The sequence below is a fragment of the Rossellomorea orangium genome, from assembly GCF_019334305.1.
GTDB lineage: Bacteria > Bacillota > Bacilli > Bacillales > Bacillaceae_B > Rossellomorea.
In genome coordinates this window covers 1-107680 of sequence record NZ_JAHWGH010000032.1, presented here as the reverse complement: position 1 = coordinate 107680, position 107680 = coordinate 1, and the positions used below count along the sequence as shown (strand labels likewise).

Annotated in this window: 102 protein-coding genes, 12 tRNA genes, 4 riboswitches and 1 other annotated feature; of the genes, 83 read left to right on the top strand and 31 right to left on the bottom strand. The window is 44.6% G+C overall.

Translation table 11 applies throughout. The features are described 5' to 3' along the window. The first annotated feature begins 177 nt into the window (after positions 1 to 177). The 17 genes from KYJ26_RS23795 to KYJ26_RS23715 all read left to right on the top strand — a co-directional run bounded on the left by KYJ26_RS23795 (position 178) and on the right by KYJ26_RS23715 (position 9925). Positions 178 to 254, top strand: a tRNA-Asp gene (locus KYJ26_RS23795). A 46-nt stretch (positions 255 to 300) separates the two neighbouring features. Beyond that, positions 301 to 376, top strand: a tRNA-Phe gene (locus tag KYJ26_RS23790). Positions 377 to 412: 36 nt separating this feature from the next. Continuing rightward, positions 413 to 496 (top strand) — tRNA-Tyr (locus tag KYJ26_RS23785). Between the two features lie 121 nt (positions 497 to 617). Continuing rightward, positions 618 to 691, top strand: a tRNA-Trp gene (locus KYJ26_RS23780). Between the two features lie 17 nt (positions 692 to 708). Beyond that, a tRNA-His gene (locus KYJ26_RS23775) sits at positions 709 to 781 on the top strand. 8 nt (positions 782 to 789) lie between these two features. Then, positions 790 to 864: transfer RNA gene (locus KYJ26_RS23770), tRNA-Gln, on the top strand. Positions 865 to 866: 2 nt separating this feature from the next. Next, positions 867 to 940, top strand: a tRNA-Cys gene (locus tag KYJ26_RS23765). A 10-nt stretch (positions 941 to 950) separates the two neighbouring features. Next, positions 951 to 1024, top strand: a tRNA-Gly gene (locus tag KYJ26_RS23760). Positions 1025 to 1038: 14 nt separating this feature from the next. After that, a tRNA-Ile gene (locus KYJ26_RS23755) sits at positions 1039 to 1115 on the top strand. A 9-nt stretch (positions 1116 to 1124) separates the two neighbouring features. Continuing rightward, positions 1125 to 1199, top strand: a tRNA-Asn gene (locus tag KYJ26_RS23750). Between the two features lie 8 nt (positions 1200 to 1207). Then, a tRNA-Ser gene (locus KYJ26_RS23745) sits at positions 1208 to 1298 on the top strand. A gap of 4 nt (positions 1299 to 1302) precedes the next feature. Further along, positions 1303 to 1374 (top strand) — tRNA-Glu (locus KYJ26_RS23740). Positions 1375 to 1992: 618 nt separating this feature from the next. Next, on the top strand, positions 1993 to 3843 hold the full coding sequence (glgB, locus tag KYJ26_RS23735; RefSeq protein ID WP_257475219.1) for a 1,4-alpha-glucan branching enzyme: 1851 nt from the start codon (positions 1993 to 1995) through the stop codon (positions 3841 to 3843). 16 nt (positions 3844 to 3859) lie between these two features. Next, positions 3860 to 5017: a glucose-1-phosphate adenylyltransferase gene (locus KYJ26_RS23730; protein WP_257475218.1), complete on the top strand. Its 1158-nt coding sequence runs from the start codon at positions 3860 to 3862 to the stop codon at positions 5015 to 5017. A 42-nt stretch (positions 5018 to 5059) separates the two neighbouring features. Next, positions 5060 to 6088, top strand: coding sequence for a GlgC family sugar phosphate nucleotidyltransferase (locus tag KYJ26_RS23725; protein ID WP_219170585.1), 1029 nt, complete (start codon positions 5060 to 5062; stop codon positions 6086 to 6088). Continuing rightward, on the top strand, positions 6085 to 7530 hold the full coding sequence (gene glgA / locus KYJ26_RS23720; RefSeq protein WP_219170583.1) for a glycogen synthase GlgA: 1446 nt from the start codon (positions 6085 to 6087) through the stop codon (positions 7528 to 7530). The genes KYJ26_RS23725 and glgA overlap by 4 nt, the downstream gene beginning before the upstream one ends. Further along, positions 7520 to 9925 carry a glycogen/starch/alpha-glucan phosphorylase gene (locus KYJ26_RS23715; protein WP_219170581.1) on the top strand — a complete coding sequence of 802 codons (2406 nt, stop codon included), beginning with the start codon at positions 7520 to 7522 and terminating at the stop codon, positions 9923 to 9925. Before glgA ends, KYJ26_RS23715 begins: the two co-directional genes overlap by 11 nt. 37 nt (positions 9926 to 9962) lie before the next feature. Here the strand turns inward: KYJ26_RS23715 and KYJ26_RS23710 are convergent, their stop codons facing one another. Further along, on the bottom strand, positions 9963 to 10724 hold the full coding sequence (locus tag KYJ26_RS23710) for a TraR/DksA C4-type zinc finger protein (protein WP_308807589.1): 762 nt from the start codon (positions 10722 to 10724) through the stop codon (positions 9963 to 9965). Positions 10725 to 11012: 288 nt separating this feature from the next. Next, complete coding sequence (locus KYJ26_RS23705; RefSeq protein WP_219170577.1) at positions 11013 to 11936, bottom strand: 1,4-dihydroxy-2-naphthoate polyprenyltransferase; 924 nt, start codon at positions 11934 to 11936, stop codon at positions 11013 to 11015. Between the two features lie 302 nt (positions 11937 to 12238). On the opposite strand from KYJ26_RS23705, the gene KYJ26_RS23700 reads away from it, so the two are divergent. The 7 genes from KYJ26_RS23700 to KYJ26_RS23670 all read left to right on the top strand — a co-directional run bounded on the left by KYJ26_RS23700 (position 12239) and on the right by KYJ26_RS23670 (position 20206). Then, positions 12239 to 13645: an isochorismate synthase gene (locus KYJ26_RS23700; protein WP_257475217.1), complete on the top strand. Its 1407-nt coding sequence runs from the start codon at positions 12239 to 12241 to the stop codon at positions 13643 to 13645. Then, positions 13638 to 15392 carry a 2-succinyl-5-enolpyruvyl-6-hydroxy-3-cyclohexene-1-carboxylic-acid synthase gene (gene menD / locus KYJ26_RS23695; RefSeq protein ID WP_219170575.1) on the top strand — a complete coding sequence of 585 codons (1755 nt, stop codon included), beginning with the start codon at positions 13638 to 13640 and terminating at the stop codon, positions 15390 to 15392. Before KYJ26_RS23700 ends, menD begins: the two co-directional genes overlap by 8 nt. Then, positions 15373 to 16182 (top strand): 2-succinyl-6-hydroxy-2,4-cyclohexadiene-1-carboxylate synthase, encoded by an 810-nt coding sequence (gene menH, locus KYJ26_RS23690; protein ID WP_219170573.1) that lies wholly within the window; start codon positions 15373 to 15375, stop codon positions 16180 to 16182. The genes menD and menH overlap by 20 nt, the downstream gene beginning before the upstream one ends. A 15-nt stretch (positions 16183 to 16197) precedes the next feature. After that, positions 16198 to 17016 carry a 1,4-dihydroxy-2-naphthoyl-CoA synthase gene (gene menB / locus KYJ26_RS23685; protein ID WP_044340358.1) on the top strand — a complete coding sequence of 273 codons (819 nt, stop codon included), beginning with the start codon at positions 16198 to 16200 and terminating at the stop codon, positions 17014 to 17016. Positions 17017 to 17188: 172 nt separating this feature from the next. After that, positions 17189 to 18679, top strand: coding sequence for an o-succinylbenzoate--CoA ligase (locus tag KYJ26_RS23680; RefSeq protein ID WP_219170571.1), 1491 nt, complete (start codon positions 17189 to 17191; stop codon positions 18677 to 18679). Continuing rightward, positions 18669 to 19778, top strand: a complete 1110-nt coding sequence (menC, locus tag KYJ26_RS23675) for an o-succinylbenzoate synthase (RefSeq protein WP_219170569.1) — start codon at positions 18669 to 18671, stop codon at positions 19776 to 19778. Before KYJ26_RS23680 ends, menC begins: the two co-directional genes overlap by 11 nt. Positions 19779 to 19834: 56 nt before the next feature. Beyond that, on the top strand, positions 19835 to 20206 hold the full coding sequence (locus KYJ26_RS23670) for a VOC family protein (protein WP_219170567.1): 372 nt from the start codon (positions 19835 to 19837) through the stop codon (positions 20204 to 20206). A gap of 466 nt (positions 20207 to 20672) precedes the next feature. Here KYJ26_RS23670 and KYJ26_RS23665 read toward each other — a convergent pair whose 3' ends face one another. The 5 genes from KYJ26_RS23665 to yidD all read right to left on the bottom strand — a co-directional run bounded on the left by KYJ26_RS23665 (position 20673) and on the right by yidD (position 25447). Then, on the bottom strand, positions 20673 to 21392 hold the full coding sequence (locus KYJ26_RS23665; protein ID WP_219170565.1) for a 3-ketoacyl-ACP reductase: 720 nt from the start codon (positions 21390 to 21392) through the stop codon (positions 20673 to 20675). 116 nt (positions 21393 to 21508) lie between these two features. Next, complete coding sequence (locus tag KYJ26_RS23660) at positions 21509 to 22540, bottom strand: cytochrome d ubiquinol oxidase subunit II (protein ID WP_219170563.1); 1032 nt, start codon at positions 22538 to 22540, stop codon at positions 21509 to 21511. Between the two features lie 24 nt (positions 22541 to 22564). After that, a complete protein-coding gene (locus KYJ26_RS23655) occupies positions 22565 to 23923 on the bottom strand; it encodes a cytochrome ubiquinol oxidase subunit I (RefSeq protein WP_219170561.1) in 1359 nt (452 codons plus the stop codon). A 198-nt stretch (positions 23924 to 24121) separates the two neighbouring features. Continuing rightward, a complete protein-coding gene (locus tag KYJ26_RS23650; protein WP_257475216.1) occupies positions 24122 to 25057 on the bottom strand; it encodes a metal ABC transporter substrate-binding protein in 936 nt (311 codons plus the stop codon). Between the two features lie 150 nt (positions 25058 to 25207). Then, complete coding sequence (yidD, locus tag KYJ26_RS23645; protein WP_219170559.1) at positions 25208 to 25447, bottom strand: membrane protein insertion efficiency factor YidD; 240 nt, start codon at positions 25445 to 25447, stop codon at positions 25208 to 25210. A gap of 190 nt (positions 25448 to 25637) precedes the next feature. Here yidD and KYJ26_RS23640 point away from each other — a divergent pair, with 190 nt between their 5' ends. Beyond that, the gene (locus tag KYJ26_RS23640; protein ID WP_219170557.1) at positions 25638 to 26111 is read left to right on the top strand and encodes an S-ribosylhomocysteine lyase; all 474 of its coding nucleotides are present in this window, start codon (positions 25638 to 25640) and stop codon (positions 26109 to 26111) included. 41 nt (positions 26112 to 26152) lie between these two features. On the opposite strand, the gene ytzI is transcribed toward KYJ26_RS23640, so the two are convergent. Then, positions 26153 to 26329, bottom strand: coding sequence for a YtzI protein (gene ytzI, locus KYJ26_RS23635; RefSeq protein WP_226673643.1), 177 nt, complete (start codon positions 26327 to 26329; stop codon positions 26153 to 26155). Positions 26330 to 26506: 177 nt separating this feature from the next. Here ytzI and KYJ26_RS23630 point away from each other — a divergent pair, with 177 nt between their 5' ends. Continuing rightward, positions 26507 to 26680, top strand: coding sequence for a hypothetical protein (locus tag KYJ26_RS23630; RefSeq protein ID WP_219170555.1), 174 nt, complete (start codon positions 26507 to 26509; stop codon positions 26678 to 26680). A 67-nt stretch (positions 26681 to 26747) separates the two neighbouring features. Here KYJ26_RS23630 and KYJ26_RS23625 read toward each other — a convergent pair whose 3' ends face one another. Next, the gene (locus KYJ26_RS23625) at positions 26748 to 26993 is read right to left on the bottom strand and encodes a DUF6154 family protein (RefSeq protein ID WP_044340349.1); all 246 of its coding nucleotides are present in this window, start codon (positions 26991 to 26993) and stop codon (positions 26748 to 26750) included. A 217-nt stretch (positions 26994 to 27210) separates the two neighbouring features. Between KYJ26_RS23625 and KYJ26_RS23620 the strand changes: the two genes are divergently transcribed. The 3 genes from KYJ26_RS23620 (at position 27211) to ytkD (ending at position 28565) form a co-directional block, all read left to right on the top strand. Next, on the top strand, positions 27211 to 27600 hold the full coding sequence (locus KYJ26_RS23620) for a phage holin family protein (RefSeq protein ID WP_257475215.1): 390 nt from the start codon (positions 27211 to 27213) through the stop codon (positions 27598 to 27600). Between the two features lie 56 nt (positions 27601 to 27656). Beyond that, positions 27657 to 27995 carry a hydrolase gene (locus tag KYJ26_RS23615; RefSeq protein WP_206851787.1) on the top strand — a complete coding sequence of 113 codons (339 nt, stop codon included), beginning with the start codon at positions 27657 to 27659 and terminating at the stop codon, positions 27993 to 27995. A gap of 96 nt (positions 27996 to 28091) precedes the next feature. After that, complete coding sequence (gene ytkD / locus KYJ26_RS23610) at positions 28092 to 28565, top strand: RNA deprotection pyrophosphohydrolase (protein ID WP_308807588.1); 474 nt, start codon at positions 28092 to 28094, stop codon at positions 28563 to 28565. On the opposite strand, the gene KYJ26_RS23605 is transcribed toward ytkD, so the two are convergent. The 3 genes from KYJ26_RS23605 to KYJ26_RS23595 form a co-directional block, all read right to left on the bottom strand. After that, on the bottom strand, positions 28555 to 29355 hold the full coding sequence (locus KYJ26_RS23605; RefSeq protein WP_257475214.1) for an ABC transporter permease: 801 nt from the start codon (positions 29353 to 29355) through the stop codon (positions 28555 to 28557). The two genes, ytkD and KYJ26_RS23605, sit on opposite strands and share 11 nt — an antisense overlap. After that, positions 29336 to 30112, bottom strand: coding sequence for an ABC transporter ATP-binding protein (locus tag KYJ26_RS23600; protein ID WP_219170548.1), 777 nt, complete (start codon positions 30110 to 30112; stop codon positions 29336 to 29338). The genes KYJ26_RS23605 and KYJ26_RS23600 overlap by 20 nt, the downstream gene beginning before the upstream one ends. Positions 30113 to 30181: 69 nt before the next feature. Beyond that, the gene (locus KYJ26_RS23595) at positions 30182 to 31153 is read right to left on the bottom strand and encodes an ABC transporter substrate-binding protein (RefSeq protein WP_374939793.1); all 972 of its coding nucleotides are present in this window, start codon (positions 31151 to 31153) and stop codon (positions 30182 to 30184) included. Between the two features lie 230 nt (positions 31154 to 31383). On the opposite strand from KYJ26_RS23595, the gene KYJ26_RS23590 reads away from it, so the two are divergent. Together KYJ26_RS23590 and KYJ26_RS23585 are read left to right on the top strand one after the other, a co-directional pair. Beyond that, the gene (locus tag KYJ26_RS23590; protein ID WP_219170545.1) at positions 31384 to 32166 is read left to right on the top strand and encodes an alpha/beta hydrolase family protein; all 783 of its coding nucleotides are present in this window, start codon (positions 31384 to 31386) and stop codon (positions 32164 to 32166) included. 44 nt (positions 32167 to 32210) lie between these two features. Further along, positions 32211 to 32453 carry a DUF2584 domain-containing protein gene (locus KYJ26_RS23585; protein WP_219170544.1) on the top strand — a complete coding sequence of 81 codons (243 nt, stop codon included), beginning with the start codon at positions 32211 to 32213 and terminating at the stop codon, positions 32451 to 32453. 32 nt (positions 32454 to 32485) lie between these two features. On the opposite strand, the gene KYJ26_RS23580 is transcribed toward KYJ26_RS23585, so the two are convergent. After that, entirely contained in the window at positions 32486 to 32818 is a 333-nt protein-coding gene (locus KYJ26_RS23580) for a putative periplasmic lipoprotein (protein WP_219170542.1), read from the bottom strand. Between the two features lie 139 nt (positions 32819 to 32957). Between KYJ26_RS23580 and KYJ26_RS23575 the strand changes: the two genes are divergently transcribed. The 5 genes from KYJ26_RS23575 to KYJ26_RS23555 all read left to right on the top strand — a co-directional run bounded on the left by KYJ26_RS23575 (position 32958) and on the right by KYJ26_RS23555 (position 39706). Beyond that, positions 32958 to 33650 (top strand): copper homeostasis protein CutC, encoded by a 693-nt coding sequence (locus tag KYJ26_RS23575; RefSeq protein ID WP_219170541.1) that lies wholly within the window; start codon positions 32958 to 32960, stop codon positions 33648 to 33650. A 71-nt stretch (positions 33651 to 33721) separates the two neighbouring features. Further along, positions 33722 to 33837, top strand: a riboswitch (TPP riboswitch). A 150-nt stretch (positions 33838 to 33987) separates the two neighbouring features. Continuing rightward, positions 33988 to 35742 carry a phosphomethylpyrimidine synthase ThiC gene (gene thiC, locus KYJ26_RS23570; protein ID WP_219170540.1) on the top strand — a complete coding sequence of 585 codons (1755 nt, stop codon included), beginning with the start codon at positions 33988 to 33990 and terminating at the stop codon, positions 35740 to 35742. Beyond that, the gene (locus tag KYJ26_RS23565; protein ID WP_219170538.1) at positions 35720 to 35917 is read left to right on the top strand and encodes a hypothetical protein; all 198 of its coding nucleotides are present in this window, start codon (positions 35720 to 35722) and stop codon (positions 35915 to 35917) included. Before thiC ends, KYJ26_RS23565 begins: the two co-directional genes overlap by 23 nt. A 96-nt stretch (positions 35918 to 36013) precedes the next feature. Further along, a riboswitch (SAM riboswitch) is annotated at positions 36014 to 36121 on the top strand. A gap of 74 nt (positions 36122 to 36195) precedes the next feature. Continuing rightward, positions 36196 to 36380: riboswitch (cobalamin riboswitch) on the top strand. A gap of 159 nt (positions 36381 to 36539) precedes the next feature. Further along, positions 36540 to 38813 (top strand): 5-methyltetrahydropteroyltriglutamate--homocysteine S-methyltransferase, encoded by a 2274-nt coding sequence (gene metE, locus KYJ26_RS23560; RefSeq protein WP_307514256.1) that lies wholly within the window; start codon positions 36540 to 36542, stop codon positions 38811 to 38813. A 332-nt stretch (positions 38814 to 39145) separates the two neighbouring features. Next, complete coding sequence (locus KYJ26_RS23555; RefSeq protein ID WP_219170537.1) at positions 39146 to 39706, top strand: biotin transporter BioY; 561 nt, start codon at positions 39146 to 39148, stop codon at positions 39704 to 39706. Between the two features lie 42 nt (positions 39707 to 39748). On the opposite strand, the gene KYJ26_RS23550 is transcribed toward KYJ26_RS23555, so the two are convergent. Next, positions 39749 to 40537, bottom strand: a complete 789-nt coding sequence (locus tag KYJ26_RS23550; RefSeq protein ID WP_219170535.1) for a GNAT family N-acetyltransferase — start codon at positions 40535 to 40537, stop codon at positions 39749 to 39751. A 167-nt stretch (positions 40538 to 40704) separates the two neighbouring features. On the opposite strand from KYJ26_RS23550, the gene KYJ26_RS23545 reads away from it, so the two are divergent. Then, positions 40705 to 40854, top strand: a complete 150-nt coding sequence (locus KYJ26_RS23545) for a lmo0937 family membrane protein (protein ID WP_106298475.1) — start codon at positions 40705 to 40707, stop codon at positions 40852 to 40854. Positions 40855 to 40912: 58 nt separating this feature from the next. Here KYJ26_RS23545 and pckA read toward each other — a convergent pair whose 3' ends face one another. Further along, a complete protein-coding gene (pckA, locus tag KYJ26_RS23540) occupies positions 40913 to 42502 on the bottom strand; it encodes a phosphoenolpyruvate carboxykinase (ATP) (protein WP_219170533.1) in 1590 nt (529 codons plus the stop codon). Positions 42503 to 42824: 322 nt separating this feature from the next. Beyond that, a riboswitch (SAM riboswitch) is annotated at positions 42825 to 42971 on the top strand. Positions 42972 to 43182: 211 nt separating this feature from the next. Here pckA and metK point away from each other — a divergent pair. Beyond that, positions 43183 to 44385 carry a methionine adenosyltransferase gene (gene metK, locus KYJ26_RS23535; protein ID WP_219170532.1) on the top strand — a complete coding sequence of 401 codons (1203 nt, stop codon included), beginning with the start codon at positions 43183 to 43185 and terminating at the stop codon, positions 44383 to 44385. Positions 44386 to 44695: 310 nt separating this feature from the next. Here the strand turns inward: metK and KYJ26_RS23530 are convergent, their stop codons facing one another. Both KYJ26_RS23530 and KYJ26_RS23525 read right to left on the bottom strand, forming a co-directional pair. Beyond that, a complete protein-coding gene (locus tag KYJ26_RS23530; protein WP_219170530.1) occupies positions 44696 to 45364 on the bottom strand; it encodes a GNAT family N-acetyltransferase in 669 nt (222 codons plus the stop codon). A 138-nt stretch (positions 45365 to 45502) separates the two neighbouring features. Next, positions 45503 to 46018, bottom strand: coding sequence for a gamma carbonic anhydrase (locus KYJ26_RS23525; protein WP_206851767.1), 516 nt, complete (start codon positions 46016 to 46018; stop codon positions 45503 to 45505). 84 nt (positions 46019 to 46102) lie between these two features. On the opposite strand from KYJ26_RS23525, the gene KYJ26_RS23520 reads away from it, so the two are divergent. From KYJ26_RS23520 to KYJ26_RS23505, 4 genes are all read left to right on the top strand, one after another. Continuing rightward, on the top strand, positions 46103 to 46906 hold the full coding sequence (locus KYJ26_RS23520; protein ID WP_219170529.1) for an alpha/beta hydrolase: 804 nt from the start codon (positions 46103 to 46105) through the stop codon (positions 46904 to 46906). 14 nt (positions 46907 to 46920) lie between these two features. Then, positions 46921 to 47994: a tetraprenyl-beta-curcumene synthase family protein gene (locus KYJ26_RS23515; protein WP_219170527.1), complete on the top strand. Its 1074-nt coding sequence runs from the start codon at positions 46921 to 46923 to the stop codon at positions 47992 to 47994. Between the two features lie 326 nt (positions 47995 to 48320). Next, positions 48321 to 50741, top strand: a complete 2421-nt coding sequence (locus KYJ26_RS23510; protein ID WP_374939792.1) for an immune inhibitor A domain-containing protein — start codon at positions 48321 to 48323, stop codon at positions 50739 to 50741. 102 nt (positions 50742 to 50843) lie between these two features. Next, a complete protein-coding gene (locus tag KYJ26_RS23505) occupies positions 50844 to 51848 on the top strand; it encodes an LLM class flavin-dependent oxidoreductase (RefSeq protein WP_219170525.1) in 1005 nt (334 codons plus the stop codon). A 42-nt stretch (positions 51849 to 51890) separates the two neighbouring features. Here the strand turns inward: KYJ26_RS23505 and mnmM are convergent, their stop codons facing one another. Together mnmM and mnmL are read right to left on the bottom strand one after the other, a co-directional pair. Further along, positions 51891 to 52463 carry a tRNA 5-(aminomethyl)-2-thiouridylate-methyltransferase MnmM gene (gene mnmM / locus KYJ26_RS23500; protein ID WP_219170524.1) on the bottom strand — a complete coding sequence of 191 codons (573 nt, stop codon included), beginning with the start codon at positions 52461 to 52463 and terminating at the stop codon, positions 51891 to 51893. Then, on the bottom strand, positions 52460 to 53413 hold the full coding sequence (gene mnmL / locus KYJ26_RS23495; RefSeq protein ID WP_374939791.1) for a tRNA modification radical SAM protein MnmL/YtqA: 954 nt from the start codon (positions 53411 to 53413) through the stop codon (positions 52460 to 52462). Before mnmL ends, mnmM begins: the two co-directional genes overlap by 4 nt. A gap of 217 nt (positions 53414 to 53630) precedes the next feature. On the opposite strand from mnmL, the gene KYJ26_RS23490 reads away from it, so the two are divergent. The 3 genes from KYJ26_RS23490 to KYJ26_RS23480 all read left to right on the top strand — a co-directional run bounded on the left by KYJ26_RS23490 (position 53631) and on the right by KYJ26_RS23480 (position 55408). Further along, the gene (locus KYJ26_RS23490; protein WP_219170521.1) at positions 53631 to 53924 is read left to right on the top strand and encodes a YtzC family protein; all 294 of its coding nucleotides are present in this window, start codon (positions 53631 to 53633) and stop codon (positions 53922 to 53924) included. Further along, positions 53921 to 54085, top strand: coding sequence for a hypothetical protein (locus KYJ26_RS23485; protein WP_060672924.1), 165 nt, complete (start codon positions 53921 to 53923; stop codon positions 54083 to 54085). Before KYJ26_RS23490 ends, KYJ26_RS23485 begins: the two co-directional genes overlap by 4 nt. Before the next feature lie 135 nt (positions 54086 to 54220). Further along, complete coding sequence (locus tag KYJ26_RS23480; protein ID WP_219170519.1) at positions 54221 to 55408, top strand: MDR family MFS transporter; 1188 nt, start codon at positions 54221 to 54223, stop codon at positions 55406 to 55408. A 335-nt stretch (positions 55409 to 55743) separates the two neighbouring features. Here the strand turns inward: KYJ26_RS23480 and KYJ26_RS23475 are convergent, their stop codons facing one another. Beyond that, complete coding sequence (locus tag KYJ26_RS23475) at positions 55744 to 56247, bottom strand: cupin domain-containing protein (RefSeq protein ID WP_219170517.1); 504 nt, start codon at positions 56245 to 56247, stop codon at positions 55744 to 55746. A 174-nt stretch (positions 56248 to 56421) separates the two neighbouring features. Between KYJ26_RS23475 and KYJ26_RS23470 the strand changes: the two genes are divergently transcribed. The 7 genes from KYJ26_RS23470 to KYJ26_RS23440 all read left to right on the top strand — a co-directional run bounded on the left by KYJ26_RS23470 (position 56422) and on the right by KYJ26_RS23440 (position 64121). Beyond that, positions 56422 to 57783 carry a sigma-54 interaction domain-containing protein gene (locus KYJ26_RS23470; RefSeq protein WP_219170516.1) on the top strand — a complete coding sequence of 454 codons (1362 nt, stop codon included), beginning with the start codon at positions 56422 to 56424 and terminating at the stop codon, positions 57781 to 57783. Between the two features lie 264 nt (positions 57784 to 58047). Continuing rightward, complete coding sequence (locus KYJ26_RS23465) at positions 58048 to 59370, top strand: GntP family permease (protein WP_219170514.1); 1323 nt, start codon at positions 58048 to 58050, stop codon at positions 59368 to 59370. 13 nt (positions 59371 to 59383) lie between these two features. Further along, the gene (locus tag KYJ26_RS23460) at positions 59384 to 60160 is read left to right on the top strand and encodes a 3-hydroxybutyrate dehydrogenase (protein ID WP_219170512.1); all 777 of its coding nucleotides are present in this window, start codon (positions 59384 to 59386) and stop codon (positions 60158 to 60160) included. Positions 60161 to 60494: 334 nt separating this feature from the next. After that, positions 60495 to 60719: a binding site (T-box leader), on the top strand. Between the two features lie 58 nt (positions 60720 to 60777). Next, the gene (gene leuS, locus KYJ26_RS23455) at positions 60778 to 63192 is read left to right on the top strand and encodes a leucine--tRNA ligase (RefSeq protein ID WP_219170510.1); all 2415 of its coding nucleotides are present in this window, start codon (positions 60778 to 60780) and stop codon (positions 63190 to 63192) included. 172 nt (positions 63193 to 63364) lie between these two features. Then, positions 63365 to 63679, top strand: coding sequence for a rhodanese-like domain-containing protein (locus KYJ26_RS23450; protein WP_219170508.1), 315 nt, complete (start codon positions 63365 to 63367; stop codon positions 63677 to 63679). A 50-nt stretch (positions 63680 to 63729) separates the two neighbouring features. Beyond that, entirely contained in the window at positions 63730 to 63900 is a 171-nt protein-coding gene (locus KYJ26_RS23445) for a hypothetical protein (protein ID WP_219170506.1), read from the top strand. Between the two features lie 38 nt (positions 63901 to 63938). After that, entirely contained in the window at positions 63939 to 64121 is a 183-nt protein-coding gene (locus KYJ26_RS23440; RefSeq protein WP_034765594.1) for a sporulation protein Cse60, read from the top strand. A gap of 47 nt (positions 64122 to 64168) precedes the next feature. Here KYJ26_RS23440 and KYJ26_RS23435 read toward each other — a convergent pair whose 3' ends face one another. After that, positions 64169 to 65431 (bottom strand): BaiN/RdsA family NAD(P)/FAD-dependent oxidoreductase, encoded by a 1263-nt coding sequence (locus KYJ26_RS23435; RefSeq protein ID WP_219170505.1) that lies wholly within the window; start codon positions 65429 to 65431, stop codon positions 64169 to 64171. A gap of 196 nt (positions 65432 to 65627) precedes the next feature. Between KYJ26_RS23435 and KYJ26_RS23430 the strand changes: the two genes are divergently transcribed. Continuing rightward, a complete protein-coding gene (locus tag KYJ26_RS23430; protein WP_219170503.1) occupies positions 65628 to 67247 on the top strand; it encodes a putative polysaccharide biosynthesis protein in 1620 nt (539 codons plus the stop codon). A 53-nt stretch (positions 67248 to 67300) separates the two neighbouring features. On the opposite strand, the gene KYJ26_RS23425 is transcribed toward KYJ26_RS23430, so the two are convergent. Beyond that, the gene (locus KYJ26_RS23425) at positions 67301 to 67528 is read right to left on the bottom strand and encodes a hypothetical protein (protein ID WP_257475213.1); all 228 of its coding nucleotides are present in this window, start codon (positions 67526 to 67528) and stop codon (positions 67301 to 67303) included. Positions 67529 to 67672: 144 nt separating this feature from the next. On the opposite strand from KYJ26_RS23425, the gene KYJ26_RS23420 reads away from it, so the two are divergent. Further along, complete coding sequence (locus KYJ26_RS23420; protein ID WP_219170501.1) at positions 67673 to 68392, top strand: pseudouridine synthase; 720 nt, start codon at positions 67673 to 67675, stop codon at positions 68390 to 68392. Positions 68393 to 68503: 111 nt separating this feature from the next. Here KYJ26_RS23420 and KYJ26_RS23415 read toward each other — a convergent pair whose 3' ends face one another. After that, positions 68504 to 68725, bottom strand: a complete 222-nt coding sequence (locus KYJ26_RS23415) for a DeoR family transcriptional regulator (protein WP_044340309.1) — start codon at positions 68723 to 68725, stop codon at positions 68504 to 68506. A 391-nt stretch (positions 68726 to 69116) separates the two neighbouring features. Here KYJ26_RS23415 and pepV point away from each other — a divergent pair, with 391 nt between their 5' ends. Genes pepV through KYJ26_RS23400 form a run of 3 tightly spaced genes read left to right on the top strand, consistent with a single transcriptional unit; the run spans position 69117 to position 71690 of the window. Beyond that, a complete protein-coding gene (gene pepV / locus KYJ26_RS23410; protein ID WP_219170500.1) occupies positions 69117 to 70523 on the top strand; it encodes a dipeptidase PepV in 1407 nt (468 codons plus the stop codon). Between the two features lie 24 nt (positions 70524 to 70547). Beyond that, a complete protein-coding gene (gene dat, locus KYJ26_RS23405) occupies positions 70548 to 71396 on the top strand; it encodes a D-amino-acid transaminase (RefSeq protein ID WP_219170499.1) in 849 nt (282 codons plus the stop codon). Between the two features lie 18 nt (positions 71397 to 71414). Then, complete coding sequence (locus KYJ26_RS23400) at positions 71415 to 71690, top strand: hypothetical protein (RefSeq protein ID WP_219170497.1); 276 nt, start codon at positions 71415 to 71417, stop codon at positions 71688 to 71690. Positions 71691 to 71744: 54 nt separating this feature from the next. Here the strand turns inward: KYJ26_RS23400 and cysK are convergent, their stop codons facing one another. Then, positions 71745 to 72674 (bottom strand): cysteine synthase A, encoded by a 930-nt coding sequence (gene cysK, locus KYJ26_RS23395; protein ID WP_219170496.1) that lies wholly within the window; start codon positions 72672 to 72674, stop codon positions 71745 to 71747. A gap of 164 nt (positions 72675 to 72838) precedes the next feature. On the opposite strand from cysK, the gene thpR reads away from it, so the two are divergent. From thpR to KYJ26_RS23375, 4 genes are all read left to right on the top strand, one after another. Beyond that, on the top strand, positions 72839 to 73390 hold the full coding sequence (thpR, locus tag KYJ26_RS23390; protein ID WP_219170494.1) for an RNA 2',3'-cyclic phosphodiesterase: 552 nt from the start codon (positions 72839 to 72841) through the stop codon (positions 73388 to 73390). A gap of 23 nt (positions 73391 to 73413) precedes the next feature. After that, complete coding sequence (locus KYJ26_RS23385) at positions 73414 to 74367, top strand: nuclease-related domain-containing protein (protein ID WP_219170493.1); 954 nt, start codon at positions 73414 to 73416, stop codon at positions 74365 to 74367. 296 nt (positions 74368 to 74663) lie between these two features. Then, positions 74664 to 76805 carry a type I pullulanase gene (pulA, locus tag KYJ26_RS23380; protein ID WP_219170492.1) on the top strand — a complete coding sequence of 714 codons (2142 nt, stop codon included), beginning with the start codon at positions 74664 to 74666 and terminating at the stop codon, positions 76803 to 76805. A gap of 178 nt (positions 76806 to 76983) precedes the next feature. Next, positions 76984 to 77757 (top strand): phosphotransferase family protein, encoded by a 774-nt coding sequence (locus KYJ26_RS23375; protein WP_219170490.1) that lies wholly within the window; start codon positions 76984 to 76986, stop codon positions 77755 to 77757. Position 77758: 1 nt separating this feature from the next. Here the strand turns inward: KYJ26_RS23375 and KYJ26_RS23370 are convergent, their stop codons facing one another. Continuing rightward, positions 77759 to 78037, bottom strand: a complete 279-nt coding sequence (locus KYJ26_RS23370) for a YtzH-like family protein (RefSeq protein ID WP_219170489.1) — start codon at positions 78035 to 78037, stop codon at positions 77759 to 77761. Between the two features lie 226 nt (positions 78038 to 78263). On the opposite strand from KYJ26_RS23370, the gene trmB reads away from it, so the two are divergent. Together trmB and KYJ26_RS23360 are read left to right on the top strand one after the other, a co-directional pair. Further along, positions 78264 to 78908 carry a tRNA (guanosine(46)-N7)-methyltransferase TrmB gene (gene trmB / locus KYJ26_RS23365; protein ID WP_219170487.1) on the top strand — a complete coding sequence of 215 codons (645 nt, stop codon included), beginning with the start codon at positions 78264 to 78266 and terminating at the stop codon, positions 78906 to 78908. A gap of 119 nt (positions 78909 to 79027) precedes the next feature. Beyond that, positions 79028 to 79870 carry a YtnP family quorum-quenching lactonase gene (locus KYJ26_RS23360; protein WP_219170486.1) on the top strand — a complete coding sequence of 281 codons (843 nt, stop codon included), beginning with the start codon at positions 79028 to 79030 and terminating at the stop codon, positions 79868 to 79870. A gap of 43 nt (positions 79871 to 79913) precedes the next feature. Here the strand turns inward: KYJ26_RS23360 and KYJ26_RS23355 are convergent, their stop codons facing one another. Then, the gene (locus KYJ26_RS23355) at positions 79914 to 80228 is read right to left on the bottom strand and encodes a PepSY domain-containing protein (protein WP_219170484.1); all 315 of its coding nucleotides are present in this window, start codon (positions 80226 to 80228) and stop codon (positions 79914 to 79916) included. A gap of 228 nt (positions 80229 to 80456) precedes the next feature. On the opposite strand from KYJ26_RS23355, the gene KYJ26_RS23350 reads away from it, so the two are divergent. The 3 genes from KYJ26_RS23350 to KYJ26_RS23340 all read left to right on the top strand — a co-directional run bounded on the left by KYJ26_RS23350 (position 80457) and on the right by KYJ26_RS23340 (position 82594). Beyond that, positions 80457 to 81530, top strand: a complete 1074-nt coding sequence (locus tag KYJ26_RS23350) for a M42 family metallopeptidase (RefSeq protein WP_219170483.1) — start codon at positions 80457 to 80459, stop codon at positions 81528 to 81530. A gap of 99 nt (positions 81531 to 81629) precedes the next feature. Then, positions 81630 to 82154, top strand: coding sequence for a DUF84 family protein (locus KYJ26_RS23345; protein WP_307514248.1), 525 nt, complete (start codon positions 81630 to 81632; stop codon positions 82152 to 82154). Positions 82155 to 82318: 164 nt separating this feature from the next. Then, positions 82319 to 82594, top strand: coding sequence for a hypothetical protein (locus tag KYJ26_RS23340; RefSeq protein ID WP_219170481.1), 276 nt, complete (start codon positions 82319 to 82321; stop codon positions 82592 to 82594). 57 nt (positions 82595 to 82651) lie between these two features. On the opposite strand, the gene KYJ26_RS23335 is transcribed toward KYJ26_RS23340, so the two are convergent. After that, on the bottom strand, positions 82652 to 84145 hold the full coding sequence (locus KYJ26_RS23335; RefSeq protein WP_219170480.1) for a peptide MFS transporter: 1494 nt from the start codon (positions 84143 to 84145) through the stop codon (positions 82652 to 82654). A gap of 216 nt (positions 84146 to 84361) precedes the next feature. After that, positions 84362 to 84808, bottom strand: coding sequence for a YtoQ family protein (locus tag KYJ26_RS23330; RefSeq protein ID WP_219170479.1), 447 nt, complete (start codon positions 84806 to 84808; stop codon positions 84362 to 84364). A 170-nt stretch (positions 84809 to 84978) separates the two neighbouring features. On the opposite strand from KYJ26_RS23330, the gene KYJ26_RS23325 reads away from it, so the two are divergent. The 9 genes from KYJ26_RS23325 to murC all read left to right on the top strand — a co-directional run bounded on the left by KYJ26_RS23325 (position 84979) and on the right by murC (position 95911). Continuing rightward, positions 84979 to 85482, top strand: a complete 504-nt coding sequence (locus KYJ26_RS23325; protein WP_219170477.1) for a hypothetical protein — start codon at positions 84979 to 84981, stop codon at positions 85480 to 85482. Positions 85483 to 86318: 836 nt separating this feature from the next. Continuing rightward, entirely contained in the window at positions 86319 to 87350 is a 1032-nt protein-coding gene (locus KYJ26_RS23320) for a PTS sugar transporter subunit IIC (protein WP_219170476.1), read from the top strand. Position 87351: 1 nt separating this feature from the next. After that, entirely contained in the window at positions 87352 to 87669 is a 318-nt protein-coding gene (locus tag KYJ26_RS23315; protein WP_219170474.1) for a thioredoxin family protein, read from the top strand. Positions 87670 to 87839: 170 nt separating this feature from the next. Beyond that, a complete protein-coding gene (locus tag KYJ26_RS23310) occupies positions 87840 to 88649 on the top strand; it encodes a DUF1444 domain-containing protein (protein ID WP_219170472.1) in 810 nt (269 codons plus the stop codon). Beyond that, positions 88649 to 89254 carry a YtpR family tRNA-binding protein gene (gene ytpR / locus KYJ26_RS23305; RefSeq protein ID WP_219170470.1) on the top strand — a complete coding sequence of 202 codons (606 nt, stop codon included), beginning with the start codon at positions 88649 to 88651 and terminating at the stop codon, positions 89252 to 89254. The genes KYJ26_RS23310 and ytpR overlap by 1 nt, the downstream gene beginning before the upstream one ends. Positions 89255 to 89608: 354 nt before the next feature. Next, positions 89609 to 92551 carry a DNA translocase FtsK gene (locus KYJ26_RS23300; RefSeq protein ID WP_472691334.1) on the top strand — a complete coding sequence of 981 codons (2943 nt, stop codon included), beginning with the start codon at positions 89609 to 89611 and terminating at the stop codon, positions 92549 to 92551. A gap of 111 nt (positions 92552 to 92662) precedes the next feature. Further along, complete coding sequence (locus KYJ26_RS23295) at positions 92663 to 93766, top strand: nicotinate phosphoribosyltransferase (RefSeq protein WP_219170466.1); 1104 nt, start codon at positions 92663 to 92665, stop codon at positions 93764 to 93766. Positions 93767 to 93774: 8 nt separating this feature from the next. After that, positions 93775 to 94431 (top strand): hypothetical protein, encoded by a 657-nt coding sequence (locus KYJ26_RS23290; RefSeq protein WP_219170464.1) that lies wholly within the window; start codon positions 93775 to 93777, stop codon positions 94429 to 94431. A gap of 160 nt (positions 94432 to 94591) precedes the next feature. Next, positions 94592 to 95911, top strand: a complete 1320-nt coding sequence (gene murC, locus KYJ26_RS23285) for a UDP-N-acetylmuramate--L-alanine ligase (RefSeq protein ID WP_219170462.1) — start codon at positions 94592 to 94594, stop codon at positions 95909 to 95911. Positions 95912 to 96189: 278 nt separating this feature from the next. Here the strand turns inward: murC and KYJ26_RS23280 are convergent, their stop codons facing one another. After that, positions 96190 to 97305 (bottom strand): aminopeptidase, encoded by a 1116-nt coding sequence (locus KYJ26_RS23280; protein ID WP_219170460.1) that lies wholly within the window; start codon positions 97303 to 97305, stop codon positions 96190 to 96192. Positions 97306 to 97508: 203 nt separating this feature from the next. Between KYJ26_RS23280 and KYJ26_RS23275 the strand changes: the two genes are divergently transcribed. The 4 genes from KYJ26_RS23275 (at position 97509) to KYJ26_RS23260 (ending at position 99692) form a co-directional block, all read left to right on the top strand. Then, the gene (locus KYJ26_RS23275; protein ID WP_219170458.1) at positions 97509 to 98030 is read left to right on the top strand and encodes a DUF948 domain-containing protein; all 522 of its coding nucleotides are present in this window, start codon (positions 97509 to 97511) and stop codon (positions 98028 to 98030) included. A gap of 16 nt (positions 98031 to 98046) precedes the next feature. Beyond that, a complete protein-coding gene (locus tag KYJ26_RS23270; RefSeq protein WP_219170456.1) occupies positions 98047 to 98535 on the top strand; it encodes a YtxH domain-containing protein in 489 nt (162 codons plus the stop codon). 118 nt (positions 98536 to 98653) lie between these two features. Continuing rightward, entirely contained in the window at positions 98654 to 98968 is a 315-nt protein-coding gene (ytxJ, locus tag KYJ26_RS23265) for a bacillithiol system redox-active protein YtxJ (protein WP_219170454.1), read from the top strand. A gap of 169 nt (positions 98969 to 99137) precedes the next feature. Then, complete coding sequence (locus KYJ26_RS23260; RefSeq protein WP_219170452.1) at positions 99138 to 99692, top strand: YtxH domain-containing protein; 555 nt, start codon at positions 99138 to 99140, stop codon at positions 99690 to 99692. Positions 99693 to 99732: 40 nt separating this feature from the next. Here KYJ26_RS23260 and KYJ26_RS23255 read toward each other — a convergent pair whose 3' ends face one another. After that, complete coding sequence (locus tag KYJ26_RS23255; RefSeq protein ID WP_219170450.1) at positions 99733 to 101889, bottom strand: cell division FtsA domain-containing protein; 2157 nt, start codon at positions 101887 to 101889, stop codon at positions 99733 to 99735. Between the two features lie 204 nt (positions 101890 to 102093). On the opposite strand from KYJ26_RS23255, the gene KYJ26_RS23250 reads away from it, so the two are divergent. The 4 genes from KYJ26_RS23250 (at position 102094) to motS (ending at position 106144) form a co-directional block, all read left to right on the top strand. After that, positions 102094 to 103170, top strand: a complete 1077-nt coding sequence (locus tag KYJ26_RS23250) for a bifunctional 3-deoxy-7-phosphoheptulonate synthase/chorismate mutase (protein WP_219170448.1) — start codon at positions 102094 to 102096, stop codon at positions 103168 to 103170. Between the two features lie 375 nt (positions 103171 to 103545). Continuing rightward, a complete protein-coding gene (gene ccpA, locus KYJ26_RS23245; RefSeq protein ID WP_219170446.1) occupies positions 103546 to 104544 on the top strand; it encodes a catabolite control protein A in 999 nt (332 codons plus the stop codon). A gap of 60 nt (positions 104545 to 104604) precedes the next feature. Next, positions 104605 to 105420 (top strand): flagellar motor protein MotP, encoded by an 816-nt coding sequence (motP, locus tag KYJ26_RS23240; RefSeq protein ID WP_219170444.1) that lies wholly within the window; start codon positions 104605 to 104607, stop codon positions 105418 to 105420. Then, the gene (motS, locus tag KYJ26_RS23235; protein WP_219170442.1) at positions 105410 to 106144 is read left to right on the top strand and encodes a flagellar motor protein MotS; all 735 of its coding nucleotides are present in this window, start codon (positions 105410 to 105412) and stop codon (positions 106142 to 106144) included. Before motP ends, motS begins: the two co-directional genes overlap by 11 nt. A 41-nt stretch (positions 106145 to 106185) precedes the next feature. On the opposite strand, the gene KYJ26_RS23230 is transcribed toward motS, so the two are convergent. After that, positions 106186 to 107289, bottom strand: a complete 1104-nt coding sequence (locus tag KYJ26_RS23230; RefSeq protein WP_219170440.1) for a hypothetical protein — start codon at positions 107287 to 107289, stop codon at positions 106186 to 106188. Positions 107290 to 107680: the final 391 nt, after the last annotated feature.

Sequence of the window (107680 nt, the reverse complement as noted above, 5' to 3'; positions counted from 1 at the left end):
GGAGCAGTTCGGTAGCTCGTCGGGCTCATAACCCGAAGGTCGCAGGTTCAAATCCTGTCCCCGCAATACCATTTTTGCTTGTTATCAGTAAGAGATTATCTTTTATGAGTAACGCAAGGATAGTTATTTTTGCCAGAGTAAGGTAAGGAAACCTATTTTGCTAACGCAAAAAGCTTTGGTCCGGTAGTTCAGTTGGTTAGAATGCCTGCCTGTCACGCAGGAGGTCGCGGGTTCGAGTCCCGTCCGGACCGCCATTTATCTTTTGATGGTCATTTGAAAATTTAATCTTCTATATAATATGGCTCAGTAGCTCAGTTGGTAGAGCAATGGACTGAAAATCCATGTGTCGGCGGTTCGATTCCGTCCTGAGCCACCATTTATACTTAAGAACCTTTAAGTATTTATTTTATTTGGAGGGGTAGCGAAGTGGCTAAACGCGGCGGACTGTAAATCCGCTCCTTCGGGTTCGGCAGTTCGAATCTGCCCCCCTCCACCAAGATTTTTTACGCAGCGTGAGCGGAGTAAAATAATCCTCCTTAATTCACGCGTAGCGAAGCGGAGCAATATACTCCAATTTATTAGCATGAGATTCTTGTGGAACTAATATCTTTCATCATAGGGGTATAGTTTAACGGTAGAACGAAGGTCTCCAAAACCTTTGGTGTGGGTTCGATTCCTACTACCCCTGCCAAAGAAATCTCAAGCATGGCGATTGTGGCGAAGTGGTTAACGCACCTGATTGTGGTTCAGGCATTCGTGGGTTCGATTCCCATCAGTCGCCCTTTATATTGGGCTATAGCCAAGCGGTAAGGCATCGCACTTTGACTGCGACATGCGTTGGTTCGAATCCAGCTAGCCCAGCCAACGGCGGCATAGCCAAGTGGTAAGGCAGAGGTCTGCAAAACCTTTATCACCGGTTCAAATCCGGTTGCCGCCTCCAAAGTATTCATGCGGGTGTAGTTTAGTGGTAAAACCTCAGCCTTCCAAGCTGATGATGAGGGTTCGATTCCCTTCACCCGCTCCAATTATTTCTTATATGGGCCTATAGCTCAGCTGGTTAGAGCGCACGCCTGATAAGCGTGAGGTCGGTGGTTCGAGTCCACTTAGGCCCACCATTCTATTATTCCGCAGTAGCTCAGTGGTAGAGCTATCGGCTGTTAACCGATCGGTCGCAAGTTCGAATCTTGCCTGCGGAGCCAATTTATATGGAGAAGTACTCAAGTGGCTGAAGAGGCGCCCCTGCTAAGGGTGTAGGTCGGGCAACTGGCGCGAGGGTTCAAATCCCTCCTTCTCCGCCATTAAGGCCCATTGGTCAAGCGGTTAAGACACCGCCCTTTCACGGCGGTAACACGGGTTCGAATCCCGTATGGGTCATTATGAAAAGACTATCATTGTTGATAGTCTTTTTTTGGTATTAAATTAAGTAGTCTATTTGAAGAGATATCTTTGAATATGGAGCGAGAACGGGATCATCATGGCAGGTTTTATATTGATAAGTCTTTTCCTTACGGGTGACTGTGTTATCGCTTTCTCTACTTTATTATTGACCTTGAGCAGTTTATTATCGACTTACCCCATTTTATTATCAACTTCTGTACTTTTCTCTTCATTTTCATTTTCCATTCATAAGAACAGATTAAAAGAAATCCAAAATCAGATATCCATCTTTAACACCTCCATTCGACATCACCATCCCCTTTCGCAGCCAGCCATGAACCATACAAAATCCCGTAATCCTTCTGTATTTTTTGCAAAATTCATTAACTATTATTAAAAAAAATTCGACAAATTCCGCTATGAATTCTTCATGATTCCCCTATGTTTTTACAATGTAAACCTTATCATTTTGAATAAATTCCCAAATAAGCTATTTATTCATCTATGGATGTAGTAAATTGTCGTAATTGAGCGACGATTATAAGGAGGATTTTAGTGTTCTTGTTAGAAAATAGTTAAGTAGATTGAAAAAATGTAGGTGAGATGATGAACGCAATGACCATAACAGATTATGATGTTTTTTTGTTTCATGAGGGTAATTTACAGCAGGCCTATCAGTTTATGGGTTCCCATGTTAGAAGGGATTCGACAGGGACCTATACAGAATTTTGCGTTTGGGCACCGAAAGCAAGGCATGTTTCATTGGTGGGATCCTTTAATCAGTGGAACGGGAGTGGGTATGACCTGAAAAGAAGAAATAGGGAAGGTTTGTGGACGATTCGTGTGGATAAGGATTTATCGAACGAAACGTATAAGTATGAAATCACCACACCATCAGGTTCAAAGAAACTGAAGGCGGATCCTTATGGATTTGCCTCTGAACAGCGCCCTCATACGGCAAGCATCGTGTATGAGCTGGATGGATTTTCCTGGGAAGATGAGAAGTGGATTGAGGATCGTTCAGCTAACACGATCTACGACAAGCCTATGTCGATTTATGAAGTGCATTTGGGCACATGGAAGAAGAAATCGGGAAAGTTCCTTTCTTACAAGGAATTGGCGGAACAGTTGATCCCTCATGTGAAAGAGCAGGGTTTCACTCATATAGAACTGCTGCCAGTCACGGAGCATCCTTTTGACCGGTCCTGGGGATATCAGGGGACGGGGTATTATTCACCGACCAGCAGGTATGGCTCGCCACATGAGTTGATGGCATTTGTGAATGAATGTCATTTACACAATATCGGCGTCATTTTGGATTGGGTCCCTGGACATTTTTGTAAGGATTCACATGGATTATATGAGTTTGATGGTTCGTTTGCCTATGAATATAGTCAGGAAAGGGATCGCGAGAATTATACGTGGGGAACGGCGAATTTTGATTTAGGGAAAGGTGAAGTGAGAAGCTTCCTTATTTCCAATGCCCGTTTCTGGATGGATAAGTATCATATCGATGGCTTCCGGATCGATGCAGTGGCAAATATCATTTATTGGGCAAATCAGGGACAGATGGCTCCCAATGAAGGTGCCATACAGTTCTTGAGAAACTTGAATAAGGCTGTGTTTGAATACGATTCTTCAATTTTGATGATTGCAGAGGATTCTACGGACTGGCCACAGGTGACATCTCCTGTTCATTATGGGGGTCTTGGATTTAATTATAAGTGGAATATGGGATGGATGAATGACGTCCTTAAATATATGGAAACCGATACGACTGAACGAAGGCATGTACATTCGCTCATAACATTTTCTTTGTTATATGCCTATTCAGAGAACTATGTACTTCCTTTTTCACATGATGAGGTGGTACATGGGAAGAAGTCACTATTGAACAAAATGCCGGGGGATTACTGGCAGAAATTCGCACAATATCGTTTGCTCCTGAGCTATATGATGGCTCATCCGGGGAAAAAGCTTCTGTTCATGGGAAGTGAGCTTGCCCCGTTTTCAGAGTGGAAAGATCTTGAGGAATTAGATTGGCATTTACTGGATTACGAATATCATCACAAATTCAATTCATATTTTAAAGAGCTCATGCATTTATATAAAGGTGCTGAACCATTATTCCAGATGGATCATCGTTCAGAGGGCTTCGAGTGGGTGGATGTGAATAATGCTGAACAGCAGATTTTTTCCTTTATCCGTTATGGGATTGAAAAAGAGGAGCATCTGGTGGTGATCTGCAATTTTAGTCCACATGTGTATCACCGGTATAAGGTGGGAGTAAATAAGGTTTCTTCTTATGAAGAGATTTGGAATAGTGATGATGAGCGATTTGGTGGTTCACACCAGGTCAACCCCGAGCCGCTTACCGTACACAATGAAATGTACCATGGAAGAGAAGGATATGTGGAAATGACGATTCCACCGTATGCAGCCGTTTATTTAAAACCAATCGATTGAAAGGGGAGAGAAAGTGATGGCAAAAGGTAGATGTGTGGCCATGTTATTAGCAGGTGGAAAGGGGAGCAGATTAAGTTCATTGACGAAAAGTCTGGCGAAACCCGCCGTACCATTTGGAGGGAAATACCGTATCATTGATTTTACACTGAGCAACTGTACGAATTCAGGTATCGATACGGTAGGGGTCCTTACCCAATATCAGCCACTTGTATTGAATTCTTATATTGGAATTGGGAGTGCGTGGGATCTTGACCGTAAAAACGGTGGTGTGACCGTGCTGCCACCATATGCTGAATCCTCTGAAATGCGCTGGTATACAGGGACGGCAAGCGCCATCTATCAAAATATGAATTATCTCGAGCAATATGATCCTGAGTACGTTCTGATCCTGTCTGGTGATCATATTTACAAGATGGACTATAGTAAAATGCTTGATTATCATATCGAGAAAAAAGCAGACGTATCGATCTCAGTCATTGAAGTGGGATGGGACGAAGCGAGCCGTTTCGGGCTGATGAATACGAACGAAGAGATGAGAGTCACAGAGTTTGAAGAAAAGCCGCCTTTCCCTAAGAGTAATCTTGCTTCGATGGGTATCTATATTTTCAACTATTCCGTGCTGAAGGATTATCTCGAGATGGATGAACGCAATCCTGATTCCAGCCATGACTTTGGAAAGGATGTCATCCCGCTCCTGCTTGATGAGAAGAAGAAATTGATGGCATACCCATTCGAGGGCTATTGGAAGGATGTCGGTACGGTCAAGAGCTTGTGGGAAGCGAATATGGATCTGATCGACGAGAAAAATGAATTGAACCTGTTTGATCATGATTGGAGGGTGTATTCCGTTAATCCGAACGAGCCGCCTCAATATATTGCAGGTGACGCCCTTGTAGAAGGATCACTTGTGAATGAGGGATGCACGATTGAAGGAACGATTCAGAAGTCAGTACTCTTCCAGGGCACGACAGTGAAAAAAGGGGCGCACGTCAACCGATCAGTCATTATGCCGGATGCAGTCATTGGAGAGAACGCGTATATCGAGCAAGCGATCGTGCCTTCGGATGTGAAAGTACCGAGCGGGCTGTGCATCATGCCGGAAGAGGGATCCGATGAAGTCATCCTCGTGACGGAATCATTCATTGAAACACTGCTGGAACAAGAAAGAGTGTAAGATTCAAGACCAACATTACAACATTAGAGGAGGAGAAGTGTTTTGAAAAATACAATGCTTGGTGTTATTGATGCTACGAGTTACTATGATTCGTTGGAGGATTTATTGTTGCATCGCTCATTAGCCGCACTTCCGATTGCAGGTAGATACCGTCTGATTGATTTTGTCCTTTCCAATATGGTGAATTCCGATATCGGTTCCGTTGCCATTTTTCCGAAGTTTCAATACAGATCCCTGATGGATCATCTGGGATCGGGAAAGAACTGGGATCTGAACCGGAAACGGGACGGCTTGTTTTTCTTTCCTGCACCGGGACTGGAAGCGAATGAGGAAGGGGTGGGTTCCTTTAACCACTTTGCCCATCATATGGACTATTTTAAACGCAGTACACAGGAATATGCACTGATCAGCAATTGCTTTACGTTATGTAATATCGATTATCAACCCGTACTCGAACGTCATATCCGTATAGGTTGTGATATCACGGAAATGAGACACAATGGCAACTCTCTAGACATGTACTTAGTCAAAACGACTATGCTCATAGATTTGATCGCTAAGCGCCGTGAAACGGGCTACACCTGCATGCAGGATGTCGTAGAGGACATGGACAGCGGTTTTAAGATATGCGGTTATGAACATGATGGATTTGTTCAGAAGATTGATTCCATTGAAGAATACTATGATGCCAGCATGAAGCTGATGAATCTATCATACTGGAAAGAGCTGTTCAAGAAGGAAATGCCTATCTATACGAAGGTGAAGGATGAACCGCCGACACGCTACACGTCATTGGCAAGCGTGAAGAATAGTATCATCGCCAATGGATGTTACATTGAAGGCCAAGTAAATAATTCTACGATGTTCAGAGCCGTGAAGGTTGGAAAAAACACGAAGATATCAGGCAGCATCATTATGCAGAAGAGCCAAATTGGAGATAACTGTGTACTAGAGAATGTGATCTTGGATAAAGATGTGCGAGTAGAGGATGGCGTCAAGCTTATCGGAGATCCAAACAATCCAATTGTCATTCGCAAAGGGATGATTCAAGGAGCGCTGATGAATTCGTGAAAGTGTTATTTGTCGTATCGGAGTGTGTCCCATTCATTAAATCCGGAGGCCTGGCTGACGTGGCAGGTGCTCTGCCTAAGGAGTTAAGAAGCTTAGGAACCGATGTCAGGGTGATCCTGCCCAAATACGGCGGGATCCCTCATGAGTTCCATTCTAAAATGAAGCGGAAGAAAGAATTTTTCGTATCAGTCGGGTGGCGCAATCAATATTGTGGCATTGAAGAGTACACAGAAAATGGCGTAACGTATTATTTTGTCGACAATGAATATTATTTTAACAGGGACCGGCTGTATGGATACTTTGATGACGGGGAGCGCTTTGCTTATTTTACCAGGGCTGTACTGGAAAGCATCGCTGTCCTTGATTACTTCCCTGATGTGATTCACTGTCATGATTGGCACACAGGAATGGTTCCGTTCTTACTTCGAAGCGAGTATCAGGAGAGACCGGGTTATGCATTTATCCGCAGTGTGTTCACCATTCACAATCTGCAATTTCAAGGGATTTACCCTAAACAGGTGATGACGGATTTATTAGGTATACCCGATAAGTATTTTCATCATGAATATCTAGAGTTTTATGGAAATATCAATTTCATGAAAGCCGCTCTCATTTCTTCGGATTTTGTCACAACGGTGAGTCCGACATATAAAGAGGAAATCCTTACGCCTTACTATGGGGAAAAGCTACATAATATCCTGGGTCAGCGATACAACCAACTATTGGGCATCGTCAATGGGATCGATGATGAAGTGTACAACCCTGATGAGGGAGAGTTTCCATACTTCAGCGGCAATCTTCATGGGAAGAAGCAGGCGAAGCGTCATCTGCAAAAAAGTCTGGGGCTGGAGGAGAACGAAGGGATTCCTCTTGTGTCCATCATCTCAAGGCTTACAAACCAGAAGGGGCTCGAACTTGTCAGGGGCGTCTTTCATGAAATGATGCAGGAAAATGTTCAATTCGTACTGTTGGGAACGGGTGATTGGGAATTTGAGCAATTCTTCAGGGAGATGGAATGGACGTATCCCGATAAAGTGAGGGTTCAGATCGGCTTTAATGAGGAGCTGGCCAAGGAGATCTATTCCGCCAGTGATTTGTTCCTGATGCCTTCCAAGTTTGAACCTTGTGGCCTCGGGCAACTGATTGCGATGAGATATGGTGCCCTGCCGCTTGTCCGTGAAACCGGTGGATTAAATGATACGGTTCAATCCTACAATGAAGAAACGAAGACTGGCAACGGCTTCTCATTCAGGAACTTTAATGCTCACGACATGCTCTATACCTATAGAAGGGCCCTGACCTATTTCTACGAAGATCCGGAAACATGGAATCATATTGTACGAACCGCAATGAATAAAGATTATAGTTGGGCTCAATCGGCCTTTAAATATAATCAACTATATGCTGACCTGGTATCAAGGAGTGAAAGTCATGTTTTCTGATCCGATAGAATTTAAAGAGATGTTTCTAAAGAAGCTTGAGATGATGTATGGAAAGACATTTCCTGAGTCGACCAGTCAGGATCAGTTCTTCACATTGGGTCACCTGGTCCGGGAATATATCTCGATGAACTGGATCCATACGAACGAGCAGTACCGTTTCAATAAACAAAAGCAGGTATATTATTTATCCATTGAATTCCTTCTCGGGCGCCTGCTTCGTCAGAATCTGATGAATTTAGGGATTTACGATATCGTGGAAAAAGGACTCCAGGATCTTGGTATCGACCTTGCCGATATGGAAGATGTCGAGCACGATGCCGGTCTTGGGAACGGTGGTCTTGGCCGCTTGGCCGCCTGTTTCCTGGATTCACTGGCTTCCCTGAATTTACCCGGGCACGGATATGGAATCCGATACAAGCATGGGTTATTCGAACAAAAGATCGTAAACGGCTTTCAGATGGAGCTTCCTGAACAATGGCTGCGTCACGGTCACGTATGGGAGGTCCGAAAGTCGGACCTGACAGTGGAGGTGCCTTTCTGGGGGAAAGTGGAGTCGTATACGGAAAAGGACGTCTTACGGTTTCGCCATGTCGATGCAGAAGTGGTAGCTGCCGTCCCTTATGATATGCCAGTTGTGGGGTATGAAACGTCCACTGTTAATACACTTCGTCTGTGGAGTGCCGAGCCTGCTGCTTATAAAGCAGGTAAGGATATGATGAAATATAAACGTGATACGGAAGCCATTACTGAATTTCTTTATCCTGACGATACCCATGAAGAAGGTAAGATTCTGCGCCTGAAGCAGCAGTATTTCCTGGTATCCGCAAGCATCCGCTCGATTCTGGACTCCTATTTATATCGGAACGGGGACCTGAAGGAGCTGCATGAACATATATCCATTCATATCAACGATACCCACCCGGTTCTTGCCATACCGGAACTGATGAGAGTGCTTCTGGATGAATATTCATTTGATTGGGAAGAAGCCTGGGAAATCACGACGAACACATTTGCTTACACGAATCACACAACTCTATCAGAAGCTTTGGAAAGATGGCCGATCCGGATATTCCAGCCCCTCCTTCCCCGCATCCATATGATTGTCAATGAAATCAATGAGCGGTTCTGCAGGGAATTATGGAAAGAGTATCCTGGTGAATGGAAAAGAATAGAGGATATGGCGATCATCTCTCATGATGAAGTCAAAATGGCTCATCTGGCGATCGTAGGAAGCTTCAGTGTGAATGGGGTCGCAAAGATCCACACGGAAATTTTGAAGCAAAGGGAAATGAACTTATTCTATCAATATTATCCGGATAAATTTAATAGCAAAACGAATGGAATTACTCATAGAAGGTGGCTCCTGAATAGTAATCCATCCTTGGCGAACCTGATTACATCATCGATCGGGGATGAGTGGATTAAAGATCCTTCGAAGCTTGTGAAGCTGAAGGAGTATCATCACGATACAGCTTTCCTGAAGGACTTGTATGATGTAAAGCAGGAGAATAAATTGAAGCTTGCCGAACGGATCTTTGAAAGCAATGGGATCGTAGTGGATCCTTCTTCTATCTTTGACATCCAGGTGAAGCGGCTTCATGCCTATAAACGTCAACTGATGAATGTGTTGCACATTCTCCATTTGTATAATCGCTGTGTCGAGGACCCGGCGTTTGATTTCCATCCTCGGACGTTCATCTTCGGGGCAAAGGCGTCACCGGGTTACTTTTATGCTAAGAAAATCATAAAATTGATCCACTCTGTTGCTGATCTCGTCAATGATCATCCACTGGTGAAAGGGCGCATCAAAGTTGTATTCCTTGAAAATTACCGCGTGTCCCTGGCGGAAGAAATCATTCCGGCGGCTGACTTGTCCGAGCAGATTTCAACGGCCAGTAAAGAAGCGTCCGGTACAGGGAATATGAAGTTCATGATGAACGGCGCACTGACCCTTGGAACCCTGGATGGAGCCAATATCGAGATCCTGGAACAAGTCGGGAATGATAACATCTTCATATTCGGCTTGACCGCGGAGGAAGTAATGAAATACCAGCATCATGGCGGCTATTATGCCATGGAGTACTTCCACTATGATACAAGGATCAAAAAGGTGTTGAACCAATTGATCGATGATACCCTGCCGGATGCAGGTGATCATTTCGAAACCATTTATGATTCGTTATTGACGGAGAACGATCAATTCTTTGTCCTCCGGGATTTCGATTCCTACGTAAGGGTTCATGAGCAGGCCGGAAAGGCTTACGAAAACAAGGAACATTGGTCCCGGATGTGTCTTCAGAATATTGCCAATTCCGGCTACTTCTCGAGTGACCGTACCATTGAGCAATACGCGAAGGATATTTGGGGCATTGCACAGGGAAGTTTGACCAAATAAAAAAAACGTCTGGGAAAGTGATCCCAGGCGGTTTTTTCTATTTCTTCTTATCGGAGATGTAGCTGTCCCCGTCTTTATAGGGGATGTCCCCTATTGTTGATTCGATATCATTCTCATCTAGCATATCTTCATACTCTTCATGGGTCTTCGATGGATAGGCTTTACGGTTCGATCCTTCCATATCAGTGCCGACGAATGACTCGAAATCCTCGGTGAAGCCTTCTGACGTATCCTCATCCTGATACAGGTCGGAATAATCCTCGTGATCGCCTTCAAAGTCGGATGGTGTTTCGGATGTACCGAACCTGCCGACTTCCTGGAAGCTGTCCTGATCATCACGTACATTTCCGTCTGTTTCATGTCTGAATTCATTATCTACAGGAGGCTGCAGTACTTCTTCCTCCACAGGTCGATCCTGAGGGGTCGACTGCTCCGGTGTATGGTCCCGGCAATAAAGGGTCGTCGGGATGACTTCCAAACGCTCATATGGGATCTCCTTCCCGCATTCCTTACACTGACCATACGTACCGTTTTCCATTGCGTGAAGAGCCTGTTGAATCTTATCAAGCTCTAGCTTTGAATGGTCATCAATGGCGAAGTCCTTTTCCCGCTCGTATAATTCGGTTCCCATATCGGCCGGGTGATTATCGTAAAGGGAAAGTTCTCCTGAGTTATCACGTTCGTTTGTATGGTGAAGATTATCTAAATCCTGATGTAAATGTTCTTTTAACTGCTTTTCCTGTTGAACCAATTCTTGTTTGAGTGTCTGTTTTTGGCTGTCTGTTAGCAATTTCTTCACATCCTTTGTTATGTTCGCAAAAAATTTATCCTAACCATACTTTATCCGAAAGTGGGGATGTTAAAACATAAAAGGTTTATTTCGTAAATATGGCGCTGACCAACTAGTGAGTGCTGGTTGATTTCCGCTTCAATCAACAGTAGCTTTTAATTTTTAAATAATACCTAAAGTTTTAACTACCTTTTTTATGTATGTAATTTTAAAGATCATCCGATTTATTGTGAGTTATATCATCTCAAAACAAAAAAAGAGTCGACCCGTAAATGAAAGGGTCGACTCTTTGTCTTTCTATAGTATATAAGCAAGTAATAATCCAATGGATATGAGGAATCCAAAGATGGTATTGGTCTGGGCAGTGGCTTTCATGGCAGGCATCATTTCGATCGGTTGTGATTTGCCGATGAATCCTGTTGTGGCCTTGACCGCTTTCGGGATACTCAGAAAGGCTACGAACAGCCAAGGTGAAGAGATACCCGTGACGACCAACCCGATGATCCAGGCGTAGGATACGACAAACATTCCGCCTAAAAGGATGATGGCACCCTTCTTACCCAATAGGATGGCTATGGTTTTGCGGCCGTTTTCTTTATCGCCGTCCAGATCCCGGATGTTGTTGGCCAGTAGGATTGAGCCTACTAAAATGGAAACCGGAATGGAAATGAGGATGCTGTCATCGTTGATGTAGCCGGTCTGAATGTAAAAGGAAATCAGGATGATCACAAATCCCATGAAAAATCCTGCTACGATTTCACCGAACGGAGTGTATGCAATTGGCATTGGTCCGCCAGTATAAAAGTACCCGGCTGCCATGCAAACTAAGCCTATCAGTGCCAGCCACCATGTACTGCTGAGGCAAATATAAATCCCTAATAGCAGGGAGATGCCGTACAGTGAAAAGGCAAGGTTGATGACCGTTGATGGTTTGACGCCGTTACGGACGATCGCTCCGCCGATTCCGATAGAGTGTTCTGTATCAAGACCTCTTTTAAAATCATAATATTCGTTGAACATATTTGTAGCAGCCTGGATGAGCAGGCAGGCAACCAGCATTGCCAAAAATAGCATAATGTTAACGTCTGTAAATTGCAGCGCAAGTACCGTACCAAGCAATACAGGCACAAATGCAGCTGTAAGAGTGTGTGGCCTTGTGAGCTGCCACCAGATTCTCCACCCTTTATCTGATTCCAACACGTTGGATGCTTGTTGTTCCATCAATCTCTCTCCCTTACACAATAAGGAATTTTCAGATAACATTACAATTCCTTTACAGATTAAAGTGTAGGTAAAGGGAGGGGGACTGTCAATCATTTTTTACAAATCAGTGAAGGTGCTATTTTCCAGTAAATGAGGACTTTTACAACGCTTTTGGTTTCTCAAAAGGCGAAAAAGGGTTTATTATATATAATAAGGATAAATATTGAAACATGGCTCGAACTTCGTTGACACACCATAAAGACAGGTGTATCTTATAGTAAGTTTGACTATTGTACGTGATTTTGTTTGGGGGAATTCAATTGGTTACCATCCATAAAACCAATATTGAAAAAGCATATGATTCAGCCAAAATGAAGGCTAAACAAATAGATCGTCCCGTTCTTCTGAGCATAGTGGAGGAAGTCGATGCAGTAGATCCTCTTTCCTTTTACTATGGAGGCAGTTCTTTTATTGGAGAGCGCTTTTTATGGAAGGACCGTGATCACACCATCACGCTTGTAGGACTCGGAGCGGCCCATATCGTTTCCACGGATGAGATGGAAGAGCGCTTTTTTACAATTGAGAATGAGTGGAAGCGCTTAATTGGAGAGTCCGTAGTCGTGACAGAGGACAAGTGGCCAGGAACAGGGCCATTACTATTCGGTGGTTTTAGCTTCGACCCGTTAAACGCCAGGGGAGACGAGTGGAGTCATTTCTCTGAAGGTTCGTTTCAGCTCCCGATGTTCATGTTGACCAAGCCGGGGAAAACGAATTATTTGACGATGAACGTCATCTGTCATCCGGAAGAAGATGAAAGTATATTCCATGAACGCATCCGCATAAAGGAAAGCCTTCTTGCTAACGCCCGGAAGACCATTATTCCTGAGATTGCCCATTGGCTCCGTAACCGTGATGTGAAGCCTGAAGAATGGAAGGACTCTGTTCAGAGTGTCGTGAATCGGTTACAGCAGGGGGAAATGGATAAGGTCGTTCTTGCAAGAAAATGTGAAATTTCCTTTGAAAAGCACGTGTCATCTGATTTTGTATTGGATAATCTTTGGAAGCAGCAGCCCGATAGCTTTGTGTTCAGCTTTGAAAGGGAAGAAAGCTGCTTCATCGGAGCAACTCCAGAACGACTTGTAAAAAAAACGGGAGAAGAAATCCTGTCTACCTGTTTAGCGGGATCGATTGCCCGTGGGGATACCCTTGAAAGGGATGAAAAACTGGGGGAAGAGCTCCTGGGGGATGAAAAGAACCGTTATGAGCATCAGCTTGTCGTGGACAGCATCCAGGATGCCTTGAACCCTTTTTGTAACGAGCTGTCGATCCCGACTTCCCCGCAGCTTATGAAGTTGAAGGACATCCAGCACTTATACACTCCCGTTATTGGACAGGCATCTGAGAATACATCGATTCTAAATCTTGTGGAAAAATTACACCCGACTCCTGCACTCGGCGGGGTACCAAGAGATAAGGCATTGCACGTGATCAGGCAGGAAGAACAAATGGATCGTGGACTATACGCAGGTCCTATCGGCTGGATGGATGCCTACGGGAATGGGGAGTACGCCGTCGCCCTCCGTTCCGGCCTCCTGCAAAGGGATAAAGCATACTTATATGCAGGCTGCGGAATCGTAGCCGATTCACAGCCTGAAAGTGAGTTTAAAGAAACACAAATGAAATTTCGACCAATGCTCCGTGCATTAGGGGGAACCGTACATGATTGATGAACATCAGGAGAAATTAACTCATTATTTAGCGGCCTTCATTGAAGAATTGGTTGGAAATGGAGTAGACGAAGTCGTCATCAGTCCCGGCTCTCGTTCTACTCCTTTGGCATTGTTATTTGCCCATCATCCAGGAGTCAAAACGTATACAAACGTGGATGAACGTTCAGCAGCATTCTTTGGATTGGGTATTTCCAAGGCAAAAAAGAAACCCGTAGCCATCTTGTGCAGTTCAGGGACTGCAGGAGCAAATTACTACCCTGCTGTCATTGAGGCACGCTACGGAAAGGTGCCGCTCATTGTCTTGACGGCCGATCGTCCTCATGAGCTGAGAGAAGTGGGTGCGCCTCAAGCGATCAATCAAATTGATTTATATGGAAAGCACGTGAAATGGTCCGTTGATATGGCATTGCCGGAAAGCATCCCTTCCATGGTGCAATATGCACGATCATCTGCCGCCAGGGGCGTGTCCATCTCTACGGGGTATCCACAAGGGCCGGTTCATTACAATTTTCCATTCAGGGAACCCCTTATCCCAAATCTACAGCAGGTGGAATTCACACCGTACCAATCGGGAAAGACCGTCATTCAGGGGGATCGTCAATTGCCTTCAGGATATCAGCATGACCTTCTGGACCAATTAAAGAAATCAAATCGGGGCATCGTTGTGTGTGGACCCGGAATAGGTGAAGAGGCGGTGCAGTCCATTATCGCATTTTCCGAGGGATATGGCCTGCCGATTCTGGCAGACCCGTTATCCTTTGTGAGGAATGGTAGCCACTCCAAGGAAAATATCATGGATTGCTACGACACATTCATCAGGATCGATGAGCTTAAAGAATCTTTACAGCCTGACCTTGTCATCCGGTTCGGTGCTATGCCGGTATCGAAAGCACTGATGTTGTTCCTGAAAAGCATGCCGGATATTCCGACATGGGTTGTGAGTAATGGAGAAGAATGGCAGGACCCGACTGCACGGGGAACCCACTACATCCAATGTGAGGAGAACCTTTTCTGTCAGGCCTTCATTGGGAAAAACGATAAGCCTGATAGGGAATGGCTCGAGTATTGGGTGGGTGTCAATGACAAGACAAAAGACTTGCTCGACGATGGTCATGAATCCTGGGATGAAGGAAAGGCTGTCCATCATCTGATCAGGCATCTGCCTGACGGGGCAACCCTGTTTTCAAGTAATAGCATGCCCATCAGGGATTTGGATACCTTTTTATTTACCGATGACCGTTCGATTCGGATTTTTGCCAATCGAGGAGCGAATGGAATAGACGGAGTGGTATCCACGGCCCTTGGCATGAGTACAGGGTCACAGTCCATGTATCTCCTGATTGGGGATCTTGCCTTTTTCCATGATTTAAACGGACTATTGACCGCCAGGAAATATCAATTGGATATGACCATCATCGTCATGAATAATAATGGTGGAGGCATCTTTTCATACCTGCCGCAAGCATCTGATCAGACACACTTTGAAGACCTGTTCGGTACCCCGATGGACCTGGATTTTGCTCATGCAGCAAGGCTGTACGGAGCGGGTTATTCCAAGGTATCGGAGGAGGAGGAATTTATCCCTGCCCTTTTGGAAGCCGATCAATACAAAGGGATAAGCATCATTGAAGTGATGACCAATCGAGAGGAAAATGTAGCAAATCATCGTAAATTGTGGAATTTTGTTTCCCGGGAAATGACGCGGAAAATAAAGGGTGGATATCGTGATTCTTCAAGTGAATGATATTCGGTATTTTGTAGAAGTTAAAGGGGAAGGGCAGCCTCTGGTTTTCCTCCATGGCTTCACGGGTGACACGACAACATGGTCGTCTGTCACTGATTCATTATCCGAATCCTACCAGTGCATCAGCATTGATTTGATTGGCCATGGACGCACGGATTCCCCTGAAGATGACAGCAGGTATACGATGGATCGCGTTTCCGAGGATATTTGCTGTATTCTTGATGAGCTTGACGTTGGGCCTGCCGTACTGATCGGTTATTCCATGGGTGGACGTACTGCTCTGCACTTTAGTCTGAACTATCCTGAAAAGGTGAAGGCGTTGATACTTGAAAGCTCTTCACCTGGTTTGAAGGCGGTTGAAGCAAGAGCGGAGCGAAAGAAGAAGGATGAGGTGCTTGCCGATAGAATTGAAAAAGGTGGAATCGAAGCCTTTGTCGATTTTTGGCAGGAGATCCCCTTATTTGCCTCTCAGAAAAGACTTTCGGATAAAGAGCGCTCGGAAATCCGGAAGCAGCGTCTGAGTCAATCTGTCACAGGCTTGTCCAATAGCTTGAGAGGGATGGGGACAGGCGCACAGGACTCTTTATGGGAAGAGCTTGAAGAGCTCTCTGTACCTGTCCACGTACTTGTCGGTGAGCTCGATCAAAAGTTCGTAGGGATTGCAGAAAACATGAAAAAGATCAATCCAATGTTCAATATTGTGACATTTTCCAACACTGGTCATGCAATTCATGTGGAAGAACCGCGAAAGTTTGGTACAATAATAGAGGATCTACTGTTAACTACATAAAGGAGGAACAACTAAATGGCTTTTGAATGGGTTTCAGAAAGAAACTACGAAGATATTTTGTACGAAACTTACAATGGGATCGCTAAGATTACGATCAATCGACCAGAAGTACGTAACGCATTCCGTCCTAAAACGGTTATGGAATTAATCGATGCATTTGCTTATGCACGCGACGATTCCAAAGTCGGTGTCATCGTTTTAACAGGTGCGGGTGAAAAAGCATTCTGTTCAGGTGGAGACCAACGTGTCCGCGGGCACGGCGGATATGTCGGGGAAGATGAAATTCCTCGCTTGAACGTATTGGACCTTCAGCGTCTGATCCGTGTGATTCCGAAACCTGTCATCGCAATGGTAGCAGGTTACGCGATCGGTGGAGGGCACGTCCTTCATGTCGTTTGTGATATTACGATTGCTGCTGATAATGCGATCTTCGGACAAACAGGTCCTAAAGTAGGAAGCTTTGACGCAGGATACGGTGCAGGATACCTTGCACGCATCGTCGGTCACAAGAAAGCGAAAGAAATCTGGTACCTGTGCCGTCAGTACAACGCACAGGAAGCGCTTGAAATGGGCCTTGTCAATACAGTGGTTCCATACGAGCAGCTTGAAGCAGAAACGGTTCAGTGGGCTTCAGAAATGCTTGAAAAGAGTCCGACTGCCCTTCGTTTCCTTAAAGCTTCATTCAACGCAGATACAGATGGACTGGCAGGACTGCAGCAACTTGCAGGTGACGCTACCCTTCTATATTACACGACGGAAGAAGCGAAAGAAGGCCGTGACGCATTCAAAGAAAAGCGTAAGCCGGACTTCGGACAATTCCCTCGTTTCCCTTGATTTGAGGCGGCCTGATGAATCAGATATGGATTCATCGGGCTTTTTTTTAGATGATGGTTTAGCGGGAAGTGGCACGAGTTTCATAAAAGTGCCGCAACAAACAACCAACCACACATGAAAAAATAACAAATTCATTCAATTGAACCAACAAGAAAGGAATGGACTAGACAGGATGACAACACAGCAATTGCCCAACTGGCTGAAACAAAGAGCATTTTTAACCCCTGACCGGATGGCGTTATGTAATGGTGATGTTGAATACACATTCAAAGAATTATGGATGAAAGCCATTTCCATTGCCGAACAGCTGCAAACGATCGTTCAATCATCATCGCATCCGTTTGTGGGTCTCATGATTAAGAATAAAGTGGAATCTGTGTTGCTTGTTCACGCCATCCAACAGCTTGGTTTCACGACTGTCTTATTGAACAATAAATTAAGTGAAAATGAATTGTCTTTCCAAATCAGAGATATGGCGTTATCAACGGTTCTGTATGATGATGAGTTTGAGGGAAAGCTTTCTTTTTTAGGAGATGACGTTGACGGGATTTCCTTCTCTCGCTTATTCAATACATCACCCACACGTTTTGAGGTGAAGGATCATTTTCATTTAGACCAAGCATGCTCGGTCATGTACACGTCGGGCACGACGGGAGCTCCTAAAGGGGTTTTACAATCGTACGGAAATCACTGGTGGAGTGCCATTGGTTCTTCGTTGAATCTCGGTATAAATGAAAATGATACATGGCTTTGTTCCGTGCCCCTTTTTCATATCAGCGGATATTCAATCCTGATGAGAAGCGTCATATATGGGATGAATGTACGCCTGTTTGAAAGCTTTGATGTGGAAGGAATCAATCGGGAATTGATATCGGGAGATGTTACGATTATGTCTGTTGTCAGTAATATGCTCACGCGTCTGATGAAAGACTTGGACGACAGGACCTATCACCCGAATTTCCGCTGTATGCTGCTCGGCGGTGGACCCGCGCCACTTCCATTACTGAAGGAGTGTAAAGAAAAAGGTGTACCCGTCTTTCAAACGTATGGGATGACGGAAACGGCTTCTCAGATCGTGACGTTATCACCTGAATACAGTTTTTCAAAGCTGGGGTCTGCCGGAAAGCCACTCTTTCCTTCTGAATTAATGATCCTGGGCAAGAATGGGAAAGCCCATGAGAATCAAGAAGGGGAGATCCTTGTGAAAGGACCGAATGTGACCAGCGGTTATTACCGGAGAGAGGAAGCGAACGCTAAAAGCTTTGATTCCGGCTGGTTTCATACGGGGGATATCGGGTACGTGGATGAAGAAGGATTCTTATTTGTATTGGACCGGCGATCAGATTTGATAATTTCAGGTGGGGAAAATGTGTACCCTGCAGAAATAGAAAGTGTACTGTTAGGCTGTAAAGGCGTGGAGGATGCAGGAGTGACAGGAATCACAAGTGACGAATGGGGGCAGATTCCCTGTGCCTTTATTGTGAGAAAGAATCATCTTCCAAAAGAAGAAATCTTAGAGCACTGTAAAAAGAATCTTGCGTCTTATAAATGTCCGAAAAAAATCATCTTTATGGATGAACTGCCACGGAATGCTTCAAATAAACTGCTGAGAAGAGTGCTCAGAGATCAGTGGGAAAAAGGAATGGTTACAGATGAAGATTAGGTCCATCACCCTGAATGTCATTTCAATGCCTTTAAAGAAACCGTTTGTGACCCATCTCCAAACCGTTGATGAACGGGAAGGGATCATTGTCGAAGTCGAGGATGATGAAGGACTGCGGGGACTTGGGGAAGGTGTCGCCTTTTCTACTCCATGGTATACAGAAGAAACAGTGAAAACATCCTACCATATCCTAAAGGATGTGTTGATTCCCCTTGTAAACAGCAAATCGTTCCATCATCCTGAAGAGATCGGGAAGCGGTTCGAAGCCGTTCGAGGAAATGCCATGGCAAAGGCCGCACTTGAAATGGCAATATGGGATCTTTATGCCAGGCGGCAACAAATGCCTCTGTGGAATTTGATAGGCGGTGTACGAGAAGAAATCCTGGCGGGAGCTGTTGTCGGTGCCGACAACGCTCAAATGATGGTCAAGCAGACGGAAGAGCTGGTGGAAGAAGGGTATCAACGAATAAAGCTGAAGATCTCACCATTGGCAGATGTAGAGATTGTCAAAGAATTGCGAAGGCATTTTCCAGCACTTTCCCTCTTAGCCGATGCCAATTCTGCGTATTCTCTCGAAGACAAAGCGCAACTCCAGGCATTGGACGAATATGATTTGGAGATGATTGAGCAGCCTCTGGGAATAGACGATCTGGTCGAACACTCTTTATTGCAAAAGGAGATCACCACCCCCATCTGCCTTGATGAAAGCATCATTACCCCTCACAATATGAAGAGTGCGATTCATTTAGGAAGCTGTGGAGTGGTCAACATCAAGCTTGGCAGAGTAGGTGGATATTCGAGTGCCCTCGAAATTTACCGGCTGTGCCAGGAGCATCATATTAAGGTATGGTGCGGTGGGATGATCGAATTTGGAGTTTCTCGTGCCCATAATCTGGCTCTGGCCACATTGAAAGGCTTCTCCATTCCCGGTGATATTTCATCTTCCTCGAAGTATTGGGAGGAGGATATTATCACTTCCCCGATCGTGGTGGAAAATGGTGTGGTGAAAAGGTTGGATGGTGCGGGAATCGGCGTGGAATTAAATCGAAAGCGTTTGAATTCAGTGACTTTGAGGAAGGAGACATTTTCGTCTGATTGATTGTTTTCCCAATCCTGTCCATATATACTTAAAGAAAAAGTCTTAGAGGAGGAACTATGAAACTAGGTGCATTTTCTGTAAGTTTAAGCGTAAAGGACATTACTGTATCTAAATCCTTTTATGAGAAACTTGGCTTTGAAGTCATGGGTGGAGATCTCAGTCAGAATTGGTTGATAATGAAAAATGAAAGTTGCATCATCGGGTTATTTCAGGGTATGTTCGAAAACAACATCCTGACCTATAATCCGGGCTGGAACCAGAATGCAGAAGAGCTCGATTCCTTTACGGATGTGAGGGAGTTACAGAAGCAGCTGAAAGAAAAAGGGATTGACATGCTGTCTGAAGCGGATGAATCGAGCGAGGGACCAGCCAGCTTTACGATTAAAGACCCAGACGGCAATATGATTCTTGTTGATCAGCACAGGTAAGAAGCTGCTGATCACTGAAGCTGGGTTTAAGAGGGGGTTGCACTTTTGTTTGGGGTGGGAGACCAGGTTAAGCACCAAGGCAGATCAATAGACGGAGAAATTCCGCTTAATGAGTTAATTATTATTAAAAAGACTGAAATAGGGGGAAAGATTCCGCCTATTGACTCGAAAATACAAAAAATGGATGATTTTTCAGTGCCTAAGCGGAAAATCTCCGCTTATTTATCCCCAGAACAAGTTTCGTTCAGACTTAAACAGGAGAATCTCCGCTTATTTTCCGTTTCCTGATTTTTTATATAAACGACAAGACACCTTATTTCCGCATCACTAGTATTCTAATAATGATGAAAAAACTCGCCCACATGACTACGGCGAGTTTTACTTTTTTATATACAAATGTCATGTTTAAAAAAAGCACCTTAAAAGGGAACAGTATCCTTAAGTCCCTCTAAGATGTTTATGCCGTCTAAAAAGGGTTTGTCGCCCATTGAAGAGACTGCTTGATGAAGATTCTCGGGTGGAGCTTCAGTTGTGATACCATATGCTCCGCCAGGTCCTCCGGCTGCATGTATTTCTCCTTGTCAGCTTCATCCACGTGATCAAAAGTCAGATCCGTCGCCACCAGGCTTGGGTTCAAGGTCATGACACGGATATTATGTTTTCGGACTTCCTGCATGAGTGCTTCTGTCATCCCTTGGATGGCAAATTTGGACCCACTATACGCTGTGCTCCCTGCTGTACCTTTCAATCCGCTGCTTGATGAAATATTGATGATATCCCCACGGTCTTTCTCGATCAATTGGGGCAGGACGGCACGGGTGACATAATATGTTCCGAATACATTCACCTCAAAGGTCCGTTTCCAATCCTCGGGATCGATTTCAAGAAATGATCCGTACGTTCCGATACCGGCATTATTGATCAAGATGTCGGCAGGTCCCAATTCTTTACTGAGTTTCGCGACTGCTTGATTGACCTGGTCCATATTGGAAATATCCGCAACAGCCACACTCGCTTTCACGCCAAGCGACCTCGCTTCATCCGCCACTTTTTCAAGAGTGCTTTCTGTACGGGCGATCAACCCGACATGGACGCCTTCCCGGGCAAACTCCAATGCCGTCGCTTTTCCGATTCCCCTCGCTGCACCTGTAATATAAGCCGTTTTGCCATTGATCGGTTGTGCCATTTTAATCATCCTTTCAATTGGTTCTAAGGTAAGTGTAAATTGATGGAGAGTGGTAGGCAACTAATATACCTGATGTGGTGGAATAAAAAAAACGCTCCGGGAGTCCCGGAGCGTTCTCATTCACTTTTTTGCCTCAAGTACCGTTTGTCGTTCATGAATAAGCTCCAGAAGTAGACAAACCCCGGGAACAGGATGATGAACCCGACGATATAGGTGATGAAGACGGCCTTAAATGAATTGGGATCTGTAAATCCCGACTGAATCGTCACTTCTGGATAGATGATATAGGGCAAGTGTGCTTTACCGTATACATAACTTGCCAAAACATATTGAAAGGTTACGGCAATGACCGCGACCCGCGGCATCCCTTTCATTCCCTCTTTATTCGTAGGGAGAAACAAAGCACCTCCCGCAACGAGGAATCCGAGAAGGGAAATCAGTAAGATAGGCAGGTCTTCCATCATCTTGTCATAAATCCATCCTGCCTCATTTTTCATAGTGAACATGATGAGGAAGGCCATGACAACCGAAATGGGACCAATGATCAGAGCGTCACGCCTATACACCTTGAATGCTTCGAATTCTTTTGAAGCTTTCGAGTAATCGGCAAGAAGCAGGGATGACAGAAACAATGTACTTGCGACGGCGAACCCGAAGAAAGCATATTCATGGGGACTACTGAACAGTTTCCCTAGGAGAAGGGTCTGGCCGTCTTCGAAATCGATATAAGGTCCGTGAGAGATAGGCAGAACACTGATAAGGAGGCCCGGGATCAACAAGCCGGTGATCCCCGTTACGTAAGTGAGCGGCTTCCTGTAATCATCCGCCACATGGGAGAATACAAGAAAGGCACTCCGCAGGGCCAGAAGCAATAGAATCAAGCTTCCCGGAACGAGTAATACCGTTCCTAAAGAATAGGCAGCACCAGGGAACATGCTGTATACGGCGACAACTAAGGCGACGATGAATGTGTTCGTAACCTCCCAGGTAGGAGACAGATACCGATTGGCGATATTCGTTGCTTTCGTTTTGTCATGGTTGATATAGATCATTGACCAGAAACCGGCACCGAAGTCCATTGTTGCCATGACGGCATAGATAAAGACGAATCCCCAAAGGATTGTGATGGCAATCAAAGCTTGTGTCATATCTTCACCTCCAATTCCTGCTGTTTAAGTTGACAGGGGAATATCCTTCTGATTTGATTCCGCTTTGTTAATATCCTTTTCAGGAGGATTCCGCTTAAAGTAATACAGGAGTACCAGAACAACGGAAACGGCCAAAATCGCATATACTGAGACGAAGAGAATGAAAAGAGTCCCTAGGTTACCTGAAGTGGTAACCGAATCTTCCGTACTCAGGATGCGGTAAATCGTCCATGGTTGTCGGCCAGTGCAGGCGAAGATCCATCCAAACTCGATGGAAAGGATCGACAAAGGTCCACCAGCCACGAATGCCCACATCAGCCATTTCGGGAAACGGTCCTTTTTCAGTAGCTTGTTCCACACGTAGGCGACGAGGGAAAGAAGAATGAGCAGTGATCCAATCCCAACCATTGCGTTAAATAGAGTATGAACGAATAGGGGTGGCCAGTATTCTTCAGGGAAGTCATTCAACCCGATTACCTCTGTATCAAAGCTGTTCCCGGCCAGGAAACTGAGGGCCCATGGAACTTCAATCCCCCACTTTACTTCTTTTGTAACAGGATCGGTGAATCCACCGATGGAAAGTGGAGCATGAGTCTGGGTTTCAAATAATCCCTCCGCCGCAGCCAATTTCTCAGGCTGATACTCATGGAGCTTTTGTGCGGATTCATGTCCATTGATCGCTGTGAGAAAGGCGAAGACACCACCGACCAATAAGCAAATCATGAGCGACTTTCGATGAAAAGCATAGATTCTCGAACCGAAAGAAGATCGAAGCATTTTAAAGGCCGATACGGTCGCAATCGTAAAGGAGCCCGCTACATAAGCAGATAATGCCACGTGTCCGGCCGTCACGAAGAAGCTTGGATTAAAGAATGCTTTCCAAGGATCCACATTGGTGATTTCCCCATTGATGATTTCAAATCCGGCCGGCGTCCCTTCAAAGGCGTGTACATTGGTAATCAGAACGGCTGAAGCCAGGCCGCCGATTGCAACAAGCACCAGGCTCACAATCCGCATCCAAGGAGCGATCCGATTCGCTGCATACACATAAATGGACATAAATAACGCTTCCACAAAGAAGGCGTAGATTTCAATTTGAAACGGCAGGGCCATGACGCGCCCGATGACCTCCATGAATCCCGGCCAAAGGAGTGACAGCTGCACACCGGCGATTGTCCCAGTCGGGATGCCCACTCCTAACAAGACTGCGAACGCCTTGGTCCAGCGCTTCGCCATCACGGAATAATCAAGGTCATTGGTCCGTTGAAACATGATTTCTGCAACAAGGATCATTAACGGTATACCCACTCCAAGTGTGGCAAAAATGATATGAAACCCCATTGTAACCCCAAACATGGAACGAGCAATTACTAATTCATCCATTCTCAAATCTCCCTTACTAGTCTTTAACATTTCCTTATTGTCCACTTAATGGAAAATAATATTCATGATTTTAGGAGAAATGGATTGTATTTAGGGAGTCAAATGGCGAAGTCGATAATATAACCTGTTTTTTAAATTAGTGGGTCTGCCATGGCACCGCATCTCATCCAGAAAAAAAAAGCAGCCCCGGAGGCTGCTCTACTGTAATGCTTGTTTCAGTGTATCAATATTCCTCTTCATCAAAGAAAAATAATCCTCATCCTTTTTGCGATCTTCTGCTGTGAGGACGGATAAGTTGTGAAGAGTGAGTGATTTTGCTCCCAATTCATTTTGGACGACTTCTGTCAGGCGTGAAGAGACGTTTTGTTCAAAAAGGATGTATTGGACATTGTCGCTTTTCCCTTTTTCTATGATTTTCTTCAACTCCTGCTGGGACGGTTCGTCTGCTGAATTTAACCCGGCGATGGCTTCCTGATGGAGTCCGTAACGTTCTTCCCAATAGCTGTAGGCTGCGTGGGAAACGTAGAAGGTTTTCTTGGGCGCATTGTCCGCCATGCTTTTGAACTCAGTGTTCAGTTCGTCTAAATCACTGTTCAACGTTTCAAGATTCGCTTGGAATTCATCTTTATGCTCGGGCATTTTTTTTGAAAGAGTGTCGGCGATGTTCTTTGCCATTTCTTTCGAATAAACGGGATCTAACCAAATGTGGGGATTCACATCATGGTTATGCCCATCTTCATGATCGTGGCCATCCTCATCATTGTTTTCGTGATGAACTTCGATTCCTTTACTTGCCGCTACTACTTCAACGTCTTCATTTTCCAGTAATGATTTAGACTTTTCAACAAATCCTTCAAGACCCATTCCGACGTAGAAGAAAACATCTCCATCAGCCATCTTCATCATATCTTTCTGGGAAGGTTCAAAGGTATGTTCATCCGCACCGGGAGGATAGATGCTTTCAACCTCCACATACTTCCCGCCGATTTTTTTCGTGAAGTCCTCCAGTGGATAGACCGTCGTGTATACCTCTAGTGTATCTTTCTTTTTGTCCCCATCCTGGGCGGAATCGGTTCCGCAAGCAGACAAGACGAGAATCAATAATAATAGCAAACTCATGCGAATATAGTTCAAGAGGAAGCCTCCTTTTAACGGTTTTGTTTCATAACTGTAATGATTACGATTTAGCACAAAGGTTATTTTACTACCGATATGGGGAATAAGCAAGATAAATGGGACGATTTTATTAAAAAAGACTACCTCCCGAGTTGGAGCTAGTCTGAATCAGTCTTCTTTTTCCTTGCTTGGCCATTGTTCCGGCACGTGATCGATGCCCCCGGGATGGAATGGGTGACATTTGACAATCCTCTTGATCGTCAGCCAGCCGCCTTTGAGTGCACCGAAACGGCTTACTGCCTCGACCCCGTAATGGGAACATGTAGGGTAAAACCGGCATGTAGGAGGCTTAAGGGGAGAGATGACGCGCTGGTAGAACTTGAACAGTAATAATAAAACCCTTTTCATAATCCGTCTCCTAAAAGAGATTTTCTTTTACTATATCAGAACCTGTACGGGTATTGAAAGGGATTGGCATTTAGAAGATGGTGGATAGGAGTGGAAAAACTGGTTTTTTACCTAATTCAGATTAAGTTGATGAAATAACTATGAATTTACGTTATACTATGAAGTAGAAACTAAATGGGAGTGATTTTTAATGCCTTCAGTAGAAAGCTTTGAATTAGATCATAATGCAGTGAAAGCACCATATGTCAGACATTGCGGTGTGCATAAAGTAGGAAGCGACGGACTTGTGAATAAGTTTGATATCCGTTTCTGTCAGCCGAACAAGCAAGCGATGAAGCCTGATTCCATTCATACACTAGAGCATTTATTAGCCTTCACGATCCGTAAATATGCTGAGCCATATGCTCATTTTGATATCATTGATATTTCACCGATGGGCTGCCAAACGGGCTACTATTTAGTCGTAAGCGGGGAGCCGAAAGTAGAAGAAATCATCGACCTGTTGAATGCTACCATGGAAGAAGCGGTAGAAATCGAAGAAATCCCGGCAGCAAATGAAAAACAGTGCGGGCAGGCGAAGCTGCATGATTTAGAAGGTGCCAAGAAACTCATGCGTTTCTGGCTCAGCCAAAGCAAAGAAGAATTGAAACAAGTATTTGCATAAAAACAAGAAAATCCACCGGGAGCCGGTGGATTTCTTTATGTTTATTCTTTCTTTTCCTCTTCTTCTTGTTTCATCTTTTCAAGGTGAGGATTATTTTCAAGTGGATCGACTGTATGCTTAACGGTTGTATAGGCTTTGGAAGTCGTTAGGGCACTTAAGAAAATCACCAGAATACAAATGACAACCGCAATAATCAGAACAAGAGTCACTGACATCATGCAACCCCCTTTTTTTTCACTATTTTACCATAGAACGTTCCAGCGTTCATGGAGTAAAAATAACAATATTATGTCATTTCCTATGATTTCCAATGGATGTTTGTTATTCTGAATATAAGGAATGAATAGATTTTAGTATGCACCATTCTTAACAGTCGAAGCGAGGGGGAAGTTCCCATGGAAATCTCTTCTATGATGGGGAAACAGGTTGCTGAGCTTCAAAGGACGCTCAGTATGAATTTGCTGAAGAGCCAGATGGCCACTCAAGCGGCACAAGTCACGGTGATGATGAAGGATATGCAGCCCGCTCCGCATCCAAGTAAAGGACATGCAGTGGATGTAAAAGGATGAAAAAAAAGGCGTTCCTCCGGGTAATCGGAGCAACGCCTTTTTTTATTGTCCAGCTCCGGAGCATTTCTTAATGAAGACTTTTCTTCTCGAGTCTTACCCTTTCCTCACTATTGGACCATTTTTCTTTCAATGTTTCGAATATGTATAGGCGGAAGAAGTATTGTAATTCTTCTGTTTCCATTTCCTGTATGAGTTCTAATAATTCGTTCCTGGATGTATCTTCTAAGATTGTAAGGGCAATGAGGTCTAAGTCTTCGTCGGTACCTTTGATTCTTCCACGGTACATTTCATAAATCTCTTCGATCAACTTCATGCGCTTCACCTCCCTTTCGTTTCATTTTAACATGAACGTTTATGAATTTCTCTACATATTATGCTAGGACAACTCTTATTTGCCTTTACCCGTTACCGTCCTTTTTAACCATGGGAAGGTGTTCCGGGATGTTTTTGATTTAATCAGCCAGTTGTTCAGATACCGAGGAAAGGATTGTCAAATTCATACCAACCATTAGGAAAAGGAGATGCTTTATTTGGAGAAAAGTACGCTGTTCGTTGGGTCGGGTCTTAGTGCCATTATTCTTAACCTATTCGGTGAGTGGGACATGCTGATCACATTTCTGTTGATTGCCGTGACCCTCGATTATGTAACAGGGTTGATTGCGAGTGGTATAGAAGGGAAGCTGTCCAGTAAATTCGGAGTGAAAGGGATCGGCAGGAAAGTGCTGATTTTTTCCCTCGTCACGGTTGCCCACCTTATTGATACTATACTAACAAATCAACACTTTATTCGTAATGCCACGATTATTTTTTATTTATGTAATGAAATGATTTCGATCATTGAGAATGTCGGTCGGGCGGGAGTTCCTGTTCCGGAATTTTTAAAGAGAGCGGTTGAAGTATTGAAGAAAAAATCGAAGTGAATAGAATTCCGTCAATTGAGGAAAATGAAGGGTAAGTACATTGAAGGAGTGGGAAGATGAGCGAAGAACGTCACGATTATTATATAGAAGTAGCGACAGGAGAAATCTCAAGAAGCTCGACTGATTCCGAATGGAATTTTAAAATATCTGCAACGGATGAAGAAATCACCCAGCTTCGGGAAGTGTTCGATTCCAATCATTCCGTCGATTGGCAGAATTTCTACAGGGCTCATGTCCCGTATGTTCAATATCATTTTGACCGGGAGAATGATGCCTATGATGAAAATCTGCAGCAGGTGTACGGCATGCTGCATCGACTCGGGGATGAAGAGGTGAAGAAGTTCATTGAAAGTATCGGCATCCTGAATGATCATCCTCATGAAAACAGCGAGTAAGGACGAAAAGTGTTGGTTCAGAAGTGATTTCTGTGGACCAACGCTTTTTATTTATGGTTAGATGGAGGAAAGAACGTACGCATGGGGGGAAGTCAGGTGGAACGGTTTGTAGATGAAAACGGAAAGAAAGTGGAGATGTCGTTTGAGAAAGGACGGTTTCGAGAGGCGTCCAATCACGTCCTTGTGCTGTGCCGCTATGATGGTCATTGGCTGTTGACCCGGCATAAGAAGAGGGGCCTTGAGTTTCCCGGCGGAAAGCGGGAAGAGGGGGAGACCCTAACGGATGCTGCGAAACGGGAAACGTATGAAGAGACGGGCGGGATCATCAGGGAACTGGTATTCATTGGAGAATATAAGGTCTATGATGATCCACCGTTTGTTAAAACGATATACTTCGCTGAGGCAGAAGAGCTCATCCCCAAAGACGATTATATGGAAACGGATGGATCGGTCCTTTGGAGAGGAAATTTTAACGAAATTCAGGATGATCCTTCTTTTAGCTTTATCATGAAGGATCAAGTGGTGGAGCTGGCAGTAGACAGGTTGGCTGATCTCGATGTTACGATTTGATCCATTTCTTCTCTAGCATTTCCACCAGTTTATACATAATCGTTGCGAATACGGCAATCACGAGAAGTGAGAGCAGGACAAGGGTGAAGTTAAAGACCTGGAAGCCGTAGATGATCATATAGCCAAGACCTTTGGCGGAAACAAGGAACTCACCTACGATGACCCCTACCCAAGACAGCCCTACATTGACTTTTAATGTTGAAATGATCGTAGGGAAGGAGGCGGGAAGAATGACCTCTTTGAACATCTGTCCCCTTTTCGCCCCGAAGGTCTGCATCACCTTTAAGTAATTGGGATCAACTTCCCGAAAGGATGTATACACGACGATGGTGGTGATGATGACAGAAATGACGGTCCCCATTGCGATGATCGAGGTGAAGCCCGGTCCGAGTCCCACGATCAATATCGGGCCGAGTGCCACCTTGGGCATGGCGTTCAGGATGACGAGATACGGATCCAGTACTTTTGAGAGAAAAGGCGACCACCATAATAAGGCGGCAAGCATGGTACCAAGAAGGGTTCCTAGGATGAATCCAATGACGGTTTCCCCAAGGGTCACAGACAGATTGGCTAATAGGCTCCCGTCTCCCATTTTCACAATGAATAATCTCCATATTTTTAAAGGAGAACTGAAGATGAGGGGATCCACCCAGCTGTTTCGACTGGCTATCTCCCATAATGAGAAAAATACGGTGAATATGAGAGCTTGATAAAACCAGACCCATCGCTGCTCTTTTTTCAGTGACAGGATATATTCCTGATGCTTTTGTTTAATATGTTCGTGATTCAAGTTTTTCAAGCTCCTTCCATATGGATTGGAAAAATTCCGGGTATGCTGCATGGTTCCTGACTTCAAAGGGCATCAATTCTTTTAATTGTGCAGGTACATCGAAAATGGTGTGGATATGACCCGGTTTCGTCCCGAATAAGATGATTCTGTCACTCATGGAGATGGCTTCCCCGATATCATGGGTGACGAGGATGGCTGTTTTACCGAAAGACTTCAAGGTGGAAAACACCAGGTCCTCCAATTTTAATTTCGTTTGATAATCAAGGGCGGAGAAGGGTTCATCCAGGAGAAGCAGCTGAGGTTCGGTGATGAGTGTACGGATCAGCGCGACCCGCTGCCTCATCCCTCCAGAGAGTTCCCGGGGATAGGATGATCCCACTCCTTCAAGCCCCATTTCGTTCAATAGCGAGTGAGCCTCTCTTCGCTTTTCCTCAGTCAGGGTGCCCATGATGGTCAACCCCAACAATATATTCTCTTCGATTGTTTTCCAGGGAAACAGATAATCCTGCTGCAGCATATAGCCCAGTTTCTTTTTCATCGTTCTTATGGGCTTATTCAATAATGTTACCGTTCCTTCCGTCGGCTTAATGAGTCCTGCGACGATGGAAAGTAAAGTCGTTTTGCCGCATCCCGATGGACCGATGAAAGAGACGAATTCACCTTCTTCTACCTGTAATGTGATATCTCTGAGGGCATGGGTGGCTGTTTTCGGTGAAAAATAGGTGTGGTGGACAGTATCAATTTTTAGAAAATTCACTGTGGCAAGCCTCCATTTTTTCTTTTTTTTACAAGGGAAGGGCTGACGTTTGAAGTCAGCCCCCGGATATTACTTTGCCGCTTTTTCAGCGATGGATGTGTTTACAAGCGTCTTATGGTCGACGGTTTGAGGGAGTTCTCCTGCTTCATCCATGATGGTTTGGAGATTATTCCACTCTTCTTCGTCCAGGATAGGATCCGTCGCATAGGAACCTTGTGATTTATAGCGGTCCACAACGGTTTCAATCAGGTCCAGTTCCGTATCTTCAAAATAAGGTTCGATCACTTTGGCGATGTCGGCTGCGGAATTTTCTTCCACCCATTGCTGCGCTTTGTATAAGGCTTTTGTAAACTTTTCTACGGCCTCTTTGTTTTCTTTCATATAGCTGTCCTTGGACATGAAGGTCGTGTATGGCACGTGTCCGGATTCCGTTCCAAAGGAAGCGACGATATGTCCTTTGCCTTCTTGTTCAAAGATGGAAGCTGTCGGCTCGAATAATTGGACATAATCTCCTGTACCGGATGCGAAGGCGTTGGCTATATTGGCAAAATCGATGTTCTGGATGAGATTTAAATCGTTTTGAGGATCGATGTCGTGATTCTTTAACACGAACTCACCGACCATTTGCGGCATTCCGCCTTTACGCTGACCTAGGAAGGTAGAACCCTTCAGCTGATCCCATTCAAAGTTCTCTACCTTTTCCCTTGAGACAAGAAACGTTCCGTCTGTTTGGGTCAATTGTGCAAAGTTGATGACGGGATCATCGGACCCTTGTGCATGGACATAGATGGACGTTTCAGAGCCGACCAAAGCGACATCCGCACCGCCGGATAATAATGTGGTCATGGTTTTATCCCCGCCCCACGTGGTGGTCAGTTCAATGTCGAGCCCCTCGTCTTTGAAAAACCCTTTTTCAATTGCGACATATTCAGGTGCGTAGAAGATCGAGCGGGTCACTTCTGCCACCCGGACCTTTTGAACTGCTTCTTCTTTTTCTCCGCATGCGGTCAAGCCGATCGTCAACGTGAGAATGAGGAGTATACCTAAACCGGTTTGAAGCCATTTTCTCAATTTAATCTTCCTCCTTTACTTATTAAGGGTGATCGATAGTTGGGATGAGTGCAGTTGTCGCCTAGTTTTATCTATAAGGCAATAGGGTAGGATGATCATAAAGCTTTTTGGGACTTTGCCTATTTCAATTAGCTAAAGTATTCTATGTAAAGTACGAAAAATGTGTGATTACCCAGTGCACGTTTTGAAAGGAAGAGAATATGAAAGACGGAAGTGTTATACAAAAAGTATTGTTTCCATCACCTAATCCACATGTGGTGTTGTTTGAAGTCACTTATATATCCTCTGGGCTCAGGGTGAAGGGGCTGCTCGCGGAACCTGTCCTGAAGGGGAAGTATGATGCTTTCTTATATTTAAGAGGGGGGATCAAAGGGGTCGGAATGGTGAGACCCGCACGGATCGCCCAGTTCGCCTCACACGGATTTATCGTCTTTGCTCCCTATTACAGAGGAAATCTAGGGGGAGAGGGGAATGAAGACTTTGCCGGGGATGACCGGGAAGATGCTCTTTCCGGAGTGGAATTGCTTAAGAACCATCCACGAACAACCCGGAATCGGATCCATGTATTCGGCTTTTCCAGGGGTGGTGTCATGGCCCTCATGACGGGGATCGAGTACACGGAGGTGACGTCCGTGGTCACGTGGGGGGGCGTGTCTGATATGTTCCTTACATATGAGGAGCGAAAGGATCTCCGCAGGATGATGAAGAGAGTGATCGGGGGGAGCCCCAATAAAGTTCCTGAAAGGTATGAATGGCGAACCCCCCTTTATTCACTCCAGAAGTTAGAGGCACCGGTTTTGATCATTCATGGTGAAAAAGACCAGAACGTTTCCGTGGAGCATGCATATAGATTAGAAAAAAGATTGAAGGAACTCGGGAAACCGGTCACGTCCCATTATTACAAAGAGTTCACCCACTATTTTCCGCCCCGAAAGAACCAACAGATCGTTTCCCTGCTCTGTTCCTGGATGAAGGACCAATAGTCAGTGGTGTATGATGAGATTAAAAAGGATTGAGGTCATACAAAATGGGCATGGGCTTAGAACTTAACACGATGATCGTGACAAAAGGGAAAGAAGAAAGAAAAGAAGGGAATCTCTTTCACCTTCAAAAATCTGGATATCGTCTATTTCCGATGCATATCCCCATTGATGTGAGAAAGTCGAAACACAGTGATCCGATTGGTTTCGGAACAATTGAGAAGATGGAGTGGAAGGATGGGGTCACGACGATCTTCTACCGGTTGATCTCCCTGAACAGGACAAATTAAATAAAACGAGTGGCTGCAGGCAGCCACTCGTTTTATTTGATTTCCTCATACAACAGATAACGGTTATCCTTCGTTTGAGCGATAAGATAATTCTTATGATCTTTCACACTATAAATGGGTGTCCCTTTTGCCAATGTATTTGCCGTAAAGTCATTCACTGGATGATACTTGGTTTCGATCTTTTCTTTGATGGAACCGATCTTTTCATTTAGGGTCAGCTTCTTCTCTACGGATACCTTCACATATTCCTTGTCGTTCACCACCATCATATCCCCATATCCGCATAACTCATAGGATGCAGGCTTTTTCTCCCCGCATGCACTCAATACAAATACGCATAATAGCAAGACAATCAGACGCTTCATATTTCTCCTCCTTCACCATAATGCACATATTCAAAAGATATTCAGGCTTGTACGTGAACATGTTTCTTTTTTTTTTTTGAAGGGGTTGATTTTCCTTATGTGGTACAGTAAAGGAAATAATGAATGATTGGAGGACACCATGAGTAAACTTGAAATCATTGTCTTAAATGAAGAAGATGCAAGGGCAGCAGAAGCTTCCGGAGCAGATCGTCTTGAATTAGTATCCGCCATACATACGGGAGGATTGACACCAGGGTACCATGTCATAGAAAAGGTATTGGAAGCAGTCTCTATTCCTGTTCAGATCATGATCCGTCTGCATTCCTCATCCTTTCGGTATTCCATGGACGAGGTTAAAGTCATGGCAGACCAGGTTCGGACCATTAAGGAAATCGGTGGTGAGGGGATCGTATTTGGTGCTCTAACACATGAGGGAAAACTGGATGTGAATGCGTTAAAGGAAATTGTTCAAGCCGCGGATGGGCAATCGATCACATTTCACAGGGCAATCGACGAGGCTTTGGATCCGGTAGTCCTTTGTAAAGAAATACATCGATCGGAACTGGCAGTAGAGAGGATTCTTACATCAGGAGGTAGATCCGTAGTGAGAGAAGGGCTCGAAAACATTAAAAGCATGATAAAAGTAGAGAAGGCTGGCGGACCTCTTATCATGCCCGGTTCAGGGTTAACGCTTGATAACATCGACGAAATACACAGTGTGCTACATGCGAAGGAATACCATGTAGGGTCAGGTGTACGCCACCAGGGAAGATACGATAGGGCAATAGACCAGGAAAAAGTAGCAGCATTCAAAAAAGTGATCATGTCCTGAATTGATTCTTTCAACCTATATGAAACGGAATTCCGGTATGGTAAAAATAGTATGTAACAACTGAATATTCTTATTTCTACTGGGGGAGTCCGATACAAGCTTGGACTGAGAGAAGAACGCAGGAGTTCTTTGACCCTTTGAACCTGATCTGGATGATACCAGCGGAGGGAAGTAGTGGAGAAGTGCCAAATGTTTTTATTTAAGGCGCTTACTACTTTTTGACATGTCGGGTTCTGATCATTCAGGACCCTTTTTTGTGTCTTCATTTTCACTTAAGGATAAGTGAACTGCCTGACGAGGTAACCTTCCGGACCCAATCACAAGGAGGAGAAGGTAGATGGCAATCGAGTTAAAATCTCAATTTACAAACAGTAAAAAAGTGTACGTCAGAGGATCACGGCCGGACATAAACGTTCCGATGAGAGAAATTGAACAGAGTAAGACGAAGGCAGCCTTTGGGGAAGAAGAGAATGCTCCTGTTTGTGTTTACGATACGAGTGGGCCGTATACAGATCCACAATATCGTGTGGATATCAATAAAGGATTGCCTTCGGTGCGGAAGAAATGGATTATGGAACGAGGAGACGTGGAAGTCTACGAAGGACGTGAAGTCGTTCCGGAAGATAACGGTTATAGAAGTAAAGACCCCGGTGCCGGGCTGAAATGGTTCCCTCATGCAAACCGAAATCCTTTACGGGCAAAAAAGGGTGGTAACATCACTCAAATGCACTACGCAAAGAAAGGAATCATTACACCAGAAATGGAGTTCATCTCAATCCGGGAAAATGTGGATCCGGCTTTTGTAAGAGATGAGGTGGCAAGCGGAAGGGCAATCATACCTTCTAATATCAATCATCCTGAATGTGAGCCCATGATCATCGGCCGACACTTCCATGTGAAGATCAATGCGAATATCGGCAATTCTGCTGTATCATCCTCGATTGAAGAAGAAGTGGAGAAAATGACATGGGCAACCAGGTGGGGCGCAGATACCATCATGGACTTATCGACAGGGAAAGACATTCATACTACACGTGAGTGGGTGATTCGGAACTCTCCCGTCCCTGTAGGTACTGTACCGATCTATCAAGCTCTGGAAAAGGTAAACGGGATAGCAGAAGATCTTACGTGGGAGGTGTACCGGGATACGCTGATCGAGCAGGCAGAGCAGGGTGTTGATTACTTTACCATCCATTCCGGGGTATTGTTGAGATATATTCATTTAACCGTTGATCGTACCACAGGTATCGTGTCACGGGGAGGTTCGATCATGGCACAGTGGTGTCTGGCCCATCATAAGGAGAACTTTCTTTATACCCATTTTGAAGAAATTTGTGAAATTGCAGAGGCTTATGATATTTCGATTTCACTAGGGGATGGATTAAGACCGGGGTCGATCGCAGATGCCAATGACGAAGCCCAATTTGCTGAGCTTGAAACACTGGGCGAGTTAACGAAAATCGCTTGGAGGCATGATGTCCAGGTGATGATTGAAGGGCCTGGTCATGTCCCGATGCATATGATTAAAGAAAACGTGGATAAGCAAATGGAAATCTGTCATGAAGCCCCTTTCTATACATTGGGACCATTAACGACAGATATTGCACCAGGATACGATCATATCACTTCTGCCATTGGGGCTGCGATGATCGGCTGGTTCGGGACGGCGATGCTCTGTTATGTAACACCAAAGGAACATCTCGGGCTTCCGAATAAAGACGATGTCCGGGAAGGCGTCATTGCATACAAGATTGCCGCCCATGCAGCTGATTTAGCGAAGGGGCATCCAGGTGCACGCATAAGGGACAACGCCCTTTCCAAAGCACGATTCGAGTTTAGATGGAATGATCAATTCAATCTCTCCCTGGATCCTGAACGGGCAAGGGAGTATCATGATGAAACCCTCCCTGCCGAAGGGGCAAAGACCGCCCACTTCTGTTCCATGTGCGGACCCAAGTTTTGTTCTATGAGAATCTCACATGATATCAGGGGGATGAAGGGCAGTACTGTAGAGTCACAGTTTGAGAGGGACAAAGGGTTGAAAGAAAAGGCGAAGGAGTTTGTTGAAAATGGATCCAACCTCTACCGGTAATCAAGGTTCTCATATACTTTTGTTGCAGAAAGAAATGCTGATTCTGCACCAAAGGATCATGGACCTTGAGAAAGAAGTGAAGGGCATCCAGGCCAGGTGCAAACATGTCTTCTATGAAACGGCCGCCTCACGGAATTGCATCAAGTGCCATTATGCAGAAAGTACGTACTATTAAGGAGATTGAAAAAGGATGAAATTTTCTTTTGACAGTCAATTGTTCCCGTGCTACGATAAGTACTAATTTCCGAATAGTAAAAATATAAGCATAAAACTCTTATGTAGAGAGGTGGAGGGACTGGCCCTGTGAAACCCGGCAACCGTTCAATTTTTATTGAAAAGGTGCTAATTCCTGCAAAGCCTTGGCTTTGGAAAATAAGAGGGGATTCCACTAAATATGAAGCCCTCTCTTTCATTGATGGAGAGGGCTTTTCGTTATCTGGTAAAAGGACAATTGAATAGACAAATGCAATAGGTGCTGAGTTTTACTCAGCTAAGAGGGAAGACCGGTGAAAATCCGGCGCGGTCCCGCCACTGTATAGGGGAGCAACTTATCATTTAACCACTATTTCATCCGAAATGGGAAGGGGTAAGAAGCGACGATCCTGAGTCAGGAGACCTGCCTGTTGTATGCACTTATGCTCTACGGGGATATAGAGAGGGGTGAGGAATGCGTGTTGAGAATACCGATTGGTCTCGACTCTAGTTAAGTATGCGTATGAATCTCTCTTTCTTTTTGAAAGAGAGATTTTTTTGTTGGGGCTATAATCACAATTCTGAAAAGATGGGGAGTGTGTTATTTGAGTAAGGTCATGAGTTCGAATTTAGGGTATCCGAGAATAGGGGAAAATCGTGAATGGAAAAAGGTATTGGAGAAATATTGGTCCAATAAGGTGGACGAAGAGACGTTCCAAAAACAAATGGAAGTTATACGTCTCGCGCATGTGAAGAAACAGAGGGATCAGGGAGTGGATTTGATTCCCCTTGGGGACTTCTCGCTTTATGATCATGTACTGGATACTGCCGTGATGTTTGGAGTCGTTCCGGAAAGATTTGACTATCAAGGTGGGAAAGTACCTCTCGATACGTATTTTGATATTGCAAGGGGGACGAAGGATTCCCCAGCATCGGAAATGACGAAATGGTTTAATACCAACTATCATTATATCGTCCCGGAATTTTCCGGCTCGGAACCTAAGCTGGTGGAAAATCGACCGCTGGCTTTTTACCGAGAAGCGAAAGAAAAGCTTGGTATCAAGGGGAAGCCTGTGATCATTGGGCCATTCACATTTGTGAAATTGTCTAAAGGGTATGATGATGGGGATGGAAACGCACTTGTGGAAAAATTGGTCCCTCTATACGCCAGAGTCTTAAAGGAATTACAGGAGGAGGGAGTAGAATGGGTGCAAATGGACGAGCCGATCTTATGTACCTCCATCTCCAGACAGGAGGTGGAACGCTTTAAAGAGGTCTATGGGGTATTAAAGCAATCTGCTCCCCATGTGAAGGTTATTCTTCAAACCTATTTCGATCGATTGGAGCATTATCAAGAGGTGATGGCCATACCTGTGGACGGGATAGGAATGGATTTTATTCATGATCGGGGAGAGAATTTGGATGCCATCAGAAGGAACGGGTTCCCTGCAGATAAGATACTCGCTGCCGGGGTGGTGGACGGCAGGAATATTTGGAGAAGGAATCTTGTTGACGCCCATTCATTTGTATCTTCATTGACTGATCTAGTATCGAAGGACCAATTAATCATTCAACCATCCTCCAGCTTGCTTCACGTACCGGTGACCGTGCGGAGGGAAGATGCTTTGGATCAAACCCTTAGAGAACGCTTGTCTTTTGCTGATGAGAAATTGAAGGAGGTGGTCATTCTTGCGAAAGCGATCGGGAAAGAAACGGGGATCTTACAGAAGGAGTTGGATGGAAGTGTGAAATCCATCGCTGCCCGGCATGAATCAGTCGGTAGCAGCAGAGAAGCATATGAAGAAAACCGATTGACTGTCAGGAGGTTGTCCCCCTATTCCATTCGCCGAAAGGTACAATCCGAGCTCCCCCTTCTTCCCACTACTACAATCGGGAGCTTTCCTCAGACCAGTGAGGTAAGGAGACAGAGATTGAAGTGGCGTAAGGGTGAGATTGGTGACGACGCATATCGGGAATTCATTCGTGGAGAAATAAAACGGTGGATCACCATCCAGGAAGAAGTCGGATTGGATGTGTTGGTACACGGTGAGTTTGAACGGACGGATATGGTCGAATTTTTCGGCGGAAAATTGGAGGGCTTTCAGTTCACAAGATTCGGATGGGTCCAGTCCTATGGATCGCGATGTGTGAAGCCGCCAATCATATATAGAGATGTGAAATTTATACAACCGATGACAGTGGATGAGACGGTATATGCCCAGTCGCTAACCAAAAAGCCGGTTAAAGGGATGTTAACAGGGCCGATCACCATTCTGAACTGGTCATTCGTGAGGGAGGATCTATCACGCAACACAGTAGCTAACCAGATTGCCTGCTCTCTCTGCAAAGAAATTGAATCACTTGAAGAACAGGGAATTCGGATGATCCAGGTTGATGAACCCGCTCTCAGAGAGGGATTACCATTGAAGAAGGAACGGTGGGATGACTATTTACAAGCTGCTGTTCATTCATTTAAGTTAGCCACTTCGTCAGTTCGGGATGAAACGCAAATTCATACCCATATGTGTTATGCCGATTTTGAAGATATCATGGAAGCCATCAGTGAACTTGATGCAGATGTCATCTCAATCGAGACGTCGAGGAGTCATGGTCAACTGATCAACATTTTTGAGGAAAGCATATACGACAAAGGGATAGGCTTGGGTGTGTATGATATTCACAGTCCCCGGATACCTGAGAGTGAGGAAATCATCAAGCATATTAAGCGTTCTTTAAAAGTGTTGAATCCTACACAGTTTTGGATTAATCCTGATTGTGGTTTGAAAACCAGGGGAATTGCTGAAACCATTTCATCCCTAAAAGTGATGGTGGAATCAGCGAAGCATGTCCGTTCAGAACTTCTCGTGAAGAATGAGTAAGAACATGCGTCATAGAATGAACATCATGAAAGGAGCAACAAATGTCCTACGTAGCCATCGGGAGAATTATACAGGTATACAATGAGCGATACCCTCAGCATACTTGCCTATATATGATCAGTGATAAGAGAGAAGATGAGTTGGAGAAGGGGAGAATATCTTTAAAATCTGCGGTGAAGCTTATGGCAAGTGAGAAGGTATGTAATATATATGCTCCCCAGTAATAGAGAACCTTGGGTCTACTCAACAGATGAAAATTTTCTTCCCCAATACACGTGATATGTGTTAACTTATACTTATATAGAGTTTACATACACAAGGGGGATTCACACATGAATGGAGAAAAACTGAGGATGATCATCCACTGTGCGATCTTTGCAGCGATGACGGGGATCTTCGCACAGATTGAAATACCATTGCCACTCGTTCCCATCAGCGGGCAAACACTGGCAGTCGGAATCACGGCTACGATCCTTGGAAGCAGATATGGGGCATTGTCGCTGATTTGTTATGCGGCACTAGGTGCTGTCGGGGTACCCGTGTTCGCAGGGTTCAGCGGGGGTGCGCAAGTGCTTGTCGGTCCGACCGGCGGCTATATTTTTGGCTTTATCGTAGCGGCTTTCTTTACAGGTTATATTCTTGAAAAAACGAAGTTCACCATTCCGATGGCGATGATCGCCAATACGGTTGGGATGATCATTACATTGATCCTGGGGACCATTCAACTGAAATTTGTAGCGGACCTGGGCTGGAATCAGGCGATGGCAGCGGGAGTTTATCCGTTTATCGTAGTCGGTCTGATCAAAGCGTTCCTGGCAAGCTGGATAGGTATTACGGTAAGAAAGCGTTTGGTTCAGGCAAAATTGATCCAGAATCGGAAAGTGGCCGCATAAGTAAAAGTGGACTCCTATTTTTAGGAATCCACTTTTTTTTATTTAGAATTTATACATTGACCAGTAACCAATATCCTTAAATCCAATCCGTTTATATATCTTTCCTGCTTCAGGATTATCATAGAAAAGGCAAAGCTCTTTTCCTTCGTTTAGAACGTCACGGCAAAGCTTCGTCATGCACTCTGTGGCATATCCCTTTTTCTTATACTGGGGGTGGGTGCATACAGCGACGATCATGGCGGACATGCTATTTTCCGCCGTAGTGGACGCGGAAGAAACAAACTGTCCATCCTGTTCCACGAAGTAGCTGCGGGCAACCCCTTTTTCCATCCCGTGCTTTCTTTTCTCCACTGTAAAACTTCCTCCGCTGAACTCAGGGATAGCGTTCAACAGCTCTACAAGCTTCGGTAAATCATCGAAATTGGCCTCTTTCACATGGGGCAGATCGTGGTCATCCATGGCCGAGGTACTGTCGCATTTGGCATAATACATATGTCTCTTCGAATCGATCTTCCTTGATAAGTAGGGTTCAACTTCAGTGACAATTCGTTTCAAACCTGAAACGATGCTGTAGTCTTCCGTCCCGTTGATAATAGCGGCGAACCCTTCCGCATCGAATTCCCCCATGGAAAACGGAATGAAGTTTTCCCGGTACTTAAGGAGGATCCCCCTTAAGTTTCCTTCATCATCGAAATCGCCCCAGATTCTCTGGAAATCCTGCTCATATCCGAAGGCTTCAATGTCCCCGATGATGAATAAATTCTCAGCAGGTTGTTGTTGAATAAGCTGCTGGCAACTATCGTGATCTTTTTCTGTAAGCTGTCTGATCATCTTGATTCCCCCTGTAAAATTTAAACATAATCATACCAAAATTAGTAATATTTAGTAAAGTTTTATTTTTAGGTGAAATCAGAAAAAGAATGGGGAATTGGTAATGGTTTTAAAATCCGAGTATTAGGGAAACTTATGAGCAAGAACAGTTTTAAGGAGGAGCACAAATGCTTTGGACCATCATCGGAATTTTATTAGTTCTTTGGTTACTAGGATTGATCTTTAAAATCGGTGGAGCCGTCATCCATGTTCTACTGATCATCGCCGTTGTTGTATTCTTATTCAACAGAATCACCGGCCGGAAAAAAGGGCTATAACGATAACAAAGGTCCGTCCCTCAAATGTGAGGGACGGACCTTTGTATGTCAGGATGATTTATTTAACGGACGGGCCGCCTTTTTGTTCGATGTCAGAAGGGACGTTTGAGAATTTCTTGAAGTTCTCGTTGAACTTGTGAGCAAGTTCTTTTGCCTTCGCTTCATAAGCGGATTCATTGGACCAGGTCTTCTTAGGCTGAAGGACTTCGTCTGGAACACCAGGAACGTGGACCGGGATGTTCAGACCGAAGATTTCATCTGTCGCCGTTTCAACATTCGTCAGTTCGCCTTCAAGAGCGGCTTGAATCATGGCACGGGTGTAAGAAAGCTTCATGCGGTTTCCGACACCGTATTCTCCACCGGTCCAACCAGTGTTCACTAAGAATACCTGTGCATTGTGCTCATCGATCTTCTTACCAAGCATTTCTGCATAACGAGTGGCAGGAAGCGGAAGGAATGGAGATCCAAAGCAAGTTGAGAATGTAGCTTGCGGTGACGTGATTCCGCGCTCAGTACCTGCAAGCTTTGATGTATATCCGCTTAAGAAATGGTACATTGCCTGTTCTTTTGTCAGCTTGCTGATCGGAGGTAATACGCCGAATGCATCAGCTGTCAGGAATACAATCGTATTTGGGTGTCCTGCTATACTTGGCTCCACGATGTTTTCCATCGCTTGAAGGGGGTAGGCAGCACGCGTGTTTTCTGTTAAAGTGTTATCATCATAATCCGGGAGGCGGGACATGTCATCAAGAACGACATTTTCAAGTACTGAACCGAAACGGATTGCATCAAAAATCTGTGGCTCCTTCTCACGCGTTAACCCGATACATTTCGCATAGCAGCCGCCTTCGATATTGAATACACCGTTCGGGGACCATCCGTGCTCATCATCACCGATCAAACGGCGGTTAGGATCTGCGGATAAAGTCGTTTTACCAGTACCGGATAATCCGAAGAACAATGCGACATCGCCTTCGCGTCCAACGTTTGAAGAACAGTGCATGGACAGGATATCGGATTCAGGAAGTACATAGTTCATCACGGAGAAGATCGACTTCTTCATTTCACCGGCATATTCCGTTCCGCCGATCAATACGATTCTTTTTTCAAATGAAACGATGATAAACGTTTCAGAGTGAGTGCCATCCACTTCCGGATCAGCTTTGAAGTTCGGCGCTGAAATGACGGTGAACTCTGATTGATGATCTTTTAACTCATCTGTTTCCGGGCGGATGAATAATTGGTGGGCAAAAAGATTATGCCACGCAAATTCATTGATTACCTGGATCGGCAGTCTATGTTTCGGGTCGGCGCCTGCGAACCCTTTAAATGAAAATACTTCTTCTTTTTCTTTTAAGTATTCGATGACTTTCGTATATAATTTATCGAATGATTCCGAAGAGATCGGCTGATTGACAGAACCCCATTCGATTTTATCTTTCGTCGTTGGTTCTTCTACAATAAATTTATCCTTAGGAGAGCGTCCTGTGTATTTACCAGTTTCTGCTCTGATTGCACCTGATGAAGTTAAAACTCCTTCATTTCGTTGAAGGACCTTTTCGACTAGTTGAGAAACAGATAATTGTTCCTGGATGTTTTGACCGTTAAGTAATTCCGTTAATTCATTAGACATGCTCACTGAATTCATTAGAACCCTTCCTTTATATAAATTTATTTAAATGGAATCGTTTACTTTACAAAAATAGTATAACACAATCAAGCTATTAGTCTATACTATTTATTTAATTTTATAATGTGTCTTCATTTTGTCACATTTTTCTCCCTGATATAGCTTGTTTCTTCTTATATATATGAAAATGTGAAAAGAATGTTTAGCCTCATGGATGAATTAGGCTATTTTAGACAGACTGTGACTTCCAGTGGCATGCTCTAAAGCTGGTTAAACCTGTCATTCGAAAAAAAGTTGACACCCTTTGTCCTAAACGTTATCATTGTTCCTTGAACGGATACTCTTATCCTGAGCTGGTGGAGGGAGCAGACCCTATGAAACCCAGCAACCTGCTAAATAGTGTAAGGATCTTCTTCTTTATGAATCGATCCGATTAAGCGAAGGTGCTAAACTGAGGCAAGGTCTCTAAAACCTTGAACGATAAGAGAGAAAAGGCGCGGCTATGATCTGAAACCTTTCCTCTGAAGCTTTTCCCCGAGGAAGGGTTTTTTCTGTTTATAGTGGACCACATGCACATAAATCATGATTGTTTGATAAAAGAATCATGTTTACTTCATACTACTTAGGGAAATGAGTACCGTATCTGTTTACTTTTTGTCGGAACTGTTTCTGACAAATATGCTTAAGGAGGAACCTTGATGTCAACTAAACGTCGTCTGTTTACATCTGAGTCCGTAACCGAAGGACATCCAGATAAAATTTGTGACCAAATCTCTGATTCAATTCTTGATGCAATTCTTACCAATGATCCGAATGCACGTGTAGCGTGTGAAACATCTGTTACAACGGGTCTTGTGCTGGTTGCAGGTGAAATCACTACAAATACGTATGTCGATATTCCGAAAATCGTTCGTGAAACGATCCGTGAAATCGGTTATACTCGCGCGAAATACGGCTTTGATGCTGAAACATGTGCTGTTCTGACTTCCATCGATGAGCAGTCTGCCGATATCGCTCAAGGTGTGGACCAGGCACTTGAAGCTCGCGAAGGTCAAATGTCCGATGAAGAAATCGATGCCATCGGTGCCGGGGACCAGGGGTTAATGTTCGGATTTGCTTGTAATGAAACGAAAGAGCTTATGCCTCTTCCGATTTCTCTTGCACACAAAATCTCTCGTCGTCTGACAGAGGTTCGTAAAGAAGAAATTCTTCCTTACCTTCGTCCGGATGGAAAAACGCAAGTAACCGTTGAATACGATGAAAACGACAAGCCGGTTCGCATCGACACAATCGTTATCTCTACTCAGCATCATCCTGAAGTGACGCTTGAGCAAATTCAGCGCAACCTGAAAGAATATGTCATTGACCCAGTTGTACCGAAAGAACTGATCGATGAAGAAACGAAATACTTCATCAACCCGACTGGCCGCTTCGTAATCGGTGGACCACAAGGTGATGCAGGATTAACAGGACGTAAAATCATCGTTGACACATATGGCGGATACGCGCGTCACGGTGGAGGTGCATTCTCTGGTAAGGATGCAACGAAAGTGGACCGTTCAGCGGCTTACGCAGCGCGTTATGTAGCGAAAAACATAGTAGCAGCAGGACTTGCTGAAAAATGTGAAGTTCAATTGGCGTATGCAATCGGGGTTGCACAACCGGTGTCCATCTCCGTTGATACATTCGGAACAGGTAAAGTATCAGAAGACGTTCTAATTGACGTGGTTCGTAATAACTTTGATCTGCGCCCGGCTGGAATCATCAAAATGTTAGACCTTCGTCGTCCGATCTACAAGCAGACAGCTGCTTACGGACACTTCGGCCGTAACGACCTTGATCTTCCTTGGGAGCGTACGAACAAAGCAGAAGCTTTGAAAGCAGAAGCTTTGGCTGAATAAAAAGACCAACATTTTGAGGGTAAGTAGTTCGGTGTTGGAACACAAACAATAAGAATATATTATAAAATGAGCGTTGAATTACATTGTAATTCAACGCTCATTTTTTTGTTATATCAACATTTATGTGTGTTTTAAGTAGGTATTTACACAAGAAAGTGCAACCAATTTGCAAATTTTGAAGACTAATCATTTCAGGTCCAAAAACGAATGAAATTCCCCAAAAAAAGAGCAAATTCCTTATAGGAAAATGCCCATTTCTTCAACTAAAGCACCCTTTAACACATTAAAAACTCAGCAGGAACTTCATACATCACCTTAATTCCAATTCTACACCGTATTGTTTGAGCTCAAGTTTTCTTGCGATAGCTTGAGAGGACATATTATTCCAAGCAGTGCTAAATAGTGCTATACGACCCTGCTGTTGTATCTCGGCTGCCCATGCAGTCGTAACATCTAACGCGTATGCTCTGCCTCGGTAATCCTTAGCGGTTCGCAGGCTCGCTTCAGCTCCAATAGAAGTCTGTACTGCGGAACAACAAAGTGACACTGCAACCCTATCACGTACAACAGCGAAGACAGGCTGCCCAACATCAACATCCTCGATATAATCCGAAAAATGTTGTTCCAGAAGTTCGATATTTTCATGAGTTATTCGAACAGCCTCGGTAGGTTTACCCTGTACGTCATCGAACACGTATACAGGTCCTGCATAGACTCGCTCAACCGGTCTTTCTTTATTTAATATCTCAATCATTTTAACCATGTTTACCTTATTTGGATTATCCAGCCACGAGGAATTTTTGACGAAACGTTTCAATTCATTTGTAATATCCTTATCAAGGGTTTGATGATATCTTTCGACGATGCCTTTTCCTGTGGTGCCGATGAAGAGCAGAGGACCAGTTATCAATCGTCCAGTTTCATCGTGTTTGAATCTGACTCTAGCATGAATTTCCATGAGTTCATCATAAGAAAGCATTAAAAACCTCCATGTTCGTTATCACAAATTTTCGGAAAATGACACTTAACCTTCCATTCGTCACATACCCAATCTTCTTTACAAGAAAATATTCCATGAGTAATCTAAGGATGGATGGGGTATCCCAAGTATAGGTAGTTAAAACGGTTTGATATTTTTATAATACTGACCTTTTTCTGCGTATTCCCTTGAAATGCGCTTCATTTCACTAATATCATGTTCGTTCAGTTCCCTCACGACTTTTGCCGGCCGTCCGAAAGCAAGGGTATTAGGCGGTATGACCTTTCCTTGGGGTACGAGGCTACCTGCGCCGATAAAAGCCCCTTCGCCAATTTCAGCATTATCGAGGATGATTGATCCCATTCCGATCAATGCCTTTTTTCTGATCTTGCAGCTATGTAAAATCACCCCATGACCGACAGTGACTTCATCTTCAAGGATAAGAGGGTTATTTGGACTCTGATGAAGGATGGAGTTATCCTGTATATTTACTTTATCACCGATCTTAGTGGGCGCAACATCCCCCCTGATGACGGTATTGAACCAAATACTTGATTCTTCACCAATCTCCACGTCTCCGGAGATGGTTACATAATCGGCAATAAAAGCCGACTGTGCGATGACAGGTTTTTTATCGTAATATGGATAGAGCATTTTTTACTACCCCTTTCAATAATATTTATTATAATAATGGTAGCAGAATTCATTCATGGAGAGAACTACAAAGGAGGATTTGCCATGTGGAAATGGGAATCAGATCAAGAGGCAAAGGCAGTCATCGTCATCATACATGGTGCGATGGAGCATCACGGCAGGTACGGTTGGCTCATTGAAATGTGGCGTGCATCGGGATTCCACGTCGTCATGGGTGACCTGCCAGGTCAGGGTATGACGTCCCGAAGCCAGAGGGGACATATCGATTCCTTTGATGAGTATATTGTAGAAGTGAAGGATTGGATCCAGGCGGCCTATCAGTTCGAATTGCCTGTCTTTGTAATCGGTCATAGTATGGGCGGTCTCATTGCTGTTCGTTTGCTTCAGGAATCCCATGTGAACCTAGCCGGTGTCATATTATCCTCACCATGTTTGGGATTGGTGACAACGCCTGCTAAACCTGTTGAATTATTGTCACACGCTTTAAACAAAATCGCTCCAATGGTGAAGTTCCCTTCTGGACTCACCGTCGATATGGCGACCAGGAATGCGGATGTCCGTGAAATCGACAGCAACGATACTCTTTATATTACAAAAGTGTCAGTCCGCTGGTACAGAGAACTTTCCCAGGCGATTAAAGCGGCTTTTACAAACCTGGAGAAAATGCCTGACGTCCCATTATTGACGCTGCAGGCAGGTGACGATCAAATCGTTGATAAGAAAGCCGTGAAAAAGTGGTTCAATGAACTGTCATTATCCGAAATGCATTACAAAGAATGGCCAAAATGCTATCATGAAATCTATAATGAACCTGAGAGAGAAGAAATCTTCGAGTATTCGAAGATCTTCATAGAGAGCAGGTTGAAAGCGCTTGGTTACATTTTGTAAATGAGGTGATGAAATTGTCGATACCGAGTGATCCCTTTTCATTGATGACAAGAGTATACCGCAATGTTTTTCCAATCGTGCACCAGGAATTGAACGGCTGGAAGAAGCGGGCCGAAGAAATACCCAATCAGGAGCTGAGAAACCAGGCCCTTGCCAGCATCGAACATAAAACGTTCCACTGCGAGGGAGGGGCGATCCTGTCCCTTTTGGCACTGGATAAGAAGCCTGAGACGATCCGCTTCATCGTCGCCTATCAGACAATCAGCGATTATTTGGATAATTTATGCGACCGGAGTGTATCACTGGATCCGGAAGACTTTGCCTTACTTCACCGGTCCATGAGAGATTCATTGACAGTAGGTGCGGAACCTGTAAATTATTATGCGTTGAGAAGCGATCAGGATGATGGTGGGTATCTAAGGGATTTGGTCCTGACCTGTCAATCCGTTCTCTCTGATGTAAATCACTATGACAACATCAAAAAAGATCTCCTGGAACTGTGTGAATACTATTGTGATCTTCAAATACATAAGCACGTGAAGGAAGAAGAAAGAGTAGGGAGGCTGCAGGACTGGTTTGAAACCCATCGTCCCAATCTGCCAGAAATGAATTGGTATGAATTCTCCGCCTGCTCAGGTTCTACCCTGGGTATCTTTTGTTTAGTATCATACGCTTGCAGGCGGGACTTCCAGCCGTCCTATACAGAAAAGATAAAACGGGGTTATTTTCCCTATATCCAAGGTTTACATATTCTTCTCGACTACTTCATCGATCAGGATGAAGACCGGGAGGGAGGGGATCTGAATTTCTGCTTCTACTATGAGGATGATGAGCATCTGAAAGAACGCCTGCTCCATTTTCTGGCCAAAGCAGATGAACATACCCGTGAACTTCCCCACGCTCACTTCCATCGCCTGATCAATAAAGGACTCATAGGAGTCTATCTATCAGATGATAAAGCTTTACAACAAGCAAACGTCCAATCCTTCTCCAAACAATTCATCGGACAAGCAGGCTGGATCACCCGATTCTTCTACATGAACGGTAAAATCTATCGAAAATGGAGAAACCGGAAAAAAACGTCATGAATAGAGTAAAAAAGAGGGACGGACCTTCGAAATGGTTTTCGAGGTCCGTCCCTCTTTTTGTCTTTTTTCACAACTATAGTTGGACAAAATTTTTCTAAATACGACCGTTAATACCATTTTTATACATTAATAATTTGTTGATTTTTAATTTTATATGTCGATAGTCCTTACATTTTCTTTGATGAATATAGGTACATACAATCATATTAACAATATTTCGTAATACTAAATAACTAATGCTTTCTGAATATATTTACTTTTCAGAATAGTAGAGTATATTTTAATTAGTGTAAATATTTAGTACATATTTAAAGGGGGAAACGCGTTTGAAATCTCGTAAAGTATTATCGATGGCCATGGTTGCGGCTCTGAGTGTAGGGGCATTTGCTGTACCTGCATCAGCTGCAACGGTAGGGCCTGAGAATGTGTTAGCAAAGCCAACGGTGAAATATGATCATAAGCATGGAGGAGCTTTCGATTTAGGTATTGCGAATGATGATCGCCTGATCGAGATGCTGAAGAAAGAAGGAAAAATCAAGAAGAACGCTACTGCTGCAGAAGCACAAAAGGGATTGCAAAAATTCCTGGAAGCCAAAGCAGAATCCGCTGAGAAACAAGCAGATGAAGGTGAAGGCGACCTTCACAGTGAAGAAGCAAAAACGAAAGATAAACTTCAAAAAGCCATGAAAGACAATGGGGTTAAAAACGGTAAAGGAAATAAACTTGGTCATGCCAAGAAGAACTCTCCGGATCCGGTAAAAGAAGAGGCGTATGATGGTGAAAAACGTACCGATGAAGTATTGGTACTTCTTGTAGACTATCCGGACAAGCCTCATAATTCCATGACAGCTGATGAAACGGATATGTATTATGAAGGGGACGATGCCTATTCACGCGAGCATTACCAAGATATGCTATTCGGAACAGGCGGTTGGAAAGGTCCCGATGGCAAGACATATGTTTCAATGAAGCAATACTATGAGCAGCAATCTGGTGGAAGTTATTCAGTTGACGGAAACGTTGCAGGCTGGTACACAGCAAGCAAACCGGCAGCTGCATATGGCGGAAATGATCCTCAGCCGGACGGAAGCGACGTCAATGCACGCGGCCTGATCAAGGAAGCACTTGCTCAAGCAGCAGCTGACCCGGACGTAAATCTTGCTGACTATGACAAATGGGATCGATATGACCTTGATGGTGACGGAAACTACTTAGAGCCGGACGGACTTGTTGACCACCTGATGGTTATACATTCTGGTGTCGGTGAAGAAGCTGGTGGGGGATCATTGGGATCTGACGCTATCTGGTCTCACCGCTGGAACCTTGGTGGAATCTTCCCGATTGCGGGATCTCCTACTCCTGAAGTTGATTACTGGGGTGAAGGAACCATGTATGCATACGACTACACAATTGAACCTGAAGACGGTGCAGTCGGTGTTATGGCCCATGAATTCGGACATGATTTAGGCCTTCCAGATGAATACGATACCCAATACACTGGAACAGGTGAACCGGTGAGCTATTGGTCCATCATGGCAAGCGGAAGCTGGGCAGGGGATATCCCGGGTACAATGCCTTCAGGATTCAGTCCTTATATGAAAGAAATGCTCCAGGCTTCTGCTGTAGTGGACAATGAAGGAACTGAAGGGAACTGGCAATCTGGCGAAGAAATCGATGCAGCAGATGTTACCCGCAAAGGTGAAGAATATCTATTGGATGAAGCAGCAACAAAGGGGACAAATAACGATGTTGTGAAAGTGAATCTTCCTGCCAAAGAGGTACAAGGAATCCTGCCTGAGTTTGGTGAAAAGTACTACTACAGTACAAAAGGTGACGACCTTAATACATCACTGGTTTCTCCTGAATTTGACTTAACGAATGCAACAAACGCTACATTCAGCTTCAAAACGTTATATGATGTCGAGTACGATTACGATTTCCTTCACGTTACGGCTACAACGGACAGCGGTGAGGAAGTTGAATTGGACACAATCGGTGACGACGATACGGATGGAGATACTCGTGCTGAATCAACTAAAGGTGAATGGGTTGATAAGTCATACGATTTAAGCCAATTTGCAGGACAAAAAGTAACCCTTACATTCAATTACGTTACAGATGGCGGCCTGGCTCTTGATGGTTTCGCTTTGGATAACGCCACGTTAACAGTCGATGGAAATGTTGTGTTTGAAGATGGTGCTGAAGGCGAGCCTCAATTTGAAACAAAAGGCTTCGAAGTATCAAACGGAATTTCTTATAAAGAGCATTATTACCTGCTTGAATGGCGCAGTCACAACGGTGTAGATGAAGGTCTTGCCAACATCCGCCGCGGTGCAAGCTTAATGCAATTCGATGATGGTTTGGTTGTATGGTATGTAGATAAATCATACAGCGATAACTGGACAGGTAATCATCCAGGAGACGGTTTCGTCGGGGTTGTCGATGCTGACCAAAAAACAAACTACTGGAGCGACGGATCTGTAGGATCTACACGCTACCAGGTTCACGATGCAGCATTCAGCCTGGACAAATCAGAAAAAATGTTCCTTGATTACACTGAATTACTTGGACTGACGATGAAAGACAACCATACTAAACGTAATCCACTATTCGACGATAGTAAAGACTACAGCAATAAAGGTATGGTAGACGCTGGGCGTAACGTACCTAACTACGGATTGAAATTCCGTGTAATCGGTCAAAGCTCTGACAAATCAGTCGGTAAAGTGTTAATCTACAAAAAATAAGCATACAAAGGGTGACAGCCATTCCGGCCGTCACCCTTTAAGCATGTTAGTGGACATTTTTTTCATCAGAATTGATAATAATACACACATCAATTAAAGGAGATGTCCATTTTGAAGCTAAGTGTCTTAGATCAGTCACCGATTGCCGAAGGAATGAGCCCTCAAGAGGCTTTGAATAATACAGTGAAATTAGCACAACATACAGAGAAATTAGGGTTTGAACGGTTCTGGGTATCAGAGCATCATGATTCCACGAGCCTTGCCGGTTCATCACCGGAAGTATTGATTGCGCATCTTGCACAAAATACGTCAAGAATCCGGGTAGGTTCCGGCGGCGTCATGCTCCCCCATTATTCTTCATACAAAGTAGCCGAAAATTTCCGATTGCTTGAAGGATTGAATCCGAATCGAATCGATTTGGGATTGGGAAGGGCGCCTGGTGGGATGCCGATGGCGACGATGGCCCTACATGACGGGAAACCGAGAGATGTGAATCGGTATCCGGAACAAATAGATGACTTGCTAGGCTATTTGACGGATTCCCTGCCTGATGCCCATCCGTACCAGGGACTCACGGCAGCCCCGATGATCAAAACCATGCCGGAAGTCTGGATGCTCGGTTCAAGTCCATCCAGTGCCATGCTTGCGGCACAGAAAGGACTGCCTTATACATTTGCCCAGTTCATCAATGGAGAAGGCGGACCGCAATACACCCAAGCCTACCGAAATAACTTTGTTCCTTCTGAATACCTGAAAGAACCGAAGAACATCGTTGCCGTATTTGCCATCTGTGCCGAAACGGATGAAGAAGCGGAAAGAGTCGCATCCAGCATTGATTTATCCATCCTGATGATCGAGCAGGGCATGCGCTCAAACGGAACCCCAAGCCCCGAGAAAGCGGCGGCATATCAGTACACGCCATTCGAAGAAATGCGGGTACGTGAAAATCGCAAACGTATGGTCGTGGGAGGTCCGAAGAAAGTGAGAGAAAAGCTACTCGCACTAAGCGAGCAGTACCAAACCGATGAAATCATGCTCGTGAGCATCACATATGACTTCAACGATAAGCTCAAGTCATTCGAACTGATCGCGAACGAATTATTATAAAAAAGTAGGGACGGACCTCCGAGGGGAGGTCCGTCCCTATTTTCATCTCTTCTCCAACGCCACGATAAACGGCGGGTTATTGAGTTGGTTCATGAATTGGTACCTGAGGACATGAACGTAGTTTTGATCCAGTCGTTCAACGTAGCGAAGGATGTAATCCCGTTCCACTGCGCCTTCAGGGTGTCCGTGATAAATCACCAGAACAAGGATTCCTTCAGGGGCCATCATTTCAAGGATTTGATTTAAGGCGAGTATCGTCGTTTTCGGACGGGTGACGATATCCTTGTCACCGCCCGGTAAGTATCCAAGATTAAAGACTGCACCCGTCACTTTCCCGTGATGCAATGGAGGGATGACGTTCATGACAGTTTCATGTCCCTGGTGAAAAAGGGTCACCCGATGGGCCAAATCATGGGTGTTGAGCTGTTCCCTGGTGTTTTCGATGGCTTCTTCTTGAATATCAAACCCATATACACGTCCGTTTTCTCCAACCAAGCGAGCAAGGAACAGGGTATCATGCCCATTCCCAAGGGTTGCGTCTATGGTGATATCTCCCGGCTTGACAGCCCGTTCCAGAAGCTGTCTTGCAAAAGGTAAGATTCGATCTAATTTCATGCTTTCACATCCACTTTGTAAAATTTCCCCTGCCAGCTGTCCCGGCGCTTCAGTTCATCGTCAATGGCGTTCAGTACGCTCCATTTATTCACACTCCACATAGGTCCGATCATCAAGTCGATAGGTCCGTCCCCGGTAATGCGGTGGACGATCATTTCAGGGGGGATCACTTCCAGTTGATCGCAGACGAGTTTGACGTAGTTGTCGAAGTCCATAAATTCCACTAGTCCTTTTTCGTATTGCTTGACCATTGGAGTACCTTTTAATAAATGTAGGAGGTGTATCTTGATTCCTTGAACGTCTAATTTCGCTACTTCACGTGCTGTTTCCATCATCATTTCCTTATTTTCCTTAGGAAGACCGTTAATAATATGGGAACATACACGAATTCCATGCTTTCGCAATTTATTGACGCCATCAATATAACACTGGTAATCATGAGCTCTGTTGATCAGCCCAGCCGTTTTTTCATGAACGGTTTGAAGTCCCAGCTCCACCCATAAATACGTTCTTTCATTTAATTCAGCCAAGTATTCAACGACGTCGTCCGGAAGGCAATCGGGGCGAGTGGCGATGGAGATCCCTACGACATCTTCTTGTTTAAGAACAGACTCATATTTTTCCCTGAGCACTTCTACGGGTGCATGAGTGTTCGTGAATGCCTGGAAATACGCCATATATTTTCCGTCTTTCCACTTCTTATGCATTTTTTCTTTGATGTCATTGAATTGCTTTTCTAATGGATCGACCCTGCTTCCGGCGAAGTCCCCGGAGCCTGCAGCACTGCAAAACGTGCAGCCTCCGTGAGCAACCGTGCCATCTCTGTTCGGGCAATCAAAGCCGCCGTCTAAAGCAACCTTAAACACTTTATGACCAAAATGATTCCTCAAATGGTAATTCCACGTATGATATCGTTTTGAATCTGTGGCATATGGAAATGGGTTTGTCACGACGACAAACACCTCCTATATTTCAATGTGTAAAATCGTATGTATTCAGGACGTTCAAAAAGATTTTATCATGAACAAGGGGTCAAATGTATCCTGCAGTGAGAAATAGGCGAAGATTACCACTTTTGAAACAGGCAATCAAGCTCAAACTAAGATGGAGAAGAGTAAGGATAGGACCTTCCTCTTCTTGATTCCATATGTCAGGGAGGTAGTCGAAATGGCAACAAGAAATTCAATGGATGAATGCATTCAAAAGTGTGAAGATGCCATTCGTTACGCTCAAGAACAATATAAATCAGGGTCGCAGCAGGAGCATTATCATGATGTGGAGTACACTCAAGCCATGCAGCAGCTTGAAGAGGCAGTGAACGACGTAGCTCACATGGCGAACAGCGCCAACTCCCAACAGCGTGAGCAATTGCATCGCATGCGACTGCAGCTACAGACTCTTCAAAATGAGATGATCTTGTTAGATCATGATCCGAATGTCGTAGGAGGTAAATTACATTGAGTACACGTTCTGATCAAAACAACCCTGAACAAAAGACCCGGAGTGATTTCCGTAAGCTGGATACTGAATTCGGCGCAGAAAACAATCCGGTGAAAGAAGCAAAAAAACGTTACGAAAAACAGGGTCAGCCTGTTAAATCCAATCATCATAACGGGAAATAACCTTTACAAGCCAGGTGCTCATCTTGAGTGCCTGGTTATTTTTATGAATCTAAGAAATAATTCTTGCCCCCTAACCCCAAAAGGAGTAAAATCCTTTTGGGACTCGAAATAAAAGGATGGAAAGGGGGCAAAAATATGCCCAAATCATTATGGTTGCTTGTCATAGGAATGATGGTAAATGTGACGGGTGCCTCTTTCTTATGGCCGCTTAATACCATTTACCTTCATGAGAACTTAGGAAAGTCACTGTCCGTGGCAGGTATCGTGCTGATGCTGAATGCAGGCGCGAGTGTCATCGGTAATCTGATCGGAGGAAGCTTATTCGATCGTTTTGGTGGTTATCGTTCTATCCTTACAGGAATATCGATTACATTATCGGCCCTGATCGGTATGAATATCTGGCATGGTTTTACTTTCTATGTTGTTTTCTTGACGATTGTTGGATTTGGCTCAGGAATCGTATTTCCTTCCATGTATGCCATGGCAGGTTCTGTTTGGCCGGAAGGAGGGAGGAAGGCATTCAATTCTGTCTATGTCGCTCAAAACATTGGAGTGGCTGTTGGAGCAGCATTGGGTGGATTCGTTGCCTCGTTTTCCTTTAACTATATATTCCTGGCTAATCTCAGTATGTATATCGTATTTTTCTTCATTGCGTTGTTTGGGTATCGGAATATCTCGGTTGCAGGTCATCAAACATCCGTATTGAATGAATCAAAGGTGATTAAGGATAAATCAAAATTGAAAGCCCTGCTGTTTATATGCGTGGCTTATCTATTATGTTGGATGGGGTATGTTCAATGGCAGTCCACCATTGCGACCTATACTCAGGAAATCAATATTTCTTTAAAACAATACAGCTTATTGTGGACCATCAATGGAGCACTGATCGTTCTTGCCCAGCCGCTATTATCAAAAGCGATCAAGCGTTTTGAAAACAATTTAAAGCTTCAAATCATGATCGGAACCATTATCTTCATGATCTCGTTCGGCGTTGCGTCGATTTCAGATCAATTTCAATGGTTTGCGGTTGCCATGATCATTTTGACCATCGGTGAAATGCTTATCTGGCCGGCGGTTCCGACCATCGCGAACTCACTGGCTCCCAAGGGCAGAGAAGGGTTTTATCAGGGGATAGTCAACAGCACGGCAACGGGTGGAAGAATGATCGGACCGTTCATAGGAGGAGTGCTGGTGGATCTTTTCAGCATGCAGGTGCTGTTTATGACACTCATTGGGTTCTTCGTCGTATCATTATTGATCACCAGTCAATATGACAGACCTTTGAGAAAGAAAGGTGCTGTACCCGTTTCGGTTCAACAATAAAGAAACCCCCGGTGAGGAATCACCGGGGGTTTCTCCATATAAAAAGGGCTCCCATTTCCTATGGAAGCCCACTTGCAAAAAATTGAGGCGGATAATCAGCAAACGCCACATCGTTTGTTGTCACAAGGACGTGATCACCGACTTACACAATTCAGCTCATCGCTTTAATAGAATAGCACAGGACTTAAAAGAAAACAAGCCAATTGTTATAAATAATCATTATCTTCATAATGAATGGTTTAAAAAAAGTAAGGATAGCTGTTTCTGAGAAGTATTGCTAAAGAGAAATAGGAATGAATTACCTTTCACTTAATAGGACGCAGAACAGGATTGAATCATTTCTTCAGCCAGTACTTCATCAACGGTCCACTATCTCCAAACACTGGATCTGAAGATGGAAGGGGAACGTTTTTGATTTCAATGAGCACGCTCGGCCGTTCGCGCATGGAACCTTTTTTCAAATTATAGTCATCTCCGTTGGGATAGGCGCCGGCTACTTTAAAGTCAGAGCTTGCACTCAATTTCTTATGTCCTGTTCCCGCTGGCAGGATCATCACATCGCCTTGATGGACCGTCACTTCTTCTCCAAGCTCCCCGCCTAATTGGACGGTTGCTTCACCCTGCATGACACCCAATGCTTCATGGGCGTTACTATGGTAATGATGATAATCATAAATGCCGTTCGTCCAGCTATTCAGCCATAGATTTCGATTAAATAACCTTTCAGCTTCACTTCCCTGATCCAGGGCGTTCCGATAGATGAGTACAGGCAGGTCCGGATTATTCGGGATGATTCCATCGTCTTCGAAATAAAATAGTTTCAATTCTGCGATTTTCATCCTTTCATTCCTCCATTCATTGTTAAGAAGATTCCCTAATACTGCCGGCATTAAACCGATTATGAACTGGTAATTGAAATTATTGGCAGAAGTGATTTCTTTTCATAAAGGTATGGAATGAATGTGCTAATATGAAAGTATATGTTCTCTAGTAAACACGGGAGGCAATGCAAAATGAGCAGCTTATTGAAAAAAGTATCGGTAGAAATGATTGAAATCATTCTTGAGAACGCTTTCGAATGGTTAGTCGTTGTTGATAATGAAGGAATCATCATTTACATAAATGATAATTATTGTCGCTTCCTCGAGGTGGAACGGGATAAAGCGATTGGTGCACATGTGACGAACGTGATTGAAAACACAAGAATGCATCTGGTTGCAGGCAGTGGAAAAGAAGAAGTAGCCGATCTTCAATACATTAAGGGAAATTATATGATAGCGAATCGCATCCCCATTTCTGTCGATGGCAAGGTGATCGGGGCATTCGGGTCCGTCATTTTCCGGGACACAAGTGAATGGATGCAAATGAGTTCACATGTAAAGAATATGATGTCGAAGATTCAAAGTTACATACAGGATATCAATACCGGGGTGAAATACTCACTGAATGATATTATCGGAGAATCTCCCGGAATGAATGAATTGAAAGACAAAGCCCAAATGATCGCTCCAAGTGACATTTCAATCCTCATTCGGGGCGAAAGTGGAACGGGAAAAGAACTGTTCGCTCACAGCATACACCAGCTGAGTGAAAGAAGCGGCCAGCCATTCATTAAAGTGAACTGCGCGGCGATTCCGGAACATCTTCTGGAATCAGAACTTTTTGGTTACGAAGAAGGTGCATTCACAGGGGCTAAAAAGGGTGGGAAAAAAGGGAAGTTCCAGCTTGCCCACAAAGGGACTCTGTTTCTTGATGAAATCGGGGACATGCCCCTCAATATGCAGGCTAAGCTGCTCAGAGTGTTGCAGGAAGGGGAAGTCGAGTCCGTCGGTTCAACACGCATCCAGCATGTGGATGTACGGATCATTGCCGCCACAAACCGTCCCCTTGAAAAAATGATGGAAGAAAAGCGATTTCGAAGTGATTTGTATTACCGTATTAACGTCGTCCCTTTTCAAATCCCTCCCCTCCGTGAACGGAAAGAAGATATAGAAACCCTGGCTTCTTTTTTCCTGGAGAAATCCACAAAATCTTCAGGAAAACGAATTCAAGGGTTTGAAAACGAAGTGATGCAGATTTTTCTTTCCTACAGTTGGCCGGGGAATTTACGTGAATTGGAGAATGTCATCAACGCATCGACGTATCTGTCCAACGGAAATGAGATTTCCCTCACATCGCTTCCTTCATATATGAAAGCTGGTAATGTATATGGTGTAGGCTCCAAAACGTTAAAGGAGATCCTCGAAGAAACAGAGAAATCGGTTTTGACTCAGAGTCTGCAGACCCATCAACACGATAAGAGAAAGGCAGCCGAGTCCCTGGGAATAAGTAAATCAAGCATCTATGAAAAGTTAAATAAATATGAGTTGCTGTAAGGTTATTTAACAGTCCGGAAATGTGGAAAGTAGTCCAGAATTCTGGACTGTTTTTCTTTGAGAGGAATTATGAACGTTTCGTGTCTAAAATCATCCGTCTGTCCAGAATCTCGGAATATCATGGTGAAAAAGGCTGACTGAGCAGTAATCTGAAAGTTGGCACAACTTTTGCATGTATGATGAATGAACGTAAAATTTTTGAAAGGGGAACAACCAGATAAAATGTAAGCGTCATCATCTTCAGAGAACAAAGGGGGAATTATCATGTTAAGCATGATCGGTCTTATTGGAGGACTCATTTTATTGATCTTTTTAACGATGAGGGGCATGAACATCCTGATTGTTGGTCCCATATCGGCATTATTCGTCGCCGTTTTAAGCGGCATGCCTCTCTTCCCGCAATTAGCCGGTGAAGGGGAAGCGGATCTCGTCACGAACTATATGTCAGGATTCACAAGCTTTGTTGCTGCCTGGTATCTGATGTTCTTATTGGGTGCTGTATTCGGGAAGGTAATGGAAGACAGCGGTGCAGCAGATAGTGTATCCCGTTTTGTAGTTGAAAAACTAGGGATGAAATACGCTGTGTTCGCCATCGTGCTTGCTTGTGCGGTGTTGACTTACGGGGGAGTCAGTCTCTTCGTAGTAGCATTCTCTGTATATCCAATGGCTGTCAGCTTATTTAAGCAAGCCGATTTGCCGCGTCGCTTTATCCCGGCGGCACTAGCTTTCGGTTCCGTCACGTTTACAATGACCTCGGCCGGTTCACCGGAGATCCAAAACTGGATACCGATTGAATACTTAGGAACAACACCCTATGCAGGCTGGGAAGTCAGCTTAATCGTAGCCGTGTTCATGGCTGTGTTCGGTTACTGGTGGTTAAAGCGAATGATCACCAAAGCGGTGAACAAAGGAGAAAAATTCCGTTCACGTGAAGAGGATCCGGTCATTGATGAAGGAAGACCGTTACCCAATCCTTTCATGGGCTTGATTCCATTATTAGTTGTACTCATTCTGGCTTTTTCATTCCACGATTCTTTAAAGCAATCGGCTCTGATCATTGCCCTTTTAGGTGGAGTGATTTCAGCCTATGTGTTAAACCGTAAATATTTTAAAGGCTTCTGGGGTGCTGTTTCTGAAGGGACTGTCGGTGCCTTGATCGCCATCGGTAACACTGCGGCAGTTGTCGGATTCGGTGGAGTGGCGAAAGCTGTTCCAGCCTTTACGACAGCCGTTGACGTCATGACGAATATCCCGGGATCTCCATTAATAGGAGGCGCGATCGCCGTCAGTGTGATTGCAGGTATGACCGGTTCCGCATCGGGTGGTCAGGCAATTGCACTGCCGATTCTTGCCCCGCACTATGTAGATATGGGTGTGAATCCTGAAGCCCTTCACCGGGTAGTCGCGATTTCTTCCGGAGCGCTCGATTCACTGCCGCATAATGGATATGTGGTAACGACGATTCGTTCAATCTGTAATGAAACCCATGGTGAAGCGTATGGAGCTGTCGGTGCGTTGACCGTCATCGTACCGCTACTCGGATTGGCATTGGCAATTCTATTATTCACCTTGGGAGTGGGGATTTAAGAAAGGAGTCATCATGGTAGAAAATAAAGTGGTGTTCATAACAGGGGCAGCTCAGGGAATCGGCTACCAAATCGGCAGGGAATTTGCCGCAGGAGGAGCAAAGGTCGTATTAACCGATCTGAAGGAAGATACCGTTCAAGAAGCAGCAGATGCCCTGAATGCAGAAGGATTTGAAGTTCTTGGTTTGCGATGTGACGTAACCTCCGAAACGGAACTAAAAAACAGTATCGCCAAAGCAGTGGATCACTACGGAAAGATAGACGTATTGATTAACAACGCCGGGCTCCAACATGTATCACATATTGAAGAATTTCCGACTGAAAAGTTTGAGCTGCTTGTAAAAGTCATGCTGACCGCTCCGTTTATTGCGATCAAACATGCTCTCCCGCATATGAAAGAACAAGGATGGGGACGGATCATCAATATGGCGTCCATCAATGGGTTAGTCGGCTTCTCCGGGAAAGCGGCCTATAATTCTGCGAAGCATGGAGTCATTGGACTGACGAAAGTCGCAGCACTGGAAGCGGCAGAGCACGGCATCACCGTGAATGCGGTGTGTCCGGGCTATGTGGATACGCCATTAGTACGGAATCAACTGGCGGATCTAGCGAAGACTCGAAATGTACCTTTTGAGAAAGTGATTGAAGAAGTCATCTATCCTCTCGTCCCGCAGCGAAGATTGTTGGATGTGAAAGAGATTGCTGACTATACCATGTTCCTGTGCAGTGATGCAGCGAAAGGAATAACGGGTCAGGCCGTCGTACTGGACGGAGGGTATACGGTTCAATAGATTGGGGGACGGCCTTTTAGGGGGCCGTTTCTTTTTTTGTGGGGGATTGATAGGATGTATGGACCAGGGTGCTGTATATTTGGTGTAAAATGGTAAATGGCTGGATTTTTGCCTGGAACGGCCGTATTATCTCCTAAATTGGCTGGATTTTTCGTCAGAACGACTGGATTTTTATCGAAAACGGCTCGATTTTCGATAAAAACGGCTGGATTCTGTTCGAACAAAATCGGAAATCCCATCCATATGACAAGAATCTCTTTCAGAAACCAATAATTAGGCTTGCGCTTCTGTATATTTTTCACTAAAATAGTGAATACATAGAATGTTTCCCTATATTAGAACGTTGATCGGGAGTAGTAATGAGTGTTTTCTGTCTTAGAGAGTTGACGGGTGGTGAAAGTCAACCAGAAGCATCATGAACTCGCCTGCTGAGTTGCAAGTGTGAACCAATTTAGTAAGACTTGCCGTTTTCCGCGTTAAGGATGAATGAAGCTGAGTGCGCGTACACTAATGTGGGTGGTACCGCGGGAGAATGTACATACAAACTCTCGTCCCAAATATTTATTTGGGATGAGAGTTTTTTTGTTTTTTATGAAAAGGTAAAGGAGGATCTCAATATGAGTTTTAATCATAAAAGTGTTGAGACAAAATGGCAACAGTATTGGGAAGAAAACAAAACGTTCAAGGCAACGGAAGACGAAGGGAAATCCAATTTCTACGCGCTGGATATGTTCCCGTATCCATCTGGCGCAGGTCTTCACGTAGGACATCCGGAAGGGTTTACGGCGACTGACATCCTTTCCCGCATGAAGCGCATGCAGGGATACAATGTCCTTCATCCGATGGGCTGGGATGCATTCGGTTTACCGGCAGAGCAATATGCCCTTGATACAGGGAATGACCCGGCAGAATTCACGCAAAAAAATATCGATACGTTCCGTCGTCAAATCAAATCACTAGGATTTTCGTATGATTGGGACCGTGAAGTCAATACGACAGATCCAGGCTATTACAAATGGACGCAATGGATTTTCACGAAACTTTATGAAAAAGGATTAGCTTATGTGGATGAGGTTGCTGTGAACTGGTGTCCAGCCCTTGGAACCGTTCTTGCAAATGAAGAAGTCATCGACGGGAAGAGTGAACGCGGAGGTCATCCTGTAGAACGCCGTCCGATGAAACAGTGGATGCTGAAGATCACGGCTTATGCCGATCGCCTTGTGGAAGATCTTGAAGAGGTTGACTGGCCGGAAAGCATCAAAGATATGCAGCGTAACTGGATCGGCCGTTCTGAAGGGGCAGAAGTGAATTTTGCCATCGATGGTCATGACAAATCATTCGATGTGTTCACGACGCGTCCTGATACGATCTTCGGTGCGACATACGCAGTTCTTGCCCCTGAGCATCCGTTCGTTGCGGAAATCACGACAGACGAACAACGCTCGAAAGTGAATGAGTACATCGACAAGATCAAGTCAAAAAGCGATCTTGAGCGTACAGACCTTGCGAAAGAAAAAACGGGTGTTTTCACGGGAGCTTATGCGATCAATCCGGCTAACGGCGAGAAAATGCCGATCTGGATCGCCGATTACGTTTTAATGAGCTACGGTTCCGGAGCGATCATGGCTGTTCCTGCCCATGACGAACGTGATTATGAGTTTGCAAAAGAATTCAATCTTCCAATTCTAGAAGTCGTCGCTGGCGGCAACGTGGAGGAAGAAGCATACACAGGTGACGGAGATCATGTAAATTCCGGCTTCCTTGATGGACTTGGAAAGGAAGAAGCGATTGCCAAAGCTATTTCCTGGTTAGAGGAAAAGAATATCGGAACGAAGAAAGTGACATACCGCCTTCGCGACTGGCTATTCAGCCGTCAACGTTATTGGGGTGAGCCGATTCCAGTTATCCATTGGGAAGACGGTTCGACAACGACTGTTCCTGAAAGTGAGCTTCCTCTTGTGCTTCCAAAGACGACGGAAATCAAACCGTCCGGAACAGGTGAATCTCCACTTGCGAACATCAGTGAATGGGTGAACGTCGAGGACCCTGAAACAGGTAAAAAAGGCCGTCGTGAAACGAACACGATGCCACAGTGGGCGGGAAGCTGCTGGTACTACATCCGTTATATCGACCCACATAATGAAGATGCCCTTGCCGATGCGAAGAAAATGCAGGAGTGGCTGCCGGTCGATACGTATATCGGTGGAGCCGAGCATGCGGTACTTCACTTGCTGTATGCGCGTTTCTGGCATAAGTTCCTTTATGATATCGGCGTAGTTCCGACGAAGGAGCCGTTCCAGAAGCTATTCAACCAAGGAATGATCCTTGGGGAAAACAACGAAAAAATGAGTAAATCAAAAGGGAATGTCGTGAACCCGGATGAAGTTGTTGAATCTCACGGTGCCGATACCCTTCGCCTATATGAAATGTTCATGGGGCCACTGGAAGCGTCCATTGCATGGAGCACAAACGGTCTTGATGGAGCACGTCGTTTCCTTGATCGTGTCTGGCGCCTTCTTGTTGAAGAGGATGGTTCATTATCCTCTAAAGTGACGGATGCACCGAACAGTGATCTTGATAAAACGTATAACCAAACCGTTAAGAAAGTGACGGAAGACTATGAAGGCCTTCGTTTCAATACAGGGATTTCCCAGCTGATGGTATTCATCAATGATGCCTACAAAGCGGAAACTCTACCGAAGGAATACGTAGAAGGATTCATCAAGCTTCTTGCGCCGATCGCTCCTCATATGACAGAGGAACTTTGGAGCAAGCTTGGTCACGAAGGAACGATTTCCTACGAAGCATGGCCGACATTCGATGAATCGAAGCTTGTGGACAACGAAGTCGAAATCGTCCTTCAAGTAAACGGTAAAGTGAAAGCCAAAGTCATGATCCCACGAGACATGACCAAAGATGACCTAGAAAAAACAGCGATGGAAAACGATGAAATCAAAACACAAATCGAAGGCAAAACCATCCACAAAGTCATCGCCGTACCAGGCAAACTAGTCAACATCGTCGCCAACTAATAAATGGGAGGGACGGACCTCGAAATGGGCTTGATTTTAAGCGTAAATCGCTTTAAATCAGCATTTCGATGAGGTCCGTCCCTCTTTTTGAGTCTGATATTTTTGTTTGGGGGACAGGCTTTGGTATAATCGTGTTGAATAATGATTGAATGTGGAAAGGAAGTTGTGAAGGATGGATAGTATTAAAACGATTACGACGGATGAGCTGGAGCAAAAGTTGAAGAACGGTGAGGATCTGCTTTTGGTGGATGTCCGTGAAGATGAAGAAGTGGCAGAGGGTATGATTCCAGGAGCGAAGCATATCAAAATGGGTGAGATCCCTGAGTCATTGGATCAATTTGATAAGGACAAAGAATATATCTTCATCTGCCGTTCAGGCAACCGCAGTGGAAATGTTGCCCACTATATGCAGGAACAAGGGTATAAAGTGGTGAACATGGAAGGCGGCATGATGAACTGGGCTGGGGAGACTGCAGCGAAGAAATAATGGGGTTTTTTAGTAGGGAAGCACATCCTTAATGAAGGATGTGCTTTTTTATGTTTAATGGAAAACGGGTGGCGATTGACCAATCTTTTAAGCGGGATATGGATTTTGAAGGGGATTTATCAGCGAAATTTTTATTTTATCGGCCAAACACCAAAACACACCTACACCTCAACTCCTCCAATGAAAATAACCCACCCTTGTTTAAAGATCCAATATTCTGACAATACTACTACCAACTATTAATCCAGGAGGGGACACCATGATCCAGGTAAAAGTATTCGACTACGAGCATGAAAAAGATTTAGAGAAAGATATGAACCATTTTCTCAGTAAAATGGATGATAAGAAGATCGTCGATATTAAATATCACGTAGCGGCGATGTCGGAGGAAGTGGAGGATCAGATCTACTGTTTCTCGGCTATGGTGGTATACAGGAAATAAAAAAGGTTGATCACTCTCAAATGAGGATCAACCTTTCTTTTTGCCTATCAGACCTTCGCGGCATTGTATCCGGCAAGTCGTCCGGTGACGAGTGCAGAGGTAATATTGTATCCTCCCGTGTATCCGTGGATATCCAGTACCTCACCGCAGAAGAACAAACCGTTCATTTTCTTGGAAGCCATCGTTTTCGGTTCGATTTCTTTGACGGAAACCCCGCCGCCGGTTACGAACGCCTTGTCGATGGATAATGTCCCGTTCACATTGAAGGTGAACTGCTTCAATAGTCTAGCAAAATCGCGGATCTTCTCAGATGAAATGTGATCGCCTTTTTCATCGTGATCGATTTCCGCACGGTCGAGTAAAAATAATAGATATCTTTCAGGTACAAGACCTTTAAAGATATTCTTCGCCGCTTTCTTACCCTCGTCCTTCACCTGTTTATGGAGGGACTGGAACAGCTGCTCCTCATTTTGATCCGGCATGGAGTCGATCTGCATGGCCACATGTGTCAGATTCCATTTTTTCATGGCCTTCACCACATATTGACTGCAGCGTAGAACAGCAGGTCCGGAAATGCCCAGATGAGTGAAAATCATATCCATCCGATGGGTGATGATCTTTTTCCCTTTCGGATTCAGTACGCTCAAATCGACACTCCTCAAAGAAAGGCCCTGCAGTTCTTTCTTCTTCACGAAAGGTTCGTCCGAAGTAAGAGGAACTTCTGTCGGAAACAGATCCGTGATCGTGTGCCCTGCATTCGTTGCCCACGGATACCCGTCTCCCGTCGATCCCGTGTGAGGGACGGACTTCCCGCCGACTGCAATCACCACAGCGTTAGCAAGAATGGTTTCTCCATCTTTTAAAAGAATTCCCACGGTTTCGCCGTTTTCGTATAAAACGTCTTCAACGCTTGTGCTTGTCCTTGTGTCGACATTCAATTCCTTCATTCGCCTCAATAGAGCTTCCACGACATCCATGGCCCTGTTCGAGACAGGGAACATCCGTCCGTGATCTTCCTCTTTCAACTGGATGCCCAGGTTTTCAAAGAAAGAGATAATATCTTCATTATTAAACTCAGAAAAAGCGCTGTATAAAAAACGTCCGTTCCCCGGGATATGCTTGATGATTTCCTCTACAGGGAGCCGGTTGGTCACGTTGCATCGGCCGCCTCCCGAGATGGCGAGCTTTCTGCCTAGTTTTGTACCTTTATCTACAAGGAGGACTTTCGCACCGTTTTCACCGGCTGCGATACTGGCCATTAAGCCCGATGGTCCTCCGCCTATGACGATGACGTCGTATTTTTTCACCATTTTCCCACCAACTTTTAATATTCGCTTCTCAAAAGAAGTTTCACCTTATTTTAAAGGGGATGGGATTTAAATACAACATTCGAAAAAAATTGTCATTCGATTCGTACAGTAGTAAACTACGTATAGTGTGTAAATTTCTTAGTTCATATTTATTTTGTTTGTTTATAGGGCAACAAGATATATAGAGAGGGATACTATGTCATCTAAATTAATAAGAGGAACGTTTATCTTAACGTTAGGGACCTTTATATCGAAGTTTTTGGGTCTTTTTTATGTTATACCGTTTGATGATTTATTGAAAGGTCATGAAGAAGGCGCATCCCTTTATCAATATGGGTATGTTCCTTATACGATCTTTCTGACCGTAGCGACTGCGGGAGTGCCGCTGGCCGTTTCAAAATTCGTTTCAAAATATAATGCCATCGGGGAATATGCCGTAGGGCGGAAGTTATTTAAGTCGGGGCTCTTGCTGATGACGCTGACGGGGGTCGTGTCCTTCCTCATCATGTATGCATTCGCACCGATTTTCGCCGAGATGACGATCAAAAGTGATGAACAGGTCATTTCCGTCGCACAGGTGACAACTGTTATCAGGGCCGTGAGCTTTGCCTTGATTATCATACCATTCATGAGCTTGATCCGCGGATTCTTCCAGGGACACCAGTCCATGGGACCGACGGCGGTTTCACAGGTCATTGAACAAATCGTCCGGATCGTCTTCCTGCTTGGCGGGATTTATGTTGTATTGAACATACTGGACGGCACCGTGACGACGGCGATTTCCGTTGCGACATTCGCGGCGTTCGTAGGGGGACTTGCTAGTCTTGGAGCCCTGATCTGGTATTGGTATAAGCGGAAGCCTCATTTAGATGAGCTTCTTGAAGAGGATCGCGGCAACGAAGAAGTTTCGTTAAAAGCGATGTACAAAGAAATCATTGCCTATTCGATTCCGTTCATTTTCGTAGGTCTCGCCAATCCATTGTTCCAACTGGTGGATCAGATCACTTTCAATACCGCCATGGCGGATATCGGGAACGCGAAAATCTCGGATCATGCGTTTGCCGTATTGAATTTCTATACGCATAAGCTTGTTATCATCCCAGTGTCATTGGCAACAGCCTTTTCCATGACGCTCATTCCGTTGATCACGACGTCGTACACAAGTGGCGACCGGAAAACGATGCGCAGGAACATTGATCAGACGTTTCAGATTTTATTGTTCCTGACCGTGCCGGCAGCACTAGGACTTGCCCTTCTAGCCGAGCCGATGTATACGCTGTTCTACCACAGTGACGCTCTCGGAACATCCATCTTACGTTCCTATGCACCGGTTGCGATCCTTTTTGCTTTATTTGCTGTTACAGCAGCAATCCTTCAAGGGATTGATGAGCAGAAGTTCACGATTTTCAGCCTTCTTGTCGGCCTGCTTCTGAAGCTTGTCCTGAATATTCCGCTCATCCGCCTGCTTGAAACCCAGGGAGCGGTACTGGCGACAACGATCGGATATGCTGTGGCGATCCTGATCAATCTGTATGTGATCAAGAAATATGCAAAATATCAATTCCGATTGATCATGAGGAGAACGATGTTTATCGGAGCGCTGAATGCCGTCATGGCCGGTGTCGTATTGGTTCTGTATGGCATCCTGGTTAAATTCCTCAGTCCGGAGACAGGCTTTCAGTCAATCATCCTTGTCGCCATCTGTGGCGGTGTGGGTGCTCTCGTATACTTCTACCTGAGTTTAAGAAGTAAGCTTGCAGACCGGCTGTTTGGTGATAAGATAACGAAAATCCGCAGTAAGCTGCGTATTGGATAAGAATAAAAAAGGGATGAATCATGTTGATCATCCCTTTTTTTATTGCGAAGGCACTAATTATTGTAATATCCCAGCTGTCTTTCGAGACGTTCTACTTTACGTTCCAGGCGGTCCACTTTGCGGTCGAGGCGTTCATACTGCCTTTCGAGCCGGTCTAATCGATCATTGATACCGCCACCATAACCTTGCCCTGGATAGCCTGGGTATTGCCCCTGTCCACCGCCGGGAAGTGGAATCGGGATCAAAATTCCTCCCGTACCTTGCTGCCGATAAGGATACATAGGTTCACCTCATTCGTATTGATCAAAGTTGCTTATCAATAGTAGCCTATGTTAAGAATAGAAAGATGAATGGGTAAAAGCCCAGAAAGAGTCCGAACGATTGAAAAGTATCATAGAAAGAAAAACTGACGGAGTGTGAATGAAATGAGAATAGATAAAATGCTGGCGAATATGGGCTATGGAAGCCGTAAGGAAGTAAAGAAACTATTAAAGGATGGCGGTCTTCAAGTGAATGGGGAAGTCATCAAGGATGGGAAGGTCCATATCGATACGGAAAAGGATACGGTCATGCTTTACGGTGAACAGGTGGAGTACCGTGAATACATCTATCTTCTGATGAATAAGCCGCCAGGTGTCATCTCAGCCACTGAAGACGCACAGGATGAAACCGTGATTGACTTACTGCAGCTGGAGGACCAAATTTTCAATCCATTTCCTGTAGGGAGACTTGATAAGGATACTGAAGGTTTCCTCCTGATCACCAATGACGGCCAACTATCCCACCAGCTTCTTTCACCGAAGCGCCATGTGCCGAAAACGTATTTTGCCGTGATTGAAGGGGAAGTGACGGAAGCGGATGTGGAAGCATTCAAAAATGGTGTTACACTGGATGACGGGTATGAAACGAAGCCGGGAGATTTAACAATCTTAAAGTCGGGACAGACTTCAGACATCGAGCTGACCATCACAGAAGGGAAATTCCATCAGGTGAAGAGAATGTTTGAAAGTGTCGGGAAGCGTGTGATCTATCTGAAACGCCTGACAATGGGACCGCTCGAACTTGACGAAGATTTAGAGCTTGGTGAGTACCGTGAATTGACAGAAGAGGAAGTAACCCTTCTTAAAGAATATAAGCCGGAATAACAAACGGGGCGGCACCTTTATGATAAAGGTGCCGCCCTGTTTTATTGTGTTTTATTCATTTAAGTCTGTTATTCGTTCTTTTTCGTTTAGGCGGTAGCCGACGTTGTCTATTTAAGACGTCATCTTTACTTTCTTCTCCGTAGTTGTCCACTGACCCCGACTCGGGCTTTGTACCAAGTCATTATAGGCTAACACGTTGAGATCTCTTTGTATGGTTCGAGGAGTAATGCCAAATTCGTCTACAAGATCTTGAGTTGTTACAGTACCCTTCTGTTTGATGTACATGTATACAGCTTTGATTCTAGTGAGCATACGATTGGTTGAAGGTTTCAAAAAACCACTCCCTCATCATTTTTCCAAAGGCAAAAGACTGCAAGCGTCGTTTGTGCACCTCACGTGCTACCATATGTACTATGCGCTTTAGACAACCCCTTTTCTACATATAAAGTTATTCTAGATGTCAGACAATTACATTGTACCCCTAATCCGACAAAATTTCTAGAATATTGTCCAAATTTACAAACTATTTACGTAGTAACTTGGTACCTCTATTCCTAGAATATGAAGAAAATGCTAATATTATGTATTTTTTCTATAGTCACCAATTAGTCGTCCTGCAGGTGAGAGATTGTGTTCATCTTTGCGGGTGTCCCTGTTTGGATTTCCCTGCAAAACAGTATAAAATGGGAGGGGAAGAAAATACATATAAAGCAGGTGGAAGTGTATGAGTATCAATTGGACAAACGAAGTCGAGAAACGGAAAGATGAGTTGCTTAAAGACTTGCAGAAATTCCTTCAGATTAAAAGTGTACTGGATGAAGAGAATGCGACAGAAGATGCACCTCTCGGCAAAGGTGTGAAGGAAGCTCTTTCCTACCTGTTGGCCCTTGGGGAAAAGGACGGTTTCATTCCTAAGAACGTCGATCACCTTGCCGGTCATTTAGAATTCGGGGAAGGGACGGACCTCCTCGGTATCCTCTGCCACGTGGACGTCGTGCCTGAAGGGGACGGCTGGAGTGTCGATCCTTATGGCGGCGAGATCAAGGACGGAAAGATCTATGCACGTGGAGCGATTGATGATAAAGGGCCGACGATGGCTGCCTATTATGCCATGAAAATCGTAAAAGATCTTGACCCGACCTTCAACAAGCGGATCCGCATGATCATCGGGACCGATGAAGAAAGCGACTGGAGATGCGTCGACTATTACTTCAAGAACGAAGAAATGCCGACGGTGGGATTTGCACCGGATGCCGACTTCCCGATCATTCATGCTGAAAAGGGAATAGCGGATTATGACCTCGTTCAGGCAAAACACGAGGAGCCTGAGAAATCAGGGATTAAGGTCCTTTCCTTCGAGTCAGGTCGCCGCTACAACATGGTTCCCGACTATGCAAAAGCGATATTGGTGGTGGATGAGGATCATACGAAATGGGTGCAGAACTTTGAAATCTTCACAAAAGAAGAAGGTGTCAAAGGAAGCTATTATATTGAAAACGGCGAGCTTGTATTCCAGGTGGAAGGCGTGTCATCACACGGGATGGAGCCCGACAATGGGAAGAATGCCGGACTTTATTTAGCGGCTTTCCTTTCCAAGCTGCCATTATCCTCTCAAGGGAAAGAATTCTTTGACTTTACGACTAAGAATTTCTTCAAGGATTCCCGGGGGATACAGCTTGGCGTCAGTTACACGGATGACATTACGGGGGATCTTACCATCAACGTCGGAAAGCTTCGTTATACAGAAGCGGACGGAGGACGCTTAGGTTTGAACATGCGTTATCCCGTGACGTTTGATATGGTAAAAGGAAAGAGCATCATTGAGAACATTGTGGGGTATTCCATTGAGAACTTCACAGACAGCAAGCCTCATCATGTGTCCAAGGATGATGAACTCGTACAGACCCTCAAGAAAGTATATGAAGATCAGACAGGAGAAAGAGGCGAGTTATTAAGCATCGGTGGAGGGACTTATGCAAGAAGTCTTGAAGCAGGAGTCGCCTTTGGGGCGTTGTTCCCGGGCCGTGAGGATATTGCCCATCAGAAAGATGAATATATGTATATCGAGGATCTCCTTAAAGCTACGGCCATTTACGCTCAGGCCATTTTTGAATTGGCATGTGAATCTTAAGGGATACAAGGGGGAGAGCAGAGGATGAACACAGTATTTGTAAACGGGGAACTGATCGATCGTGACAAGGCAAAGATCGACATTGAGGATCGGGGCTATCAATTCGGTGACGGTATCTATGAAGTAATCCGGGTATACAACGGAAAGACCTTCACCATGAAAGAACATATGGAAAGATTGTATCAAAGCGCTGAAAAGATGAAGCTTTCCATTCCGTATAGTGAAGAGGAATTCACTGCAACACTTCTTCGCTTGATTGAAATGAACGGGGTGCAAGACGGAATCGTGTATTTACAGGTGACGCGCGGCGTCTCTGCACGTCAGCATCACTTCCCTTCACAGGACGTGGTGGGAAGTGTCGTTGCTTATACGAAGGATTTCCCCGTTCCCAAAGGACAAATGGAGGATGGCGTGACGGCCAAGCTCGTGGAAGATATCCGTTGGCTCCGCTGTGATATTAAGAGCCTGAATCTCCTGGGGAACCTTCTGGCAAAACAGGAGGCGGCATCAGAGGGACACTTTGAAGCGATCTTGCACCGTGGCGATACGGTTACGGAAGGCTCTTCTTCCAATGCCTTTATGGTGAAAGACGGAGTCATCTATACACATCCCGCTACAAATCTGATCCTTAATGGAATTACAAGAAGAGTCATTGAAGATCTGTGCAGGAAAAATGGTATCACGTTCCAAGAAGAGACATTCTCCGTTCCTGAGCTGTTGGCAGCGGATGAGGTATTCATTGCGAGTACCACTTCAGAAGTGATGCCTGTCACCGGGATCGATGGAAAGGTAATCGGCGAAGGAAGACCGGGTGCTGTTACGAAAAGGCTTCAGGCACTGTTCGGCGATAGAAAAGAAATCGAAGCCCGTTAATTTAGTTGGAGGCATTACATGTTGATTTGTTCACAACCATTCATGAAAACAGAACGAAGAATAGAAGACAACCAGCAATTCACGGTAGAGACGGAGGAGAATCTATACTTGTACAGTGACCGTATTGTCACTCCTACAAGAACCTTCATCATGAAAGAGGTGTTGGACATGACGAGTAAGCCTTTGTCCGCTTACTATACGTTTTTATACCTGCACACCATCGAAGGGGTCCGGACGTTTGTCGTAAAGTCTTCTCCCGAACGCTTCATCTCTCACTATCATCAGGTCAAGTGAACATAAGAAGAGGCTGCCCGTTTCATGGGGCAGCCTCTTTTCCTTTGCCTATCATTAGAATCTGAACAAGTCACTTGATAGATAGCGTTCTCCTGTATCGCATGCTATGCATACCACTACATCCCCAGGTGATAATGTCTTTGCCACTTCAATGGCAGCGTAACAGGCAGCACCTGAAGAAGGTCCCACTAAGATACCTTCTTCGCTTGCCATTCTCCGGGCGATATCGTAAGCCTGCTCGTCTTCAATTTTATGGATTTCATCATACACACTTGTATTCAGTATGTCCGGCACAAAGCCGGGACTCGTCCCCACAAGCTTGTGCTTGCCGGGTTTTCCTCCTGAAAGTACGGGAGAGCCCGCCGGCTCGACGACATGGACCGCCAGTTCGGGATAATGCTCTTTCAACACTTCACCCGTTCCAGTAATCGTTCCACCCGTTCCTGCGGTTGCCACAAATGCCGATAAAGGTTTTCCAAGTTCCTTCATGGCTTCAACGATCTCAAGGGCCGTTGTTTTCCGGTGGGCATTCGGGTTCGCATCGTTTTCAAATTGCATAGGCATGAAACTGTTGGGGATTTTCTCCGTCAGTTCCTTGGCTTTTTCGATGGCACCAGGCATTTTCTCGTCCCCTGGCGTCAATACCACTTCTGCTCCATACGCCTTGAGAAGATTGATACGCTCTTGCGTCATCGTATCAGGCATCACGAGGATGGCACGGTAACCCCTTGCCGCAGCATTCATGGCAAGTCCGATACCCGTGTTCCCGCTCGTTGGCTCGATGATGGTCGAACCTTCTTTCAATAAGCCTTCTTTTTCTGCTTCCACGATCATCTCATAGGCCGCTCTGTCTTTGACGCTTTTGCTCGGATTATAGAATTCCAGTTTCACATACACGTCCGCCCCGTCAGCAGGGTTCAATCGATTTAATTTTACGAGGGGGGTATCCCCGATCAGATCTGCGATATTCTGTACAACTTTCATGGTCAACTTCCTTTCAGAAAACAATCTCTTTCTATCGTACTAATTCAAATAAATCTTATCAAATAAATAAGCTTTGTATTTCATTTTTGTTGCAATTCTCACTAGTCATTCTTTCTGATGACACATTTTGCTAAAATAAAGTAATAATAGAAAGGAAAGGTGATATGTTGAACACTCACTATTTCTTTGCCCTTTCCCTGCCAATTGAAACAAAACGATATTTAGATGAATGCATGCAGCCGTTGAAGGCTCAAGGTGCATGTAAGAAGTGGGTACATCCAGAGGACTATCACTTGACTCTCGCCTTTTTAGGGAGTGCGGATGAACTCGGGCCGGTACTCGATAAAGTCGGCAGTCTGCAGTTCACGGCTTTTCCCCTGACACTGGACAGGTTCGGTACGTTTGGGAAGAGTGATTCTCCAAGAATCCTGTGGATGGGTGTAGACTATTCAGACATGCTGCACAAAGTCAGGAACCATGTGTATGGTGCATGTGAAGAGGCGGGATTTCAATTGGATAAAAGGCCATTTTCTCCTCATATCACAGTAGGGCGGAAATGGAATGAGCAATCTCCCTTTACCAGTGAGGTGCTGGACGGATTCCAACCTGCCGAGGGCCATACGTTCACAGCAACAGAAATGGTTTTGTATCAAACTCACATTGACCGGATGCCTAAGTATGAAGCCATATACACCATACCGTTTCAGGCAAATTGACCGTCACGAAAGGATCGATTCATATGGCACAGCTGATTAAACTTCAAGATTACGTTTCACGATACGAAACGGATTTATATAGATATCCTTCCCAATTTGTCCGATTAAAAAAGCAGCAATGGGAAAAAATGAAACAACATTGGGAAAACGGGGATCTGCCCCCGGCGCCTCCATCCGTAAAGGAGGAGGAAGAGAAGGATTCCGTGAAGGAAAAGCTCTTCTCCCTTTTCAAAAAGAAAGACGCTCAAGAAGAAGAACCTGTGCTTCAGCCCAGTGATGAAGAAATGGTTTTTGAGATGGAGAGAAATCAGGATATCCACTCAGAAGAAGAGTTGAAGGTTTCTTTTTTAAATCTATTATTTGATTTTCAACTGAAGTGGGCGAGCTCTACAATCATGGAGAAATCGTATGTGGATAACAGTTATCGGTATGATGAGCGATTACGCTATCTACTCCAACGCTTCCCTGATAATATATTCGTGATGTACAACCCTGTCCTGAAAATAAAAAATGCACCAGTTGAACTTGAAACCATCCTGATCACCCCGACAGGCATATGGTGTTTAACCTTTCTTGAATTCGAGGAGGGAACAGCCTATATAGGTTCAGGAGAACGATTCTGGGTAAAAAAATGGGGGGACATGGAATCAAAGGTGTTAAACCCTCTCATCGGTTTGAAAAGGATGGAGCGCATCATCCATCAAATCATCCGGTATGCGGGAGTGGAGCTTCCCATTTATCAAGCCGTCATCAGCAGGAACGGTTACATAGATTACCCTCAGTCGCCGGCAGGGATCCAGTTTTTAGATAAACGAATCCATAATGAGTGGTTCCAGCAGCAGAGGTCAAGCTCTTCCCCTATTAAAAGTGTGCAGTTGAAAGCAGCTCAGGCGATTATGGAGTATTGTCAAATCACTTCCTTCAAAAGGCTACAATGGGAAGAGGAACAAGAAGTAGCAGAAGGTGATCAAGCGTAACCGACTGTATCAGCTGGTTTTGGCCAGGGGGTTACAGGGTATAATCCCACCATGAATGGAACGTCTTTGGCCTAACCATCGTGAAACAAGCATATACCTTACTATAGAAGCGATAAATGAACTGTTTGTCAGTGGGGTAATGAAGGCTTCTTTCCCATAAATGGCGGACCAAATGGGCCTTCAATGAATAATATAAGAACAGGATTGCGGCTCCCTTCAAGCTTGTTGAAAACGGAGATTGGCTTAAATAGGGTCCTCCCGAGTCGGAAAATGTTAAACAGAAGTAGGTGGCAGAAGTGTTAGTCATTAGCAGGCAGTATGATGCATTTTTGGATACGTTCAATACAATCACCATGATCCTTCCATATCATTATCATGATGGGAATTCGAGCCACTTCACCCTGGTCAGGGGAGAGGAAAAGATCGCTCTTCACATTGAAGAAAAGATTCCCCTTCATGATGCCATGAAATATGTAACGACCGTTGTAAGCGAGAAGATCGTGTTAGGGGAGATCTATGAGATTATCGATGAACATGATACAAAGACGGATCTTCAGACAGGAGCTGTCATACGAACGGAAGAATTTGATCAACGATACTACTACGATGGCAATGACCTGGGTGTTACATACCAGGATGGGAATACGGTCTTTAAAGTATGGTCACCAACTGCAACCGAGATGCGTTTGAAGCTCAAGTCACCAGACGATGAAGAAATACAGTACCCATTTATAAGAATGGAAAACGGAGTGTGGGAATGCCGGGTGAATACGGATGTTGAAGGGTATCTTTACACCATCCTTCCGTGTATCAATCTGGTGTGGGATGAGCTGATCGATCCTTATGCGAAAGCTGTCTCATTGAACAGTGAATGGGGATGTGTCATCAACCTTGGAAACACGGTTGGGAAGCCGCTACCTCCGCTTTCCTCTCCCACAGATGCAGTCATTTACGAATTGAATATCAGGGATTTCTCCGCCCAACAGGAAAGTGGAATGAAGTTCAGGGGGAAATACCGCGCCTTTACGGAAAAAGGAACCTATACACCGAAAGGATCCTCAACAGGGGTCCAGTATTTAAAGGAGCTGGGTGTCACCCATGTCGAACTGCTTCCTGTAAATGATTTTGATGGCGTGACGGATTGTCCTTCAGATACCAGTTATAATTGGGGGTACAATCCACTATTCTTCAATGCGCCTGAAGGGAGCTACAGCCTAAAGCCCGAAGATCCATATGAGCGGATACGGGAATTGAAAGCCGTGATACAGAGTCTGCATGATGAAAATATCAGGGTCATTCAAGATGTGGTGTACAACCACGTCTTCATCCGCGAGGATTCGTCGTTTGAAAAGCTCGTGCCGGGCTATTTCTTCCGTCATGATGAAAACGGCTTACCCTCAAACGGCACAGGAGTAGGGAATGATTTCGCCTCAGAACGCCTCATGGCAAGGAAATTCATCGTCGATTCGGTCCTTTACTGGTTGAATGAATACGGAGTTGACGGCTTCCGTTTCGATTTAATGGGAATCCTCGACGTCAAAACCATGACCATGATCCGTGAAGAAGTGGATAAAGTATTACCCGGGGCAATCTTGATTGGAGAAGGGTGGGATCTGAATACGCCGCTTCCTCCACATCAAAAAGCCAATCTGCGAAATGCACATCAGCTTCAGGGCATCGGCCAATTCAATGATTGGTTCAGGGACACAATTAAAGGCAGTACATTTAATTTATATGATAAAGGGTTCGCTCTCGGGCATGGCCATTTGGAACAGAAGGTGGAGCTTGTCCTTACTGGCAGCATAGGTGTAAAGAGTGGGGAACGGGGGCTATTTAAAGAGCCTTCCCAATCGGTCAATTATGTGGAGTCCCATGATAACCATACGCTTTGGGATAAAATGAAGGCGTGTTTGAATGAGGATGAGGAGACCCTGAAAGCCCGTCATAAATTGGCGACCACAATGGTCATCTTGTCTCAGGGAATTCCGTTCCTCCACGCCGGGCAGGAATTCTTCAGAACCAAAAAGGGGATCGAGAACAGCTATAACTCCCCAATTGAAATCAATCAAATGGACTGGATCAGAAGAGAACAGTATGATGATGTGGTTCAATACGTGAAAGCACTGATCCAGATCAGGAAAAGTCACGGGGCCTTACGGTTTCATACGAGTGAGCTGATCCGTGAGCATGTAAACGTGTCACACAGCCAGGCAAACCTGATACATGTTTCCTATCAGAATGTCCATCCATACGGGCCGTGGGATGAAATCCACCTGGTCTTTCATTCGGATACGCAAGCATGTGAGTACCGACTGCCTGAAGGGAAACAATGGAATTGTTTATCCAATGGCCATCAGGCAAGTGTAAGCGGCCTGTATGATGTAAAGGAGCCTTCGATCACCCTTGAACCGGTCTCTTCGTATGTATTTGTAAGGTGACAGTTCATTCCAGTGCTTGACGAAAACGCAAGATGACGATAAAATCGTAAACAGATGGCTATTGATTTGTATTGCCCAATAGCTGTCTTTTTTATTTTATTTGATCTTTTTACACATTGAAATAAATGATACACATGAAAATATAAACATGACAAAGGACCAATAGAAGGTGAATATATTGGAACACTTATTTGACCAAGATTGGGAAATCGTCCCCGCAGGCGGTGCAACCGGAGAAGCGTTCTTTGCTCAATACCAGGAGCAGAGATTATTTCTAAAGCGCAATTCTTCCCCTTTTGTAGCTGTATTATCAGCAGAGGGAATTGTACCCAAGCTTGTTTGGACCAAACGGATGGAAAACGGGGACGTCATCACTGCACAACACTGGTTAAATGGGAGAGAATTAAAGCCCGAAGAGATGAAGGATGAGCGGGTGGCGAGGCTGTTGAACAAGATTCATTCCTCGAAACCTCTTTCCACCATGCTTGAGAGATTGGGGAAAGAGCCGTTCCAACCGGAGCATATGCTGACGGAAGTGGAGACGGGACTCGAGTTCGATCTTCTTTCACTGCCTGTCATCCGTGAGGCGCTTTTGTTTCTTCAAAAAGAACTCATGGAAGTTCAGCAGGAAGAATATGTAGTATGTCACGGAGACGTCAACCATAACAACTGGCTGTTATCCGACTACAACCAGCTGTATTTAATTGACTGGGATGGAGCGATGATTGCAGACCCTGCATTCGATGTAGGATTACTGTTATACTGGTACATCCCTGAAGATCAGTGGGAAAGCTGGCTGACTCAATATGGAGCCGAGCTGACCGATAACTTGAAGCTGCGGATGAAATGGTATGTCGTGGCACAAACGATTTTATCCATCCAGTGGCATAAGGGGAAAGCCCGTTTTCACGAGATGAACCACTGGATTCAATACTTGCATAAGGTGATATGAATCAAGAATAACTGTTCATATCTGTGACCCATTGGGACAGGTTATCCTTGTTCGTTGTAATATGGTTGGAAAGATCCGGCGATGAGATCCCGCTTTGGCTGTACTGATAAATCTCCTGTAAAACGGGTTTGACGTTTTCGTGGATATCAGCATTGACCATCAGCGACTTGACCAACCGTTCAACCTGCTCGCATTCTGAAACCGATCCACAGCAATCCGTTGAATGATTGCTTAATATATCAGATAATAACTGCATTTGATTCTGTGAATTTAAAGGCATGAAGTACACCCTTTCATTTTCGTAAGTTTAATGGAACCGCGTCGGACATCCCTCTAAATGACCAGACCTTAAAAAAAGGAATTCACTAATAGTGTGTGAATTCCTTTTTCATTTATGCGCCTTTTTTGAGGGACGGACCTCTCAAGTCGCATTTCACTATTTGGCTCTTGCATAGGACCGAGAGTCATGGTATGTTTTTTTCGATAATAAAAAATGAGGTGTCTACATGCGTTTACGTCACAAACCATGGGCTTCTGAGAAGATCAGTGATCATCCACAGTATGTTGTGGCAGAACCCCAGGAGAAAAAAGGTCATTGGAACAAAGAATTTGGCAACGATAACCCCCTCCATATCGAGGTCGGAACAGGAAAAGGTCAATTCGTCACGGAAATGGCAAGAGCCAATCCGGACGTTAATTATATTGGAATCGAGCTGTATGAAAGTGTCATCGTCACCGCTCTCGACCGTCTGATTGAAGCTGAGCTTCCGAATGTCAAGCTGTTGAATGTCGATGCAAGGAATCTGACGGAGTATTTCGATTCGGGGGAAGTGGACAGGGTATACCTGAACTTCTCGGATCCATGGCCAAAAAATCGTCATGAAAAACGCCGCCTGACATATAAGGACTTCTTGTCCATGTATGAACAGATCCTGGTTGAAAATGGGGAAATCCACTTCAAGACAGATAACCAGGGACTTTTCGAATACTCATTACAGAGCTTCTCGTGGTACGGTCTGCATCTGAATTTCCTAAGCCTCGATCTCCATAACAGCGACTTCGAAGGCAACATCATGACCGAATACGAAGAAAAATTCTCTGCCAAAGGCCAGAGGATTTACCGTGTCGAAGCACAGTTTCAAAATAAATAAAAAATGGACCAGACAGCCCTGATATTTGAAGGGCTGTTTTTTTACTGATCAGGCATTCGCCTACAAGTTGTCCACCTATTCTGATAAAATGAAAGGGTATGAACAAAGGAGGAATAAAGATGGAAACGTTGAGAGTTGGAGATCTAACGATACACTGGCTGAATGGCGGCGTGACCCATATGGATGGGGGAGCGATGTTTGGGGTCGTTCCTAAGCCTCTTTGGTCAAAAAAATATGCCGTGAATGAACTGAACCAGATCGAATTACGGACCGATCCGATGTACTTTAAATGGCAAGGGAAAAATGTGTTAATCGAATCAGGTATCGGTAAAGGCAAGTTGAATGACAAGCAAAAGCGCAATTACGGAGTCCATGAAGAATCGGATGTCGAAGCTTCCCTTGCTGCCCTTGATATCTCACCAAACGATATCGATGTGATCCTGATGACTCACATGCATTTCGATCATGCGTGCGGATTGACAAAATATGAGGGGGATGAGCTCGTATCAGTCTTTCCCAATGCCACCATTTATACTTCACAGGTGGAATGGGATGAAATGAGGAATCCAAATGTTCGTTCCCGCAATACATACTGGAAAGAAAACTGGGAGAGCATCGGGTCCCAAGTGACAACCTATAAAGAAGAAATGGAAGTCCTCCCCGGAATCAAGATGGTGCACACCGGCGGGCATAGTGACGGACATTCGATCATTATCATGGAGCATAATGGAGAGAAGTTCATTCACATGGCAGACATCATGCCGACTCACGCCCATAAAAATCCACTCTGGGTACTTGCCTACGATGATTATCCGATGACGTCCATCGGAGCAAAAGAAAAATGGATCACTCAGGCAGTCGAAGGAGAGTATTGGTTCCTCTTTTATCATGACGCAGAGTATAGAGGGATCAAGTGGAATAGAGATGGAGAAATCATCGATAAAGTAATCAGGGAAAAATAAAAAGCAGGATGGTCCCGGAAATAGTGGGATCATCCTGCTTTTATTAAGTTAAAGGGTACACATCCACAACGGTTCCGGTATAAGCGTCGGCTATGAATTCATATTGCTCAAGTTCCCCGTCTTTTCGCCTTGATATGCCGCCTTTATATACCTTCGTGTTCATGGAGTGTTTCCGGTAGTCTTCAGGTTTCATACCGATCCATGATCCATCGATGTTTCCTTCTCTTTTGAAAGATAGTTTGACGTCTTTTAACACCTTCTCGGCAGATACTAGGCGTGAATCGTCCAGTTTCCCTTTAAGAAGGTAACCGCCGGCTGCTCCGACTCCCAGTCCAAATATGAATGATTTCCAGTTCATCTGTTATTCCCTCCAAAGGCCATTTTTGCATGCCGGCACTCAGGATCCGTTCATCCGGTCCTGACAAATTCCCGGCCATGGTCGATAATTTTTTATCCTTAGGTACATTCTATCAAAGAAAACATCAAAAAGAGAAATGCTTTTATCTCAATTGGTGGTAAGAGGTGCGAAAGTTCTGTAAAATAAGATTATACATACTCTAGATTTTATATAAAAGGGGCATAAGACATGAAACAAGATACGTTGGAATTATTTAAGACATTGACGGAATTGCCTGGAGCGCCAGGTAATGAACATGGTGTACGAAAGTTTATGAAAGAACAATTATCCCAATACTCTGATGAGATCGTACAGGATCGATTAGGCGGGATATTCGGATTGAGAAAAGGCAGTGAACAGGATCCAGTCGTCATGGTGGCCGGTCATATGGACGAAGTAGGCTTCATGGTTACATCGATTACGGATAATGGCATGATCCGCTTCCAGACCCTTGGAGGATGGTGGAGCCAGGTGCTCTTGGCCCAGCGGGTTCAAATCATCACAGACAACGGTCCGATAACCGGTGTGATCGGCAGTATCCCTCCTCACCTGCTTGGGGAAGAACAGCGCAGGAAACCGATGGATATTAAGAATATGCTCATTGATATCGGTGCCGATGACCGGGAAAATGCACGTGAGATCGGAATTAAACCGGGTCAGCAGATTGTACCGATCTGCCCGTTCACTCCTATGGCAAATGAGAAGAAGATCCTTGCCAAAGCCTGGGACAACCGTTATGGATGCGGATTATCCATTGAATTATTAAAAGAGCTTCAAGGTGTGAGCCTTCCGAATACCCTTTATTCCGGGGCGACGGTTCAGGAGGAAGTCGGGTTACGCGGTGCCCAGACGGCAGCCAACATGATTAATCCCGATATCTTCTTTGCATTGGATGCGAGTCCTGCCAATGATATGTCAGGTGATAAAAATGAATTTGGACAGCTTGGAAAAGGAGCACTTCTTCGGATCCTCGACCGTTCCATGGTGACTCACAGGGGCATTAGGGAATTCGTACTGGATACAGCTGAATCCAATGACATTCCTTATCAGTACTTTGTTTCGCAAGGCGGTACAGACGCCGGACGAGTGCATATGTCCAATGAAGGGGTTCCGAGTGCCGTAGTGGGTATTTGTTCGAGGTATATCCATACTCATGCGTCCATGATCCATGTAGACGATTATGCAGCTGCGAAAGAGCTGATCGTCAAGTTAGTGAAGCAATGTGACCGCACGACCATCGAAACGATCAAATCGAATAGCTGATGAAGAATAAATAGAGAAAAGCTGTCTCATTCAATTGCTGAGACAGCTTTTTTATAAAGAGATAAGGGGGCAAAAAGTGCTCCCGACGAGAAAAGAGGTATGATGTTGTTGAAAGTAGCAATCGGAACGACCAACCCCGCAAAAGTACAGGCCATAAAAAAAGCCTTTCAGGAGCAATACGTCGAGGTTCACTTCGAGTGCCTCAAAACCGAGTCGCATGTAAGTGAGCAGCCCATGTCCGACCAGGAAACGATAGAAGGAGCACTAAATCGCGCCAAAATTGTCCTGAAGTCCACGGGTAGTGATGTGGGAATAGGGCTTGAAGGTGGAGTGAGTGAGTCCCTCTATGGGATGTTCGTATGTAACTGGGGGGCACTTGTAGACCGGAATGGGACTGAAATCATCGGTGGTGGAGCGAGGATTTCCCTCCCGAATGAAATCAGCAATGAAATAAGAGCAGGGAAAGAACTCGGCCCCCTCATGGATGAGTATACTCAAAGAACGGGAATCCGAAAGAAAGAAGGCGCCATCGGTGTGTTTACAAACGGTCTCTTGACGAGAGAGGAAATGTTCCGTCACGTGGTCGGTCTTTTGATCGGTCAGTGGCAATTCAAAACAAAATAATCTTAAGATGATTTGCCCCGGGAGGGTACTTGGCCCATACCAATTATACCGGTCCTTCATAGGATGGAGTATATCAGACTTTCTTTTATCTGATAAATTCTTTCTAAGGAGGTTAGAATTTATGGGATGCAACTATTGTAACGACCGAGTTGGGGGGCGTCGCGATGATGATCGTCGTGATGATCGCCGTGACAACCGCTTCTGTTGCGACTGGGATAAATTCCTATTTGGGGACAGAAGAAGATGCAACTTATTTGGGGCAAATGATGATCGCAGAAGAAGTGGATGCGGTAGAGACAACGTCAGAGGTGCTGAAGACCGGAACAGAGGATGCAGAGGCAGAAGAGGCGATGAAGATAATCGCAGACGATGCGGATGCAAAAGACATAGACGCTGCGGATGTGGACTTTTCTGGTAAGAGTAATGGAACCCCGTGTTGAATGGGGTTCTTTTTTAAACTAAAAAATCCCCTGAATCATTTCAGGGGATTCGAACAATTATTTTACACCTTTCATCGCTCTTTGGATCATAGGTGAAATCAAGAATAGAATAACGGCTAATGCAATCGCCATTCCACCGATAGAACCAAAGTAAAGTGTTTCATTTTCTGGTGAATAGAAGCGGACAAGCTGCGCGTTAAGAGCTTGTGCACCGGCAGATGCCAAGAACCAAAGACTCATGGTTTGAGCAGAGAATGCTTCTGGTGCAAGCTTCGTTGTAGCTGAAAGACCGACTGGTGATAAGCATAGTTCACCAAGAACAACGATGAAGTAACTTAGCACGAGCCAAAGTGGATTAACAAGTGAATCTTCTCCTCCCATTTGGGCAGGTAACAGAATCACTAAGAAAGATAAACCGGCAAACAATAGACCGAATGAGAATTTCTTCGGAATGGATGGCTGACGGTCACCTAATTTCACCCACATCCAAGCAAATACAGGAGCTAATAGGATGATGAATAATGGATTCAGTGACTGGAACCATGCAGGAGAGATGGAAATCCCCATGAAATCAAGCTGTGTACGCTTGTCTGCATATGCGGCAAGAATAGTAGATCCTTGTTCCTGAATCGACCAGAACATAACGGCTGAAATAAATAATGGAATATAAGCAATGACCCTTGAACGTTCCGTTGCTGTCGTCTTTGGACTATAGTACATCACAATAAAGTAGATGGTTGGAACGACGATACCAAAGATTCCGACAATATTGATGAATACGTCCAGTGTAAATAAACCTGCTGGAATTGTAGTACCTAAGATGATAGCCAAAGCAACTGCGACTGCACCTACGATTAAACCGTATTTCTTCTTCTCACGTGCTGAAAGCGGGTTTGGTACATACGTACCTGCAAGACCCAGGTTGTTCTTCTTCGTTAGCATGAATACGACAAGACCTAAGAACATACCGATAGCGGCAGCTGCGAATCCCCAGTGGAAACCTTTCGATTCCATAAGACTACCGACGATCAGTGGCGCAATGAAAGCACCTAAGTTGATACCCATATAGAAGATACTGAATGCCGCATCACGGCGGGTATCATTTTCACTGTACATTTCACCTACAACTGTAGAAACATTCGGTTTTAATAAACCTGTTCCGACAACAATCAATACCATTGAAACAAAGAACAGAGATAAGCTCCCTGGAAATGATAAAGCAATGTGACCAAACATGATGAATATTCCACCGTAGAAAACGGCTTTCGAAGTACCGAATACCCTATCAGCTAACCAGCCCCCGATAACCCCTGACATATACACAAGTGAACCATAAATGGACATGATCGCTAAAGCTGTATTTTGCTCTAGACCCAGTCCACCTTTTGATACCTCATAGTACATGTAGAATACGAGGATGGCACGCATTCCGTAGTAGGAAAAGCGCTCCCAAAATTCTGTGAAGAATAAAGTGAATAATCCCTTTGGATGACCGAAGAATCCTTTTTGAGGGACACTATCCACAATTTTCTGTTTATTCATTGATGACATGTTACTACCTCCCTTATTCTTTTACTATAATATTTTAATATTTTCTTAAAGTCAAAAAAAGTTTGCAAATGGTTAATAATAACATAAAATGACTATACATTGCCAATATTATGTTATTTTTAAATAGTGAAAAATTTTAGGTCTTTTTAACTTATACGTTTTTTCGCATAAAGAAATCCTGCAGCATTGATGCTGCAGGATTTCTTTGGAATATCGTTATTCCTCTTCGAAAACATACGAAAGGGTCTTTAGTGCCTGATCAATCGACGAAACGGTGACATTCGCCTTATTTGAAAGCTCTTTCAATGGATGATGGAGTTTTTCCGGACGAATGAGGATCAGGGGCTTTTGTAATGCAAGGGCTGTGCTGGCATCCATTGCCGTGTTCCATTGCTTATATTCTTCGCCGAATAGAGCAACGACCACATCCGATTTTTTCAAGAGCAGTTCTGTGCGGAAGTTATTGATCTGTGAGGCAGCTTCATCACGGAAGATCTTATTTGGCTGCTCACCAAGGATTTCTTCCCCGATTGAATCCGAGCGGTCATGATTTTCCATGGGACCCACAAAATGTAGCGGAAGTCTCAGCGCTTTTGCTTTATCTTTCAGTTCGTTCCTCCAGGAGCTATGTATCTCTCCGGCTAAATACACGGTAAATTCCATTTTATTCACCTTCCTGTTTTTAGTCATCTTATCATAAATACCCTATGGATGATAATGTAACCACTTTTCCCATGAAAAAGGCATAATTTCTTATTGGAAGGGTTGTCAATCGGGACTTTGTGAGGGTATCATAAGCGTAGGTCCTAGGCATGAAGGGAGGAAATATGAGGATGAAGACGAAAGCATCGATCATTTTCTTTATTCTTATGCTTTTATTAGCAGGATGCAATACGACAATCGATCAAGAAAAAGAGGAGACTGCAAGTGCGGTGAAGGGTGCTTTGAATTCAAGTGAAGCAGCTGATGAACAGGCTGGAAATATCAGCTTCTATCTGCCGTTCGGTGCCGAAATAGAAAAAGAATCTCCTAATAATATCATTATTTCAAAAGATTCTGATACGTTTATACTTTTCACGAACCCTCAAGAGGATAAGGATAGTGAACTTCTATATAAAATGGCCATTAATGACAAAGAAAGTCTCGTGAAGAATGGGACGTTCAAAGAAGACGACCGCTTAGGATACTACGTCATTAAGGAATTACCTGATACAGAAGAATATGAACTTACCGTTGGAGTGGGTGGAACGAAAGTAACGACTCAATCACAAATGAAAGACTTGGCGGATAACGCCGAAATGATGATGAAAATGGCAGCATCAGTTAAACATAAATAGATCGTAGCAGACCGGATCTTTTCTGAATGGAGAATCGGTCTTTTTTTGGCTGTTTTCGTAAACATTGTTGCTTTTGGATGTAGCGAGTAGCGGTTGATTTCCGCTACAGGTGCTCGCTTTCCGCGGGGCTGGCGGTGAGCCTCCTCGGCTTCGCCTGCGGGGTCTCACCTGTCCAGCTACGGCGGCTAGCCCCTCGAGGTCATAAGCTAAATGGCCCAAGAAGGCAAAAGAACGCCTTCTTAGCCCATTCATCATATGCTTGTCGGGGCTAAACAAGCCGCCTCCGCTTTTCGTACTGTCCAGCGTTTCCTGCAGGAGTCGAGCACCTGCAACGAGAATCAACTGACAAAAATTTGACTATCACAGAGGGAATGTGGAGATACGTATGCCACTGTTTCTTCATTCTTAACAGTAATTGATTTTATTTAATAGTCCTTTACTCTTACTAAACGGCTGGTCACAAACCATTTTGCTCTGTCAACTACTGACTACTTTAGAGGGTGAAGGGAACTGCGTAGACTCCTACGGAAAACGGGCGTGCCGAGACCCCGGAAGCGGTTTTTGCTGAGGAGGCTCGGTCGAACGTCCGTGGAAAGCGGAGCAGTTCCCTTCACCCTCCTGCACCATAACTTAAATGACAGAGCATCGTATATCTTAGTTTGTATGCGAATAGCAAGACTCTTTGCGAAAACAGCCTTTTTTCTATGGATAGGAATAAACGGTCATGCATGCATGGAAAATAAATATACATATCCTCTTCAGAACAAAAATGATAGACAAAACAAACATGTGTCTTTACACTAGTAAAAGGAAATGTACACAGAGGAGTGAAGTGCATGAAAACATATTTAGAGAAGAAAGGCATTACGTTGTCTGCCAGAACGTATTTTATAGATGCATTAAGCTATATGGCACTGGGTTTGTTCAGTTCATTGATCATCGGATTGATTATCAAGACGATTGGGGAACAACTTCCCCTTCCCTCGGGGTTAAGTGAATTCTTCGTAGACATGGGTGGGCTTGCCATCAGCTTGATGGGCCCGGCCATTGGAGTAGCGATTGCCTTTGGTCTCGGTGCACCGCCGCTTGTTTTATTCGCTGCCGTGGTTACCGGTGCTGCGGGGGCAAGTCTTGGAGGACCTGCCGGAGCTTATGTAGCGGCAGTCCTTTCCACGGAGATTGGAAAACTTGTCAGCAAGACAACAAAAGTAGATATTATTGTTACACCATTTGTGACGATCCTTGCAGGGTTTACGACGGCCTATTTGATCGGACCGGGAATCGCTGATTTCATGAGCATGTTCGGAGGCTGGATCAGCTGGGCAACGGAACAGAGACCGATCATCATGGGGATCCTTGTTGCGGCCCTCATGGGTCTTGCGCTGACGGCACCGATTTCGAGCGCAGCCATCGCCCTCATGCTTGACTTGAGCGGAGTAGCTGCCGGGGCAGCGACAATCGGCTGTGCGGCGCAAATGGTAGGCTTCGCCGTCATCAGCTATCGCGAGAACAGGGTGGGCGGATTATTTGCCCAAGGTATCGGGACCTCCATGCTTCAAGTCCCGAATATAGTCCGTAACCCCCTTATCCTCATTCCGCCGACAGTGGCGGGGATGATCCTAGCTCCCATCGGCACGACCATCTGGCTGATGGAAAACAATGCAGCCGGAGCAGGGATGGGGACCAGCGGATTCGTCGGTCAAATCATGACATTCAAAACAATGGGGTTCAGCTGGGATGTCACAATGAAAATCCTACTGTTGCATTTTGTTGGACCTGCATTCATAAGCCTGTTACTATCTGAATATATGCGTAAACTAGGTTGGATCAAACCTAATCAAATGACGATAGAAACAGGGGGCAAATAATATGCGTAAACTGGAATCAGTAGAAGAATTCCATGAGTTGAAAGAAAGCGGAAAGCATGTATTCATGTTCTCGGCAGACTGGTGTCCTGATTGCCGGATCATTGAACCGATCCTGCCGGAAATCGAGAGTCAATATTCAGACTATACATTCCTATATGTAGATCGGGATCAATTCATCGACCTGTGCATTGAGCTCGATATCTTTGGAATCCCGAGCTTTATTGCATACGGAGACGGCCGTGAACTGGGGCGCTTCGTAAGCAAGGACCGGAAATCCAAAGAACAAATCGAGGAATTTATGAACACACTGGCTTCATAACAAAGCAAAAGGGTTCCCTTCGTTAACGGGATCCCTTTTCTTTTTGCCCGAAATGAACAGGATCCTTTTGTAATCTCGCCGTTTTGATGTAAAATGTTATAAGTGAATGAATAGCGAAAAGATAGTATCAGTACTTTCTATATAAATGTATCACCAAAGGAGGATCAGATTTGGACATAAAAAAGCTAAAAGGCATACTCCAGGAACGATTAAACAAACCAAATCGTACGTTTACATATGACCGTGACAAAGATTCACTGAGGATTGAAAACACGGAAACGAAAAAAGGCATCACTGTTGCCCTTCCCCCGATCGTATCCAAATGGAAGGAAAATAATAAATCCATCATCGATGAAGTGGTTTATTATGTAGAAGAAGCCTTGAACGTCATGGGAACCGATGCGGATCTTGGCAGCAAGCAGAAAAAGGTTTTTCCTGTCATCCGTTCCACCTCGTTTGCAACTGAATCCAATGAAGGGCTTGCCCTTGTGACAGATGACCATACAGCAGAAACGCGTATCTACTATGCCGTTGACTTAGGGAAAACCTATCGTCTATTGGATGAGAATATGTTAAAGGCCGAAGGGTGGACACACGAGCAAATGAAGGAAACGGCCCTGTTCAATGTCAGAAGCCTGCCAACAGGCATGAAAAAGGATGAAGTAGCAGGGAACGTCTTCTATTTTCTGAACAATAATGATGGATACGATGCAAGTCGCATTTTGAATGACGCCTTCTTAAAGCAGGTAAGCAAGGATATTCAAGGTGAGATGACAGTGTCCGTACCGCACCAGGATGTATTGATCATCGGAGATATCCGTAACGAAACAGGTTACGATGTACTCGCTCAGATGACGATGAGTTTCTTTACGACAGGAAATGTCCCGATTACGGCATTATCCTTTGTATATGAAGATGGGGAGCTTGAACCGATCTTCATTTTGGCAAAAAATCGCAAGAAGGAAAGGGAGAAGAAATAATGAACGTATTTTACAACTTGGAAGGCATTGGTGATACCCTGATCGTTACACTCGATCCAGGATTCGAGGGAGAAGTTCTTCACGAAAGAAAAGAAGACGCTGTGCGTTTATTCGATGAGAAAACAGGGAAAACACTTGGATATAACCTATTCCATGCATCAAAGTATATGAATGTAAGCGAAGTGGGACCTGTCGACATGAATGATGAAAAGCTTCAATCGATCAATGAAGCCATCAAGAAGAACGGTTTCGATGAAGTACTGGAAGCAGACTTCTCACCGAAATTCGTTGTCGGCTTTGTATCAGAAAAAGAAAAGCATCCAAATGCAGACAAATTGAACATTTGTACAGTTGATGTTGGGGATGAAACACTCCAAATCGTATGTGGTGCACCTAACGTTGACAAAGGACAAAAAGTCGTTGTCGCAAAAGTAGGAGCAGTCATGCCAAGCGGAATGGTCATCAAGGATGCAGAGCTTCGCGGAGTGGCATCATCAGGCATGATCTGCTCTGCCAAAGAACTGGCACTTCCGGATGCCCCGCAAGAAAAAGGGATCCTTGTCCTTGAAGATACATACCAAGTGGGTCAACCCTTCACAGCATAAAATGTATACCTGGGTCCGGAGTGTGGACTCAGGTTTTTTTGTTTTTTTAATTTTAATGTTAGAGATGTTGGGATTGAGAATGATTGAAAACTTATCCGTAGGTTAGAATAAGTTTTTTGACGGGGTTTGTTATTTGATACGATAATTTATAAGTTGATTGAAGCGGAAAGCGAGCACCTGGAGCGGAATCAACCAACACTCACCCATATGATAAACCAACGTATTACAATCTCTTTACACCTATGTTTATTTCGACACAATCCTTTAACAATTCTCTTAATCTATCGAAATGACTCGAATTTTTCTCTTTAACTGATAAAATAAATAGTAAGTATGAAAGAAAGAGTGATGTTTGTGAGCTGGATTAAAAAAATATTTGGTAAATTATCAGATAATGATGAACAATTTGAAGAGTACTATGACGAAAATGATCATGATGTTCAGCAAACCGAACCGCCAAAGTCTGAACGTAAACATATAGCAGGGCCCAATCATTCACGGGACATAGAAGCCAGGATGACATACCAATATCCAAAAGGAAATTTCCGGTTTCCCCTAATATCCGATGGAGAGACGAGAGAACGTCCTCGCAGGGAAAGGAGAAATCAGGAAAAAGAAGAGAAACCAAAGGAACAAAAGACGAAGAGTCAAAACCAATTGACCGGTAAACGAAAGTGGAAAGAAGAAAGCCCGACGCCTACCGTCAACACAAAGAAAACGTCAAAAGTGGAAAAAGGAAACAGCCGACCGTTTACACCGACGGAAATTCCGTCTCCCATTTATGGTTTTAAAAATAGACCGATCAAAAAAGCAGAAAATGTCGAATACGAGCTAAAGAAATTTTTACATAACGAAGAAGAGAAAAAAGAAGCAGTCACCGACCATAAAGCCTTTGAAATAGTGAAGGGATCCATTCCATTGGAGAAGGCAACAGCTACACCTGAGGAATCCGAAGTTCAAGGGATGCGAAAAGAACCACAAGTTACCCCTTCGATTCAGGATTCATCAGTGCAAAGCACCCATGTAAAGGAAACGAACAATGAGGATACAGTCCTGCAGGATAACGACATGAAGAAAACAGAATACCAGGAACCAGTTGTTCAGGAAAACAACGTGGGGGCAAGTGAATATCAGAATCCAGAGTTACTTGAAAACAGTATGGAAGAAATGGATGATCAGGACTCAGAATTATTTCAAGAAAATCACGATAAGGAAGATGAATATCTGGATCTCAAGATTCAAGAAACTCAACAATCAAAAGAGAAGGAACATCAGAATCTAGATGTGCAAGGAAATACCTCGGAAGAAACGGAACAAGTGGATCACAATGTGAAAGCCATCGAAGACATTTCACTAAACTCAAGTGAACGAATCTCCCTCATTACAGAAATGACGGAAGAAGAGCCTGATGTGGCTTTGGACCATGAGCAGGTACATGAGGTTGATTCTTCGGTTGGGACAGGCACAGACTCGGAACCAACAGAGGGTGTTATCGAAGGTCCTGCCCCGGACAAGAAGAACGTTGTTGTAGAACCTCTCGTGGAAGAAAGCTCTCTAGAGACAGAGAAAGAAGTATCCGCACCTAAGGAACCAGCCAAGGAAGAACCGCAAAGACGTAAGAGATCACATCTTCCTTTTAATGTACTTATGCTGAAGCAAGATAAGCGGCAGATGGATACTCGTAAAGCACCAGCTTCCCGGTCGATGGAGAAGCAGGGAGCTGCTGTTGCTGAATCGGTACAGAAATCACCAGTTCAAGAAGCTCTCCGGGAAAACACCGTTGAGGCACCTCGTCAATCGGACGACAAACCGACTCAACCAAGTCAGGTCCAGGGAGAAGAAGCGGTCAAGAGCTATAGTGCATTGAGCTCCTCACCTAAGAAAACGAAAGACTATGTCTATCCGGCAATGGACTATCTGACGCCGCCCGTTTCTAAGGAAATGAGTGGAGAGTGGATGGATTCCCAAAGACTGTTACTGGATGAGACCCTTCATAACTTCAACGTCAGGGCCAAAGTGGTGAATGTCACGCAGGGGCCATCCGTCACGAGATTCGAAGTTCAACCGGAACCTGGGGTGAAGGTCAATAAAATTACGAATCTGACAGATGATATAAAGTTGAGCCTCGCTGCCAAGGACATCCGGATGGAGGCACCGATCCCTGGTAAGCATACGATCGGTATCGAGGTTCCGAATAGGGAGAGCCGTCCGGTATGCATCAGTGAAGTCATTGCAAGTCCCCAGTTCCAGGAGCCGTCTTCTCCTTTGACCGCCGCACTTGGACTGGATATCTCAGGCCAGCCCATCGTGACGGATCTGAGTAAGATGCCACATGGTCTCATTGCAGGGGCTACGGGATCTGGTAAAAGTGTGTGTATCAACTCGATTCTCGTCAGCCTTTTGTACAAGGCATCACCGGATGAGCTGAAGATGCTTCTCATCGATCCAAAGATGGTGGAGCTTGCACCGTATAATCGGATCCCTCACCTTGTAAGTCCCGTGATCACAGATGTGAAAGCGGCAACTGCCGCTCTTAAATGGGCCGTGGAGGAAATGGAAAGGCGATACGAACTGTTCGCCCATACAGGCGTGCGGGATATAAAGCGTTTCAATGAACTCGCTAAGCGTAATGGACAGTATAGCGATATGCTTCCTTATCTGGTGATTGTCATCGATGAGCTCGCTGATTTAATGATGATGTCTCCAGCAGACGTGGAAGAAGCCATCTGTCGGATCGCACAGAAGGCACGTGCCTGCGGGATACACTTGATCATTGCCACCCAGCGTCCGTCAGTCGATGTCATTACAGGCCTGATCAAGGCGAATGTTCCGACAAGGGTCGCATTCTCTGTCTCTTCAAGCGTCGATTCAAGAACGATCATCGATGGAAGCGGGGCAGAAAGGCTGCTTGGTAAAGGGGATATGCTCTTCCTTGAAAACGGCTCATCAAAGCCGGTCCGCCTGCAAGGTACCTTCGTATCCGATGATGAAATTGATGAAATCATCCGTCATGTAAGGGAGCAAAGAGAACCGGATTATCTATTCCAGCAGGATGAATTGATCAAGAAAGCCCAGGTCACAGAAGAAGAAGATGAACTATTTTTGGAAGCGTGCGAGTTTGTCGTCGATCAGGGAGGAGCATCGGCCTCAAGCCTGCAGCGCCGATTCAGAATCGGCTATAACCGGGCGGCAAGATTGATGGAAATGATGGAGAGTAATGGAATCATTTCTGAGTCAAGAGGCAGTAAACCAAGGGATGTCCTCATTTCCGAGAGTGAATTGGAGACATTGGCATAGACTAGTACAAACATTTAATACATGGTATTCTGTTTATATCTGTCCAACTCTGGACGCATAAACAGAATACCTATTATTTTTGTGTAGGAAGAGCCATAAGGAGCACTAGAGATGAAAGAAATAGAATTGAAACTTCAAGGAAAACTCAACAGGTTGACCAATCATACATTCAAGTTTGACGAAAGAATCAAGGATGGCTGGTTTTCAGCTGTTTATTTTTTGAAAACGAAGGAAATCGCCAAGAAGAAAAAGCCGGATGCTTATGTGACCATGCAATTCTTCCAAAAGACCCACGCCGTGATATGCGGGACCGATGAAGTCATCGCCCTATTGCACACGTTCGCTGATAACCCGGAGAAGCTTGAAATCCATTCCTTAAAGGATGGAGATCAGATCGCCCCGTTTGAAACCGTGCTGACCATCAAGGGCCGTTATCAGGACTTTGGTTATTTAGAAGGCATCATCGACGGAATCCTGGCGAGAAGGACGTCTGTTGCGACGAGCGTTTACAATGTCATGAAAGCAGCCTCCCTGTCCGGGAAACAGAAGCCCGTCATCTTCATGGGGGATCGGGATGATCATTTCACCCAGCAGGCGGGAGACGGATATGCAGCCTTCATCGGGGGATCCACGGCCCAGGCGACCCATGCCATGAACGAGTGGTGGGGAAAGAAAGGGATGGGAACGATGCCCCATGCCCTCATCCAATTATTCAATGGCGATATCGTTGAGGCGACGAAAGCGTATAAGGAAACATTCCCCGAAGACGAGCTCATCGCCCTTGTGGACTACAATAATGACGTCATCACCGACTCCCTGAAGGTCGCAAGAGAGTTTGGCCAGGAATTAAAAGGGGTAAGGGTAGATACATCAAGAATGATGATCGATAAATATTTCCTCAGGAATCAACACGTACTTGGAACCTTTGATCCGCGCGGGGTCAACATGCAACTGATCAATGCATTGAGGGACGCCCTGGATGAAGAAGGCTACAATCACGTAAAGATTGTTGTATCCGGCGGATTTAACGAGGACCGCATCCGCCAGTTTGAGGAAAATCAGGTTCCCGTCGATATGTATGGGGTCGGAAGCAGCCTTCTTAAGATCCATGTCGGGTTTACAGGAGACAATGTCGTCATAGATGGTTCTCCTGAAGCAAAGGCAGGTCGAAAGCTTCGTCCCAATCCCCGTCTGGAAAAAGTAGAATTTGAATAGGTGAGAACATGCAAGAGCAGGAAAGAACGCTGGATCTTGAACAGTTCAGGCAGAAAAAGCAGAATATAGCAGAGGGACACATCGAAGATCTCTACCGGAAAGCGTTTGAATACGCGTTGAAGGAAACCAATATAAGAGAAAAAGTACGGGCAAAGATGATATTCACTAAACGCTTTCTTCACAACGATGAAGCAAGGATGAGCCCAGGAGTGGAAAAGTTGTTTCAAGAATGGTTTCTGTTCGATTATAAAACCATCACGGGACAAACCTTATTCTTTCAATTCCTTCAGAATCATCCGTTGCATGAATCGACAAAGTTCCTTGGTGCCGTCATGTTGACAGCTGCCTGGGAACCGATTCAAGTGGTGAAAAGAGGCGGGCGGATTCTAAATTGCCGAACGTTGATCCAAGGTGATGAGTCTTTGGTTAAAATGAACCACCTTTGTATGGAAATGGAAATAAAGGAAGAGCATGCGTATTTCGTGAGAAAAGTCCCACTGGTGACACACCAGTGGATCATAGGTCCTGTATTTTCCATGGAATCAATGAATGTGACAGAAAATCTGAAATCACGTTTTAGTCAAATGAATCAAAAAACTGGGGTATTATGGAGAACATTTCTAAAAGAAGAAGCCCCTCACTTTATTCTCCAAAGTCTTTCGTAGCTTGTGCATGGTCAGGGATTTTAAAAAATGATATAATGTTTCAAGTTGAAGAAAGTTTGCTTTCTTCTATACTCAAAATATCGAAAGCTAAAGACCGATGGCAAAATAAATATTCATTTCATATAATGCTTTTAGATAGACGATTGTTGGAGGTTCTATTATGACGATATATCATTTCGTAGGAATAAAGGGGTCGGGCATGAGTGCGTTAGCCCAAATACTCCACGATATGGACTACGAGGTCCAAGGATCTGACGTAGATAAATATTTCTTTACACAGAAAGCCCTGGATGAATCAAATATCAAAATACTCCCTTTCCAGAAAGAAAACATTGGAGGGGATATGCACGTGATTGCAGGGAATGCATTCCCTGATACCCATGAAGAAATCCAAGAAGCAGTGGAACAGGGTCTCCCTGTAACCAGGTACCATAAATTCCTTGGTGACTTTATGCAAAAATTCACAAGCGTAGCGGTAACCGGTGCACACGGAAAAACGTCTACAACCGGATTACTGGCACATGTCATCAGCGGCGCAAAGCCAACTTCCTTCCTGATTGGGGATGGAACGGGTAAAGGTGAAGTCGATGCACAATATTTTGTATTCGAAGCATGCGAATACCGTCGTCACTTCCTGTCTTATTTCCCTGACTATGCGATCATGACGAACATCGATTTCGATCATCCAGACTATTTTGCCAATGTGGATGACGTCTTTTCTGCGTTCCAGGAGATGGCCATGCAGGTGAAAAAAGGAATCATCGCATGCGGTGATGACGAGCAATTACAAAAAATCCAGGCTCAGGTTCCGGTCGTGTTCTACGGCTTTGCCGAGGAAAATGACTTCCAGGCACGTAACGTATCAAGGGACTCGACAGGTACTTCATTTGATGTGTTCGTGCGCAATGAATTTTATGCTGCATTCAAAATCCCGACGTTCGGTGACCATAATATCATGAATGCCTTGTCCGTCATTGCCATTTGTCACTACGAGGAACTCGATACAGCTGTCGTCCAGGATCGATTAAGCACCTTCAAAGGTGTCAAACGCCGCTTCTCCGAAAAAGAAGCCGGTTCACAGATCCTGATCGATGACTACGCGCATCACCCGACTGAAATCAAGGCTACCGTAGACTCGGCAAGACAGAAATATCCCGATAAGGAAATCATTGCTGTCTTCCAGCCGCACACATTTACGCGTACGCAAACCTTCTTGACGGAATTCGCAGAAACATTGAGTCTCGCCGACAAAGTGTATCTTTGTGAAATCTTCGGTTCTGCACGTGAAAACCATGGCAAACTTTCCATCAACGATCTTGCAAGCAAAATCGAAGGATGCGAAATCATAGATGAACAAGACACATCTGCCTTACTCAAACATGAAAATGCAGTGCTCATTTTCATGGGGGCAGGAGACGTTCAAAAGTTCCAACAGGCATATGAAGAGACGCTTGGGGAGCAAGTGAAAGAAGAAAATTAAAGTGAAGGACCGGTTCTTTAGGGAACCGGTTTTTTTGTGTTTGGAGTGGGTTGGACTGGGGGATTGATGGGGGAATTTGGATTAAGCAGGAGATAACAAGCGAAAAGTCAGCTGGTGAATATAAGCCAGAATTTCAGCAGGTGAAAACAAGCGAAAAGTCAGCAGGTGAAAATAAGCCAGAATTCAGCAGGTGAAATCAATCCAATAATCAGCAGGTGAACATAGCCCATCACCCAACAAAAAACCACCGTCCAAACCTGACGGTGGTTCAATATTTCTTACTTCAAATTCTCCGGATTCAACACTTCAAGCTCTTCAATCACAAACCTGCCATCTTTTCGAATCAAGACATCATCGAAATAGATTTCTCCACCGCCGTATTCCGGGCGCTGGATCATCACCATATCCCAGTGGATGTTTGAGTGGTTTCCGTTATAGGCCTCTTCGTAACATTCTCCCGGTGTAAAGTGGAAGCTGCCGTCGATCTTTTCATCGAATAGAATATCCTGCATCGGATGCTGGATGAACGGATTCACACCGATGGCGAATTCCCCTACATATCTTGCTCCTTCATCCGTATCGAAGATCTTGTTGATTCGGTCTGTGTCGTTTGCCGTAGCTTCGACGATCTTACCTTCCTTGAATGTCAATTTCACATTTTCGAAGGTGAATCCATTGTATGGAGATGGTGTATTGTACGAAATCACACCATTCACTGAATCCTTCACTGGTGCGCTGTACACTTCACCATCAGGGATGTTCAGGCGGCCAGCACATTTCACGGCCGGGATATCCTTGATGGAGAAAGTAAGGTCCGTCCCTTCACCGACAAGGCGGACTTTATCTGTGTTGTTCATGAGTTCAACGAGGTTGTCCATGGCTTTGTCCATTTTGCTGTAGTCCAGGTTACAGACGTCAAAGTAGAAGTCTTCGAAGCCTTCTGTGCTCATGTTGGCAAGCTGTGCCATGGATGACGTCGGATAACGAAGGACGACCCACTTCTTCTTTGGAACGCGAATTTCTCTATGTACTTTCTTTCCAATTGTATTGCCGTGGATCTTCATCTTTTCGTCAGGGACATCGGATTGTTCGCTGATGTTGTCACCTGCACGCAAACCGATGTAGGCATCCATCTGTTCCATGACATTCGCTTCGAAGCTTGCGATCATATCATATTGTTCTTCCTGTGCCCCCATCAATAATGCACGATCGACTGCGTGATCTTTGATGGATACGAATGGATATCCTCCTGCTGCATATGCTTCCTTCACAAGTGCTGTCACGAGCTCCCGCTGCAAGCCGAAGTTTTCGATCAATACTTTTTCTCCAGGCTGTAATTGAACGGAATATTGAATTAAATTTTTAGCCAGTTTTTCAATGCGTGGATCTTTCATTGTTTCTCCCCCTTGTCTTTGGTCTATTTTATTGTACCCTAAAATGTAAACGGATGAGAGAATCATACAGACAAATGATAAAATAAGAAATAAATTTTTTTATTTTTTCATGCAGGATTATTCCTGGCGAGGGAGAAATACTAGTATAATGTTTAATTGTTCATCAGAAGGGTAAAGAATTTTTATACATGGAGGTGTGGCATATGGAAATTATTCTTTATCTGAGCGTTGCTGTAATAGCCGTTGCATTTTTTATTTTAGTTTTGAGCGTCATGAAGACTTTGAAGTCCCTTGGTTCGACCCTGGACAGTGTATCGACTACATTGACAGGTCTTGAGAGCCAGCTTCAAGGAGTTACAAAGGAATCTACAGAACTACTACATAAAACAAATTTATTGGCTGAGGATATCCAGAAGAAATCCGAGGATCTTAACACTGTTGTTTATGCGGTTAGAGATGTAGGGCATTCCATCCAGAACCTTAATAACTCGGTGAAGAAGGTGAGCACGTCCATTTCAACTGAATTGGAGCGCAACCAGGGCAAGATTTCACAGGTGGTTCAATGGGGAAATGCATTTATTGAGTTAAAGGACAAATGGAAACAAAAACAGGAAAAACAGCCAACACAACCTGATGTTGCTGATGTAGCTGTTCCAAACCAAGCATCCAAGGAAGTTCGATCTCGAGAAAAATTAGTTAAAAGAGCAAGATCTTATAACAATTAGAGAGGGGAATTTTTACATGACTCAACAGTACAATCAAAACCAAAACCAGAACCAAAATCAGGCAAACGACAGCAATAACATCAATTCAAAGGATTTCATGATCGGGACACTGATCGGGGGAATCGTGGGTGCGGCAACGGCCCTGTTACTCGCTCCGAAATCCGGTAAAGATCTTCGCCATGATATCAATGAGCAGGCTGGCGTTATCAAGGAAAAAACAGGTCAGTGGAAAGACACGGCCGTTGAAAAGAGCAATGAGCTGGCAGCGGTGGCAAAAGAAAAGTCATCCGCCCTTACAAAATCAGTACAGGAGCAATCCAACAATGTGGTTGGTAAGCTGAAAACATACCGTTCCAATAATAAAGAGCTGCAGGAAACAAATGATGAACTGCAAGCTGTTTCAGTAGGGGAGACAACACCTGCAGTAGAAACAGAAAATGTGAATCAAAAGCTCGAAGAAACGAAAAAAGCGTTTGATGAGACTGAAAAAACATATAATCAATAATAATTGATTCCAGGGACGGTGAAGTGATATGATTACTTCACCGTTTTTTTGTTGAGAAAAAAGCCGGGTTTTTTCGGCTGAAAATATCAAACATCTTTAGGAAAGGTAGATGGATTGTATGAATAAGATTGACACCGTTCAAGAATTTGAACAGCTTTCTGAAACAAACCCACGGTTCTTCTTCATGAAGCACAGCTTGACTTGTCCCGTGAGCTCAAATGCTTTCAGTGAGTACCAGGCATTTTTAAGCAAACATGAAGAGGAAGACGGCTACTACTTAGCCGTGCAAGAGGCAAGGGAACTATCCCAACATATCGCCGAAAAATACGGCATCAAGCATGAATCGCCCCAAGCCTTCCTATTTATCGACGGGAAGCCGGGCTGGAATGCTTCCCACTGGAAGATCACAGAAAGTGAATTGGATAAGCTGTAAGACATTGGACTCTGATTATGTCAGGGTCTTTTTTATGTTTGTTTCATCTGAGTACTATTCATAACAATCATTTGATAATTTCTGGTAATTCCCTTCTGCACGTTTATTCCTCCTCTCACCGGGAAGGTAATAGATAAGAATAAAAAACAAATTAATGGAGGAACGATTCATGACACAACCTGTACCTTATGAAACTGTGACGAGAAATAATACACAAGTGAAAGGGAAAAGAAATGGGAAATTGGTAAAAGGAATGGTAGTGGGAGCCGTCGTGGGTGGAGCCATCGCCATGCTGGATAAGACGACTCGAAAGAACGTGACATCCCGAACATCAAATATGAAGGATTCCACTATGGATATGGTAGCAAAGGTGAAAGAAGATCCATCAGGAGTTGTAAATGAAATGCAAGACCGCATCAAAACAGCGTCGGGGGTGTTAAAGGAAGCCATCAACGATGCACAGAGCCTGTATGAAAAGGTAAATGATGATGTCATTGATCAAGTCAATCAAATTAAAGATGATTCAACCGAAATGATTGCTACGACGAAAGAAGCGGCAGAGGAATTAAAGGATATTGGAGGCAAGGTGAAAGAGGCGGGAGAAGAAGTGACGGGAGAGTCCACTTCCACTCCAACACAGCAGACAAGTTCCGTATCCACAGAGGATCAACATATCCATCCAACCAACCGTACGAGCAGTATCCCCGGTCAAGTTGGATCATAATAAAAAAACTGGCGTAAATGCCAGTTTTTTTGCATTCTATTCAGCTGGTGGTTTGTGGCCAGACGATTTCCAGCTCGTCACCCTGTTGAATTTCTTCATAAAAGGTCGTTTCCATACCATTTTTCAAAAGGACGAAGTTTCCGTTTGAATGAGGTGGCATATTGATTTCCACTTCGTTGAATAAGTCTTGGAAAATAAACGAGCCCGCTTGAAGTTCTGCTATATCTATCGAGTCGCCATGGAATACTTGGTCGTCCATTTCGAGCTTGCTGCCGTTTCGTGTGATCCGGGAGCCTTCTTTCTTTAGAAAAACCTCTTCGCCGTTAAACGTGATGCGAATCCCGGATTCCATATTGATCTGCTTTTTGATGAGAAGATCCTTTACGGTAGGAGTGACGGCGGACTTGAATGAAATGATATCCCCCTCCTGGATTTTCGCAGAGAGCTTAGCCTCGATTCCGTGTATGAATAACTTCCCACTATAGGCCGGGAAGAATGTATCTACACCATTAATGGAGATGCGGAATGGCTTCGTGCTCTCCAACCAATGTTGATAGCCCGTGTGGGTAAGAAGGTCCATCAGGGTATCAATCAATTGTATTCGGATCACATCCCGGTCCTGGATGAATTCGTCCACTGATCCGGTCTGATTGTTTCGGAAGACAAGGGGTGTGAGCAGATACGGGTTTCCGTCTATCACAATCTGTTTTGAAGAAGAAGTATCTACAAGTTCTCCAATCGTAACGTGAGGAGAAGAGCCGTCCTTCCCTTTCTGAACCGTAATTCTGTCATGATTCTGAATGGGTTGATCAAGTGCACCCGGCTGACCGTTCTTCTCAATGAGTGGCGGTTCGCCATGGCCACCGGGTAAGGTGATATCCTGTCCATTCACGTTGACAAAGTAACCTCGCCCCGGGGTACCATGCCATTTGGTTAACTTCAGGCCGGCAGCAAGGATGCAGTCACCGACAGTCAGGTCTTTTACTTCAAATAATCGGACAGGCTGATCATTCACATATGCTGTTACGTATTGAACAGGTGCCTGTTTCGCAGCGATGGCGATTCCAATCGGAGTGACAAGCTCTGGACCCTTCGTCACTTCATCGGATAAGGTCACATTCTGAATAGCATCAACGCCTCTTACAGCTACACGATTATGCGGAAGCTCCAGAGATGAAGCGAGTCTCTGGGGAAGTTCCGGCGTCAAGCTGCCTCCCCCTACGAGCATGACCGCCTGAGGGGGCTTCCCATTATTTAATCGAAGAATTTCCTTCGAGATCTCTCCGGACAATCGATCTACGGCAGGTGAGATTTTTTCGATTACTTCTTGTGTTGTGACAATCGTTTCAAATCCGAGAATATCGGTAACCGTCATCTCCCCAGAGGAATGGAGCTGTCTTTTGGCCTGCTCTGCCAATGGAAAGTCGAGGAGCAATTCATTGCTGATGCTTTCCGTTATTTCGTCTCCTGCTGTCGGGACCATCCCATAAGCGATGACGGTCCCCATGTTGGTAATGGCAATATCGGATGTTCCCGCTCCAATATCCACGAGAGCGACGTTCAGGCGCCGCATGGACTCAGGGATGAGCACATTGATTGCGGCAATCGGTTCCAGGGTCAGGGCTTCCATTTCCAGATCGGCACGGTTCAGTGCAGCAATCAGGGACTCCACGACAACACGGGGAAGGAATGTGGCGATGATTTCCACGCTCGCTTCATCGCCCTGCTGATCGATCAGACTGCCGATCTCCTCTCCATCCAACCGGTAAAAGAGGACGGAATAGCCTACACAATAGTAATGATAGCCTTTCGCATTCTCTTGATGTTCTGCTGCTAGTGCCTGTGCCTGTTGAACGGCGCTCAGCTCCAGATGCAGGATATCGTTCTTCCGAAGAAGGGGTTTTCCCTTTATAGTGGATGTGGATAGAGCCGTTTCTGTTTTAAGGGCCCGTCCGGCTGCAGCGACGCACACTTTGTGAAGGGGGCCGTGTTTCTTCTCCAACTGTCCCTTAATGGAGGAGATGACCTCTGCAACCGCAGGAACGTCATGAATCTGCCCATCCAGCATGGCTCTCTTCTTATGTTCTTCTATCAATATATCTGAAACTTGAAATATTCCGTCTATTTCTTCTAAAATAATACCCACAACGGATCGGGTACCGATGTCTAATGCAAAGATTTTTTGCTTTTTTTTCAATTCGTGTTCACCCACTTTAGCCTATTCTCATACTATACTAAATGCTTTAGCGCTTAAAAGCGTCTAATTAATAAAGAATTTTGTCGTGACATTTTAGATCTGTTCTATTATAATAAGTTTCAATATCAAAAATGTATCATACTTTCTTAATACTATAACAGTTTTTACGTATGAACAGGATAAAAAAAGAAAGGGTGCTGTATTGTGAGTAATCAAGAGCTCGATCAATTACGAAAACAAGTCGACGAGATGAACTTAAAACTATTAGAGACCATCAATGAACGTGCTAAACTAGTTCAGGAAATCGGGCGTGTCAAGGAGACTCAAGGAGTATACCGCTATGATCCTGTTCGTGAAAGAGGCATGCTTGACTTGATCAAGGAAAATAATAACGGTCCATTCGAACATTCGACCATTGAACATATTTTCAAAGAGATCTTTAAAGCCGGTTTGGAGCTGCAAAAAGACGATCATCGTAAAGCATTGCTCGTTTCCCGTAAAAAGAAACCTGAGGATACAATTGTCAACATTAATGGAGAAGCCATTGGAGATGGAAAACCTCATTTCGTCTTCGGTCCTTGTGCCGTTGAATCCTATGAACAAGTAGCGGCAGTGGCGAAAGCAGTAAAAGCAAAAGGATTGAAATTGCTTCGAGGCGGAGCGTTCAAACCGAGAACATCACCTTATGACTTCCAGGGCCTTGGCATTGAAGGCTTAAAGATACTTAAAAAAGTGGCAGACGAATACGATTTGGCTGTCGTCAGTGAAATCGTGAATCCTGCAGACATCGAGCCGGCATTAGAATACATCGATGTCATTCAAATCGGTGCACGAAATATGCAAAACTTCGAGCTACTAAAAGCCGCGGGTTCCGTAAAGAAGCCTGTATTGCTTAAACGTGGTTTAGCGGCAACGATCGATGAATTCATCAATGCTGCCGAATATATCATTTCACAAGGTAATGGGGACATCATCCTTTGTGAACGAGGAATCCGAACGTATGAAAAAGCAACAAGAAACACCCTGGACATTTCAGCTGTCCCTATCCTGAAGCAGGAGACGCATCTGCCGGTATTCGTAGATGTCACTCACTCTACTGGACGCAGGGATTTACTCCTTCCAACGGCTAAAGCGGCAATTGCCATTGGCGCAGACGGAGTCATGGCAGAAGTCCATCCTGATCCTGCCGTAGCGTTATCCGACTCTGCTCAGCAAATGGATCTTGATCAATTCGATCATTTCTACCAGGAGCTGATGAAGGGCAGAACGATAGAGGTGTAATTTTAGAAGAGCTGGATCCTTTTATCGGGATCCGGCTCTTTTTGATTATTAGAATGAGATGCGGTCTTTGCGTTAAAAACGAATATCAGCGAAACACCATTGTCACCAATTTCCCCACACAAAAATAGATCCACCAAACTCCCCACCACTATGCTATAATAATCTTTTTGCACAAATAAAAGCACACGCATTGCAGGAATATAAAGACTATCGTATGATTATCTACATAATTGCAGATAAATAACCTATATAAACACTAATGTGAACATAAATATGTGCATTTTTTAACAAACTATTGTAATCGCTTTTTTCTTTAGGTTTAATTGGTGTAGAATAAGGTAAATGAGTAGAAGAGTAAAGGAGTGTAAGTAAGCTATGAACGTGACAATATATGATGTAGCAAGAGAAGCCAACGTATCGATGGCGACGGTTTCCCGTGTAGTGAACGGAAACCCGAATGTGAAGCCGGCAACTAGAAAGAAGGTATTAGAGGTCATTGATCGACTCGGATACCGCCCGAATGCTGTTGCAAGGGGTCTTGCCAGTAAGAAGACGACGACTGTCGGAGTTATCATCCCTGATATTTCGAACATTTTCTATGCAGAACTGGCACGTGGGATTGAAGATATCGCCACAATGTATAAATACAACATCATTCTAAGCAACTCGGATCAAAATGCAGAGAAGGAACTTCATCTGTTGAATACGATGCTCGGGAAACAAGTGGACGGCATCCTGTTCCTTGGGGGACATATTTCAGAAGAGCATGTTCAGGAGTTTGAACGTTCTCCTGTGCCGATCGTGTTAGCGGGTGCGGTGGAAGAAACGAACAAGATTCCTTCTGTCAATATCGATTACAAGGCAGCTTCCTTTGACGCAGTTTCTGAACTGCTTGAAAAAGGCCATAAGCGCATCGGGTTCGTCAGCGGTCCATTCCACGATACGATCAACATGAAGTTCAAGCTGGAAGGATATAGAGAGGCTCTTGCCAAGGCAGGCGTCGAGTACAGCGATGATCTGGTGGTAGAAGGCGAATACACATACGATTCTGGCCTTGAAGCATGGCAGAAGTTCTCTGAGCTCTCGGACAAGCCGACAGCCATCTTCGTCGGAAATGACGAGACGGCCCTCGGTGTCGTTCACGGTGCACAGGATCAAAACGTCTCCATCCCGGAAGAAGTAGAGGTTATCAGCTTCGATAATACACGATTAGCGCTTATGGTAAGACCTCAACTGACTTCAGTCGTACAGCCTTTATACGATATCGGGGCAGTTGCCATGAGGTTATTGACGAAATATATGAACAAAGAAACAGTGGATGAATCGACGGTTGTTCTTCCTCATCGAATTGAGCACCGCAACTCAACAAAATAAGAAGTTTGTCGATATAAAGGATAAAGACAAACAGAACTTATTTTTGTAGGGAGAGTCAAAATGAAAAAGCTTGATGTTCTTACACCAATCGGGGTTGTAGTAGGGTTTCTATTCGTTGCGTTCGCCATCATTTCGAATGCAGGTTTGACCGGCTTCAGTTCCTTCATCGATCTTCCGTCCATGCTGGTTGTCATCGGCGGACTGATTGCGGCCATGCTGGTCAGCTTTTCGATCAGGGAATTGAAACAGCTGGGTAAAGTGATGAGAGAATCCTTTCGTGATGTGGAATATGATCTTCACGATCTCATTCGTACGTTCGTCACATTATCTGAAAAAGCTAGACGTGAAGGTCTTCTTTCACTTGAGGCGGAAGTGGAAATGGTCGACGATCCGTTTATCAGAAAAGGGGTCTTGCTCGCCGTCGATGGAATCGAGCAGGACGTCATCATCGATATTATGAATGCTGAAATCATTGCATTAGAAGAAAGACATCGTAAAAATAAGAGCTTACTCGATAAGGCTGGGGAATATGCACCTGCCTGGGGGATGATTGGTACGCTGATCGGTCTTGTGCTGATGTTGAAAAATCTGAACGATCCGTCGTCACTGGGTCCCAATATGGCGATTGCTCTCCTGACGACCCTGTATGGATCGTTACTTGCAAATCTTGTGTTCCTGCCGATGGCATCCAAGCTTGCAATGAAGACAGAGAAAGAAGTATTCATGAAGCAGATTGTAATAGAAGGCGTGATCGGGGTACAGTCCGGTCAAAATCCGAAAATACTGGAAGAAAAACTAAGGGTTTTCTTATCCCATGAAGAATTGCAGTTATATTCACAAAGTGGTAAAGAGAGGACACTACAAGATGAAGCGTAGGCGAAGACCGGCATCAGAGCCTAAAGGGGCTCCGAGATGGATGGTTACGTTTTCTGATCTTATCACATTGATTCTCGTATTCTTCATTCTATTATTCTCCATGTCTCAAATCGATATTGTGAAATTCAGGACCATTGCTGATTCCTTTCAGCAGCGTCAGATCCTTGAGTTTTATCCTTCTGTTATTCCTTTTGATGATCCGTCGGCAGAACCGGAAATGGAATCAGAGGACTCACAACCCCAGGGGAGTGAGGAGGATCAGGATTTAAACTCGCTGCTTGCCAATATCCAAAGCTATTTGAAAGAAAATAAACTGAGTGACGTCATTGTCGCGACCAGAACGGAGCGGGGTGTCGTACTTGTACTACAGGAGCAGGCGCTGTTTGACTCCGGTGAAGCGACGGTCCTCGAGGATGCTTATCCGTTCTTAAACAAAGTAGCTGATCTTTTAGCAGGGATCCCGAACTTTGTAAAGGTGGAAGGACATACGGATAATCGTCCGATTGATACATACCGGTTCCCTTCGAACTGGGAGCTCTCCTCCGCCAGGGCCAGCAGTGTGATCCGTTATTTAACCCGGACCGAGAATTTGGATCCCACTCGCTTCATTGCTGTGGGGTATGGAGATACACGCCCGATTGCACCGAATGATACAAGTGAAAATCTCCAAAAGAACAGGCGGGTTGAAGTGATCATCACCGACCCCCAATTTGAGGAACAATAAAAAGCAAGGACTTCCAGAGTGGAGGTCCTTGCTTTTTTACATTATTGATAGTTGACGACGGCAGGGCTAGGGTCCATTTTCAGCACCTCTTCAGGTGTTAGGACAGGCACATCTTTATCATAGAAAATCTTGAATGCGCCATATTGAGCCGGTTCATCACGGATGTATCTCCGGTAGAGGGCCAGCTTATCCGCAGCGGCTCCCCAGCCGTCAAAGTTAATGGCCACTTCCACATTTTCAGTCGGTTCTATCGCATCCTTATTGAACAGTACGGGACCTGTGAACTGGTGAACGAGTACCAATTTATCCGGCAGGTTGTTCTTTTCGGCAAGGTCAGAGATATATTCGACTGCCTCCTGTATGTCCCGGCCATCCACTTCACCAAGATCTTCTCCAGGTTTTTCCCCTTGGGCTACGTGGAATTCCGTATCGATCGCAAGGTGAACATTCGGGTGCTTGAGCCATTTCTCCACCATCTTCACCTGATTCATGACCGTATCCGTTCCAAGTTGAATATCAAGCAAGACGAGGGCATCATGCTTCTCGGCAAGCTTCACATACGTTTCGATATTCTCCTCGGACGTCATCTGCACATAATCGCCATCTTTCCCCGGTGCATTCTGGGCCATGGTTGTAATCAATTCAATCGTAGGTACTGCTGGACGTTCAGGGTCAAGGTCGGAATAGACCTGAGCCTGTTCTTTCAGTTTTTTTATGTATTCTTCAGGTTCCAGCTGGCCAAGGATCCCCATGTGTTTTGACGCTGGTGTCCCGTAATAGGTTACCAGACGGTGATCCTTTAATGGTCCGTCAGATAAATCTTCCATATCGGTTGATAGAGTTTCACCAAAAGGCACTTTACGTTCCGGCTGTTTCTTTTGATTCTCTTGATCTGTCTGGGTCTGAGCCTCTTTCGCGAGGGTTTCCTTCAGCGAAACGGCACCTTCAGTAGGTTCAAGAGGCTTATAAGGCTGTTCAGGCTCCTGTTTCTTTTCAGGCTCTTGTTGTTTTTCTATTTCTTTTTCTACGCTTGGCTTCTGTTCAGAAGATGCTTCTTCTTTTTCCTTTTCCTTTGTCGCAGTAGGGGAGGAACAGGCTCCCAGCATGAGCGATACAGTTAACATTATCGGCAAATATTTTTTCATTGCCTCACACATCCTTTTTTCTTAGAAGATTATGGAGGAGTTTAACACATTTTCCTTTAAAAGAAAGCTATGTAAACAAATTGATAGATTAATTTAATCAGAAAGTAAATGCCAAGCCCTGGCACATTCTGGGGGGCTTGGCACTTATTCTATCATTCTTCCATTTTAACTGTACATGATGACGACTTGTTCTTCAAGTTAAGAAGTTGAATGAACCAAAAGATGGTCTATTGTTCTTATGCTTGTCTGGCATGATCAAGCCGCCTCCACTTTTCTTTTGGCTGTTTTTGTATACATTGTTGCTTTTGGATGTAGCGAGTGGCGGTTGATTTCCGCTACAGGTGCTCGCTTTCCGCGGGGCTGGCGGTGAGCCTCCTCGGCTACGCCTGCG

What these genes read in the sequence shown, in the direction of transcription:
- glgB (WP_257475219.1), top strand. Translation starts at nt 1,993, where the DNA reads ATGACCATAACAGATTATGATGTTTTTTTGTTTCATGAGGGTAATTTA.
- KYJ26_RS23730 (WP_257475218.1), top strand. Translation starts at nt 3,860, where the DNA reads ATGGCAAAAGGTAGATGTGTGGCCATGTTATTAGCAGGTGGAAAGGGG.
- KYJ26_RS23715 (WP_219170581.1), top strand. Translation starts at nt 7,520, where the DNA reads ATGTTTTCTGATCCGATAGAATTTAAAGAGATGTTTCTAAAGAAGCTT.
- KYJ26_RS23705 (WP_219170577.1), bottom strand. Translation starts at nt 11,936, where the DNA reads ATGGAACAACAAGCATCCAACGTGTTGGAATCAGATAAAGGGTGGAGA.
- menD (WP_219170575.1), top strand. Translation starts at nt 13,638, where the DNA reads ATGATTGATGAACATCAGGAGAAATTAACTCATTATTTAGCGGCCTTC.
- menB (WP_044340358.1), top strand. Translation starts at nt 16,198, where the DNA reads ATGGCTTTTGAATGGGTTTCAGAAAGAAACTACGAAGATATTTTGTAC.
- KYJ26_RS23680 (WP_219170571.1), top strand. Translation starts at nt 17,189, where the DNA reads ATGACAACACAGCAATTGCCCAACTGGCTGAAACAAAGAGCATTTTTA.
- menC (WP_219170569.1), top strand. Translation starts at nt 18,669, where the DNA reads ATGAAGATTAGGTCCATCACCCTGAATGTCATTTCAATGCCTTTAAAG.
- KYJ26_RS23670 (WP_219170567.1), top strand. Translation starts at nt 19,835, where the DNA reads ATGAAACTAGGTGCATTTTCTGTAAGTTTAAGCGTAAAGGACATTACT.
- KYJ26_RS23665 (WP_219170565.1), bottom strand. Translation starts at nt 21,392, where the DNA reads ATGGCACAACCGATCAATGGCAAAACGGCTTATATTACAGGTGCAGCG.
- KYJ26_RS23660 (WP_219170563.1), bottom strand. Translation starts at nt 22,540, where the DNA reads ATGACACAAGCTTTGATTGCCATCACAATCCTTTGGGGATTCGTCTTT.
- KYJ26_RS23655 (WP_219170561.1), bottom strand. Translation starts at nt 23,923, where the DNA reads ATGGATGAATTAGTAATTGCTCGTTCCATGTTTGGGGTTACAATGGGG.
- yidD (WP_219170559.1), bottom strand. Translation starts at nt 25,447, where the DNA reads ATGAAAAGGGTTTTATTATTACTGTTCAAGTTCTACCAGCGCGTCATC.
- KYJ26_RS23640 (WP_219170557.1), top strand. Translation starts at nt 25,638, where the DNA reads ATGCCTTCAGTAGAAAGCTTTGAATTAGATCATAATGCAGTGAAAGCA.
- ytzI (WP_226673643.1), bottom strand. Translation starts at nt 26,329, where the DNA reads ATGATGTCAGTGACTCTTGTTCTGATTATTGCGGTTGTCATTTGTATT.
- KYJ26_RS23630 (WP_219170555.1), top strand. Translation starts at nt 26,507, where the DNA reads ATGGAAATCTCTTCTATGATGGGGAAACAGGTTGCTGAGCTTCAAAGG.
- KYJ26_RS23625 (WP_044340349.1), bottom strand. Translation starts at nt 26,993, where the DNA reads ATGAAGTTGATCGAAGAGATTTATGAAATGTACCGTGGAAGAATCAAA.
- KYJ26_RS23615 (WP_206851787.1), top strand. Translation starts at nt 27,657, where the DNA reads ATGAGCGAAGAACGTCACGATTATTATATAGAAGTAGCGACAGGAGAA.
- KYJ26_RS23590 (WP_219170545.1), top strand. Translation starts at nt 31,384, where the DNA reads ATGAAAGACGGAAGTGTTATACAAAAAGTATTGTTTCCATCACCTAAT.
- KYJ26_RS23585 (WP_219170544.1), top strand. Translation starts at nt 32,211, where the DNA reads ATGGGCATGGGCTTAGAACTTAACACGATGATCGTGACAAAAGGGAAA.
- KYJ26_RS23580 (WP_219170542.1), bottom strand. Translation starts at nt 32,818, where the DNA reads ATGAAGCGTCTGATTGTCTTGCTATTATGCGTATTTGTATTGAGTGCA.
- KYJ26_RS23575 (WP_219170541.1), top strand. Translation starts at nt 32,958, where the DNA reads ATGAGTAAACTTGAAATCATTGTCTTAAATGAAGAAGATGCAAGGGCA.
- thiC (WP_219170540.1), top strand. Translation starts at nt 33,988, where the DNA reads ATGGCAATCGAGTTAAAATCTCAATTTACAAACAGTAAAAAAGTGTAC.
- KYJ26_RS23565 (WP_219170538.1), top strand. Translation starts at nt 35,720, where the DNA reads ATGGATCCAACCTCTACCGGTAATCAAGGTTCTCATATACTTTTGTTG.
- KYJ26_RS23555 (WP_219170537.1), top strand. Translation starts at nt 39,146, where the DNA reads ATGAATGGAGAAAAACTGAGGATGATCATCCACTGTGCGATCTTTGCA.
- KYJ26_RS23550 (WP_219170535.1), bottom strand. Translation starts at nt 40,537, where the DNA reads ATGATCAGACAGCTTACAGAAAAAGATCACGATAGTTGCCAGCAGCTT.
- KYJ26_RS23545 (WP_106298475.1), top strand. Translation starts at nt 40,705, where the DNA reads ATGCTTTGGACCATCATCGGAATTTTATTAGTTCTTTGGTTACTAGGA.
- pckA (WP_219170533.1), bottom strand. Translation starts at nt 42,502, where the DNA reads ATGAATTCAGTGAGCATGTCTAATGAATTAACGGAATTACTTAACGGT.
- metK (WP_219170532.1), top strand. Translation starts at nt 43,183, where the DNA reads ATGTCAACTAAACGTCGTCTGTTTACATCTGAGTCCGTAACCGAAGGA.
- KYJ26_RS23530 (WP_219170530.1), bottom strand. Translation starts at nt 45,364, where the DNA reads ATGCTTTCTTATGATGAACTCATGGAAATTCATGCTAGAGTCAGATTC.
- KYJ26_RS23525 (WP_206851767.1), bottom strand. Translation starts at nt 46,018, where the DNA reads ATGCTCTATCCATATTACGATAAAAAACCTGTCATCGCACAGTCGGCT.
- KYJ26_RS23520 (WP_219170529.1), top strand. Translation starts at nt 46,103, where the DNA reads ATGTGGAAATGGGAATCAGATCAAGAGGCAAAGGCAGTCATCGTCATC.
- KYJ26_RS23505 (WP_219170525.1), top strand. Translation starts at nt 50,844, where the DNA reads ATGTCCATTTTGAAGCTAAGTGTCTTAGATCAGTCACCGATTGCCGAA.
- mnmM (WP_219170524.1), bottom strand. Translation starts at nt 52,463, where the DNA reads ATGAAATTAGATCGAATCTTACCTTTTGCAAGACAGCTTCTGGAACGG.
- KYJ26_RS23490 (WP_219170521.1), top strand. Translation starts at nt 53,631, where the DNA reads ATGGCAACAAGAAATTCAATGGATGAATGCATTCAAAAGTGTGAAGAT.
- KYJ26_RS23480 (WP_219170519.1), top strand. Translation starts at nt 54,221, where the DNA reads ATGCCCAAATCATTATGGTTGCTTGTCATAGGAATGATGGTAAATGTG.
- KYJ26_RS23475 (WP_219170517.1), bottom strand. Translation starts at nt 56,247, where the DNA reads ATGAAAATCGCAGAATTGAAACTATTTTATTTCGAAGACGATGGAATC.
- KYJ26_RS23470 (WP_219170516.1), top strand. Translation starts at nt 56,422, where the DNA reads ATGAGCAGCTTATTGAAAAAAGTATCGGTAGAAATGATTGAAATCATT.
- KYJ26_RS23465 (WP_219170514.1), top strand. Translation starts at nt 58,048, where the DNA reads ATGTTAAGCATGATCGGTCTTATTGGAGGACTCATTTTATTGATCTTT.
- KYJ26_RS23460 (WP_219170512.1), top strand. Translation starts at nt 59,384, where the DNA reads ATGGTAGAAAATAAAGTGGTGTTCATAACAGGGGCAGCTCAGGGAATC.
- leuS (WP_219170510.1), top strand. Translation starts at nt 60,778, where the DNA reads ATGAGTTTTAATCATAAAAGTGTTGAGACAAAATGGCAACAGTATTGG.
- KYJ26_RS23450 (WP_219170508.1), top strand. Translation starts at nt 63,365, where the DNA reads ATGGATAGTATTAAAACGATTACGACGGATGAGCTGGAGCAAAAGTTG.
- KYJ26_RS23445 (WP_219170506.1), top strand. Translation starts at nt 63,730, where the DNA reads ATGTTTAATGGAAAACGGGTGGCGATTGACCAATCTTTTAAGCGGGAT.
- KYJ26_RS23440 (WP_034765594.1), top strand. Translation starts at nt 63,939, where the DNA reads ATGATCCAGGTAAAAGTATTCGACTACGAGCATGAAAAAGATTTAGAG.
- KYJ26_RS23435 (WP_219170505.1), bottom strand. Translation starts at nt 65,431, where the DNA reads ATGGTGAAAAAATACGACGTCATCGTCATAGGCGGAGGACCATCGGGC.
- KYJ26_RS23430 (WP_219170503.1), top strand. Translation starts at nt 65,628, where the DNA reads ATGTCATCTAAATTAATAAGAGGAACGTTTATCTTAACGTTAGGGACC.
- KYJ26_RS23425 (WP_257475213.1), bottom strand. Translation starts at nt 67,528, where the DNA reads ATGTATCCTTATCGGCAGCAAGGTACGGGAGGAATTTTGATCCCGATT.
- KYJ26_RS23420 (WP_219170501.1), top strand. Translation starts at nt 67,673, where the DNA reads ATGAGAATAGATAAAATGCTGGCGAATATGGGCTATGGAAGCCGTAAG.
- pepV (WP_219170500.1), top strand. Translation starts at nt 69,117, where the DNA reads ATGAGTATCAATTGGACAAACGAAGTCGAGAAACGGAAAGATGAGTTG.
- dat (WP_219170499.1), top strand. Translation starts at nt 70,548, where the DNA reads ATGAACACAGTATTTGTAAACGGGGAACTGATCGATCGTGACAAGGCA.
- KYJ26_RS23400 (WP_219170497.1), top strand. Translation starts at nt 71,415, where the DNA reads ATGTTGATTTGTTCACAACCATTCATGAAAACAGAACGAAGAATAGAA.
- cysK (WP_219170496.1), bottom strand. Translation starts at nt 72,674, where the DNA reads ATGAAAGTTGTACAGAATATCGCAGATCTGATCGGGGATACCCCCCTC.
- thpR (WP_219170494.1), top strand. Translation starts at nt 72,839, where the DNA reads ATGTTGAACACTCACTATTTCTTTGCCCTTTCCCTGCCAATTGAAACA.
- KYJ26_RS23385 (WP_219170493.1), top strand. Translation starts at nt 73,414, where the DNA reads ATGGCACAGCTGATTAAACTTCAAGATTACGTTTCACGATACGAAACG.
- KYJ26_RS23370 (WP_219170489.1), bottom strand. Translation starts at nt 78,037, where the DNA reads ATGCCTTTAAATTCACAGAATCAAATGCAGTTATTATCTGATATATTA.
- trmB (WP_219170487.1), top strand. Translation starts at nt 78,264, where the DNA reads ATGCGTTTACGTCACAAACCATGGGCTTCTGAGAAGATCAGTGATCAT.
- KYJ26_RS23360 (WP_219170486.1), top strand. Translation starts at nt 79,028, where the DNA reads ATGGAAACGTTGAGAGTTGGAGATCTAACGATACACTGGCTGAATGGC.
- KYJ26_RS23355 (WP_219170484.1), bottom strand. Translation starts at nt 80,228, where the DNA reads ATGAACTGGAAATCATTCATATTTGGACTGGGAGTCGGAGCAGCCGGC.
- KYJ26_RS23350 (WP_219170483.1), top strand. Translation starts at nt 80,457, where the DNA reads ATGAAACAAGATACGTTGGAATTATTTAAGACATTGACGGAATTGCCT.
- KYJ26_RS23345 (WP_307514248.1), top strand. Translation starts at nt 81,630, where the DNA reads ATGATGTTGTTGAAAGTAGCAATCGGAACGACCAACCCCGCAAAAGTA.
- KYJ26_RS23340 (WP_219170481.1), top strand. Translation starts at nt 82,319, where the DNA reads ATGATGATCGTCGTGATGATCGCCGTGACAACCGCTTCTGTTGCGACT.
- KYJ26_RS23335 (WP_219170480.1), bottom strand. Translation starts at nt 84,145, where the DNA reads ATGTCATCAATGAATAAACAGAAAATTGTGGATAGTGTCCCTCAAAAA.
- KYJ26_RS23330 (WP_219170479.1), bottom strand. Translation starts at nt 84,808, where the DNA reads ATGGAATTTACCGTGTATTTAGCCGGAGAGATACATAGCTCCTGGAGG.
- KYJ26_RS23325 (WP_219170477.1), top strand. Translation starts at nt 84,979, where the DNA reads ATGAAGACGAAAGCATCGATCATTTTCTTTATTCTTATGCTTTTATTA.
- KYJ26_RS23320 (WP_219170476.1), top strand. Translation starts at nt 86,319, where the DNA reads ATGAAAACATATTTAGAGAAGAAAGGCATTACGTTGTCTGCCAGAACG.
- KYJ26_RS23315 (WP_219170474.1), top strand. Translation starts at nt 87,352, where the DNA reads ATGCGTAAACTGGAATCAGTAGAAGAATTCCATGAGTTGAAAGAAAGC.
- ytpR (WP_219170470.1), top strand. Translation starts at nt 88,649, where the DNA reads ATGAACGTATTTTACAACTTGGAAGGCATTGGTGATACCCTGATCGTT.
- KYJ26_RS23295 (WP_219170466.1), top strand. Translation starts at nt 92,663, where the DNA reads ATGAAAGAAATAGAATTGAAACTTCAAGGAAAACTCAACAGGTTGACC.
- KYJ26_RS23290 (WP_219170464.1), top strand. Translation starts at nt 93,775, where the DNA reads ATGCAAGAGCAGGAAAGAACGCTGGATCTTGAACAGTTCAGGCAGAAA.
- murC (WP_219170462.1), top strand. Translation starts at nt 94,592, where the DNA reads ATGACGATATATCATTTCGTAGGAATAAAGGGGTCGGGCATGAGTGCG.
- KYJ26_RS23280 (WP_219170460.1), bottom strand. Translation starts at nt 97,305, where the DNA reads ATGAAAGATCCACGCATTGAAAAACTGGCTAAAAATTTAATTCAATAT.
- KYJ26_RS23275 (WP_219170458.1), top strand. Translation starts at nt 97,509, where the DNA reads ATGGAAATTATTCTTTATCTGAGCGTTGCTGTAATAGCCGTTGCATTT.
- KYJ26_RS23270 (WP_219170456.1), top strand. Translation starts at nt 98,047, where the DNA reads ATGACTCAACAGTACAATCAAAACCAAAACCAGAACCAAAATCAGGCA.
- ytxJ (WP_219170454.1), top strand. Translation starts at nt 98,654, where the DNA reads ATGAATAAGATTGACACCGTTCAAGAATTTGAACAGCTTTCTGAAACA.
- KYJ26_RS23260 (WP_219170452.1), top strand. Translation starts at nt 99,138, where the DNA reads ATGACACAACCTGTACCTTATGAAACTGTGACGAGAAATAATACACAA.
- ccpA (WP_219170446.1), top strand. Translation starts at nt 103,546, where the DNA reads ATGAACGTGACAATATATGATGTAGCAAGAGAAGCCAACGTATCGATG.
- motP (WP_219170444.1), top strand. Translation starts at nt 104,605, where the DNA reads ATGAAAAAGCTTGATGTTCTTACACCAATCGGGGTTGTAGTAGGGTTT.
- motS (WP_219170442.1), top strand. Translation starts at nt 105,410, where the DNA reads ATGAAGCGTAGGCGAAGACCGGCATCAGAGCCTAAAGGGGCTCCGAGA.
- KYJ26_RS23230 (WP_219170440.1), bottom strand. Translation starts at nt 107,289, where the DNA reads ATGAAAAAATATTTGCCGATAATGTTAACTGTATCGCTCATGCTGGGA.